Annotated in this window: 85 protein-coding genes (1 of these 85 only partly in view); 28 read left to right on the top strand and 57 right to left on the bottom strand. The window is 47.7% G+C overall.

Going from position 1 to position 115,343, the window contains the following annotated elements; genetic code table 11:
• The 7 genes from ACSTTG_RS07265 to ACSTTG_RS07295 form a co-directional block, all read right to left on the bottom strand.
• Positions 1–539: the beginning of a protein kinase family protein gene (locus ACSTTG_RS07265; protein WP_438474297.1), read on the bottom strand. It extends 1,444 nt beyond the left edge of the window; only the first 539 of its 1,983 coding nucleotides appear in the window; it begins with the start codon at positions 537–539; its stop codon lies off the left edge, out of view.
• A gap of 145 nt (positions 540–684) precedes the next feature.
• A complete protein-coding gene (locus ACSTTG_RS07270; protein ID WP_438474298.1) occupies positions 685–1,713 on the bottom strand; it encodes a hypothetical protein in 1,029 nt (342 codons plus the stop codon).
• Complete coding sequence (locus ACSTTG_RS07275; RefSeq protein WP_438474299.1) at positions 1,710–2,714, bottom strand: DUF2169 family type VI secretion system accessory protein; 1,005 nt, start codon at positions 2,712–2,714, stop codon at positions 1,710–1,712. The genes ACSTTG_RS07270 and ACSTTG_RS07275 overlap by 4 nt, the downstream gene beginning before the upstream one ends.
• On the bottom strand, positions 2,695–4,038 hold the full coding sequence (locus ACSTTG_RS07280) for a hypothetical protein (protein WP_438474300.1): 1,344 nt from the start codon (positions 4,036–4,038) through the stop codon (positions 2,695–2,697). Before ACSTTG_RS07280 ends, ACSTTG_RS07275 begins: the two co-directional genes overlap by 20 nt.
• A 9-nt stretch (positions 4,039–4,047) precedes the next feature.
• Positions 4,048–4,587: a hypothetical protein gene (locus tag ACSTTG_RS07285; RefSeq protein WP_438457902.1), complete on the bottom strand. Its 540-nt coding sequence runs from the start codon at positions 4,585–4,587 to the stop codon at positions 4,048–4,050.
• Between the two features lies 1 nt (position 4,588).
• Positions 4,589–6,670, bottom strand: coding sequence for a type VI secretion system Vgr family protein (locus ACSTTG_RS07290; protein ID WP_438474301.1), 2,082 nt, complete (start codon positions 6,668–6,670; stop codon positions 4,589–4,591).
• 74 nt (positions 6,671–6,744) lie between these two features.
• Positions 6,745–7,263 carry an Hcp family type VI secretion system effector gene (locus tag ACSTTG_RS07295; RefSeq protein ID WP_438457900.1) on the bottom strand — a complete coding sequence of 173 codons (519 nt, stop codon included), beginning with the start codon at positions 7,261–7,263 and terminating at the stop codon, positions 6,745–6,747.
• A 536-nt stretch (positions 7,264–7,799) separates the two neighbouring features.
• On the opposite strand from ACSTTG_RS07295, the gene tssH reads away from it, so the two are divergent.
• The 3 genes from tssH to ACSTTG_RS07310 all read left to right on the top strand — a co-directional run bounded on the left by tssH (position 7,800) and on the right by ACSTTG_RS07310 (position 13,086).
• A complete protein-coding gene (tssH, locus tag ACSTTG_RS07300; RefSeq protein ID WP_438474302.1) occupies positions 7,800–10,523 on the top strand; it encodes a type VI secretion system ATPase TssH in 2,724 nt (907 codons plus the stop codon).
• A complete protein-coding gene (locus ACSTTG_RS07305; protein ID WP_438457898.1) occupies positions 10,510–12,144 on the top strand; it encodes a sigma-54 interaction domain-containing protein in 1,635 nt (544 codons plus the stop codon). The genes tssH and ACSTTG_RS07305 overlap by 14 nt, the downstream gene beginning before the upstream one ends.
• 504 nt (positions 12,145–12,648) lie before the next feature.
• Positions 12,649–13,086 (top strand): hypothetical protein, encoded by a 438-nt coding sequence (locus ACSTTG_RS07310; RefSeq protein WP_438457897.1) that lies wholly within the window; start codon positions 12,649–12,651, stop codon positions 13,084–13,086.
• Between the two features lie 275 nt (positions 13,087–13,361).
• Here the strand turns inward: ACSTTG_RS07310 and ACSTTG_RS07315 are convergent, their stop codons facing one another.
• The 16 genes from ACSTTG_RS07315 to ACSTTG_RS07390 form a co-directional block, all read right to left on the bottom strand.
• Positions 13,362–14,018: a hypothetical protein gene (locus ACSTTG_RS07315; RefSeq protein ID WP_438474303.1), complete on the bottom strand. Its 657-nt coding sequence runs from the start codon at positions 14,016–14,018 to the stop codon at positions 13,362–13,364.
• Positions 14,019–14,107: 89 nt separating this feature from the next.
• Positions 14,108–14,596 carry a hypothetical protein gene (locus tag ACSTTG_RS07320; protein ID WP_438474304.1) on the bottom strand — a complete coding sequence of 163 codons (489 nt, stop codon included), beginning with the start codon at positions 14,594–14,596 and terminating at the stop codon, positions 14,108–14,110.
• A 612-nt stretch (positions 14,597–15,208) separates the two neighbouring features.
• Positions 15,209–16,198 (bottom strand): transposase, encoded by a 990-nt coding sequence (locus ACSTTG_RS07325; RefSeq protein ID WP_438457893.1) that lies wholly within the window; start codon positions 16,196–16,198, stop codon positions 15,209–15,211.
• A gap of 147 nt (positions 16,199–16,345) precedes the next feature.
• Complete coding sequence (locus ACSTTG_RS07330; RefSeq protein WP_438474305.1) at positions 16,346–16,723, bottom strand: hypothetical protein; 378 nt, start codon at positions 16,721–16,723, stop codon at positions 16,346–16,348.
• Complete coding sequence (locus tag ACSTTG_RS07335) at positions 16,683–17,030, bottom strand: putative peptidoglycan-binding domain-containing protein (RefSeq protein WP_438474307.1); 348 nt, start codon at positions 17,028–17,030, stop codon at positions 16,683–16,685. Before ACSTTG_RS07335 ends, ACSTTG_RS07330 begins: the two co-directional genes overlap by 41 nt.
• Positions 17,031–17,238: 208 nt before the next feature.
• The gene (locus ACSTTG_RS07340; RefSeq protein ID WP_438474308.1) at positions 17,239–18,228 is read right to left on the bottom strand and encodes a transposase; all 990 of its coding nucleotides are present in this window, start codon (positions 18,226–18,228) and stop codon (positions 17,239–17,241) included.
• Positions 18,229–18,709: 481 nt separating this feature from the next.
• Positions 18,710–19,258, bottom strand: a complete 549-nt coding sequence (locus tag ACSTTG_RS07345) for a hypothetical protein (protein WP_438474309.1) — start codon at positions 19,256–19,258, stop codon at positions 18,710–18,712.
• A gap of 183 nt (positions 19,259–19,441) precedes the next feature.
• Positions 19,442–19,990 (bottom strand): hypothetical protein, encoded by a 549-nt coding sequence (locus ACSTTG_RS07350; RefSeq protein WP_438474310.1) that lies wholly within the window; start codon positions 19,988–19,990, stop codon positions 19,442–19,444.
• 17 nt (positions 19,991–20,007) lie between these two features.
• Positions 20,008–21,864, bottom strand: a complete 1,857-nt coding sequence (locus tag ACSTTG_RS07355) for a M23 family metallopeptidase (protein ID WP_438474311.1) — start codon at positions 21,862–21,864, stop codon at positions 20,008–20,010.
• 92 nt (positions 21,865–21,956) lie between these two features.
• Positions 21,957–22,697: a hypothetical protein gene (locus tag ACSTTG_RS07360; RefSeq protein ID WP_438457892.1), complete on the bottom strand. Its 741-nt coding sequence runs from the start codon at positions 22,695–22,697 to the stop codon at positions 21,957–21,959.
• Positions 22,698–24,560 carry a hypothetical protein gene (locus tag ACSTTG_RS07365; protein ID WP_438474312.1) on the bottom strand — a complete coding sequence of 621 codons (1,863 nt, stop codon included), beginning with the start codon at positions 24,558–24,560 and terminating at the stop codon, positions 22,698–22,700.
• Between the two features lie 8 nt (positions 24,561–24,568).
• A complete protein-coding gene (locus ACSTTG_RS07370) occupies positions 24,569–26,038 on the bottom strand; it encodes a PAAR-like domain-containing protein (RefSeq protein WP_438474313.1) in 1,470 nt (489 codons plus the stop codon).
• A 489-nt stretch (positions 26,039–26,527) separates the two neighbouring features.
• The gene (locus ACSTTG_RS07375; protein WP_438474314.1) at positions 26,528–38,266 is read right to left on the bottom strand and encodes a hypothetical protein; all 11,739 of its coding nucleotides are present in this window, start codon (positions 38,264–38,266) and stop codon (positions 26,528–26,530) included.
• A gap of 436 nt (positions 38,267–38,702) precedes the next feature.
• Positions 38,703–39,299: a LysE/ArgO family amino acid transporter gene (locus tag ACSTTG_RS07380; protein WP_438474315.1), complete on the bottom strand. Its 597-nt coding sequence runs from the start codon at positions 39,297–39,299 to the stop codon at positions 38,703–38,705.
• 72 nt (positions 39,300–39,371) lie between these two features.
• On the bottom strand, positions 39,372–40,100 hold the full coding sequence (locus ACSTTG_RS07385) for a DUF429 domain-containing protein (protein WP_438457884.1): 729 nt from the start codon (positions 40,098–40,100) through the stop codon (positions 39,372–39,374).
• Between the two features lie 41 nt (positions 40,101–40,141).
• Positions 40,142–40,780: a hypothetical protein gene (locus ACSTTG_RS07390; protein WP_438457883.1), complete on the bottom strand. Its 639-nt coding sequence runs from the start codon at positions 40,778–40,780 to the stop codon at positions 40,142–40,144.
• A gap of 111 nt (positions 40,781–40,891) precedes the next feature.
• Here ACSTTG_RS07390 and ACSTTG_RS07395 point away from each other — a divergent pair, with 111 nt between their 5' ends.
• Positions 40,892–41,344 (top strand): DUF302 domain-containing protein, encoded by a 453-nt coding sequence (locus tag ACSTTG_RS07395; protein WP_438457882.1) that lies wholly within the window; start codon positions 40,892–40,894, stop codon positions 41,342–41,344.
• 156 nt (positions 41,345–41,500) lie between these two features.
• Here the strand turns inward: ACSTTG_RS07395 and torA are convergent, their stop codons facing one another.
• The 3 genes from torA to torE are packed head-to-tail and all read right to left on the bottom strand — an operon-like array spanning position 41,501 to position 45,401.
• Complete coding sequence (torA, locus tag ACSTTG_RS07400) at positions 41,501–43,963, bottom strand: trimethylamine-N-oxide reductase TorA (RefSeq protein ID WP_438457881.1); 2,463 nt, start codon at positions 43,961–43,963, stop codon at positions 41,501–41,503.
• 24 nt (positions 43,964–43,987) lie between these two features.
• Positions 43,988–45,166 carry a pentaheme c-type cytochrome TorC gene (gene torC, locus ACSTTG_RS07405; protein ID WP_438457880.1) on the bottom strand — a complete coding sequence of 393 codons (1,179 nt, stop codon included), beginning with the start codon at positions 45,164–45,166 and terminating at the stop codon, positions 43,988–43,990.
• A gap of 58 nt (positions 45,167–45,224) precedes the next feature.
• Entirely contained in the window at positions 45,225–45,401 is a 177-nt protein-coding gene (torE, locus tag ACSTTG_RS07410; protein ID WP_438457879.1) for a trimethylamine N-oxide reductase system protein TorE, read from the bottom strand.
• A 366-nt stretch (positions 45,402–45,767) separates the two neighbouring features.
• On the opposite strand from torE, the gene ACSTTG_RS07415 reads away from it, so the two are divergent.
• Complete coding sequence (locus ACSTTG_RS07415) at positions 45,768–46,616, top strand: NAD-dependent epimerase/dehydratase family protein (RefSeq protein ID WP_438474316.1); 849 nt, start codon at positions 45,768–45,770, stop codon at positions 46,614–46,616.
• A gap of 96 nt (positions 46,617–46,712) precedes the next feature.
• Here ACSTTG_RS07415 and clpA read toward each other — a convergent pair whose 3' ends face one another.
• Positions 46,713–48,983, bottom strand: coding sequence for an ATP-dependent Clp protease ATP-binding subunit ClpA (gene clpA, locus ACSTTG_RS07420; protein ID WP_438457877.1), 2,271 nt, complete (start codon positions 48,981–48,983; stop codon positions 46,713–46,715).
• Positions 48,984–49,071: 88 nt separating this feature from the next.
• The gene (clpS, locus tag ACSTTG_RS07425; RefSeq protein ID WP_438457876.1) at positions 49,072–49,392 is read right to left on the bottom strand and encodes an ATP-dependent Clp protease adapter ClpS; all 321 of its coding nucleotides are present in this window, start codon (positions 49,390–49,392) and stop codon (positions 49,072–49,074) included.
• Between the two features lie 468 nt (positions 49,393–49,860).
• On the opposite strand from clpS, the gene cspD reads away from it, so the two are divergent.
• Positions 49,861–50,085 carry a cold shock domain-containing protein CspD gene (gene cspD / locus ACSTTG_RS07430; RefSeq protein ID WP_438457875.1) on the top strand — a complete coding sequence of 75 codons (225 nt, stop codon included), beginning with the start codon at positions 49,861–49,863 and terminating at the stop codon, positions 50,083–50,085.
• A 258-nt stretch (positions 50,086–50,343) separates the two neighbouring features.
• Here cspD and ACSTTG_RS07435 read toward each other — a convergent pair whose 3' ends face one another.
• The gene (locus ACSTTG_RS07435; protein WP_438474317.1) at positions 50,344–52,566 is read right to left on the bottom strand and encodes an NADP-dependent isocitrate dehydrogenase; all 2,223 of its coding nucleotides are present in this window, start codon (positions 52,564–52,566) and stop codon (positions 50,344–50,346) included.
• A 327-nt stretch (positions 52,567–52,893) separates the two neighbouring features.
• On the opposite strand from ACSTTG_RS07435, the gene ACSTTG_RS07440 reads away from it, so the two are divergent.
• A complete protein-coding gene (locus tag ACSTTG_RS07440; RefSeq protein WP_438474318.1) occupies positions 52,894–53,547 on the top strand; it encodes a pseudouridine synthase in 654 nt (217 codons plus the stop codon).
• Positions 53,548–53,716: 169 nt separating this feature from the next.
• On the opposite strand, the gene fabV is transcribed toward ACSTTG_RS07440, so the two are convergent.
• The 4 genes from fabV to ACSTTG_RS07460 all read right to left on the bottom strand — a co-directional run bounded on the left by fabV (position 53,717) and on the right by ACSTTG_RS07460 (position 60,781).
• A complete protein-coding gene (fabV, locus tag ACSTTG_RS07445; RefSeq protein ID WP_438474319.1) occupies positions 53,717–54,919 on the bottom strand; it encodes an enoyl-ACP reductase FabV in 1,203 nt (400 codons plus the stop codon).
• A gap of 268 nt (positions 54,920–55,187) precedes the next feature.
• A complete protein-coding gene (locus ACSTTG_RS07450) occupies positions 55,188–57,494 on the bottom strand; it encodes an acyl-CoA dehydrogenase (protein WP_438474320.1) in 2,307 nt (768 codons plus the stop codon).
• A gap of 23 nt (positions 57,495–57,517) precedes the next feature.
• Positions 57,518–58,183 carry a TetR family transcriptional repressor PsrA gene (gene psrA / locus ACSTTG_RS07455; protein ID WP_438457870.1) on the bottom strand — a complete coding sequence of 222 codons (666 nt, stop codon included), beginning with the start codon at positions 58,181–58,183 and terminating at the stop codon, positions 57,518–57,520.
• 468 nt (positions 58,184–58,651) lie between these two features.
• A complete protein-coding gene (locus tag ACSTTG_RS07460) occupies positions 58,652–60,781 on the bottom strand; it encodes a methyl-accepting chemotaxis protein (RefSeq protein WP_438474321.1) in 2,130 nt (709 codons plus the stop codon).
• Between the two features lie 299 nt (positions 60,782–61,080).
• On the opposite strand from ACSTTG_RS07460, the gene xthA reads away from it, so the two are divergent.
• Positions 61,081–61,887 (top strand): exodeoxyribonuclease III, encoded by an 807-nt coding sequence (xthA, locus tag ACSTTG_RS07465; RefSeq protein ID WP_438474322.1) that lies wholly within the window; start codon positions 61,081–61,083, stop codon positions 61,885–61,887.
• A gap of 136 nt (positions 61,888–62,023) precedes the next feature.
• On the opposite strand, the gene ACSTTG_RS07470 is transcribed toward xthA, so the two are convergent.
• The 5 genes from ACSTTG_RS07470 to ACSTTG_RS07490 form a co-directional block, all read right to left on the bottom strand.
• Positions 62,024–62,701 carry an ABC transporter permease gene (locus ACSTTG_RS07470; protein WP_438457867.1) on the bottom strand — a complete coding sequence of 226 codons (678 nt, stop codon included), beginning with the start codon at positions 62,699–62,701 and terminating at the stop codon, positions 62,024–62,026.
• A gap of 3 nt (positions 62,702–62,704) precedes the next feature.
• Positions 62,705–63,445 carry an ABC transporter permease gene (locus tag ACSTTG_RS07475; RefSeq protein WP_438457866.1) on the bottom strand — a complete coding sequence of 247 codons (741 nt, stop codon included), beginning with the start codon at positions 63,443–63,445 and terminating at the stop codon, positions 62,705–62,707.
• Positions 63,446–63,530: 85 nt separating this feature from the next.
• Positions 63,531–64,298, bottom strand: coding sequence for an ABC transporter substrate-binding protein (locus ACSTTG_RS07480; RefSeq protein ID WP_438457865.1), 768 nt, complete (start codon positions 64,296–64,298; stop codon positions 63,531–63,533).
• 89 nt (positions 64,299–64,387) lie between these two features.
• Positions 64,388–65,158: an ABC transporter ATP-binding protein gene (locus ACSTTG_RS07485; RefSeq protein WP_438457864.1), complete on the bottom strand. Its 771-nt coding sequence runs from the start codon at positions 65,156–65,158 to the stop codon at positions 64,388–64,390.
• A gap of 352 nt (positions 65,159–65,510) precedes the next feature.
• A complete protein-coding gene (locus ACSTTG_RS07490; RefSeq protein WP_438474323.1) occupies positions 65,511–66,995 on the bottom strand; it encodes a hypothetical protein in 1,485 nt (494 codons plus the stop codon).
• Positions 66,996–67,479: 484 nt separating this feature from the next.
• On the opposite strand from ACSTTG_RS07490, the gene ACSTTG_RS07495 reads away from it, so the two are divergent.
• The 5 genes from ACSTTG_RS07495 (at position 67,480) to ACSTTG_RS07515 (ending at position 74,365) form a co-directional block, all read left to right on the top strand.
• Positions 67,480–69,027 (top strand): DUF3360 family protein, encoded by a 1,548-nt coding sequence (locus ACSTTG_RS07495; protein ID WP_438457862.1) that lies wholly within the window; start codon positions 67,480–67,482, stop codon positions 69,025–69,027.
• 281 nt (positions 69,028–69,308) lie between these two features.
• Positions 69,309–71,585, top strand: a complete 2,277-nt coding sequence (gene pflB, locus ACSTTG_RS07500) for a formate C-acetyltransferase (RefSeq protein WP_438457861.1) — start codon at positions 69,309–69,311, stop codon at positions 71,583–71,585.
• 339 nt (positions 71,586–71,924) lie between these two features.
• Positions 71,925–72,911 carry a lipid A deacylase LpxR family protein gene (locus tag ACSTTG_RS07505; protein ID WP_438457860.1) on the top strand — a complete coding sequence of 329 codons (987 nt, stop codon included), beginning with the start codon at positions 71,925–71,927 and terminating at the stop codon, positions 72,909–72,911.
• A 137-nt stretch (positions 72,912–73,048) separates the two neighbouring features.
• Positions 73,049–73,789, top strand: coding sequence for a pyruvate formate lyase 1-activating protein (gene pflA / locus ACSTTG_RS07510; protein ID WP_438457859.1), 741 nt, complete (start codon positions 73,049–73,051; stop codon positions 73,787–73,789).
• A 75-nt stretch (positions 73,790–73,864) separates the two neighbouring features.
• Positions 73,865–74,365: a YfbU family protein gene (locus ACSTTG_RS07515; protein WP_438457858.1), complete on the top strand. Its 501-nt coding sequence runs from the start codon at positions 73,865–73,867 to the stop codon at positions 74,363–74,365.
• A 61-nt stretch (positions 74,366–74,426) separates the two neighbouring features.
• On the opposite strand, the gene ACSTTG_RS07520 is transcribed toward ACSTTG_RS07515, so the two are convergent.
• Entirely contained in the window at positions 74,427–75,206 is a 780-nt protein-coding gene (locus tag ACSTTG_RS07520) for a MipA/OmpV family protein (RefSeq protein ID WP_438474324.1), read from the bottom strand.
• Between the two features lie 531 nt (positions 75,207–75,737).
• On the opposite strand from ACSTTG_RS07520, the gene ACSTTG_RS07525 reads away from it, so the two are divergent.
• From ACSTTG_RS07525 to ACSTTG_RS07535, 3 genes are read left to right on the top strand one after another with little or no spacing between them, the layout of a single operon-like run.
• Complete coding sequence (locus ACSTTG_RS07525) at positions 75,738–77,672, top strand: PrkA family serine protein kinase (protein ID WP_438457856.1); 1,935 nt, start codon at positions 75,738–75,740, stop codon at positions 77,670–77,672.
• 52 nt (positions 77,673–77,724) lie between these two features.
• Positions 77,725–78,996, top strand: coding sequence for a YeaH/YhbH family protein (locus tag ACSTTG_RS07530; protein ID WP_438457855.1), 1,272 nt, complete (start codon positions 77,725–77,727; stop codon positions 78,994–78,996).
• A 9-nt stretch (positions 78,997–79,005) separates the two neighbouring features.
• Positions 79,006–80,544, top strand: a complete 1,539-nt coding sequence (locus ACSTTG_RS07535) for a SpoVR family protein (protein ID WP_438474325.1) — start codon at positions 79,006–79,008, stop codon at positions 80,542–80,544.
• Between the two features lie 140 nt (positions 80,545–80,684).
• Here the strand turns inward: ACSTTG_RS07535 and kdsB are convergent, their stop codons facing one another.
• Genes kdsB through ACSTTG_RS07560 form a run of 5 tightly spaced genes read right to left on the bottom strand, consistent with a single transcriptional unit; the run spans position 80,685 to position 86,668 of the window.
• Positions 80,685–81,434, bottom strand: a complete 750-nt coding sequence (kdsB, locus tag ACSTTG_RS07540) for a 3-deoxy-manno-octulosonate cytidylyltransferase (protein WP_438474326.1) — start codon at positions 81,432–81,434, stop codon at positions 80,685–80,687.
• A gap of 1 nt (position 81,435) precedes the next feature.
• Complete coding sequence (locus ACSTTG_RS07545) at positions 81,436–81,615, bottom strand: Trm112 family protein (protein WP_438457852.1); 180 nt, start codon at positions 81,613–81,615, stop codon at positions 81,436–81,438.
• Positions 81,596–82,603: a tetraacyldisaccharide 4'-kinase gene (lpxK, locus tag ACSTTG_RS07550; protein WP_438474327.1), complete on the bottom strand. Its 1,008-nt coding sequence runs from the start codon at positions 82,601–82,603 to the stop codon at positions 81,596–81,598. Before lpxK ends, ACSTTG_RS07545 begins: the two co-directional genes overlap by 20 nt.
• A 3-nt stretch (positions 82,604–82,606) precedes the next feature.
• On the bottom strand, positions 82,607–84,379 hold the full coding sequence (msbA, locus tag ACSTTG_RS07555; RefSeq protein WP_438474328.1) for a lipid A ABC transporter ATP-binding protein/permease MsbA: 1,773 nt from the start codon (positions 84,377–84,379) through the stop codon (positions 82,607–82,609).
• 36 nt (positions 84,380–84,415) lie between these two features.
• Entirely contained in the window at positions 84,416–86,668 is a 2,253-nt protein-coding gene (locus ACSTTG_RS07560) for a DNA internalization-related competence protein ComEC/Rec2 (RefSeq protein ID WP_438474329.1), read from the bottom strand.
• 8 nt (positions 86,669–86,676) lie between these two features.
• Between ACSTTG_RS07560 and ACSTTG_RS07565 the strand changes: the two genes are divergently transcribed.
• A complete protein-coding gene (locus ACSTTG_RS07565) occupies positions 86,677–87,207 on the top strand; it encodes a DUF2062 domain-containing protein (protein WP_438457848.1) in 531 nt (176 codons plus the stop codon).
• 145 nt (positions 87,208–87,352) lie between these two features.
• On the opposite strand, the gene lolE is transcribed toward ACSTTG_RS07565, so the two are convergent.
• Genes lolE through lolC form a run of 3 tightly spaced genes read right to left on the bottom strand, consistent with a single transcriptional unit; the run spans position 87,353 to position 90,464 of the window.
• Complete coding sequence (gene lolE, locus ACSTTG_RS07570; protein ID WP_438474330.1) at positions 87,353–88,588, bottom strand: lipoprotein-releasing ABC transporter permease subunit LolE; 1,236 nt, start codon at positions 88,586–88,588, stop codon at positions 87,353–87,355.
• 3 nt (positions 88,589–88,591) lie between these two features.
• On the bottom strand, positions 88,592–89,269 hold the full coding sequence (lolD, locus tag ACSTTG_RS07575; protein ID WP_438474331.1) for a lipoprotein-releasing ABC transporter ATP-binding protein LolD: 678 nt from the start codon (positions 89,267–89,269) through the stop codon (positions 88,592–88,594).
• Positions 89,262–90,464: a lipoprotein-releasing ABC transporter permease subunit LolC gene (gene lolC / locus ACSTTG_RS07580; protein WP_438474332.1), complete on the bottom strand. Its 1,203-nt coding sequence runs from the start codon at positions 90,462–90,464 to the stop codon at positions 89,262–89,264. Before lolC ends, lolD begins: the two co-directional genes overlap by 8 nt.
• A 311-nt stretch (positions 90,465–90,775) precedes the next feature.
• On the opposite strand from lolC, the gene ACSTTG_RS07585 reads away from it, so the two are divergent.
• The 5 genes from ACSTTG_RS07585 to ACSTTG_RS07605 all read left to right on the top strand — a co-directional run bounded on the left by ACSTTG_RS07585 (position 90,776) and on the right by ACSTTG_RS07605 (position 96,965).
• On the top strand, positions 90,776–91,345 hold the full coding sequence (locus tag ACSTTG_RS07585; RefSeq protein WP_438474333.1) for a PilZ domain-containing protein: 570 nt from the start codon (positions 90,776–90,778) through the stop codon (positions 91,343–91,345).
• A 4-nt stretch (positions 91,346–91,349) separates the two neighbouring features.
• Positions 91,350–94,808 (top strand): transcription-repair coupling factor, encoded by a 3,459-nt coding sequence (gene mfd, locus ACSTTG_RS07590; protein ID WP_438474334.1) that lies wholly within the window; start codon positions 91,350–91,352, stop codon positions 94,806–94,808.
• 129 nt (positions 94,809–94,937) lie between these two features.
• A complete protein-coding gene (locus tag ACSTTG_RS07595) occupies positions 94,938–95,717 on the top strand; it encodes a peptidoglycan binding protein CsiV (RefSeq protein ID WP_438474335.1) in 780 nt (259 codons plus the stop codon).
• Positions 95,707–96,243, top strand: coding sequence for a GNAT family N-acetyltransferase (locus tag ACSTTG_RS07600; protein ID WP_438474336.1), 537 nt, complete (start codon positions 95,707–95,709; stop codon positions 96,241–96,243). The genes ACSTTG_RS07595 and ACSTTG_RS07600 overlap by 11 nt, the downstream gene beginning before the upstream one ends.
• Before the next feature lie 38 nt (positions 96,244–96,281).
• Complete coding sequence (locus tag ACSTTG_RS07605; RefSeq protein ID WP_438474337.1) at positions 96,282–96,965, top strand: SDR family oxidoreductase; 684 nt, start codon at positions 96,282–96,284, stop codon at positions 96,963–96,965.
• A gap of 307 nt (positions 96,966–97,272) precedes the next feature.
• Here the strand turns inward: ACSTTG_RS07605 and ACSTTG_RS07610 are convergent, their stop codons facing one another.
• On the bottom strand, positions 97,273–98,268 hold the full coding sequence (locus ACSTTG_RS07610; RefSeq protein WP_438474338.1) for a transposase: 996 nt from the start codon (positions 98,266–98,268) through the stop codon (positions 97,273–97,275).
• A 151-nt stretch (positions 98,269–98,419) separates the two neighbouring features.
• Here ACSTTG_RS07610 and ACSTTG_RS07615 point away from each other — a divergent pair, with 151 nt between their 5' ends.
• Complete coding sequence (locus ACSTTG_RS07615; RefSeq protein WP_438457838.1) at positions 98,420–98,842, top strand: DUF3010 family protein; 423 nt, start codon at positions 98,420–98,422, stop codon at positions 98,840–98,842.
• Between the two features lie 317 nt (positions 98,843–99,159).
• Here ACSTTG_RS07615 and ACSTTG_RS07620 read toward each other — a convergent pair whose 3' ends face one another.
• Positions 99,160–102,801: a glycosyl hydrolase 115 family protein gene (locus ACSTTG_RS07620; RefSeq protein ID WP_438474340.1), complete on the bottom strand. Its 3,642-nt coding sequence runs from the start codon at positions 102,799–102,801 to the stop codon at positions 99,160–99,162.
• A gap of 562 nt (positions 102,802–103,363) precedes the next feature.
• On the opposite strand from ACSTTG_RS07620, the gene ACSTTG_RS07625 reads away from it, so the two are divergent.
• Positions 103,364–103,570 carry a hypothetical protein gene (locus tag ACSTTG_RS07625; protein ID WP_438474341.1) on the top strand — a complete coding sequence of 69 codons (207 nt, stop codon included), beginning with the start codon at positions 103,364–103,366 and terminating at the stop codon, positions 103,568–103,570.
• Between the two features lie 46 nt (positions 103,571–103,616).
• Here the strand turns inward: ACSTTG_RS07625 and ACSTTG_RS07630 are convergent, their stop codons facing one another.
• The gene (locus ACSTTG_RS07630) at positions 103,617–105,560 is read right to left on the bottom strand and encodes a DNA topoisomerase III (protein ID WP_438474342.1); all 1,944 of its coding nucleotides are present in this window, start codon (positions 105,558–105,560) and stop codon (positions 103,617–103,619) included.
• Positions 105,561–105,658: 98 nt separating this feature from the next.
• Positions 105,659–105,994, bottom strand: coding sequence for a Grx4 family monothiol glutaredoxin (locus tag ACSTTG_RS07635; RefSeq protein WP_438457834.1), 336 nt, complete (start codon positions 105,992–105,994; stop codon positions 105,659–105,661).
• A 238-nt stretch (positions 105,995–106,232) separates the two neighbouring features.
• On the opposite strand from ACSTTG_RS07635, the gene sodB reads away from it, so the two are divergent.
• Entirely contained in the window at positions 106,233–106,817 is a 585-nt protein-coding gene (gene sodB / locus ACSTTG_RS07640) for a superoxide dismutase [Fe] (RefSeq protein ID WP_438457833.1), read from the top strand.
• Between the two features lie 142 nt (positions 106,818–106,959).
• On the opposite strand, the gene ACSTTG_RS07645 is transcribed toward sodB, so the two are convergent.
• The 4 genes from ACSTTG_RS07645 to ACSTTG_RS07660 form a co-directional block, all read right to left on the bottom strand.
• Positions 106,960–108,453, bottom strand: a complete 1,494-nt coding sequence (locus ACSTTG_RS07645) for a tripartite tricarboxylate transporter permease (protein ID WP_438474343.1) — start codon at positions 108,451–108,453, stop codon at positions 106,960–106,962.
• 9 nt (positions 108,454–108,462) lie between these two features.
• The gene (locus ACSTTG_RS07650) at positions 108,463–108,906 is read right to left on the bottom strand and encodes a tripartite tricarboxylate transporter TctB family protein (protein ID WP_438474344.1); all 444 of its coding nucleotides are present in this window, start codon (positions 108,904–108,906) and stop codon (positions 108,463–108,465) included.
• A gap of 72 nt (positions 108,907–108,978) precedes the next feature.
• Positions 108,979–109,905, bottom strand: coding sequence for a tripartite tricarboxylate transporter substrate binding protein (locus ACSTTG_RS07655; protein ID WP_438457830.1), 927 nt, complete (start codon positions 109,903–109,905; stop codon positions 108,979–108,981).
• A gap of 23 nt (positions 109,906–109,928) precedes the next feature.
• Positions 109,929–110,399: a hypothetical protein gene (locus ACSTTG_RS07660; RefSeq protein WP_438457829.1), complete on the bottom strand. Its 471-nt coding sequence runs from the start codon at positions 110,397–110,399 to the stop codon at positions 109,929–109,931.
• 715 nt (positions 110,400–111,114) lie between these two features.
• On the opposite strand from ACSTTG_RS07660, the gene ACSTTG_RS07665 reads away from it, so the two are divergent.
• Both ACSTTG_RS07665 and ACSTTG_RS07670 read left to right on the top strand, forming a co-directional pair.
• Positions 111,115–111,618: a VC2046/SO_2500 family protein gene (locus ACSTTG_RS07665; protein ID WP_438457828.1), complete on the top strand. Its 504-nt coding sequence runs from the start codon at positions 111,115–111,117 to the stop codon at positions 111,616–111,618.
• A gap of 140 nt (positions 111,619–111,758) precedes the next feature.
• Positions 111,759–112,430, top strand: coding sequence for an SDR family oxidoreductase (locus ACSTTG_RS07670; protein ID WP_438457827.1), 672 nt, complete (start codon positions 111,759–111,761; stop codon positions 112,428–112,430).
• 45 nt (positions 112,431–112,475) lie between these two features.
• On the opposite strand, the gene ACSTTG_RS07675 is transcribed toward ACSTTG_RS07670, so the two are convergent.
• Entirely contained in the window at positions 112,476–112,940 is a 465-nt protein-coding gene (locus ACSTTG_RS07675; protein ID WP_438457826.1) for a low molecular weight protein-tyrosine-phosphatase, read from the bottom strand.
• A gap of 216 nt (positions 112,941–113,156) precedes the next feature.
• Between ACSTTG_RS07675 and cobO the strand changes: the two genes are divergently transcribed.
• Complete coding sequence (cobO, locus tag ACSTTG_RS07680) at positions 113,157–113,771, top strand: cob(I)yrinic acid a,c-diamide adenosyltransferase (RefSeq protein ID WP_438474345.1); 615 nt, start codon at positions 113,157–113,159, stop codon at positions 113,769–113,771.
• A 319-nt stretch (positions 113,772–114,090) separates the two neighbouring features.
• Here cobO and yghU read toward each other — a convergent pair whose 3' ends face one another.
• A complete protein-coding gene (yghU, locus tag ACSTTG_RS07685) occupies positions 114,091–114,948 on the bottom strand; it encodes a glutathione-dependent disulfide-bond oxidoreductase (protein WP_438474346.1) in 858 nt (285 codons plus the stop codon).
• Positions 114,949–115,343: the final 395 nt, after the last annotated feature.

Below are 115,343 nucleotides of genomic sequence, written 5' to 3' on the forward strand. Positions count from 1 at the left end.
TTGGCGGGTTTTACATCAAGGTGACAGATGCCTTTCGAGTGCACGTACTCAAGCGCCCCTGCAACCTGATAGACTAACCACGCCACATGATCTTGACGAAAACCAACGCCGCCCTGGTCATTACTGCCTTGCGACTTTGCAAAGCGCTGGATTTTGTCAGCCAGACTTTCGCCACTGACCCATTCCATTAAGAGATAGGGCGTACGCGTCTCCTGACCAAGCTTAAGCAACTTAACCACATTGGGGTGCTGACAGATTTCGAGCTTGGTCGCTTCTTCGATCAATGCATCACTATGCTGGACATATTGATAATCTACCACTGTCTTACAACAGGCCTGTTGAGCAGGATCGACGCGCTTCGCCAACTGAAGCAATTTCGTGTGACGGTTTGGCTTAGAGATAACTTTTAATATATCGAACTGAGAAGCAAATAATTGCTCTACCGATGGTTTCGACGCTAGTTGACTCTCTCGAGCCTGTTGCTGTTTTTTCTCGACTAAACGATTTACTAACGAGTCAACAAATAAGCCCTGTTGCATGACAATACATAGTTTTAAAATAGATGCTGAGATTAAAAAATAATTACCTTTGTAATTCAATAGCGATATTTAAAACGAACTATTAGCCTATAAAAAATGTCATTTTGTCTAGTATAAATATCAAAACGACAGTCAGGCTAAAGTGTTATTTCCGCTCAAGTGCTCTCAAAAGCGTCAGAGTTCTATGCTTGTCGGAATCGAGCTGATAGATGAGTGCGTTCACGCCACCCTGCTCGTTTCTTTCTTGGCGCAAAATCGGGTGCAGCAGCGCAATGAGTCCAGAACACAATCCGGTATCGGCAAAAAGACGATAGGAGTTCTCGATATGGCTTACTTGCGGGTAGTTGGCACGCTCGATGGCAATATTGGTCGTGAGCTCGTCATTGACTGAGCGGTTGGCACATGCATGGGTACTGATCACGTTTAGGCGGGTATCCCGCTGATGCAAATGAGTCAGATAACGCCTTATCGAACGACGATCTTCGCTCTGAAACTGGTCACTGCTCTCCAGGTGTGCCATCGGTTCAAGGCATAAGTTTGCCGTCACAACCGGCTTGACAAAGACGGCCGCCACCGCGGCTTCCGAGTCGATTTTTCCCCACGGATTAGAATCGCTAAACCAGCGTTTTGGGGCCCCGGTTGTGTTTCTGGACAAACTACTGACCGCAATACTGAGCAAAGCATTATGTTGCTCTACATGAGTCGCAGTCTCAAACATCAGTGCGTCACTCATGTTATCGACCTCATACTCTATAGAGGATTGATTTTGTGATTCAGAGTCTTGAGAGGCATCGTTTGGCGAATGAATAGAAGCCAAACTGACCTGGTCTGAAAACTCGTAGCTGCCCAGCCAATCCAGGAGCTGCGCCCGTGTTAAGGGTTGATCGAGCCAAACCTGCATGCTGATTGGCTTGAGTGAACTCGGCACCTTGGGCAGGACATTGGACAAGATCATCGCCAGCTTCTCCAGACTGCGAGCAGGCTCAGTTTGACTATTAATAAAGTCGATTGGAGCGTGGGTGATATTCTCGCCCAACTCTGAATCGTATTCGACGACATAGTCTTGTAGATTGCTGCCAAACAGGGAGTATGCAAACTCATGGTCTGGCCCGAGCCAACTGACAATATCCCCGGTGAGGATATCTAAGTGCCGGGCAACGCTGCGCCCACTCATACGCTCGCCTCCTCAATCAGCGTTGCACTAGAAGCGGCAAAAATCTGTGCGCCAACCAGCTCGGTTTCCTTTTGGTGACATTCAAAGGCCGCATGCCAAATCAAGCTGACCAGGTTTTGGTCTGTGTTGATGCTAAGTGTGTAGGGTTGCATCACAAGATCATTATGCTCATGCTGAAGTTTTACACGTGCGATAAATTGCTGGCGCGGAAGAACAAACTCAACTGGGCCTTGCTCGAAGAAACCGGCAAGTACGATGCGCTCACCGCCCTCTAGCCGACCCTTCCATTGCTGATCGGGCGGCGCTTGTTGGTTGAAGCGCGTGTCAAAATCCGCTGGCATAAGAGGGTAAACCTCATCCAGCCACGTTTGATCAAACGTCCCACCGAACTCAGAGCGCCAAGGCATGTAAGGGGCTATCGGCTCAAAAGAGGCAGGGATTAAACCTCGGGTCTTAGGTAACCAATCTTGGTCAGGTAAGAACTGACTCGGCACGGACATCTGAACCAGTTGATTGTCGCTATCCGCCACACCGGTACCCACCTTATTACTCTCACCGCCAATCGCTGATTGATAGCTTATCTGAGACTGATTGATCTTTTCTGCCGTACTCACCGAGATTTGTCCTGCGTGAGTCACCCAACGACGAGGCCCAAAGAATTTAATCGTTTTATTGATATGGGGTTCAACCATTAGCTGAGCGATTAAAGAACTTGCGTAGACCTTCGAAGGCGAGCGTACAGAGCCTGTTATCACGATATCCGTATTGGGCTTAAACGTCACAAAATCAGACTCTTGCTCGATACTCGATTCGCCCGGCTCACCAGTGTAAACGGTTGTCGCAGCGGGCTCTCCCTGTTCACTACTCAGAGTTAAGGCATCCCCATCAAGCAACCAGTCTTGACGCATATTAAGAATCCAGTGGTTTTTTCCCGTAGCATCTTTCCTAAACTGACCATGGGTAATGTGCGCAAGCTCACTATCAATTTGCCACAACTGCATTGCCCCTCCTTAATTCAAAACGGGTTTTAGCCTCGTCGCTTTTTGCTATCTTCCTCAGAACGGAACGCTGGATATCCGGAGACTCAAAACAGGAGTACTGAATATAAGTCCGACTGGCAATACACAAATCATACCAAGCAAGGCGACGTAACTGAGCGCAGACCTGATGATTGCTCAATACCGCAAGCGTCGACTCATAGGTGAGCCGCTCGCCATTGCGCACACGTTTGGGCCACTTCTCGCTCTGCCACCATCCAGTTAATAAGGTGACGATGGCGACTCTATCGAGCGTAAGCCCGTAGTTAGCGATTGAGAATGGCAGTTTGTCGCCAAAGACAAATGCTAAAGACGACAACCAAAGCTCATACTCTGTATCGTCGATATCTTGATACAATTGATCGATAACCTGAGGTAGGGCCTGAGGATTTCCTGATAAGGCAAACTGAATCGGCGCGCTCTCCTCCTCCCAGTCTATCTGGTCACGCTCACTGAAAATCAGGTCGATGGTTTTATGTAACCAACTGGGTATTTGTGTGGCAAGCTGCTGGCGCATTGAACCCCACCAGCTGACGGGATTAGAATTTCGAAACAGCTGTAAGTACCAATCTACTCCGCTTAACGTCGAAGCCTCTAACCAGCTGTGCGATTTTTTATCAAGATGGATTGCACGGTGACTGTGAATACGAGCGCACAACTCACTCGATAACTCTGGATGCCGGGCCAGTGCGTGACTGGTAAGGGGGTCGAGACTGCGACGCTCAATGAGCGCCTTAAGCGCATGCTGAGCGAGCTGTGAGTTAACACTGAAGCAGCACAAGATGAGTTGTTCATCCACATGCGGCGAGTGAGATAACGTCACTTCTTGTCGCCACAGCTGCTGACCAACTTGTGCATACAAAACCTCAATCAGGGGAGCCAGTTCCGCCACCTGATGGGATTTAGAGTTAAGTAGTAACCAAAGGCTAACCAGAGGGTATTGATCTTGATAAAGAAACAGGTAGCCTTTGCTGCGCTTGGCGAGTGATTCAAACAGACCCAACAACGCATCCAAACGTTGATGACACAAATGCCAATCCGCGTTGTGAGAATCGATAAAACCAGAGTCGAGCAAACGTCGTCTTTGGCGTAAAAAGTAGTCAGCTGACTCAACCGCAGACTCCGCTTTTTGACGATAGAATTGAGTCAAGCGCGTATCGCACCCTTCAATAGCGTCGATTTGCGTCTCTAAGTCAGCACTGAGGGCGTCTTGATGCTTTTTGCGCTCAGCACGGTCAAAATCAACAACCGCCTGGCCTAAAAACGTTGCTACGTTATGTTCTAGCATACTTCCACTTTAATTGATCGCCACATGTCCCCCGCGGATAAAGTGTCCCTTCTCCGCTTGAGTCGTGATGTACTTAGATTCAGTGGTTATTCGTCCGTCTCGACCACTCATTCGTGTTTTGGCTTGGGCAGCACTTAGCGTCAGCTCTTTGTCGGCTACAATATTGACTCGCTCCGCTTTGAGCACCAAGGTCTTACTACTGATAATAGAAAAAAAGATATCGCTGATGATGGGCAGGTTTACATCGCCGCCAATGAACTCAACTCGACAATCCAACTGATTGTCGATAGCCATATGCAGCTCCTCAAGGCTGAACGCGCGTCCCAGTTTTGCTGCGTGAGGAAATTCTTCACAAAGTCCCTCTATTTGGACTTTGACCTGATTATTGGTCAAATCAAGCCCAATGATTTTACCGAATCGGGCACTAGGTGCCGAGATCGCATCCGCCGGTGAGACACCGGCGGCATGGTTTTCGACGAGTTGTTGCGCTTGACTTCGCTCTGTCGTCGTATCAAGCGCATTTTCTAATAGGGTCTTATTAGCCTGCATTTTAGTTGACGCTTACTGCGCCTCCCGTTACCAAACATTTTGCCGAGCCATTGATGGTAATTGATGTCCCGGTGAGTTTAATGACTCCACTACTCGAGAGTGACAATTGAGCGCCACCCGCCTGAAGCACAATGCTATCGGCACTGACCACCTTGGTCGCGCCATTGGCATTAATGGTTGCGGTCCCAGAGACGTTCACCTTGTATGCCCCACCCACCTGTAACGACTCACTTCCTTTGGTATCAATGGTGCGGTTGCCATCCACGGTGAGGGTTTCATTACCACCAACTTGCAGAGTACTGTTGTTACCAATTTCCTCTTGCTTGTCGTCACTGATGCTCAGCGATAGGCTCTCACCAACCGTGTGAGTTTGATTGGCCATGTAGTGACTGTTGACATCCTCATGGACCGTTTCGTCGAATGTCTGGTGGACATCGGTTTGCTTCGTGCCAGCAATCACTTCGATGAAATCTTTTTTCACCTCGTTAGATTGATTACCGTCTACGGTTAAAAATTTGTCGTTATGAATATGCGCTGTTTGGTTGTTCAATACGTCACTGTTTAGATCACGTTGTGCGCGCAGATAAACCTCTTCGGCATTAGTCGCGTCGTCAAAGCTCAGTTCATTGTAACCCTCACCCTGATGGGTTTGAGTACGCAATGTGGTGCGCGTCTTGTGCTCTGGCAAGGCATAGGGTGTATTGTTGACGCCATTAAATACTGCGCCGGTAACAATTGGGCTATCTGGGTTGCCCTCCAAGAAGTTCACCATCACTTCCTGGCCAATTCTTGGCAAATAGACGCTACCCCAGTTACCCCCAGCCATCGATTGGCTAACGCGGATCCAACAGGTTGCGTTTTCGTCTTCCGTCTCAGCGCGGTCCCAGTGAAAGCGTACCTTCACGCGACCTAACTCATCGGTGTAAATCTCCTCACCCTCAGGACCAACAACAACCCCGGTTTGTGGGCCGTCAATTCGAACCGGTTGATGGTAAGCAGGTTTAAATTCGATATCCGCATCAAGCAGTGTGATGGTATTGCCATAGGTGGTTGGCTCGCCCGTTGCACCCTCTTCTTGAACTTGTGGATTATCACCGACATGGGTCACGGACAGAAGCAGAAAATCACGATTAATGGCTGAGCGCGGGTGGCCCTGAACATCAATGTGATATCCGGGTGTCAGTCGCATAACACAGCTTCGACCACCAATATTGCGTTGCTCGACCAAATGACGTTGCTGGCGATGCTCTGCTTGAAGTGCACCTTGCTCAGGATCGCCGTAACGACCGGTATAATCATAGAGGCGTGCTTGTTCCTGGCCAGTGAGCGAAGATTCAACATCAAGCGGTAGCTTTGGTGTCAAATAGTTGTAATCGGCCAGTGCAACCTGCGCAAACTGGGCACGGATTGCAGCGCCAATCTCAAAGATATGTTCACGATCAGGCACCCCACCACCTACTGGGTGGTAAAGGATTTCTGATGAATTATCTGAGCTATTTTCCATGTCCGATTGCAGCGTTTCCACCGTGGTGTTGCTGTCGGTGATCACCATGTGGTGACCGGACTCACTATGCTCGAAGTAATACCACAAGCCATGCTGGGCAAGCATTCGATGGACAAACTCAAGGTCTGTCTCACGATACTGCAGCGTATACTCTAGCTGTGGGTAATTGTGGATAGTCTTCCATTCGACATCACTGATACCCGCGTCATCAAACACCTGCTGAATGATCTCTTCAGCCGAAAGTGTTTGAAATATGCGGCAGTTCGAGCGATGGGCCAAAAACGCGATCTGAGGTGACAACACACATTCATAACGACTAAATCGCTTCGCCGTTCCTATAAAGCGGGCTTGCTGCACCACCCCATGGAAACAACGTGAAACCCCGCTGCCCTGACCTAGCAGGCTCAGACAGCCGGATTGAGTTAGCAGAGACTCTAAATCAAGGTCAGCATCTTCACATAACAAGGTGACAATAACTTGAAAAGGCTGAGACAGCTGCTCTTGCACCTGAAAACTCTCTACACGGAATTCAAGCTCACTTTCACTCAATGAAAAACCAAAATTGATTTCATTACTCATATTCTAAATACCGAACCTAATTAAAATCTCTACTAACACTGTACGCATGAGCGTACTTACTTACGCGGCGACAATTATGCCTCGCGTGGAGCACGCCAGTCGTCGTTACCTGCAGTGCCACATACTTCGTGAGTCACTTCGATTGCGCGGTAAGTTAGCTTAACGATCTCTTCGTTTTGACGAGTTGCGAACTCAGGATCTTGGCAGTGAGCCATTTGAGTTTCGATGTCAACGATTAGCGCGTCGATCAGTTTGATTGAGTAGTAGTGCTCTTGCTTACCTTGTACAGAAGTGCGGTAGAAACGCAGTACACACTCTGGAAGTTTTTCACCGCTTACTAGTGCGTTGAATAGTAGTGGAGAACAACGGTCTTGCTGCTTAGTTACGATCATTGGCTTGTGTACACGCTGACCAGTAGGCTGACCACTTTGTGGGTCACGTGGTACAGTTAGAGAGTGCTCAAGCTGTTGAACTAGAAACTCATCAATGTGAGCTTCTTGCCAGTTGTTACCCACTGAATCAGCAGAGTTAGTACCTGCAGTGATGTGACCTTGAGTTTCACCTTGGATAGACATATAAGCTGGGCTAGGCATATTACATTCCTTTAAACATTCATTAATAAATCAAATTAGACAATCGCTTAATCACTGCGACTGAACCTAACAATGCATTCTGCGTGCCAACTTTTATTTTCCAATAAATACAGTAACTTAAGGCGGGTGGCACATATTTTTATCTAACTAAATACAATTTACTAGATTCTTGCATTTAATTTTTTGTATTAAATCGTTCAATTTTTAGTGACAGTAAAAACTGGTTTAGACTATCGTATAAAGAAAACGACATATTGTTAGTCAAACTTAAATGGTAATTCACTTTCACTATTTCCAAGCTTTAGCCACTCAAAAGTGGCGTTTTTTTAACCTCAGTCGATATTACATAACGAAAACTCTTATTGCCTAATAATTCAGTGCTTTTAACTAAATACAAGCCTTTGATAATAGTTAACCTATAGCTGATGCCTTATATAACCACTGATTTGAGGGGCTATTAGTGGCCTCCTAATAAAACTCAATATTTCAAATAACTTATAATATCGCGACGAATTTGAAATGAGTGATACACCACGATGATAAATGTTAATCTCGCTGCACTTATTGAGCGGCTCCACCCACTAAGTAAGACGGCACTCGAAGATGCCGCGGCACTGGCTGTCTCTATGCGCAGTGCAGAAATCCAAATCGAACACTACCTTTTGAGCTTACTCGAACGACCAGATTCAGACCTCGATCTGATCTTGACTAAGTTCGAGTGCTCACCAAATCTTTTGCGTCAGGCGCTGAACAGTTCAGTAGAGCAAACCTCTGGCTCAAGCAGCAAACCCGTTTTCTCTGCACTCCTAATTGAGTGGCTGCAAGAAACCTGGTTGATGAGCTCAATTGACCTAGGTCTTCACGAAATCCGCTCAGGTGGGCTGCTTTTAGCCTTGGTGTCTAACCCTCTGCGATACGGACAACACAGTTACGCGAGTCAGTTTGAAGCGATAAATATTGATACGCTAAAACGCGAGTTTCATGACATCACTGCCCAATCTCGAGAGGCACAGCAGATCAACAGCGCTGCATCTGAGCCGCGTGATGAAGGCACTGCGCTCAGTAAATACACCACCGACTTTACCGGTAAGGCACGCAAAGGTGAGATTGACCCTGTGTTCTGTCGTGACCGCGAGATCCGTCAGATCATCGATATTCTAGCGCGCCGTCGTAAAAACAACCCAATTGCCGTTGGTGAGCCGGGCGTCGGTAAAACCGCAGTCGTTGAAGGTCTCGCGTTGAAGATTGTCGAGGGTGAAGTCCCTGATATTTTGAAAGGTGTAGAGCTGTACGGTCTCGACATGGGCCTGTTGCAAGCTGGAGCCAGCGTCAAAGGTGAGTTTGAAAAACGCCTCAACGCCGTACTTGAAGAAGTCAAAAACTCTCCTACGCCAATCATCCTGTTTATCGATGAAGCACACACGCTAGTCGGTGGCGGTAACCAAGCCGGCGGCAGTGATGCTGCTAACCTGCTTAAACCTGCGCTGGCACGCGGAGAGATCAAAACCATTGCCGCGACCACTTGGTCAGAATATAAGAAGTACTTTGAGAAAGACCCTGCCCTCGCGCGTCGTTTCCAATTAGTTAAACTTGACGAGCCATCACCGGAGCAAGCCGCTCTGATTATTCGCGGCCTGCGCGGCGCGTACGAAAAATCTCACAATGTGTATGTTCGTGATGACGCTATCACAGTGGCAGCAGAGCTTTCCTCTCGTTATATCTCCGGCCGCCAACTACCCGATAAAGCCATTGACGTGCTTGATACTGCGTGTGCGCGTGTCAATATCAGCCTTAACGCCATTCCAGCTCCGATTGAATCACTTGAGCAAGAGATTGCGGCTTGCCGCCGCGAGCTAGACGGCGTGACCCGTGATAAAACTCAGCACACCGGGGATTCACTCGCAGCAGATGGATTACCAGATCTTGAAGAGAAAATCGCGCGCTTAGAGCAAGACAAGCATCAGCTATCTGAGCAGTGGCAAGCGGAAAAGGCACTCATCTCGGAAATGCTAAAGTTGCGTAATCGCCTGCACCAAGCAACCCAAGAGGACAGTGATGAACCTCTAGCAGGTCAAACCTCAACTGAGGATGGCGACACGCTTAATACCGCAGAAGATCAGCCAGTTGAGCTTAGCGCTGAAGAGTTAGCCGCACTGCATCAAGAGATCAATGACTGTCAGGCACGACTGGATGAGCTGCGCGACAAGCAACCGTTAGTCCATTTTGAGGTGGGTCCGACAGAGGTGGCACAAGTGATCGCCGATTGGACGGGTGTGCCAGTTGGGAAAATACAACAAGACGAGGCAGCAACGATTCTCTCGTTAGAAGATAGCCTTAAACAAACCATCAAGGGACAAGACTTTGCACTGGCGACATTGGCGCAAGGTATCAAATCAGCGAAGGCTGGCCTTGCCAACCCAGATGCGCCTACCGGTGTGTTCTTGCTGGTTGGTCCTAGTGGTGTGGGTAAAACAGAAACTGCGATCACCATTGCCAACCAGTTGTTTGGCGGTGAGCGCTTTATGACCACCATCAACATGTCTGAATTCCAAGAGAAACACACCGTGTCTCGTCTGATTGGCTCTCCTCCTGGCTACGTTGGTTACGGTGAGGGTGGCATGCTCACCGAAGCAGTGAGACAGCGTCCTTACTCTGTCGTCCTGCTCGATGAAGTTGAGAAAGCGGACCCAGAAGTGATGAACCTTTTCTATCAAGTGTTTGATAAAGGTACGCTAAATGACGGTGAGGGACGGAGCATCGATTTCAAGAATACCCTGATCATTATGACCAGTAATTTGGCGACTGCCGAGATAGAAGCCCTGCATCAGCAGCAAAGCGAGCAGCCGCAAGAGTCACTAGACAATCTAACTCAATCAGAAGAGATTGCAGAAAGTATTCGCCCAACGCTGAATCATTACTTCAAGCCTGCCCTACTCGCGCGCATGAACGTGGTGCCTTATCTCCCGCTTGGCGATGAGGCGATGGCGGATATCATCAAACACAAGCTGGGTAAACTGGCACAACGTCTTGATGACAATCATCAAATCGAGCTGTGTTTCGATGAGCCTTTGGTTGAGTTTGTCCTAGGACACTGCCGCATTGCAGAAACAGGTGCGCGTAACATCGATGCGGTGATCAACCGTCATCTGTTACCAAACTTGTCTAATCAGCTATTGGCCCTACAAGGTGAAGAGCAGCGTTATACCCAACTGACCATCTCTGTATCAGAACAAGGAAGTATTGAGTATGCATTCAGCTAAGGCTGACGAACTCAATAATGCCCTACTCGCGATCAGCCACTCTATGGCTGATCGCAGCCAATTGGCGTCCACCATGCACGCCATTTTGGCGGCGGCACGCCAGTTAACCATGGCAAGCCACGGCATTATTTATGTTCTGGATCAAACCGGTGATAAGCTGGTGCCCTTAGCAGTACATGTCAACGAGCAACCACTGGAAGCTCACCCATGGATTGCACTGGACTACCAAGGGCTAGCTGAAAACGACCCGTTTAGCTTTGCTCTCCAAACTGGTGAAGTAGTCCTTATCAACGAGCTTTATCGATACAATGGTTATGACTGCGAGTCGATTTATAATAATGAGCGCCTACTAAACATCAACAGCCAAAACCTGATAGCTTGGCCGCTCAAAGATCTTCAGCAGCAGACCGTTGGCTTGTTGGTTCTGTCCAACCTAAATGTGATTGATGACGAGCAATCGCTAACAACATTCACACAGTTGGCGGCAACCAGTATTCGCCAAGCGGTGTTGTTGGAAACTTATCATCAGCATATTCAGCAATTAAATAACGACAACCAAGCACTGTCAGATGAAAACCGCCAACTGAAACAACGCAAAAAACCAGGCTATGATGGGCCGATCGCCGAGAGTGAGGCCATGCAAGCCATACTGTCGCGACTGCAAAGGATTTTGCGCCTGCCGGTGGATGTGTTGCTGCGTGGTGAGACTGGCTCAGGTAAGGAAGTGATTGCCCGTCATATCCATCAAAGCTCCGATCGTGCAAAGCAGCCTTTTATCGCGCAAAACTGCGCAGCAATACCAGAGCAACTGCTTGAATCAGAGTTATTTGGCCACAAGAAAGGTTCTTTTACGGGTGCAGATAGCGACAAAATTGGCCTGTTTGAAGCAGCCAATGGCGGTACATTATTCCTTGATGAAATTGGCGATATGCCAATGTTGTTGCAAGCAAAACTGCTGCGAGTATTGCAGGAGCGAACGATTCGTCGCATTGGTGAAAGTAAGGAGCGGCATATCGATGTTCGCGTTGTCGCGGCGACGCACTGCAATATCCTGCAGCAAATCAAGCAAGGCGATTTTCGTGCCGATTTGTACCATCGCTTAAATGTGTTCCCAGTTAATCTTCCCCCACTACGAGAACGCCAAGATGATATTTTGCCACTGGCTGAGCACTTTATCTCAGACGTCTCTAAGCGTATGGCTCTCGAGGCCACGCCAGTACTAAGTCAAAGAGCCAGGATCCAATTACTTGACTACGCGTTTCCAGGTAATGTACGTGAACTGCGTAATATAATCGAACGCTCAGTACTGCTATCAGATTTTAGTACGATTGAAACCGTTGAGTTTGGTGAGGAGTTTGAACTGCTAGAAAGTGAACCACAACCGACTCAGCCTGAGCGAAAAGCTGAGAGCATTAAGGTGACTCTACCGGAACTTGGCGCCAGTGATGATGGTGAAAACCTATCTTTAAAGCAGGCCGTCAACGACTATGAGCGCAAGTTGATTCAAAACCAACTCGACTCCTTTGGTTGGCAAATTAAGAAAACTTCGGAGTTTCTTGATATGCCTCTGAGTACCCTAAATCATAAGATCAAAAAATATGGTTTAAGTCAGAGTGTGTGATAGTAAAACATAGCTGGGTAATTCATTCGAGATACCCAACGGTGTTTTACGATCACTATATAAATTGTCACTCCCGAATACTGAGCACGATGAAACAGCAAATATTTCACATTTACAAAAATAGGCGTCAACTTGTCGCAATTAACTCAAACTCAAGCAGTCTACAAATGGACATAGAGTGTTTATTACAACAAGGTTATGTACTGTACGCAGATAATGTCCAGTCATTAGATGAAGACTCTGCAGTCAAGGAGTTATCTGGTGCCTTGACTAACTACAGGGTCTTTGCATTACTCGGATTGTCCACTTCACTGATTGCGTTACTCTCTCTTATAAATGGCAACAGCACCCCGGCAACCTCAATAATATCACTCATTACATTGATACTGTTTATAAAGGCGCAAAATTCCTTAAAAGGATACTGTAGTGAAGAGTTATTGAAAAATAAATAGTAGAGACAATTTAATAGGCTATAAAGGGCTAAATCAATGTTAAGGATACATAATGAGTTATAGAAAACGACCTTCCGCTATGGCGATTTGGCGAGACTTTTTATTAGGTAGTGCCATGATGGGGAGTGGATTTTACTTACTTCTGGATAAAATATCTGTCGGAAGCACTTTCAGGTTTAACACGCCAATTTATCGATATGCTGGCTATGGCGCACAAAACATTGGTAGTTTTGGCTTAACGAGTGGGATGGTGTTTGTGCCTATGATCATTGGAATCATCTGGATATTCATGAATCATCGCTCAATGTTTGCCTGGATGCTGACCTTGTGCACCTGTGGAGCCATGATTTTTGGCGTAATTACCAACCTTAAGATTAGAATGCTACCAATGTCTTCATTTGATTTTATCTTGATTCTGGTTCTAGCGTTCGGAGGCGTAGGGATTTTTCTTCGATTCATGGTTACCTCGTCCCGCTACAGAAATGCCTAACCTATAAAAACCTTTGACTGTTTAGTCAAAGGTTTTCACTTACTGCATCACATTCAATCTTTGTAGTATGACGAAACCAATGTAGAGCAAAAAATCTTGAGTAACTGACGAATTGTCCTCTCGAACTGACACCTCGATGCCACGATCATTGACCAACCAACTTCCAATAACCCCGAATTTTAGCCAAGGTCAAACTCCTGATATATAGCCACTTTTGTTTCATCATAAGGCGATTTTGTAGTTATAGCTCAAAGGTTTAATCAGATTGATTTGGTTCAAAGAACTAACCTAATGAGTTCTTTTAGCTTACCCATTGGCATGGTATTTGGGTTACACATCGCTGTGTATTTAACGTCGATTTCAAATGTCCTTTCGACTGCAATGTTAGCGCCAATGGAAAGGTTAAGAACTGAGTTATAGGTTTCGTCAATTAACTCCATTAGATTGACTAAATCTGCATCAGCACTCGCTTGACCTAACATCAACTCATATTCATGGGGGGAAACCATTGTTTGTTCATTGAACAGTTGAACACTAAAGTAATGTAGCACTCTGTCATCGCCCGGGTCTCCGGCGGTCATTTCGTTATCATAAACTTGGTTATACCTAAGGAAGTCGTCAACGTCATCAGAGGATAAATCAATACTAATCAATACCTCGTCAAAATTTATGTATTTTAGTGTAGAGTCCTCTACTACTAGCTTTAATCTATAAGATTCCTCAAAGAACGAATATTTGTTGTAAAGTTCAAGGAATGTCTCGTAATCGCCTTTGGATTGGTCTAATTCCGCAATATAATATTCGTTACTTTCAATTGAGCAAGTTAGTACCTCAACGGCTTTTACGCCATTAGAAAAAATTGACAAACATAGAGCAATAAAAAAAGACGCCCTCTTTGAGAGAGTCTGTTGAGTTGAGCCGGAAATCATCATCACCTTCCATTATATTTATAAATCACGTCGACAACCTAAGGGAGAACAACCAAAAACCAACGAAATTGTGGTTTTTTAGTGGCTCTACTTCAATATACATTCTCTGTATCAGTACATTCCTTCAATTTCTTCTCAAACTTTTCAAAGCTGTTTTCTATTTTTTCACCATCTAACTGTTCAGCTTTATAGTCAAAATAATACTGGTTAACTGTGCTATCCTTATACCTGAACTTAACTATCACTTTTCCTTGATCAGATTTTATCGTACATACAAAATCTGAGCTCTTAAAAATGGAGTCAACATCGAAAGCAACCTGATCATCAAAGCGACCATTATCTGAATTAAATAAATGGGCAAATTGCGTATCAGGAGTGCTAGCCCTCTCATTTATAATAAGATCTAACTGCCCATTAAAATTCAAATCATGAAAGCTATACGAGTAGTCAATAAAATCTGGCTCAACATGGGATTTAATCGACTGTCTAGTCCCATTTGTGAACTCTACAACGTCCTGTGACACTGCGTTAAAGCTTAAAAATGCAATCAGTATAGCTTTGTAACTAAAATTATTTTTCATTACTATTTACTTAAAAGTACATTAGATATGTTGGTGACAATCAAGTTACTTGTGCGGGTTTTACACAAAGAACTTTGTTATTATTGAACGTATTCTAACTAAAAACTATTAATCTGCTGCTCTCTCACACTATTCATCTCTATTTTACAGATTTTCATTAACGTAGAATGGGTTGGCGTCTCTGGCTCTATCTCAAAAGATTTAATGGCGCAGTTGAGTTCTCTATACTCTAACCATGACCTGTGTGATTTTTCTATACAGTATTAATTGACACCCTTATTAAACAGTGCTCGAAGTGCCACAAAAACACATTACTAATATTAAAAAGACACCCATTTTAAATAGCGCTTGGTATTAAAAAGACACCCATTTTAAATAGCGCTCGAAATGCCACAAAAAACACATTACTGGGAATAGAAGAAACGACGATCTATCTTAACACCGCGCCACATGTCAGAAACACATAATGATTTGACTGTTTAGTACCGTTCCCTAACTACTCTAAATCACACAGAACATAAGTCAGCTCCATAACGAACTACCTTTGTTCAAAGCTAATCAATTTGCTCTGCCGGTTGCACTATCCCAAACAATCGTCTGCAATGTACCTCTCTAAGCTGCTTTAAAACACCGCTTAGCACTCCCAATCCCTTGCATTCGTGACAAACCGTGATGTTCCTGAAACTGACGAAGTGAGCCTTCAGCGCCGACAGCGCCTTTGAACTGTTTTCCAAAAGCTGAAATCAAACCAGGCCAAGCTGTCTCATCAATACTCAATCTCTTCAATATTGGAGGGTATTCAGGTGGTATCGCTCCGGGTTTATCATCGCGAATCACACGACCAGTAACATCCAGCAATAGCAAATAGTCGTCTAAATTAAACAACAGCCCTTGTGACTTACCTTTACAATCATCCCCAACGAATTGAGCGAGTTCGACTGGTTGCTTTTCAGCACTACCCTGTTTTAGTGACCGAACTCTTTTCTTAACGCTCGTAAAATCTGAGTCCTCCGGTGTTTCTGCTAACTTCGCCCTAACTGGGTTTAGGTCAACATAGGCCATGCAAGCTAGCAGTGCAGCATCATCCAAGAGAGCTTGGGATTTAAACCTTCCCTCCCAAAATCGGCCCGTACAACCATCTTCTTTATTGGCCTTACGGGCAATCGCCTCATTCAGATTGCGCATAAACCAGCTGATATCGAACAAACGCTTTCGGTACACCTCTGCGGTTTCTCGTACAGCTTTTTGTGAGGTGGCATCTAGCTCTTCGCCCAGGATAAAACGCGATGTCAGCAAAGTGCCTTTGTGCAATCTATGCCAACGCTCTATCACCTCTGTCGTGTTCCAACTCATTGCCTGCTCTCGATTCACACGCAGAACTATATGGGTATGATTGCTCATTACCGCATAAGCGCAGATATCAATTGCAAATACAGATGCTAACTTCAGCAATCGCTCTTCAACCCAATTTCGACGGTGCTCGTAGCTCTTTCCCGTTGCATCGTCGATACCGCAAAGAAATGCTCTGCGTACGCACCGTGAAATACAGTGATAGTAGGCAGTATCTTCAAGACTCACCTGCTCAGATCTGGCTCTAGGCATCATCGCTCTCCTAATGTTCAAACTCTTTTTAGTGTAGGAGAGCCTGTGATGATGCGCCAAAGTTATGGGTGTCTTATTAATTGATTCCAAAGTTATGGGTGTCTTATTAATTATTATTAATTGATTAATCAATTAATTGCGTTATTTTCAGTCTCTATATAATGTTATAGCCTTTGGTATATAAATTTCTTCTTCTTTCGTTACCCAATGAATATTATCACCCTCTAAACACACATTAAGCTCAAATAACTGACCGTTCCAAGAGTTTATCACCTTAGCAGAATTATAACGATTTTCACTTTCATTAAACTTCAAAACGTTGTATAAACTGTCATCACAGTTTATCTTTTGGCCTTGGTTATAGATAAAACAGTAATTAAGTATCAACTGTTCTTCTGAAACATTAGCCTCTATTGAAAAGGAGTGCCTTTCTGTATCGTAATGCCACTCTGTAGCTGACAAATGCCCTGTACAGAATAGGACACTAGTAATAGCTAAACGAGTTAGCGCGTTTAATCCAGCCATTTAAAAACCTCTTATTTTTAGGCCTAGCTTCAGAGATATGCTTGTAACACGCAATTCTATATTCTCTAAACTTTATATATAATTTCCGGGAATCAACAGAATTTACGGCATCCAACGTATTTGTGCCCCAAAAACCATCAATCACTAGTTTTTTATCAAATACTTCGTTCAAGCAACGCTGCAGAGATTTTATTGCATTCCCGCCAGCATTCATTCTGAAATCGAAAATTTGGAAAGCCAATTCGACATTGAATATTAATATGACACCCATATCAAACAACGCTCGAAGTACCACAAAAAAACACATTACTAAGGGCTAGAAGAAAAGACAATCTATCTTGATACCGCGCCACTTGTCAGAAACACAAAATGATTTGACTGTTTAGTACCGTGCCCTAACTACTCTAAATTACACAGAACGTAAGTCAGTTCCATAACGAACTACCTTTGTTCAAAGCTAATCAATTTGCTCTGCCGGTTGCACTATCCCAAACAATCGTCTGCAATGTACCTCTCTAAGCTGCTTTAAAACACCGCTTAGCACTCCCAATCCCTTGCATTCGTGACAAACCGTGATGTTCCTGAAACTGACGAAGTGAGCCTTCAGCGCCGACAGCGCCTTTAAACTGTTTTCCAAAAGCTGAAATCAAGCCAGGCCAAGCTGTCTCATCAATACTCAATCTCTTCAATATTGGAGGGTATTCAGGTGGTATCGCTCCGGGTTTATCATCGCGAATCACACGACCAGTAACATCCAGCAATAGCAAATAGTCGTCTAAGTTAAACAGCAGCCCTTGTGACTTACCTTTACAATCATCCCCAACGAATTGAGCAAGTTCGGCTGGTTGCTTTGCAGCACCATCCTGTTTTAATGACCGAACTCTTCTCTTGACGCTCGTAAAGTCTGAGTCTTCTGGCGTCTCTGATAACTGCGCCCTAACTGGGTTTAGGTCAACATAAGCCATGCAAGCTAGCAGGGCAGCATCATCTAAGAGAGCTTGGGATTTAAACCTTCCTTCCCAAAATCGGCCGGTACAACCATCTTCTTTGTTGGCCTTACGGGCAATAGCCTCATTCAGATTACGCATAAACCAGCTGATATCATACAAACGCTGGCGGTACACCTCCGCGGTTTCTTGTACCGCTTTTTGTGAGGCGGCATCTAGCTTTTCGCCCATGATATAACGCGATGTCAGCAAAGTGCCTTTGTGCAATTTGTGCCAACGCTCTATCACCTCCGTCGTGTTCCAGCTCATTGCTTGCTCTCGATTCACACGGAGAACTATATGGGTATGATTGCTCATTACAGCATAGGCGCAGATATCGATTGCAAATACAGATGCTAACTTCAGCAATCGCTCTTCAACCCAATTTCGACGGTGCTCGTAGCTCCTTCCCGTGGCATCGTCGATACCGCAAAGAAAAGCTCTGCGTACGCACCGCGAAATACAGTGGTAGTAGGGAGTATCTTCAAGACTTACCTGCTCAGTTCTAGCTCTAGGCATCATCGCTCTCCTGATGGTCGTGATCGTCTTAGTGTAGGAGAGCTTGTGATGATGCGCCAAAGTTATGGGTGTCTTATCAAACTTTACGGTTGGGCTATCCGAAAGAGTCGCCTGCTGTGTACATTGCTAAGCTGCTCTAAAACACCGCTTAGCACTCCCAATCCCTTGCATTCGTAACAAGCCATGATGCTCCTGGAATTGACGAAGTGAGCCTTCTGAACCGACAGCACCTTTAAACTGCGCTTAAACAAGACACCCATATCAAACTATGGGTGTCTTGTTAACTCTGATTGTTAACTCTGCGTACGCACCGTGAAATACAGTGGTAGTAGGCAGTATCTTCAAGACTCGCCTGCTCAGATCTGGCTCTAGGCATCATCGCTCTCCTAATGGTCGTGCTCAAATTTAGTGTAGGAGAGCCTGTGATGATGCACTTAAGTTATAGGTGTCTAATTAATTTCGGTGTTTTAATAATTCACCTTTAATTTTTATTTCGCTGCTCCCTTACTGACCAGAACTGAACTATAAATTCATATCCATTTTCTTTATCCAATTTAAGCTTATTAATCATGAAGTCGAAAAAGGCACTTGCGTTATCGTAAATTTTACCTTGACCCCGCTCCTCACAATACCACTTAATCCGCTGGTCTGTTAATTCTTCGACAAACTCATAAACGATAGCATAGTTCCAATCTTCCAAATCATATGCAAACATATCAATATCAAACTTAAGTTGGTTATCATCAAATAACTCTAATCTACCACCTTGAGATAGCTTAACGTTATTGCTGTTAATTAATGCTTCATATTTACTTTCACCGTTAATTAGAACCATAATCTTGTCATCAGATACCACTAAATCGAGTATACCATGGCTGTCAGGAAAAAAACCAGGTTTCCCTCCGTCCCAGCCATAATGATCTCTTTTGTTTTCAGATTTGGTATCTGTACAACTAAACTTAAACAACACCTCGCTTGCTAAGCTCGAACTTGGGAATATTATCAAAAGAAGTGACATCAGTAGTTTCATTTTTCTTACCCTAAATCATTAGTTATATGTTGCTATTTTATACTACAAAGTTACGTGGGTATTTTTAACGTTGACTCCGCGAAAGATTAAATTTGCTCTATTAAAGGAAGTCTGCACTGACATGGTAGAGTCATGCGCGTCACGTTAAATATAAATATATTCCACTTGCCTTATTCAAATTAATTATCGCTCACTTTGCTTCTCTCTGTTTAACCAGTAGTCGATTATAAATTCGTACCTACCTTTATTTTCCGGTTGAAGTTTATTTTTCATAAAGTCAAAAAAAGCACTTGTGTTATCGTATATTTTACCTTGAGACCTTTCTTCACAATACCAATCAATACGAGAATCTCCTAACTCACCAATGTATTGAAAGATGATACCGAAATCCAAATCTTCCAATTCATACGAAAACATATAGATGTGAAACTTAAGTAAATTGTCACCTAATAATACCAACGTTCCGTCGCCAAGCAACCTCACTTTACTCCTATCTATTAATTCTTCATACTCAAGCTTATTATTTACCAATACTGAAACACTTTTGTCAGACACTATTAACTCTAGTAAGCCATGGCTGTCTGGAAAATGTTCAGGATCTATTCCTTTCCATCCATAGCGAGCTACTTTGTTCTCAGAAGTAGTATCTGTACAGCTAAATTTAAACAGCTCTTCGCTTGCAAAAATCGAGTGAGAAAATATAATTAACAAAAGAACCATCAAACGCTTCATAATTAATATTACCCCGCTTAAACTTCTGTACGTTTATTATCATCTTTGAATGTATTATTGGCAGTTATATTAAACTCCTGGCTAGCTTGGCCTGCTATCCTGCGCTGCGCTTCTTTTTCAGCTGAGCTTTGTTCATCATAATATTTAAAATCTACAAAATATCCCGGGTTTACTCGAGTTTTTACATTGCCATAACCTAATTGAGAGAGGACTTCAAAATGCAAATGGGGGGCTTTTGTCGGAGAGGCATTACCACTGACTCCCACGTTAGCAAAGTGGCAGCCCTGCTCGATGATGTCTTTAACTTTATACACTTCATTTGTTTTTGGATTGATTTCTAGTGAATCTAGATGGCAGTATAGAAATCTCAGCCCATGTTTAAGGTCAAACCTTTCATCGACCGTGTGTTCAACTCGAGTACCCAATTTTCTTGGCTCAAGGGGCAATCTTTCAGCCCACAATTCTCTTGCAGTTTGTTCATCTACTTTCAAGACTATTGTGTTCCCCAAGGATTCACTATACCTCGTCATCATCACTTCGGCTCTCACACTCGCGTAGACTGGCGTGCCAACAACTGCGAAAATATCCAGGCCACGATGTGGGTGCGGGTCACCGTATTTGTTTTGGCGCGTCATACCAAAAAGCCCCCCCATTGGAGCTAGGTAACCCTGGTAGGTATGGTTAGTGCTGATCGGATTATCAATCGGCTCTCGCCAATTCCTTTTTTTAACCTTTCCTAGTGGCCACCAATTCCAAACCTGTTTATCAAGCCCTATCGCCTTGGCCTTCTTGTGCCATACCAGACTATCAATACGTTGTTTTTCGTGCTCTACCTGTCTCACCAAGCGTGGGTGGGCGTGTTCACTAATGAGCTTGTCTAGATACTCGCATTCGCGTGATTCTTTGTACCATTCACTGTTATTGCGCACAACCACCGGTTTACAGCTGTCCCACGGTCTAAAACGGTCAAACATTTCACGGCCGGTAGGCTCGCCTTTAGTCACGTGATTAATGATGTTATACAGCGCTGAATAAAAAAAAGAAGGAAGTTTTAGATCTAAGTATTCGTCACTATCAGAGTCGTTTTTAAGAATAGCCAACTCTTTTGAGTGCTCTTCTCCAAAAAAGTCGACCAAAAACTCGTTGGTTGGTTGCTTGTCATGATGAGAAAGCAACTCAAAATGCAGTTGATAACGTGTTTCAATTAACCCGCCCAATTTAGCCGCATCGTAACGCCCAAGATAGCCTATCGGATCGCCTGCGCGCACTGGGATTGGCTTTTCTAAAACTACGACGGCTTCTGGGTCCTCAATCGTAATAGGATGTTCTTTGACCACGTCAATTAAGTTATTTTCTACACAAAACCAACCTTGTTTAGTTTCGCCGACTTTACACTTCGCCATTTGATGACTTCTGCCATTAACCAGCTGCCTTTCATAATTTTCTAAAAGGCTAAAGACGATGTCAGTCCCTTGTGGCAGTGTTTCTACCGCATCACCGGCAATCCTTGTGTTGTTCTCTCCATTAGAGGGTTCACCTCGCAGGTTTACTTTTGTTTTTGTTTTCGCTGTTATCTGCTCATGCATCCAGCTCGGTATCGTCGCCGCTTCCGCCTCTTCAATCACCGAAACCGGTGCCAAGTGCATATACAAAGAGAAGAATTCAAAACTCTCACTCTCATCACTGCCAGTAAACTGATGCTTAACCAAACAAAAGCTATTACTGTAATGCAGAGTGTTTCCCTCATAAGTTGAGGTCAAATACTCGTTGGCAATACGATAGGCAACAATTTCGCCATCGGCGATCGCTTGGACTGGCTGAGTGTTTTCACCATCGACTTTTACCCACGGTGCACTTTTATCCGTAATATGCATGCCGCCATGCCAGCTGCGGTTAGAGGGATTGTGCCAAAGTTATGGGTGTCAAAGTAATTCAATGGGTGTCTTGTAATTTTTATATTAATTCTTTAATCTTTAAATCTTGCAAAAGTGTCTAAAACTACGAAGTCTGAAGCATCATCATATTTTCCTAGTATAAAAAGTCTTGAATTACTATAACTTCCTTCGAGCAATGAGTCGTGTACATAGATAAATATATCTTCAATACCATTTCCACTGTAGTCACCCTTACCCAATAAACTTACAATCTGTGATGAATTTTCACCAATATATCTCACTCCCCAACCACTAATTTTTTCTATAGAGTCAATCTTACTAAAAGAGTTCCAATTCGTTGCTTTGGCTCTCAAGACGTTATGTTCTTTAGATACTGACACTCCAAGCTCACTTGATACTTTAGAAGGAAAATCAATGTCAAATGCGAAATCAATCACATATGATATAGATGAATTAGTTGAATTATTTATCAAATCTAAGCTCATACATAACAAGTGGCGATCAAGAGTAACACCCCATTCACTATTATATTTTGGCTCAAACCCTGATTCAAATGCAGTTATCATCTGATTACATGACTCAACATATATTTCACTTTCATCTTCACGATTTATTAAGTCGAACTCATACTCCCACTTTAAATCCTTGATTTTCTCAAAGTCATCACCTTCAATACTTGTATATCTATTCTCACCCCACGATAGCGCAGGATGTGTTTTACTCAGTACAACAGCATAATCTTGTGAAGCTATCGTATTACTTGTCACTAAAAACAATAATGTCATCAAGACAAATTTTGTATAACCTTTCATTTAGTTCTTCTCTAGTAGTTTTCTTACATATAAGTTTCTTGATGGATTTACATCTGGTCGATTACTTTCTTCAGCTGCTTTATGAAAATCTCGATTATTTATATGTTTATTGAAATTAACAAACACATTTGTAAGCGTGGTTTGCCCTAAATTAAATATCATATCAAAAAGAGCTAGCTTTACATCAGTTGGGAAAGAATCGAACTCTTTTTTCCCATATACCACTTTTAGCTCTTTTTCAAAAACTTGAATATGTTTTTCAGTCAAATTGTCAATAACATCGTCTGTTATAATTAGTTTAGTGTGTCGCCTGTATGCTCTTGCTCTGTGATCAAGAGAAAGGTCAGAGTTACTTATAAGAGTGAACTCTTCTTTTATCTCTTTCGAAGTTGCTAAACGACCTGTATCTCTAAATATAAACGGTACATCCTGTGCTGCGGAATAGTTCGGCATCATATGACCGACACCAATCGTAACTTTGCCCTTACTGCAGCGATACATATGATTTACTTTGTTCTCATATTCTTCGAGCTTCTTCCTAAGCTTGGCATACATGTTTTCAACTTCATTTATTTTTTTATCTGCTTCACTCAATGGCCACCAGTTCCAAACTTGCTCTCTAAGCCCAAGAGACTCCGCCTTTTTATGCCAAACCAAACTATCAATCCGCCCCTTCTCATGCTCAAGCTGTCTCACTTGGCTTGGAAACCGAACTTTTTCTATCAAACTATTTAGAAAATCACGCTCATGAGATTCTCGGTGCCACTCGCTATTGTTTCGGACGACCACTTGCTTACAGCTATCCCATGGTTTGAAGCGGTCAAACATCTCAAGGCCCGTTGGCTCACCTTGTCTGATGTGATTGAGCGTATTATAAAGTGCTGAATAGAAAGGGGAAGGTAATTTTAGGTCTAGATATTCTTCACTGTCTGAATCATTTTCCAGTGGTTTTAGCTCAACTGAGGCTTCCTCACCAAAAAACGCTGCAAGAAACTCACTGGTTGGTTTATTTTCACAGTGTGATAGCAGTTCAAAGTGGATCTGATAGCGGGTTTCAACGCCGCCACCAAACTTAGCGATGTCGTAACACCCCAAATACCCAATAGGGTCGCCTGCGCGTACGGGTATTGGCTTACTTAACACCACGACTTGCTCTGGATCACTAATGCTTAATGGGCACTCTCTAAGCACATCAACATAGCTCTCTTCAACGCAAAGCCAACCTTGTTTGCCGCCTTCAGTTTTGCATTTGGCCATTTGATGGTCAGTGCCGCCAATTTTTTGGACTTCATAATTCTCTAAGGTGCTAAATTCAAATTTAGTTCCTTTAGCTAGCGTTTCTAAAACGCTGCCAGCGGTCGGGGTACCAGAGGAAGTTCGGGATGGGTCCCTACGCAAGTTTACCCCAGTGGTCGTTTTCGCTTGCACTTTTTCACACATCCAACTCGGTATCGTCGCCGCTTCCGCCTCTTCAATCACCGAAACCGGTGCCAAGTGCATATACAAAGAGAAGAACTCAAAACTCTCACTCTCATCACTGCCAGTAAACTGATGCTTAACCAAACAAAAGCTATTACTGTAATGCAGAGTGTTTCCCTCATAAGTTGAAGTCAAATACTCATTGGCAATACGATAGGCGACAATTTCACCATCGGCGATCGCTTGGACTGGCTGAGCGCTTTCTGCATCGGCTTTTACCCACGGTGCACTTTTATCCGTAATATGCATGCCGCCATGCCAGCTGCGGTTCGAGGGGTTGAAGCCAAACTGGCCGCGGGTCTCTTTGCTCAGTTGCGTTTCAATCTCTTGTTGATCAGCAAAAGCGCTTCCGTCTTGTTTAGTGATTGGATAGACAAATCTCATAAGGCTAATTACCCAGAAAAAGTGAAAGTGGCGGCGTCGTATCGGTGCTCAGGCAGATAAACGGGCGGCTTGAGTGTATTAACGATGACATAAGCGCTCGCACCCGAGGCTGAGGCGGTCTGAATACCAAAGTTGTCTGGCTTGGTTACCTCGACTTCGTCGCCGCTACCCATCAGCTCAGACAGATGATCGACGGCCATGTTGAGTGCATTTTGCATCGCCTCTGGCACTTCACTGCGACGCAGACTAAGCAACTCAATATGATGCTGGATGTCAGCCTCGATTAAGCTCAACTCAGCGTCTTGCGCTTGGGAGCGGCAATACTCGAATTGGTCCAGTAAGCTATCAAACAGCGCAATCATCGATTGTGCGTAGAGGTCAGCATGCTCCGATGCGCGCGAACCACAAAAGTCGGCCAAATAGTCTTGCGGGTTACCCTCGCCCAGATAGCGCATATGTGCACACAGGTCGCTGTAGGTCTTCTCTGGCTCAATGGTGAGCAGCAAACGGCTCACCGCGCCCTCTTGATGGACTAGTGGTGCGATCAGGACGACCAAATCGCACGCATGCTCTGGGAGAATCTCGTCTTGGGCTAGCACCTCGAGAATGGTGTCAAATAGCGCTGCGTCGCTGCGATTCGATTCTTTGAATGGGAAGTGAATCGTAAGATTGTTGCGCAGCATGGTGTGAAAGTCATCCGACTCATACAAAGAGGTGTTAAATGCGCCCCAAGGTGTGCCTTTGCCGTTGGCAGCAAACTGCCAAAATGGCAGTTTCGAGCCCTTGGCATCGTCAATTAAGGCTTGGGTATCTGGCACACTATCAAACCCATCGTTTGGTTTGAGGCTTTGGGTCACGACAAAATCATCACTACTCTCTTCGCAGTTGATAAAGCAGGTCGTATTAGGTAACCCGGAGAGCTCGGCACCGCCGTTATTGTCGAGCTGGCCAGAAGCAAGTGTGCCGCCTTTATCGTCGACTAGGGTGAACGCTGCATTAGCAAGCGGGGCACCGGATGGGTAAGTGACCTTAACATCTAAGCTGTAAGTCCCCTCTTCTTCCGGCTTCACGCTGACGCCACTTTGCATCACGCCCGGAGAGCATACGGTATTGCCGTCATTCATCGTCATCATATCGGTTTGACGACCCACGCCTTGGCCTTCAATCGTCACGCTGCTTGAGGCGGTCGTGAACGCGGCCTCACCCTTGATGGTGCCCGATTTGACACCTTTCTTGTTGCCAGCCTCATCGCCTTTACTCTTGGAGAACACCGATTTTTCAAGTGCGATGCTAGTACCATTCATTGAGACAGACTTTGAGCCTTTATCCAGATCGCTCGATTCAGCCTGATTGACGTAAGCCATCTGCACGTCTTTTTTACTAACGGTGGTGATACAAACATCCGGCACATCACTGACAACCTTTCCACCAGATTTTTTGTGCACAACGCTTAGTCCATTAATGCTCGATTTGCTCATAGTCGTCTCTTAACCATCTGAAATTGTATAAATATTATCATGTAGTCATGATTGCGTTTCGCCTGAATCACTAGGCAAATTAACTTTTATGCCCTTACTTTCGCAGGAGAATAGCATCCCATTGACCATGGGATCTTTTACTGGTGATTCTTATATCGTACCGTCGTCTCAACCGCTTGATTGTCAAGCTAGTCAGGGTGCACTTCAGAATTGGCAAAGTGATGATGAAGGCTTCTGAATCATGACCATTGCGATGCTCATCTTTTGCATAAACAACTAAGGTTAACTCACCCTCACCAGACAGGTTCTTCGTGTCATCATCTCTCAGCTCAATCTCTGTTCTCCCAGAAAGGTCACCCTCAACTGAAATCTCTTTGATCACGCGATAGCTATTGCCGAAAACTTCAATCACTCGCAGAATGACTAGATCAGACTTGTCATTGATTTCTTGATATCAATATCAAAGGCTGCTCCTACTGAGTTAGCGGGCTAATCATCCCCTTGTCGTGTCGCGACAACCACTTCATCTGATGGGACGCTCACCGGCGGCTCCGCAAGCACGATGAACGGTACCTTTCGGTCGAGATCCACTTCAATATAAAAGCCTCGCGTCGTCACACCGGTTGAATCATCCCAATCAGGTGTGTTGATCGACTTACTGACTCGCACATCAAAGCGAAAGGTATGATTCACACTTGGGTTATCGATATCACCCTGCATAATGTGAGAAATATTCGCAGTCCAAATATCATGATTGTCGGGATCTTGCTCTAGCGAGACATCCATGTCACAACCATTTATGCGCCAATTCGAGTGCTCGACTATGCAATCAGACATACGATAAGAAACCTGTTCAATACGGTCAATATCGTCTTGTGATTCGACTATTACTTGCAGCAGCAGATTGTCTTCGCCAGGATAGTTATCCCAATTCAATTGGTACTCATCATCCATGCCAATATCATCACTCTCATTGATTTTGATCATGACCTGCGGATCACTGTTGTCCACCTTAATAGGGAACTGAAGCTCAGTCTCACGTACACCATTGCTGGCCTTCAGCCATAGCGTGTAGTCCTCGTCTTTTTCGACCGTCACTTCACTTTCTTGAACTAAACCATAACTGCCAGACTCACCACGCTTGAAATAAACCTCTGGTAAAGTCTCTCCGTCGACGCCATTAGTAGCTCGAACCTCAAACACGAATTCCGAGCTGTAGTAAGCGTTTTGGTCATAACCAACCAACTCAATCTGTGGCTTGGCATTATCAAAATAGATCTCAATCGCCTCAGAGTAGCCGCCATTACCGTGCACATCGATGGCATAGACCACCAAAGTTAAATCGCCTTGACCAGACAGTCTATCAGTCTCGGTTTTTCTAAGCTCAATCGTTTCACGACCGGAAAGATTGCCTTCGTCTGAAATCTCTTTGATTAAGATATGGTCTTCACCAATAACTTCAAAAACTCTCAGTGTCTCCACCTCAGACTTATCGTCGATTTCTACGATTTTAATATCAAAAGCTTGTCCAACCCCGTTAGCGGGCTGGTCACCTGTAGCAACAGCTGGGTCAATCACCTCATCAGCCCTATCACGCACCGCTGGGTCGTCAAACGTAATCACAGGGGCAGAACGATCTAGGTCGACAGTGAGCTCGAAGTTGTCTCTGCCAATATGTTCACCATCTGCCTCTTGCGCAATAGTGTCCTTCTCGACGCGGATATTAAACTCAAACTTCCCCTCACCATCTGGATTATCTTGGTCACCTAGGGTCAGCGCGGTAATGTCCGCTAGCCAGAACTCCGAGCCATCGGTACCCGCAGGCGTAAACTCAAGATCAAGACAGCGCTTATCGATACAGGTGCCTGTGACGCTTACGACACGATGTTCATCCTCTTGGTCGATATCAACCTTAAGCCATGTTGTGGTATCGTCGTAATCATCATAATCACTCCAATCGAGGGTGGTTGATTCATCGACATTGACATCATTGATAAACAACACAAACTCCGGTGCTTCATTATCTATGTTAATGGTAAAGCTCTCAGTGGTGTGGCCGCCTACTTTATTGGTAGCGCGGATCTCAACCTCGTACTGACCACTCTCCTCATCGACCTGGAACTGGTTCGACTTGAGCTGAGTCCACTCAGAATCACCGGTATAACGCCACTCAAGCTCTAAATCTTCTGCTCCATGCTCATCACCATTATTAGCCAAAATGGTAAACTCAAAGCCACGGACATAGTGATTGTCAGGCTGGTAACCCTCAATGGTGATCACTGGCTTTTTGTAGATAAACTCTATCTCAAACTCAGCCGGCTCAGAGCGGTTGCCATGCTCATCCGTTGCAACCACCGCCAGCGTAGCTAGATTGTTTTCATCGACTTGAATGTACTGGGTCTCACTTTCTTGCAGTGGGATGAGCTTGAGATCTCTAAAGTCACCACCTTCAAGGCCCTTGATGATATTTGGGTTGCCAGGTTGAATCACCTCAACGAACTCAATCTCAGAGCGATCATCAAGCGTAACTAGCTTGATGTTAAACTCGCGGCCAACAACGTTATCACCCTGCAGGCTTGCTAACTTCTCCTGCGGTACATTTTCGACTGGTGGGTTGTCAAGCTCAACCACAGGTGCAGTTCGGTCTAGATCAACGTGAACCGTAAACGACGATTCAGTGACCCCGAGCTCCTCATCACCGTCTGGCGTTTGAATAGGCTTACTGATGCGCAGCTCAAATTCGAAATCAGCCTCTACATCAGGATCGTCAGTGCCACCCTGGGTAATCGCTGAGATGTCCGCCTTCCACAATTCAGGATTTTGTTGATCCTGAATCATTTCGTCGCGCTGCTGGTCACATCCTTTGATACAGTAAGACACCTGATCAACACGCTGATCATCACCCGTCGAGGTTACCTCGACCTGAAGGATGGTCGCCAACTCATCATTATGGTTATCCCATGTGATATTGAAGACGCTACCATCACCAATCACTTCGCTGTCATTGATCGTAATCTCAATCACTGGTGCATCGTTGTCGACTTGGATAGCAAAGGTTTGCTTAACCTCTGTAACGCCATTACTGGCTCTAATCGACAAATCGTAGCTCTGCTCATGCAGCACCTTAATCTTCTTATCCTCGCCAAGTAGTTGGTAGTCATCATCATGCCCCTTGCGCTTAAACTCAACGTTATCGAGATCTCCGCCGTCGACGCCGTTAGTCGCTTCGACAATCAACTCATAATCTGAACTGTAGTAATCACTTGCGTTGTAGTTCGGCAAGCTGATCACAGGCTCTGCTGAATCAAAGTAGATCGATAACGGCTCGGAGTTCTGGCCATTTTTGTGAATATCTTCGGCATAAACCACGAGCTCAAGCGTACCTGGGCCCGACAGATTATCGGTATGCTCAGCGCTCAACTTAATCACGCGCTGACCACGCAAATCATCACCGCTGGCTGCCTCAATAACCTTGATTGGTTCGTCTCGGCCCAACTCAAACACCTTAAGCTTAACCACCTCAGAGGCGTCAGCGATATCATCGATCTTAATATCAAACGCGCTACTTACTGGGTAACCATTATTATCACCACGCTGTCTATTATCACTATCCGGCTGGTTTTCAATCGGATCTTGGTTAAACGTGATCTCAGGTGCGCTGCGGTCAAGATCAACCTTAACGGTAAAGCCACTGTTAGCGACATGATCGCCATCTTCATTTGGTGACAAGGTGTCTTTTTCCACCGTGATTTCAAACTCAAACGAGCCCTGGCCATCAGGGTTTTCATCATCACCTTGAGTAATTGCAGTGATATCCGCTAGCCAGTATTCCGTGCGACCTGCGCCCGCTGGAACAAATTCAAACGGATCTGGGCAGCGGTCAATATCACAGGTACCTGTTACCTTGTTGACGCGAATTGCATCATTATTTTCACTCGCCGAGTCCCGGTCGCCAATATACACCTTAAGATAGGTGTCGGTATTATCGTATTCGTCGTACTTATCCCAATCAATGACGTAGTGTTCATTGTCTTCGACAGAGTCGCTATTGACCTTAAACCAGTATTCTGCTGGCTCATTGTCCACTCGGATCAAGAAGGTCTCTGTGGTATGAGCGCCAACAATATTGGTCGCACGGACTGATACCTGGTGGTCTCCCGTCTGCTCGTTAAGCACGAACGTATTACCCTGCATGGTGTTCCAGTTACCGGTCTCACCCACACGCCACTCTAGCTCTTCAACATCAGGGCCATCGATGCCATTGGTTGCGCGCACGGTAAATGGATAATCACCGGTGTAGTACAGGTTCGATGCATGCTCTACAATCTCAACCACTGGCTTGCTATGAATAAACTCAACTTCGATCTGTTCAGAAGTGCCCAAGTTATCGTGCTCATCGATGGCATGGATCACCAGCTTAACGGCATTATCGGCACTGACCATAAGGTTGTCGGTATCAGCCTCCAGCAGTGAGATTGCAGGAAGATCGTTGTACGGGCCCTGCTCAATCGCTAGATGCTTAACCAATGATAGCGTCTCATCATTTCCATCGTTGCCCAGTTGCTGGTAAACGATAACCTCAGTGATATTAGAGCGATCCCAGAAGGTGTTGAACTGGATATCGAACTCGCGTCCTACTTTGGTACCATCCTGATCAGTCACGGATTTTTCTTCAGGCGCATTCACCACAGGCACATCGGCGAACATAATCATTGGGCCTGTGCGGTCAATATCGACCTGAACGTTAAAGCCTCGCTCCGTCACACCAATATGACTATCTTCTTCTGCGTTGTTAATTGGTTTGCTTACCATCACATCAAATGTGTGCATACCCATGCCGTCAGGGTTTTGTTCATCGCCAAGCGTGATCTCGGTGATATCAGCCAACCAGAGCGCTGAGTCGATATGATCTTGTTGCATCTCAACCGGCTCAAAACACTGACCAGTACAGTAAGAAACCTGATCAACCCTCTCAGCATCGCCGGTTGACGTCACCCTCACGCGAAGCATGGTGTCTTGCTCGTCGTTATGATTGTCCCAGTTGATCGCGTAGGTTTGCTCCTCTTCGATTACCGAACCATTATTGATGTTGATCGATACCTCTGGAGAGCTGTTATCAACCTGAATATCGAATTGACTTTCTGTCTCTGTTACGCCGTTCTTGGCCATTACCCAAAGGGTGTAGTCTTCATCAAGCTCTACCTCAATGAGTTTATCCACCACCTCTTGATACTCTTCTTCTTCACTGCGCTTGAAATACAAGTCTTCTAGCGGATCACTGTTATCCCCGTCACCATTGGTCGCAACAACGATTAGCTCAAAGCCTGAGCTGTAGTACTCATCAGGGTTAAAGTTCTCAAGATACACATAAGGTTCAAGGTTATCGTAATAGATGCGGATGCTATCAGAGTCTTCGCCATTTTCATGTTCGTCCTGCGCGTAGACGACAAGATCAAGATGGGCGCCTCGCTGTGACAGCTTGCTGGTGTCGTTACTTCCAAGATTGATTTCTGTTGTCTCTCTTAGATCATCACCCGAAAGTGTTTTGATTGACACACGCATGCCATCGGTGACTTCAAACACCTCCAATAGCTCAACCTTTGAGGAATCTGTGATGCTCTTGATATTGATATCAAACACTTCACCTACCGCGTTGTGTAAATCTCTATGCTGGCGTGTGTTGTTTTTATCATCGCTATCGCCGGGATTAGATACCTGAGTATCTGCAAACTCAACCTCAGGGGCCGTTCGGTCTAGGTCGATATCAAGCGTGAACGGATACTTGCCAATATGGATCTCTTCACCTTCGCCAACTAAGGTGTCCTTCTCGATCTCTAGCTTAAAGCTAAACGTACCGTAGCCATCTTGGCTTTGGTCGTCGCCCTTCGTTACTCGAGTAATATCAGCCAGCCATACATCGTCGTTCTCATCACCTTGGATAAACTCCAGCTCTGTTGGGCATCGAGCACCTGTACAGGTGCCTCGCACCGCGACTACGCGCTCACGGTCACCCTCTTCGATATGAACGGTTAGCGCCGTGTCGGTGTTGTCATATGAGTCAAAGTCGTCCCAGTTAAGCGAATGATGATTTTCAGGCTCACCAACAATCGCTTCATTGTTGATCTGAACCGCATAAACTGGTGGTTGGTTATCAATCTTAATCGTAAATTGATCAGATTCACCGCGGCCACCAACCCGGTTGGTTGCTCGGAAGTTAAGCGCCACGTCGGTGTCTCTCTCACCAACAATAAAGCGATTGTTAATGACTTGCTCCCAGCCATCCTCATCACCATCACGAGTAAACTCGATGATATCAATCTCTTCAGCATCGGGGGCGGTGCCGCCAAAGGCATGAACCTCAAATTCGTAGTTAGACGTGTAGAAACGCTCAAAATCAGGCATGAACTTAACTACCGGCTGCTGCCAGACATACTCGATGGTGAGCGTACTGGAATCACCACCAAAGCCGTGCTCATCTTCAAGGTAGAGGTAAAGCTGGATCTCATCCCCATGGGCCACGTCAATATTTTGGGTTTGATCGCGTGTCAGAGTAATTTTATCAACTTGACCCGCTAGATCGTCGTCCTCATCATCACGCGAGATCACTTTCAGCCTTGGCCCCTCTTGACCATTAACTAGCTGTTTGACTTCGATCAACGCAACCCGAGAGTCATCATCGATGTCGGCAATATGCATCTCAAACACATGGCCGACGGCCGTGTTGTTACCGCGTAGTTGGCTGATTGCGCCAGAAGGGAATTCAAACTCAGGCAAGTTGACAATATCACCAAAGGTCACCACTGGAGCCGTGCGGTCAAGGTCAACCTCAACCTCAAACTCACGATTATCAATGTGCGTCGTCTCTTCACCGTCATTATAAGTATCTTTGGTCACAGTGATGCTGAAGTCATAATGACCGTAGGCGTTACCGGGGCCCTTGGTGATCGCGGTAATATCCGCCTGCCAGAACTCCTGTTGCTCATCGTGGTCATAGAAGCGCTCGAACTCAAGCTCCTCGTACACTTCCTCCCCGGTGTAATGGCCGGCGACGGATTCAATTCGACCAATATCCGCTTGGTTGACTTGGTATTGCAGCAAGGTTTCTAGATTTGGGTCTTTGTCTTCTGAGCGCCAATCGATGGTATGTTCGTCGCCTTCGACGCGCAGCTCACTAATAAAGAACTCTTGATTAACAAACGGAGGCTCGTTGTCGACTTGGATCTCAAAGGTCGCCAGACCTCGGTTACCCACACTGTCAGTTGCTTTAACCGATAAGACATAATCCGCTTGTTCAGATACGGGGATCTGCCCACCCACCAGCTCATTCCAATCACTGTCTTGATCGAGATCTGGATTGCTGAGGTAGCTGAACAAAATTCGCTCAGGGTCGACATTTTCGCGGTCATTGGTTGCTTGAACGTCAAAATGGTAACGACTGGTATAGAAGCCCGGATTGTCAGCATCAAACTCACTGATTTCAATCACAGGTAACGAATTAACAAATCGCACATCAAGTAGATCAGTGTCACGGCTGTTTTGCCAATAATCCACCGCACGCAGGAACAAATGGATATCATCAGCACCCGGCTCATCGGCGCCATCAATCCTGTCCGTATGCACCTCTGTTAGGATGATACGCTGCTCATCGGTGTGTTCAGGTTCAAACTCTAGCAGCTCGATTTCTTCACCATCGAGTTTCTGAAGTACCGAGACCCCAATAACCTCTGAGGCGTCCTCGATCCCATCCAGCATCACTGAGAAACGTCGACCCACCACCACATGCTCAGGTTGATCAAAAGTGCCTATTTGCCCAGGTGAACTTGCCTCTGGGTCATTGTCGATAGGCTGCTCAGCAAAGTGAACGATTGGTCCCACATTATCAATCGTGATGTCGAACTCAGCAACGCCTTCATTTGGCTCAGGGATCGCGGTATCAAACGCGTGCACCTTGAGCTGATAAACACCCTCATTCTCTAGACGATCTGACACGATCACCACTTGGGTGTCATTACTCTCACCCACCAAATAAGCATCGTACTGCTCGTCACAAGCCAGAGCTCGAACTTGATTATCACAGCGCTCGAGCTTAATGCTAGAGCTATCTGGGTAATACAAGAACACATCAAATAGGCCAGGGTCACTGCTGTACTCAGGACCATAGTCCACAGTAGGGCCAACGTCCCATTCATAAACGCTGCCGACGATGCCTTGCACGCCAATCTCATCTTCTGGCACGACTGGTGCTATGGAGTCCACCATTAGCGCGTACTGGAATAAAGACTCTTGTTCAAGGGTGTGGTTGCCAAGCAAATCCTCACCATCGATCTTAAGTGACCACTTACCACTGTCGATAGGGTGCAACTGCTCGTTCGCCTCACAGCCCTCGTTGGTGGCAGCGCACAGCATTAGGTTGCCATTTAACAGCTGGTCGTATGAATAATTTGCCACAACTTGATTATCGTGATCGAGCAGGGTGATCTCACGACTGGTATTCTCTTCACCAATCAGGTCCGTTACCGAGAACTCAAACAGTAGCGGCTGGTTAAGATTGTAATAGACCTTATCCAACTCATCCGGTGTTAGGTCATGGGGTGGATGATAGCTATAGATAGGCGCATCATTGTCAATGATTAGCCGCTTTTGATAACCCTCATCACCCCAGTCATTGCCCACGGTATCAGAGACAAAAATATCCATATCCAGGTACTGATAGACGTTGTCTGCACTACCTAAATGGGCAGAGTGAAAATCAAATGAATACGCTTTTCTGTGCGGCAGATTACCCGGTGATGGAACAATGTCTTGACCATCTGGTTTATATTCCTCACAGCTGGCGAAGAGCATCAACAGCGGTGGGCGCGGCGTAATACAGCGTTTGAATCGTGCATCCCCTTCAATACCTGACGGGTCATAAGCCTCGGTGGTGATTTGCACTGAGCCGCGCATATAGGTACTGCCTTGATGTTCAAGTACTCGTGAGTTGATATCCAGCTCTTTAGGAGTAACCTCAACCTGCGGTGGAAGAATATCTGGCGATTCACCTTGTTCATCAAAAAGCGGCTCACCCTTAAATTCAGGTAACGCATAGGCAATATTGTGGTTGGCAAACCAATAAGCATCCGCCCAGGTAAAGTCTGCATCATCATTATCGGATGCGTATTGCTCGACTGCCTTGATATACGCCTTAGCTAAACTATCGCGATAGTGCCTTGGGTGTAGGGCAATACTACCCGCATAGATGGGTTGACCATCGCTATCTTTACCATCCAGCGTGCCACTGCGAAAGTCTTCGTAAAACGCCTTGGCCAACTCGACACTGTTTACCTCACCGTGAAAGTCATCACTGGCCATTATCAACATCGACTCGGCCAAGAATCTATGTTGATAATGAGACTCTGGGGTGGCACCGGTTGCTAACTCTAGGTTGGTCGCGTAGCGAGTTTGTGCAGGGATAAAATGAAAAAAGCCCTTCGGCTCATCAAATAACTTATCGACATCGATAATATGTTGTTTGATGCTATTGATGTCCGGCTCCGGATCATTCTCCAATAGGTGATCAAAAAAACCAGACTTGTAGACCGCCATCTCCGTGAGATGAATATCATGCTCGACGGTCTCATCGTCTAACAAAAAAACCTCTGAAAACGCCATGCTGGTCTCCAGTCGGGTATCCATTGGCTCTGGCTCGCCCCACTGATACTTCGACAGCTCTGCAGCATCATCGACAACCACTCTCAACGGCTGATCAGTCGCGGTACTGAGTACCGTACAAGTCGACAGATCTTTCTGATCTTCCCACGCAAGATCTGGGTCGGCCACTTTATCGGTCACACAGGTGCCGATGGGATAGTGTCGACCGTCTTGAGTAAAACGATACAGAGTGACCAATGCATCATCAAACGGCGTGTAGACGTTTATATGCGGATCATTTTTGGTCGAGCGGAAGCGCGTAACGAACTGCTCGCTATTGCCCGCTTCATCCGTGACCGTCACCGTAAGGGTTTGAATAAAGTCCTTATCAACATGTTGCATTTGAAGGCCAAAGATATCGGCACTCAAAGGCACGACGTAGGTCATTTCATGTAGATAGTCACCAATCTTGCGATAAGACTCAAATGGGATTAATGGCAGCGTCGATGGGTCTTCGTAATCGGCAGCAACACTGCTTATCGTCGATTCATAAAATGTCCCACTGACCGTTGACCTCGCGTGCCAATTCACCTCAAACAGCAACTCATCCGCACTGGTTGGCATTTCGCCAGATTCAGCGAAGTCAGCAATGGTAAATCGAATTGACGGTATATGCAGCTCATCCAGACTCGATTGGTTAGCGTCTCTAAAGTCATACTCGGGGAGATAGGCACGAATACCAGCAGTGGAAATGATGCGATCTAACTTGATATACAGCTCTTGTCCGGGCTGATCGATATTATCAAACGTATCGATGGTATAGCTCTCGAGGTGCTCACGCGGTGCATCATGCTTGATAAACCACATCGGACCGCCAGGGAAAAAACCCTCTACCGCTGGGGCTCTGGTATCTTTGTAGATATGGTGAATATGTCTGACTTCATCATCATTAGCAGTCACCATGAAGACGATTGGTGAGTGATCTTCGGATAGCAACTCCGGCTCTAGTGATTCTTTGAAGTCACAGACCCTATCCTCAGGTTCAGGGAAAATACAACTGAATGATGTCGTCGGCAAGCCTGGCTCAAGTCCGATCTGAAAGCCGGTATAGGTCAAAGGAGAGAGACCACGGGTTATGGTGCCCTTGAGGACATAATCTTCACCTTCGAGCGGGTTAAAGCGATGTGGCGACATCTCAGGGTCGAGCTCAACAATGATCGCATCATTATCCCACAGGAATTCGATCTCGTGATGCTCAGTTTGTGCGGTAGAGTAGCCAAGTAAATCGGTTGCTTCTAGAACCAGTTTAACTTTCTCTACATCCTCGAGCGCGAGGGTATTGATCTCAAATACCAAATCGACATCTCTGATGCCCTTGTACAAGTCGGTATTGGTTTGATGACACCCATCGTCACCATTAGCACTGTATCGGCTTGAGTCGACATCAAGGCCTAGTCCTGTACACTCCCACTTTTCCACCCAGGTCTCACTGCCAGTTGCCAGAGTCCAAACCTGTGCGGCTAATGTCTCGATACCATAAAAATCACTCACATTGACGACGAGCTCGTCTACATCCACCAGAATGTTATCACCAATGCGTTTTGCTTCAGGTGGGTATTCGTTGATCGGCTTAATCGGTCGGCCAGCAAAAATTCCTCCCGACCGACCGGCTAATCTTTCAGCAAGGTCATGGTATTCCCTTGGGTTTGTACCGGTACGGTTGATCTCTTCATCGTAAACCACACGCAGAATATGTCTGGCTAATTCGTAAGTATAAAGATCGACATCCACCAGGGTGAGACCAAACGACAGGCGCTGTGTGATCTGCGAGTCACCGATACGCTCAACACCATTCATAAACCCAGAAGAAGCAAGATCACGGTATTGAATATCCGCCAGGTTATACGAGGTATAGATAGACTCTCCCCCAGTAAAACCTGCTATCCCGCGACGGCGGCTCTCTTGCTCGATGTGCCCCCATGAAAACGAAGAGTATGCCATTAACAGAGCGCCAAATAGGTGCTCTTCGGTTGTTACGGCGCTGGTGCCCTCATTTTTCAGATCAAGCGGTCGGGTCTGAAACACATCTAACCCATAGTCATCGTTAAAGGCAAAGTGGGTATCGTCGATTGTTTTGGCTACATTGGTCGCTCCCCATTGACCAATGTCGTGCTCAATCAAACCCGCGGCTGCATTGGAGAGAGGCGTGATCATTAGTTTGTGATCGGTACCTTCTTCCAAGTTTAAATATGAGGCTAATTTGATCGGACCGCGCGGGTTCTCTGTTACCTGAAACTCGGTATACGGGTCGACGTACATACCACCACGTGCTTCGATATAGATCGGCATCGAGCCAGATACTATCTCGATATGGTATTCACCACTTTGGCTTGAGTTGGTTTCACCCAAGAGCTTGCCAATACGCCCACCATCGAATTCATAAACTCGAATGATCGAGTTTGATACTGCTGCGTCAAAGACATAGCCGCTAATCGTTGAGACAGTTCGCTCAGGCGGACGGTGCTCTTGCTCTTTATCCGCCAAACAGCCGCTTAAAAGCAAAAGTACAAATAGGGTTACAACACGTTTTAACATCATATCAAAGGGAGAATTTGCCAATTTGAAGTGATTATATTTTTTGAGCAATAAAGTTCAACGTGTTGTTTTGATTGGTTTTTAACCCATAAAAACAGGCAAATTCACATATTAGATAAGCAAAATGAAGGCAGGAGCAGTGAATATGAATATTTGATATGTTTAAACGTCACCTATTGACAACGACATCAAAGAAATATTTTCAATTATTTTAATAATGACTTTTTATTCCGGTGTCATTCAATAGTTAAATGCCATATATTAAATTTACTTCGTGAACAAACATCACATTTATTACAGAACACCGGCCTATTAAGTTGGCAGCCAATTAAGTTTTCAATCACGAATAGTGAGTCGTGGACAACTTCGCTAACAAGCATTTGCCTTGCGATATATGCCGTTCCCGCCTTCCTCCGATAGAGGACAACTTTCAGCTTATTTAACTAACCAGAGAAAGCGCGATGGTCAGCATGATCACTCCAACCAACAATTCTAGAACCTGCCAAGCGCGAGGCTTCTCAAATATGGGGGCTAGTAAACGAGCACCGTAACCCAGAGCAAAAAAGAACACCAAAGAGGCAGTGACCGCCCCTGCCCCAAACCAGATGTGATTGGGTTGATACTGAGTGGAGATGGAGCCAAGTAAGACTACGGTATCGAGATATACATGTGGGTTAAGCCAGGTGAACGCCAAACATATGCCGATGGACCGCCACACTGATGCCGAACTCTCACCCGATGGATTAATGGCGTGACGAGCCCGCAATGCTGAGCGAAAGCTGATGATGGCATAGGTAGTCAAAAACAACGCACCTGCGTAGCGAGCAATAACTTCTATTTGTGGAAAGTTTTCCACCATGACCCCAAAGCCGGCCACACCGGCACTGATCAAAAGCGCGTCCGATATCGCACACACCGCGCAGACGGCAAAGACATGCTGCTTTTTTAAGCCTTGCTTCAACACGAACGCGTTTTGTGACCCAATCGCTAGGATGAGCGACAGCCCCAAAGAAAAGCCTGCTAGGAAAATACTCAATCTCGTCTCTCGCTACTTATTTAATTGGGCATCAATTTGGTTTGAATACTCACCCTGCTAAAGGGATGAACCTCAAGTAATACATAGTGTTTTCGGTACCCATATGTACCCCTGCTCAACATCACCATACAAGGTGCCAGCGCAACCCATCTGATATAAGCCTGCAATGTATAGACAGACTATCGCATCCAGCACATCCTCATTGGTTTTTACCGCCCGTCCTTTGAGACTATTGATATGATCCGGCGTCAGATAAATACCTAGATTGGAGTCAATCAATAGCGGCAATACAGGAGAGTCGCGTAGCTGGGTTATTAACTGAGCAAGACGGATCTGCCCAGCTTTCTTCTCTGCAACCCGCCCCTTTTTGTACAGCAGGCGCTCAGACAGCGCAAAGCACTCAATCATCGCTGGGTGAGGATAGCACTCAATTTGCCATTGTTGGCCATTTGCGTGCTGATAGCCCAGCCTCTCAAGCTGTTGAGCAAGCGCAACACTAGGGGCGTCTGGATATAGGGTTTGGTTGGTCGGATGACAAGCTGCCTTGCGTGAGGCATAGTCGTGTCCCAATTGCCTCTCACCATCGCGCTGCCCAGTGGCATTATTAATGATTAGCGGGGCATCAATCGCAACACCCCTGACCTCCTCGCACGTCCGTATTCGATTTACAATACTCCCGACCCCAAAAAGTGCCGAATCAATCGACTCTAGGGTCAACTTACCTTCGACTAGGCGTCCAATCGCCAACGCACTAGGGTTGGTTTCGGTCTGCCATGCGAGATCTATCCCGATCAATCTCATCCTTTTGATTAACCTCTTCTATGAGTGATACCCAAGTAACCTCAACGGTAGCCACGGCTAAGCACATATACGCGAAAATAGATCACCGATACAAACAATAAAACACCCGACCAGATGATATTGATCAACGCACCACCAGCAATGCGCAATACCCAGTCTGAGTCACTCAAATCCGTGATTGGCGAGCTAAATAGCAATGCAGCAAGCGCTGCAATGCCAGCGATAAACATCAGTTTCAGGGCGTACTCCTGGGTTTGCTGCCAACTGGCATTCAATGCTTCAAACGGCTTTTTGTCATCCAGTACGGTCTCAAACTCGGCAAACCCCAGCCGCGCGGATAGGTAAAGGCCTGGAATAATTAAGGCAACCATGCCGACCATAACCGACACACCATACAGTATATGCACGATCAATAACCTAGCCCATTCAGCCACCGAGACCGACGGGTCAAAAGCGCTGCCCGTTGCGACAGATGCCATATATTTGATCAATCGGCACATGTAATACGACTGGCCAGAGATCGACAGCACGACATAAACCCATGACATCATCGGGTGCTCGGTGACCTCAACAAAAGCTCCCAATAACGCGATCGCGCACAAAAATGGCCCGATAATAGCGGCCATCGACCAGAAGTTGGCTCGGACGAAGTAAACACTCTCGGCGACGATTTTTTTCATGTGGCTCCACATTCAGCAACAATGACTTACGTCAGTATATCAACTAACTAAGCACTATACTCAAGTAACCTTAACCTGCAGTTTCAACATCAATAAAACAGGGAGTAAGACATGACAATACGTGCTAGCCTGATAGCGATCGCTCTACTGACCAGCCTTTCTGCCACAGCGTCAAGCGGATTGATAACGCTAAAAAGTGCATCAGACGTGGCAACCACCGCCGATAAACTGGAGCAAGCACTGCTTGCAAAAGGAATGACTGTCTTTGCCCGCATCGACCATGGACAGGCAGCGCAGCAAGTTGATGTCGATTTAAGGCCGACCCAGCTGGTAATCTTCGGTAACCCAAAGGTTGGCTCACCACTAATGGCCTGCAGTCAAACGGCTGGCATCGATCTACCGCAAAAAGCCCTCATCTACCAAGACCAACAAGGACAAGTCTGGCTCTCCTACAACGACCCAACCTACCTCACCACGCGCCATGATATTAACGGCTGTGATGCGGTACTGGCCAAGGTGGAGGCTGCGCTGGCGGGGTTTGCTAAGGTGGCCACCTCCGAATAGGGGGCGGGGTTCGAGGTGCGAGGACGGGCTTTGCCCTTCGGGTAAAAGCTCATTTACCTGAAACTACTGGGGTGCATAGAGCTCTTCCAATATCCACTGAACTCCTCGCTCCCCGAAGCGAAGCGTACCCGTAGCGAAGCGTCCTCGAACCTTTGTTTATATGACTTCCAAAGGCCCACCAAACGACGTAACCGGTGGCAGTTCACCGGTGAACTTCTCAAAGTCTACCAAGCAAGTGTTAGCACTGGTGGCTTGGGCGAGCTCTGAGGATGGGATGTCCTGGGTTAAGGTGTTTGGGTCACCGTAGGTATCGAGAGCGCCGACTTGCTCGTTGAGCGGGCCATACCATGCACCTTCCTCGATGCGCACTACCCCAGATGGGTAGGAGTCCATCAATACCGCACCGGCTAGTAGTTGGCCGCGGTCATTGAATACTCGCACCACATCCCCATCCTTGATGCCTTTTTTCTTCGCATCATCGGGGTTCATATACACAGGCTCTCGCCCTTGTACAGCATAGGTAGCTCGCAGCTCTTCTGATTCACACATCTGTGAGTGTAAGCGATGGTCTGGGTGACAGGACTGAAGCCAGAACGGGTGTTTTTCTGATCCTGGCCCGCCGTGTGAACGCTCCGATTTCTCAAACCACATCGGATGCTCCTGGCAGTGCTCATAACCCATGTTGCCAATCGTACGGCTCGAGATTTCGATAAAGCCTGACGGTGTTCCGAGTGCGTTGATCTCAGGATCATCACGAAACGACGCGTGTCTGGTCCATGTTCCGCCGACACCGAAGTCCAATACACCTTGCTGCCAGAACTCATCAAACTCCGGCATATCGAAATTACTTTCGTTGGCGGCTTTACAGCTATCATAAAGTGATTTAACCCACTCCATCTCGCTCATACCACGCGTATAGTCTTTATCCCGACCCCAACGCGCCGTTAATTCGGTCATGATTTCAAAGTCAGTCTTAGACTGGAAAAGCGGATCCACCAGCTTGTGCATCGCAATCAAACCACGACCCGAATAGGCACCATAGCCATCGATGTCATTGCGCTCAAACTGAGTACAAGCGGGTAGAACGATATCGGAGAAGCGACAGGTCGCTGTCCAAGCAAAATCAATCGTAACCACGGTTTGCAGTGCCTTGAAGGCCTTTTTCATATTGTTGCGGTCTTGGTGGTGATGCCAAGGATTATTACCACTGATCACCATCATTTTAACGTCAGGCAGCGTCACCACAGCACCATTGGCGTTGATTTTTTTGCCTGGTTCCAGCAAGCAATCGACCCAGCGTGCCACGGGTATAACCCGGCTGTAGCCATTGAAATCTTGGTTGGTGTATTTTGGCGTTTGTCCTTGGTCAATGTTGAGGGGGAATGAACCCGGCGCGGCAAATCCGGTTGATGATAACCCGATACCCGAATAGTGATGCCCGTAAGAGATACCACCGCCCGGTAGGCCAATTTGACCGATCATAGAGGCAAGCACTGCCGCCATCCAGTAAGGCTGTTCACCGTGTTGTTGACGCTGGATACTCCAGCCAACCAAGATTTGTGTACGCCCAGTGACCAGCATTTTAGCAAAGTCACGGATTTCCTGGGGAGATACACCACAGATCTCTGATGCCCATTCTGGGGTTTTCTCTATCTTGTCCTTGGTCTCACCCTGCACATACTTAATAAAGTCCTCAAAACCTAGACAGTAGGTTTCAATAAACTCTTTATCATACATATCTTTATTGTACAGCTCGTGCGCTATACCCAGCATAAACGCCACATCGGTTTGAGGGTTGATATAGCGCCATTCATTCTCGAGGAATCGCGTGGTTTTGCTGCGCACAGGGTCAACAGAAACCACATTGATCTCTTTGTTTGCGACTTTCTGTTTGAGCTGTTCAATGAACTCAAACGAATCATGGGTTTCACAGGTCCAACCCACCTGAAGGTTTTTAACAAGGTCGTTACCCCAAATAATGATGTTGTCGCTGTTTTCTAGGATCAGCTCCCAAGATGTGCCCTGCGCATACACTTCAGTCGAGCCAAGCACATAAGGCATAATGGTCTGCCCCGCCCCGGTTGAATAGTCACCGACTTTTTTCACCGAATAGCCGTGTAGTCCCATGGCCCGCTGCATATGATTGTTACAACTGTGCATTTGCCCGGTTTGACGCCAGCCGGTTTGACCGGTGTGCAGTGCCCAAGGGCCATAATCGGTTTGAACCCGCTCAAGCTCACGATAGAACAAGTCCAAAGCCTCATCCCAAGTTACGCGAACAAAGCGATTGTTTCCGCGCGTGTCAGCTGCATACTTGTGCTTTTTCAACCAGTCTAGGCGCACCATAGGATAGCGCACTCGAGAAGGGCTGTAGATAATACCCTTGATACCATTCAACATATTGGTTGGATGCTTATCCAGCTCAAGTGGCACAATCTCTTGCACTTTACCGCCCCAGATCCGAGCGCGAAACGCGCCCCAGTGAGAGCCGGAGACCTTCCAAGTGCCCTCGGTTTCTGCTGCGCTTGCCGATACTGACGTCAACAAGCTTGGCCCTATCACCGAGGCCGCACTCGTACCGGCGACCCCTTTTAGAAAGCTTCTTCGTGTAATTGCCATGTTATCGCTCCAGTAGACGCCGTATTAGTGATGACCTTCAGCAAAGTCTGAAGAGTGTTTTTGCAAGTACTTAAGAACCAAGGCTTCGGTATCTTTATCAAAGTTCACAAACGCGATCATCCCGTCAAGCATACCGACCCAACCATTGGCACTGAAGTGCGCCTCTTCGGGCTGTGTGTGGCAGGTTGAACAATTAGTCACGTAAGACTCACCAGCTGCGTTCCAAATCGGATCAAACTCCGGCACCATCGAGCCTTTTTTCATCCACAATTTAACCGAAACCTCTTCCCAAGGCAGACCCGTTAGCTCGTCTTCTTTAGAGCCCCCAACCGTGATCAAGTCACTCTGTGACACCTCACGGGTTAAGATTGCTGTCGAGATATTCATACCGAAGTCTTCTTGCAACACGCGACCAAACCCTTTCGATTTACGCCAAGCGTCAATTTGTACCTCGATCATGTCACCTTGCTCGTTAACAATCGCAACTTCACTTGCTGGGCTTAATAAGCCAGCCTCGGTGGCACCGGTTGCATCGGTGTAGAGAGGAAGATGGCGAATTGAGATGACCTCATTGCCTTTCGAGTAACGAGTGCTGTTGGCCACTTGCTCGAGATCACCGACGATACCGCTTGCCTGATCCATATCTTTAGGCAGTGCGTGAGCGATCCCTTTGTGACAATCGACACAACTTTGATCGCGCTCCGCGGCTGACTGCATCTGAATTCGCGCGGTTGGAGACATTTGCTCAAAGTCCATCGATTGGTAATTGTGACAGTTTTTACATTCAAGCGAGCCGTTGGCCGAGAAGCGGTCCCACTCGTGACGCGCAAGCTCAAAGCGACGCTCTTCAAATTTGGCTGGGGTATCTAAACCACCGAAAATCTGCGCATACACCTCTTTGGAGGCTTGGATCTTACGCGCGATCTTATCTGTCCAATTGTGGGGAACATGACAATCTGGACAAGTGGCTCGCACACCTGAGTGATTTTTCCAGTGAACCGTATCCTGCAGCTCTACGTATACGTTATCACGCATGGTGTGGCAGCTGATGCAAAATTCTTCCGTGTTGGTTGCTTCGAGGGCCGTATTGAAGCCGCCCCAAAAAATAACGCCGGCGAGAAATCCGCCTAGAGTGAGGACCCCTAGGCTGATGTGAACAGCTGGGCGTGTCATAACACGCCAAAGTTTGCGAAGTAAAGACATAAACTTTTTCTCTGAAATACTTTACCTGTGAAAGACACAGGGAATAAGAAAAGGATGGTTAGCCGTGTGTACCTGGAGGACCAAACACAAACACTTGCAGCATCCACACAATAAAGCCGTAGCCACCCACTAGTACGACGCTAAGAACCGGGAATAACAGTACTGAGATGACTAGAAAGGCTTTCCACTCCAACGAGCGCTGCTCATCAGCTTCTGCTTTGTTAACTTCATTCATACAAAACGCCTATCGATTATGGTTAAGACACAAACTCATCTTCGCTGAGCGCGAACAATTTTGAGTTAGTTGTTAAAAGCGTAGACCATACCCCCAAAGATACCCAAGCTCGCGCAGCAACATCTAGCACAAGAAATACCCTCAATGTTCGCGCATTTCACATCATCAGTTACGCTGTCTTTTACGCCTCTAAAATCCACCTGTCCGATCTATCAAAACAAGTTTGAAAAAGCGGTTGACTCGTCGCTACCCCCTATCAACTGGGCCTCTATCAGTTTTATCCACAGAAAATGTGGATAACATGTGCCTACCTCCCCCTATTCAGGTTATGATTTAACCACTCGAAAATAAGCTAGGGATAGAGAGATGAAAATCGTCGTGATCGGTGGTGGTTGGCTGGGCGTGCCACTCGCTGGTGAACTGGAGAAATCTGGCCACACAGTCGTGATCAGTAAGACTACGCCGGAAGGAGTAAAGACGTTAAATAACCTTGGTCTTCGTGCCGAATTGGTCAGTCTAGGTAGTGATTCAACCCCTGCTATCATCGAGCGCCTAAAGCCGTATTCTCCCGAAATAGTCATTGGCTGTTTCCCCCCAGGCTTTCGCGCTGCACAAGCTGATATCCAGTCAGCGAGTTATCAACAAAAATGGCAGCAACTGACCGAAATCGCTGAGCATCTTGGGGTTAATAAGCTGGTGATGATCAGTACCACGGGAGTGTACCCGTCAGCGGATAAAGCGATGACCGAAGAGAGTGTTGCGCTAGGCGATAGCGATCTGAGTGACAAGTCTCGTAAGCTACTCGAGGCGGAGCAGTGCGTGTTGGAATGTGCCGTGCCTGCTACGGTCCTGCGCTGCTCAGGTCTATTTGGACCCGAGCGCCACCCAGCACGTTTTGTGCGTCATATGAAAAGCGTGAGTGATAGTGCACCCGCGAACATGGTGCACTTAATCGATGTCATTGGAGCTATCCAATTCCTTCTAACTCCGGGCGAGCAACAGATATTCAACGTCACAACACCCAATACCGTCAGTAAAGCGATGTTTTATCAGCATGCGATAGGAACGCTTAGTCAAACGTCGCAGCCATCGTTGACGTTACCCAGCATCAACCATCACCCAGATAAATTGATCGTCTCTGACAAACTGGTCCAGTATGGCTACCGCTTTCATTTTCAACACGTCTACGAGGCGTTGGACAGCTTAAAACAGTAGCTAGAACGGGTATTCCTGAAGCACTGATAGCCATAAAAAAGACCCGAAGCACAAACTTCGGGTCTTTTTTATTAATTACTTACTGCTGGAGAGTACTTAGTGTAACGCCTCTTCCTTTGAGCCAATATAGGCAAATTCAAGCTCGTCGTCTTTAAAGGACACTTTCACCGTACCACCGTCAACCAGGCATCCAAACAACAACTCATTCGCCAATGGCTTCTTCAGTTGCTCTTGGATAACACGGCCCATCGGTCGTGCACCCATCGCCTTGTCGTAGCCTTTGTTCGCCAACCAGTGACGCGCCTCTTCATCGACTTCTAAGGATACGCCGCGTGCATCCAGCTGCACTTGAAGCTCGACAATAAACTTGTCGACGACTTGGTGGATAACCTGCTCGTCCAGACTGTTGAACCAGATGATACTATCCAGACGGTTACGGAACTCTGGCGTGAACACCTTCTTGATTTCCGACATCGCATCAGGCGCGTGATCCTGCTGGATCAGGCCGATCGATTTCTTCTCAGTTTCCTGAACGCCCGCGTTGGTGGTCATCACCAAGATAACATTACGGAAATCGGCTTTACGACCGTTGTTATCGGTCAAGGTACCATTGTCCATCACCTGCAGCAGTAGGTTAAAGATGTCTGGGTGGGCTTTTTCTATCTCATCCAGCAACACCACCGAATGCGGATGCTTGATAACCGCGTCGGTTAACAGGCCGCCCTGATCATAGCCAACATAACCTGGAGGCGCACCGATCAAGCGGCTGACCGAGTGACGTTCGCCGTACTCAGACATATCAAAGCGAAGCAGTTCAATACCTAGCATCTTAGCAAGCTGAACCGTAACCTCGGTTTTACCCACACCGGTGGGACCGGCGAACAAGAAAGAACCAACCGGTTTATGGTCGACACTGAGGCCTGCTCGAGAAAGCTTAATCGCCTCACTCAATGCATCAATGGCAGGGTCTTGGCCAAACACCAGCATCTTCATCTTTCTATCCAGCGATTGAAGGATATCTTTATCTGATGACGACACAGATTTCTCAGGGATCCGCGCCATTTTTGCTACCATCGACTCGATATCTGCCACACTGACCGTTTTCTTACGGCGACTTGCAGGTGCCAAGCGGCTGCGTGCACCGGCTTCATCAATGACGTCAATGGCTTTATCCGGCAAGTGACGCTCATTTATGTACTTAGCAGAGAGCTCAACGGCGGCGCGCAATGCCTTGTTGGTATAGCGCACTTCATGGTGGGCCTCGTACTTGGTCTTGAGCCCCATGAGGATCTTCGTGGTGTCATCCAATGACGGCTCAACCACATCGATTTTTTGGAAACGACGCGACAACGCACGCTCTTTCTCAAAGATGTTGCTGTACTCTTGATAGGTCGTTGAGCCTATGCAGCGCAGCTTACCGCTGCTAAGAAGAGGCTTGATCAAGTTCGCTGCATCGACTTGACCACCCGAAGCGGCACCCGCACCAATAATGGTGTGGATCTCATCGATGAACAAAATTGCATCTTCTTCTTTCTCAAGCTGTTTAAGGATCGCCTTAAAGCGTTTCTCAAAGTCACCGCGATATTTGGTCCCGGCCAAAAGCGAGCCGATATCGAGTGAATAGATCACGCTGTTCTGAATGACCTCAGGCACTTGCCCCTCGACAATGCGCCATGCAAGCCCTTCTGCGATCGCGGTTTTACCCACCCCAGCTTCACCAACCAATAACGGGTTGTTCTTACGGCGGCGGCATAAGACCTGAATCGTACGCTCCAGCTCCTTATCACGACCAATCAGCGGGTCGATGTTACCGTTGCGCGCCACTTGGTTAAGGTTGGTGGCAAAGTTCTCGAGACGGTCCTCTGAGTTTGCTTCTTCGACCGGCTCACCGCCAACATGGCCAGAGCTTTGATCATTGCTCGCACCGCCGGTGTCTTTAGAGATGCCATGTGAGATGTAGTTGACGATATCAAGACGACTGACATCATTCTTTTTCAATAGGTAAGCAGCTTGTGACTCTTGTTCACTGAAAATGGCCACTAGCACGTTAGCGCCTGAAACCTCATTACGACCGGAGGATTGGACATGGAAAACGGCACGCTGTAAAACGCGCTGAAAGCTCAAAGTAGGTTGAGTCTCACGAGAATCGTCATTTTCAGGGATTAAAGGTGTGGTTTGGTCAATGAAGATATCAAGCTCTTGGCGCAGGGCCTCAATGTCGGCTTGACATGCCGTCAGTGCCTCTCGCGCCGCATTGTTGTCTAACAACGCCAGCAGGAGGTGCTCTACGGTCATGAATTCATGTCGCTTGTCTCGCGCACGACCAAATGCGCCATTTAGACTCGACTCTAGTTCTTTATTAAGCATAAGTACCCCCATTACGGAACGTATCCGAACAAAAACTCAGCCAAAGGATTGCTGTGAAACTTGCCTAAAGAAGTACTTGTTGTATACGTTAGGCTCGCTCCATAGTGCACAGCAGAGGATGCTCATTCTCTCTGGCATACATCGTCACTTGAGCAACTTTGGTTTCAGCAACTTCAGATGTGAACGTGCCACATATGGCTTTGCCTTGGTAGTGGACTTGCAGCATTGTTTGGGTCGCTTTATCCTCGTCCATTGAGAAAAAACGCGTCAAGATTTCGATGACGAAGTCCATCGGAGTGTAGTCGTCATTGTTCAAAATCACATTGTACATTGCCGGTGGTTTAACCTTCGTCTCTTCTCGCTCTAGAAGGTCAAAATCCGGTGAAACCCAATCAAATTTTCCGCTCATGTTCCTAGTTACATTGTTATTGGCCACTAGCTTTGAGTCTAACACCTTAGCGCCTAAAACTCATCGACAATTTTGTTAGCTCAGTCATTCCCAGCGGCATCAATTTAAGACTAATCCAGCCTAAGTGACGCTGCAAATAAAAACGCGACTGTTTTTTGCTTTGGCGAAGCGAGTGGTGAAAAACACGCCATTGTGAACAGAGTTCCTGCAGTGAGTTACTGAGTAACTCATTCATAATGAGAGAACTTTTCTAAAGTTGATACTAGCGATTTATGCGGATTTTTGCCCCTTTTTGACCATGGAAATCTCAAAAATGATGACATTCGGAAATTAGTAATCATTTATAGCGACTAGATATTGACTTGGCTATTTCTTGGTCTAGATTGGACAAATGTAAGCAACATTTTAGCAGCAGCTAAATAAATTTAATGTAACAACATCAGTCAAAATGCATGAGGGACGTAAAGCATGGCAACAGGTACAGTAAAGTGGTTCAATAACGCCAAAGGATTTGGCTTCATTTGTCCAGAATCTGGTGAAGGCGATATTTTTGCTCACTACTCAACTATTCAGATGGATGGATATCGCACGCTCAAAGCTGGGCAAACGGTGTCTTACGAAGTCGAGAAAGGGCCAAAAGGGTCGCACGCGAGTTCGGTCACACCCGTGGAATTGTCGCAAGCAGCGAAATAACGTGCACGTATGTTCACCAAAAAGCGCTCACCGAGAAAGCCTACACCTAGAAAAGCGAGACTGTATACCTGAGGATGCGTGTCACTTTAAACAGTACTCAGATCAAAAAGACCCTGCCAACAAGCAGGGTCTTTTAATTCAGAGCCGCGGAACGCATTACACGTCGCAGTGAGGAACAAATAGCAGACGTATCGGCTAAAACGCCCCTCTTGCAAATCTCTTCACCTTTTTCAGCCAACTGAAGGCCAAATATCAGTGTTAGCCAATGATGGCATTCAGCGTGGTGCTTGGGCGCATCAGATTTGACGCTAAAGCGTCACTCGGCGCGTAGTAACCACCAATCTCTCCAGCGACACCTTGCGCATCATTAAGCTCAGCCACGATGGCTTGTTCGCTGTCGGCAAGTGCCTTGGCTATCGGGGCAAACTCGCTCGCTAGAGCAGCATCAACTTGTTGGTTGGCAAGCGCCTCAGCCCAGTAACGAGCCAAGAAGTAGTGACTGCCTCGGTTGTCAAGCTCACCCACTTTACGAGAAGGTGATTTATTGTTGTCCAAGAACTCCCCTGTTGCCGCATCAAGCGCATCCGCCAACACTTGAGCCTTGGCATTGCCTGTCACGGTCGAAAGATGTTCCAAAGAAGCTGCCAGCGCAAGGAACTCACCCAACGAGTCCCAACGAAGGTGGTTCTCTTTGAGCACCTGCTGCACGTGTTTTGGCGCAGAGCCACCTGCACCCGTCTCAAACAGACCGCCACCGTTCATCAGTGGAACGATTGAGAGCATTTTTGCCGACGTGCCAAGCTCCAAGATTGGGAACAAGTCGGTTAAGTAGTCACGTAGCACGTTGCCCGTCACTGAGATGGTGTCCAGCCCCTCTTTGATTCGCTCGAGCGAGAACTGGCACGCCTCAACAGGCGCTAGGATACGAATATCCAATCCATCCGTGTCGTGATTTGGCAAGTAAGCCTCGACTTTCTTGATCAATTGCGCATCGTGGGCACGTGTTTGATCGAGCCAGAATACCGCTGGTACACCGGTTGCTCGCGCACGTGTTACCGCTAGTTTGACCCAATCTTGGATCGGCGCATCTTTAACCTGACACATACGGAAGATATCACCCGCTTCAACCGCCTGTGAAAGAAGAACCTCGCCATTCGCCGCGGTCACTTGAACTTCACCGTCCGCTTCGATGACAAACGTCTTGTCGTGCGAACCATATTCTTCAGCTTTTTGCGCCATTAGGCCCACGTTTGGCACGCTACCCATGGTGGTTGGATCAAACGCACCGTACTGCTTACAAAAATCAATCACAGCCTGATAGATGCCCGCGTAGCTGCGATCTGGGATCATCGCCTTGGTGTCTTTTTGCTTGCCATCTGGGCCCCACATCTGGCCAGAAGCGCGAAGCATGGCTGGCATCGATGCATCGACGATGATATCGCTCGGTACATGGAGGTTGGTGATGCCACGATCTGAGTCTACCATTGCCAGTGGTGGTTGTGTCTCGTACACGGCCTCAATCGCTTGAGTGATTGCTTGCTGCTGCTCTTGTGGCAACGCGGTTATTTTGGCGTACACATCTCCAATACCATTGTTGACGTCAACACCAAGCTGCTCAAACACATCACCAAACTGCTCAAACACTGACTTGTAATAGGCTTTCACTGCATGACCGAAGATCACCGGATCAGACACCTTCATCATGGTCGCTTTCATGTGCAGCGATAGTAATACGTCTTGCTGCTTAGCCTCTTCGATCTGCTGTTCAAAAAAGCTCACCAATGCATTTTTATTCATTACCGAGCAATCAATAACTTCTTTGTCCTGCAAGGCAAAGGCAGGCTTAAGCGTCTTTTTCTCACCCGATTTCGCCAAGAACTCAATTGAAACGTCAGTGGCACTTGGCACAGTCAGTGATTTCTCACTGCCAAAAAAGTCATTATCGCTCATGCTGGCCACGTGCGATTTAGAATCGGCAGACCATGCCCCCATCGAGTGCGGATTCTTTTTCGCGTAATTTTTAACCGACAGTGGCGCGCGGCGATCCGAGTTACCCTCGCGCAGTACTGGGTTTACTGCACTGCCCTTGATTTTATCGTAACTCGCCTTGATGGCTTCCTCTTCATACGTCGCAGGCTCTGCTGGATAATCCGGCAAGGCGTAGCCTTTTTGTTGCAACTCTTTGATTGCGGCTTGTAGCTGGGGAATAGAAGCGGAGATATTAGGCAGCTTGATGATGTTAGCCTCAGGTGTCTTTGCCAACTCACCCAGCTCTGCCAATGCGTCACCAATACGTTGCTCTTCAGTCAAATGCTGTGGAAAATTGGCCAAGATACGACCAGCCAAAGAGATGTCACGTGTTTCTACATTAATACCCGATGAAGCGGTGAACGATTGGATGATTGGCAGCAGTGAGTAAGTCGCCAATGCTGGAGCTTCATCTGTGATGGTGTATATAATTGTAGGCTTTTCTGAAGACATGAAATTTCCCTATAATTTTTGCCACTGTCAGTGGATCTTGACAGCGAGATGGTTGAAGCAACAAGACTCATATTATCCACACACTTGCTGCTCAATTTTTCGTTGTCGCTGATGCAAATGACCTTCTTGTCTGATACTTAAACCCTTGATTAAGTACTCTGCATCGCTGTTGTTGTAAATTCGAGACTACATAATTAAACAAATTTGATGAAATAGTCTATCATCTTGAGCTCGAATGCTGATTTTGGGCGTGCAAATCATACCGCACTTTTGCCCAAGGTAGAAATTCCGCATACAATTCCGTTACATTTTTGCAAGGTAGTTAACATGCCCACCAGAGAGAGCCGTCCTTCTCGTCGCCCTTCAAACAATCGCAACAACCCGCGTTTTAAACGTCATCAACGTAAAACCAGCCAAACGGTAAGGGCAATCAGTGCGGCAGAACGTAAGGTGGTTATCTTTAATAAGCCGTTTGACACTCTCAGCCAGTTTACCGATGGCGAGGGACGTAAAACCCTGGCCGACTATATCCCAGTCAAAGATGTCTACGCCGCCGGGCGCCTTGATCGCGATAGTGAGGGCTTGCTGGTGCTCACCAATGATGGCATTTTGCAGGCAAGACTCACTCAACCGAAATCAAAATCGAAGAAAACCTATTGGGTGCAAGTCGATGGCGCGCCAAGTGAAGAAGATCTAGATAAGCTGCGCAAAGGCGTCGAGCTTAAGGATGGCATGACCCTGCCAGCAGAAGTGCGTGTGATGTCAGAGCCAAATGTTTGGCCAAGAAATCCGCCAGTACGTTTTCGCGCTAATATTCCCACCACATGGCTAGAGATCAGCATAATCGAAGGACGCAACCGCCAAGTACGCCGCATGACCGCCAACATCGGCTTCCCCACCCTGCGCCTGATCCGCGCCTCGATGGGAGACATTAAGCTCGGCGACTTGCAGCCGGGGGAATGGCGAGAAATCACTCTTTGAATCAGAGGCGAGAGGCGAGAGGCGAGAGGCGAGAGGCGAGAGGCGAGAGGCGAGAGGCGAGAAAATTTTCCAACCTTAGTCTCTGCTGTAAAGTCTCACTCCACCTCGAGCGGAGCGTACTCGCAGGGCAAAGCCCGATCTCGCCTCTCGCCTCTTCTCGAAGAGAAAATTAAATAGCGATAAAGTCCGTCTCAACCAACGGGTTGACATCCGCCTCGTAATCAACACCTTCGACACCAAAGCCGAACAGTTTTAAGAACTCTTCCTTGTATTGGACGTAGTCGGTGAGTTCAGCGAGGTTTTCTGTGGTGACTTGTGGCCATAGATCACGACAGTGCTGTTGGATGTCTTCGCGCAGCTCCCAGTCATCTAGGCGAAGGCGATTCTTGTCATCGACCTCTGGCGCTGAACCATCGTCTTTGTATAGACGCTGGCTAAACATGCGGTAGATCTGCTCCATACAGCCTTCGTGCACGCCTTCTTCACGCATCTTCTTGAACACCATCGCGATGTACAATGGCATAACAGGGATTGCTGAACTCGCCTGAGTCACCACTGATTTAAGTACCGCAACATTGGCGCTGCCGCCGGTTGCAGAAAGCTTGTTTGTCAACTCAGTCGCCGCGCGGTCAAGGTCCATTTTCGCCTGACCCAGTGCGCCATCCCAGTAGATAGGCCAAGTTAGCTCAGTGCCGATGTAGCTGTAAGCGACGGTCTTACAACCTTCAGCCAGCACACCTGCATCTGCCAGTGCATTGATCCACAACTCCCAGTCTTGACCGCCCATTACCGTCACAGTATCGGCAATCTCTTGCTCTGTTGCAGGCTCAACGCTCGCTTCGATAATGGTATCTTTGTTGGTATCGACCGCAGTTGCCGTGTACGTTTCACCAATCGGCTTAAGCGCAGAGCGGATAAGTTCACCCGTCTCTGGTAGCTTGCGCACAGGAGAGGCTAGCGAGTACACCACCATATCAATCTGACCCAGATCTTGTTTGATCAGATCAATGGTTTTCTGCTTGGCTTCATTCGAGAACGCATCACCGTTTAGGCTTTTAGCGTACAGACCGGCCTCGTTGGCTAGCTTGTCAAACGCTGCCGCATTGTAAAAACCTGCGGTGCCTGGCTTGCGCTCGGTGCCTTCTTTTTCGAAGAACACACCAATGGTTGATGCATCGCCACCAAAAGCCGCAGCGATACGAGAAGATAGGCCATAACCACTTGAAGAGCCGATAACCAAAACACGCTTAGGCGCGTTAGCAATCTTACCCTGAGCCTGAGTGTAAGCAATTTGTTCTTTGACGTTCGCTTCACAGCCGACTGGGTGCGTTGTTGTACAGATAAATCCACGAATTCTAGGTTTGATGATCATATTCAACTTCCTTTATCATTTGGCAGTAGAATAAAAGGTTCGCCGTAAAATCTCATCTAGTTTATCGCTTTTTCGCTGTTTTTTGTCAGTGGTTGGATGACTTTAACTACCAAGTTTGTATCGACCGACCACTCAAGTTGGCTCAATATCACGCTTTTTGAGTCTAATAGGAATAAAAAATGGTCAATCAAGGTTAACTTGATATGACCATTTTAAAAACATAGAGTTAGCTGTCAGTTAGCTGCACTTACCCTCATGTTCCCCGAAGTTAAGCAGCACTATTGAGATCAGAGCTGGCTTTTCCACCTGAGACATCCCCACTGCTAGATTGGGTGCGTACCTCGCTCATATCGTGGCTGAAATGATCGACCTGGATAGCTCTCTGACGAAGCGTGTCGGCCGCAAGGACTTGCTCAACCTCCTGCTCGGTTAACACCCCTTGCTCGAGTGCCTGTTGCAATCGGTCGTTCAAAGGCCCTTTCTTGGCGACTTTGCCCTCTTTGACCGCGCTAAACAACTTACGCTCCAGCCCTTTGACCTCGTACATAGCAATGAAGGCACGCTCCATAATACCCACACTGTCTTCGTCACTCGCACCGATATAACACAATTGCGTTAATCGCTCACGCTGTGCTCCAGGGGTCATTAAGCTTTTGGCAAGATCCAGGGTCAAGTCATCACTTGGTTTGTTGAAGCGGTTGCCTAAAGGGAAAATAACAACCTTAAGTACTTGGCCAACTCCGGTAACTGGATAGTTATCAAATGCCTCTTTGAGCGCTTTGGCGGCATGATACAAGCAATGTTGCAGCGCATAGTGAACAAAGTTTAGGTCTTGCTGCTGGCGCCCTTCATCTTCAAATTTTTTCAGGGCTGCTGAGCCTAAATACAGATAGCTCAACACATCACCCAAGCGCGCTGAGATCATCTCTTTACGTTTTAGATCGCCACCAAGGGTGAGCATGGCAAAATCGGCGCTCACCGCGAGCGCTCGGCTGAGCCTAGTCATCTCTTGATAGTAACGTTTCGTTGGTCCAGTGCGCTCCGCTTTGATAAAGCGCGACCCGGTTAATGCGCCGCCAAACGCGCCAAAGGTATTTCGACAAGCATGGCGAATATGTTTGAACAACAGCGAGTCAAACTGCTTAGCGCCCTCGGCGGTATCGCTCAGCGCGGCCGCTTCCATCTCTTTGAGGACATAAGGGTGGCACCGCGTGGCGCCTTGACCGAATATCATTAAATTACGCGTCAGTATGTTGGCGCCCTCAACCGTAATCGCAACCGGGATACCGAGATAGTGAGAGGCAAGGTAGTTCATCGGACCATCCTGAATCGCCCTACCTGAATGAATATCCATCGAGTCATTGAGTATTGTGCGTGCCATCTCTGTCATATGATATTTGGCAATCGCGGTGATAATGCCTGGCTTCTCACCGCTATCGAGCGCGGTGGTGGTCAGGGTTCTTGAGGCCTCGAGCAGATAAGTCAGACCACCTATTCGTCCCAGCGCTTCGCCTACACCCTCAAACTTACCAATCGACATACCAAACTGCTTACGCACATAAGCATAAGCCCCGGTAGTTCGAGCGGTGAGGTGACCAATAGCGGCGCCCAATGCAGGAAGGGAAATTCCTCGTCCTGCCGAGAGGCACTCCACCAGCATACGCCAGCCTTTACCGGCATACTCCTGTCCCCCGATGAGCCAATCCATTGGAATAAAGACATCTTTCCCTCGAGTCGGGCCATTCATAAAGGCCAGACCTAATGGATCGTGACGCTCACCAATCTCTACACCCTGATGATTCGCAGGGATCAACGCGCAGGTGATCCCAAGCTCTTTTTGGTCGCCTAAAAGGCCATCCGGGTCGTACATTTTGAATGCCAAACCCAACACAGTCGCAACGGGCGCAAGCGTGATGTAGCGTTTATTCCAGTTGAGGCGCAGGCCCAATACTTCCTTACCGTCGTATTCGCCCATACACACCACGCCGGAATCGGGAATACCACCAGCATCTGAACCAGCTTCAGGCCCCGTTAAGGCAAAACATGGAATCTCTGTTCCATCAGCAAGCCTTGGCAGCCAGTAGTCTTTTTGTGCTTGCGTGCCATAGTGGGATAAAAGTTCGCCTGGCCCAAGTGAGTTAGGCACCATCACAGTCACCGCAGCACTAATGCTACGGGTTGCCAAACGACTGACTATGGTCGAGTTGGCGAGCGCTGAGAAGTCACGTCCGCCGTACTCTTTGGCAATAATCAACGAGAAGAACCGCTCATCTCGCAAGTATTGCCATACCTCTGGGGGAAGGTCGCGGTCATGTTTGACAATTTGGAAGTCATCGAGCATCCCCAGCAAGGTCTCAAGTTGATTGTCAATAAACGCTTGCTCTTCAGCCGTCAGGGCGGGAGCTGGATATTGATGTAACTGGGCAAAATTCGGCGCACCTGAGAACAGTTCACCATCCCACCATACACTACCCGCTTCCATGGCTTCCTTTTCCGTATCAGACAGAGGCGGCAACACTTGCTTAAACAGTTTGAAGGCTGGATCACTGACCCATTTTTTTCTTAGAGAGCTCATGATGTATTCCTTTTGTTCAATGACTAATCGACTTTATTATTATGTTGAGGGTAAAGGTCCGCTGACATGCCAGCAGCAAGGAACGGAATCAGTTGGTCAACGACAGACTTGGCATCGGCCTGTTGCCCATAATCGTTATACGCAATTTCACTTAAAGCCTGACTGGATGCCATGGTAAAAACACAGGTACCTAAGGTGAAATGCAAGCGCCAAAACAGGACATCCGGGGTCAAGTTTGGATTGGCGCGTGTCACCGAGTGGGTAAATAGCGACAATGTTTTTTGATAGCGCGTGGTGATAAACCAGCGCAGATGCCCTTGAACGTCGCTATACCCGCGCCCAATCAGAGACATAAAACGGATACTCCCATTGGGGCGCACTTCATCGAGCGCATGTAGCGGCCCCCGTAAGGTCTCAAACACATCTGCCATCTGGTAATCAGAGCTGAGGTTGAGGGTGATCAGCGCGTCCTCCACTGCTGGCATAAACATCTCAAGGTAACGATCCAGTACCGCGCGGATCAGGGTTTTCTTGTCGCCAAAATGGTAGTTAACGGACGCCAGGTTGACGCCCGCCTCGCTGGTAATGGTGCGCAGAGAGGTGCCATTGAAGCCACGTTCGGCAAACAGTGCCTCTGCGACATCAAGAATCTTTCCTTTGGTAGTGACCTTTTCGACCATTTCAATCACTCGTATTAAACACCTGTTTGAAATATACGCCGACAACACAAAATTAACAAGCACGCAACACCACACCAACTCCACATTCAAACAAATATCAGCGCTAAGTTACGGAATGGACAGGAAAAAAATATTGAATGATGAAAAAAGTGGGAAAAAACGGTACTAGAAGGGAACTCTTTCGGATAAGACCAGTCATAAAGATATACCGAGCAAGAGGTATCCAGTCTCACTGGTCGTCATGGTGACGGGTCACAAACGACATAGCCTCTGTCTCCTGGTAGAAGCTGCTTTTTCTTATTAACTCCTGTTTAATTGTATCTACCCAGGTCGGATTGATCTGGGTGTTTTTTTTTGCCTTTGGCAAAAAGATGGCGAGGGGCGAGGACGCTTCGCTACGGGGAGCGAGGCGTTCAGCTGTTAGCGGGACTAACAAGCCAAACGCTACTATGGTTGCTCCGCATATTCTCGTTGTTATTAAACCCTAAACTGTCTTGTGATGGATTGTTGTTGTTGGGATAGGGTGTCGATGTTTTGTCCTATGGCCTCTGAGTCTTTTGCTTGGTTGAGTAGTCCTTCACTGAGCTCACGGATGGCCGCAACGCTGAGGTTAACGCTGCCGGATACCTGTTGTTGTTCTTGGGCTGCCTTGACGATTTGAGTGTTCATCTCGTTGATCGCCACGACAGAGTCACTGATTTGGACTAGCTCTTCTACCGCTTGCTGCACTTCACTTGCGGTTTGCTTGGCAAGTGTGTTGCCGCGCTCAATCGCTTGCACCACGTCTTGCGTGCCAGATTGGACTTTAGTGATCACTTGGCGAATTTCATCGATGGAGTCTTGAGTGCGCGTTGCTAGGCTGCGCACCTCGTCAGCGACCACGGCAAAGCCACGCCCCTGCTCACCCGCTCGTGCTGCCTCAATGGCTGCGTTTAACGCCAGCAAGTTGGTTTGTTCCGAAATGCCCTCAATCACGGCTAAGACATCAATAATGTGGCTATTGTTGTCTGCCAGTGCTGTGACAACGGGGACAGTCGCACTCATGTTCTCCACCAAATCGCTCATTTGTAGCTCAGTCGACTGGACCACTTCGCGCCCGGCCAACGCAGACACGCTGGCTTGCTCAGCAGCAACCACCGCCGACTCAGCATTTTGCACCACCATCGCCGAGGTCATGGTCATCTCCTCACACGCTGTCGCGACCATGTCGACTTCTTTAAACTGGGCGGTGCTGTTTTGACGGATTTCAATCGCACTCGTTTTTGCTTGCTCTGAGGTCGTCGCAATACCATTTGTCGTGTTGATTAGCTCAGAGACAGTGCCTTGTAGGCGCGAAAGGAAGGTATTAAAACCTGTTGCCAAAGCGCCCAACTCATCATTTGATTGCACTGAGATACGCTGAGTCAGGTCTCCCTCTCCAGAAGAGATCTGCTTGAGGCGATTGGCCACTGACTCGATTGGGCTGGCAATACTATGCGCCATTATAAAGATCACGATAAGAGCAACCACGACGACGACCACTGCAACCCCAATTTGAGTCGAAATGGATGAGTTAACCTGCTGATCGATGATCATATCCAGCGATTGTGCATCAGCAAAAACCGCATCACGCGAGATCTCTAGAATCGTTGTCCAGCTTTGTGCGCCAATACGCTCAGGCAGATACAGCGTCAACAAGTCGCCGCTAGCACTCCAGTGGATAAGACTGGAGTTTTGGCTGATCGCGTGGCGCAAATCATCGCTACGATAACCCTCACTTTCGTATCCCAGCAACAGCGCGGCATTGCGATCATCACTGGCAAGGACGCGCCCAATATGATCGACTATCGTAACCGTCCCCGCCCCTTGATAAATCTGCTTGTCGGCGGCGGCGACAATGCTACTTAGGGTACTCAGGTCAACCACGATACCGAACATACCAAGGACCTGTGTGCCATTGGTCACTGGTACTGCCATGGTTAATGAAAGGCGCTGAGATCCTTTAATCTGTTGCAGTTCTGGCTCGGAAAAACAGACGGAGTTTGCCGTATCTGCGCAACTCATAAGCCGAGAAAAACTGCCTAGTTTGAGCTCAGATTCACTGATTACCTGATGGTTGAGCTCATCGCCTTGTGCACCAAAACGCCAAAATGAAGCAAAGCGACCGCTGTCATTTGAGCCAACATAATCCGCGTCAACGTAGTTTGCGTCTTCCGAATCGAGCTGATTCGGTGCAAAAACCAAGAATGCGCCGTGAATATTGGCATAACCTGCCGCTGTTTCGCGTACGATGCCATCGACGGTCGTACGTAAATCGTAACTCGAGCCAAAACTCTCTTCGCTGTTGGCTTTGCTGAGAACGACAGAATTGGCGATCATTTCCGCTCGAAGCTGCTCTGTGGCTAGATACTGGTTAAGCTCCTGCGCAGCAAGCTGGGCTTGAGAAAGCAATAACTGTTGGGACTTTTCTTGTACCGACTGGGTTGAGTGGTGCTGAACCACTGATTGATTTTGCAGTGCATAGTAGAGCGACAGCCCCACAAGCAACAAAGAAGTCGTAACCAGGCAACACCCCACTAGCAGGGTGATTTTCCACTGTATGGAAAGCTTTTTTCCCATCGTTCGCATAACACATCCTTAATTTAAGCAAACATCCCTATATCAATGGGCTAACGCAACATACGAGTTAACACATTTTTTCAATTTCTTATGCGACTTTCGTCGAGGTATTCAAAATACCTCACATTCGTTCAATATTCCAACAACAATTTGGCTTATTTATCAGTAATTAAGGCTAAAAATGTTGTCTATCGTGCTAAAATCTTGCTTAACAAGCCTATGTTCTACCTAAGCACCCCACCGCAAGTGGTACCCGGCGTACTTAGCCGAAACACGGTCTTGAATCAAAACAATAGATGGATAAATAAATGAAAATAGTCAGCTTCAACATCAATGGCCTGCGTGCACGCCTGCATCAACTTCAAGCTCTGATTGAAAAGCACCAACCTGACGTGATCGGTCTGCAAGAGATCAAGGTTCACGATGAGGCCTTCCCTGTCGAAGACGTCGAGGCAATGGGTTATAAGGTCTATTTCCATGGACAAAAAGCCCACTATGGCGTCGCGATGCTGTGCAAAAACACCCCAGTTAACGTGCAAAAAGGCTTTCCAACCGATACTGACGATCATCAAAAACGCATGATCATGTGTACTGTCGAGGATGAAAACGGCGATCAGGTCACGGTACTGAACGGCTACTTCCCACAAGGGGATAATATTGCTCACGAGACCAAGTTCCCGTACAAACGCGCGTTCTATCAAGATCTGATGACTTACCTCAACCAGCACCACTCAGCCGATGAAAAACTGGTGGTGATGGGTGATATTAACATCAGCCCCCTCGATGCTGACATCGGCATTGGCGAACCAAACCGCAAGCGCTGGCTGAAAACCGGTAAGTGCTCGTTCCAACCAGAAGAGCGTCAATGGCTACAGACTCTGCTAGATTGGGGACTGGTGGATACATTCCGTACTCAGCATCCGGATGTGACTGACCGCTTCTCATGGTTTGATTACCGCTCCAAAGGCTTTGTTGATAATCGCGGCCTGCGCATCGACGTGATTCTAGCCACGCCATCACTGGCAGGCAACTGCGTTGAGTCCGATATTGATTATGAACTGCGCGGAATCGAAAAACCGTCAGACCACGCTCCAATCTGGTCCACGTTTAAATAGCGCCTACTATAAAGGCTAGGCGTCAAGAGCCACTCAGCCTTCATTACCTACCCGATTAAAGCGCACCTTGCAGTCGCAGTGACTAGGCCTGATAAAAAACAAAGCGCGCCGTTGGCGCGCTTTGTTTTATAAGTCCTCAACTCAGTGGTCTTAGGTATGCTAAGAAACGCTTCTCTGCCTGCTTGAAACACCACAAGATGATAAACGTCAGTCCCATATAGAACAGACCAGCGGTTAGGAAAGACTCAAAGGGCGCGTAATAGCGCGAGTTGACCAAGCGTGCAGCCCCGGTCAGATCCATAATCGTGATGATCCCAGCCACCGCAGAGCCATGCAGCATAAAGATCACCTCATTACTGTAGGCGGGTAAGGCGCGGCGCAGTGCACTTGGCAAGATAATGCGACGATAGGTCATCAGAGTGCTCATCCCATAAGCTTTTGCCGCTTCAACTTCGCCCTTAGGTAAGCCATTAATCGCACCGCGAATGATCTCGGCCGTGTAAGCCGAGGTGTTGAGCACAAACGCCACTAAGGCACAAAACCAAGCGTGCTGCCACAGCGTATCCTGAACAGGGAAAAACTGATCCATGCCGTAATAAATCAGATAAAGCTGGACCAGCAGCGGCGTGCCGCGAAAGAAATAGATGTATGCCCAGCTTGGCAGCCACAACAAAGGCATACGGCTATTACGCGCAATCGCGAGCGGGATAGCGACACCCAAACCGATAACAAGCGACACCCCGACTAACCAGAACGTCGTCCATAGACCGTCAAGGTAAATTGGAAAGCTCTCAATAACTAACGAAAAATCCATGATTTACCTCGCGTGAATACTAAACTTGCGCTCAACCAACTTGAGCAAACCTGTCGATATGGAGGTAAAGAGCAGGAAGATCAGCGCCACCGCCATGTAGAAGGTAAACGGCATGCGCGTAGAGCCAGCAGCCAAGGCGCTGATGCGCACCATATCATCAAGACCAATGATCGAGACCAGTGCGGTGGTCTTAAGCAATACTAGCCAATTGTTGCCAAACCCAGGCAGCGCATGGCGGACCATCTGTGGCAGCAGTATACGTTGAAAGGCTTTTATCGAGCTCATGCCATAAGCCTTGGCGGCTTCCATTTGCCCCTTATCTACCGCCATGATGGCGCCACGAAAGGTCTCTGCCATATAGGCACCAAAGATAAATCCAATCGTGAGTATGCCAGCAATAAATGGACTGACATCAATATAATCGGGCACGTAAGAGACCCAGCTGTGGTCTGGATTACGCGCACTAAAAAATTCATTCAACCACTCATTGGTGCCATAAAGGGTATTGTTCAATAAGATTTGACCACCAAAGAAGATCAGCATCATCAAAACCAGATCGGGGATGCCGCGAATAATGGTTGTGTAAAGTGTGGCGATAGCGCGCGGTAAGCGATAAGACGACAGTTTCGCCAACGCGCCCAGCATGCCAAGAATAACGGCAAGCAAAAGTGATAGAAGTGCCACTTCTATCGTGAGTATGGCCCCTTTGAAAATTGAGGCTTCATATCCTTGTAAGTCGATCATAAAGGATTCCTATCCTGACCATTCAAACTACCTTGGCAGGGAGAAAGGAAGGTTGGCTCGCTTGGCAAGCCAACCTTTTTGGAGATTATTCGCCGTAAACGTCGTAGTTAAAGTATTTCGCAGCGATTTCTTGATATACGCCTTGCTCACGCAAAGACTTGATAGCACCTGATAGAGCTTCTGTAAGCTGCTTGTCTTGCTTACGAACCGCGATACCAAAGCCTTCACCGAACCATTGTGGATCAGTCAATGATGGACCAACGAACTCATACGCATCGCCGCCGTCCGTATTGAGCATGCCCTCTTCTAGTGCTGATGCATCGCCAAGTACTGCGGCAATACGACCATTTTCTAGGTCTAGGTACGCTTCATCAAATGAGCCGTAACGAACGATGTTAACGTTTTTGTAGTTATCCGTTAGGTACTTATCGTGCGTGGTTGCACGCTGAACACCAATACGTACGCCCGATAGGTTATCAAAATCTAGGTCAGCGCCTTTCTTAGCGATAAATTTGTTCGGGATCAGTGCGTATTTTTCAGTGAAATCAACACGCTTCTTACGCTCTTCAGTGATAGACATCGCCGCAATGATCGCGTCGTATTTACGTGCTAGCAGTGAAGGAATGATGCCATCCCAATCTTGTGGTACAAGCACACATTCCGCTTTTAGCTCTTCACACAAAGCGTTAGCCATATCCACATCAAAGCCTTTTAGCGAGCCATCGTTTTCCGTCCAGCTAAATGGAGGATACGCACCCTCGATACCAAAACGGATCGTCTTCCACTCCTTAGCTTGAGCGACGCCAGATACTGCTGTTGCTGCGATAGTCGCGGCCAATAACCACTTCTTCATTTCCTTACTCCTGTGATTGTCTATGTTGTGGGTTGCTCTTTTTTGGTTTAATTCGCTCAGACAAAGCCTGAACGGCTACCCACGTGTCGTTAATAAATAGATGAAATAAACTGCTTTAGTCGTTCTGATTCTGGATCAGTAAATAGCTTGGCTGGATTGCCCTGCTCTTCTACCTTACCTTGGTGTAAAAACATGACATGGTTGGATACATCACGCGCGAACGCCATTTCGTGGGTCACAACCAGCATGGTGCGCCCTTCTTCAGCGAGATCACGCATTACGCCAAGCACCTCGCCCACTAGTTCCGGGTCAAGGGCCGAGGTCGGCTCATCGAACAACATCACCTCAGGGTCAACCGCCAAGGCACGTGCAATCGCTGCGCGCTGTTGCTGACCGCCTGACAAGTGGCCTGGGTAGTAGTCTTTGCGCTCCCATAAGCCAACTTTTTTGAGCAATAGCTCTGCATTCTCAATCGCTTGTGCTTTTGGAACACCCAAGACATGCACAGGTGCTTCGATCACATTCTGCAGCACCGTCATGTGCGACCAAAGATTGAAGCTTTGAAATACCATCGCTAGACGCGAGCGGATACGTTGAACTTGTTTTTCGTTGGCAGGTAGCGACTCACCGGCGCGGTTGTTTTTCATCTCGATCAATTCACCATTGACCCAGATCTCACCAGCGGTAGGTGTTTCTAATAAGTTGATACAACGAAGGAAGGTACTTTTACCAGAACCAGAGGAGCCGATGATAGAGATCACATCACCTTTGTGTGCCTCGAGGGAAATCCCTTTTAATACTTCATTTTGGCCAAAGGTTTTATGTAGATCCTTGATATCTAGCGCGGCGACATCATTCATGCGCTTAAACTCCCTGTTTTAACAATTATTCTCGTCAAGAGAAATCCTGCGTATCAAACTAGCATCGCGCCAATTCGAATGCAACATAGCCTTAACTGCAAACGATTACTTTTTCAGCTAAAAGCGTCGTAAAAAGCAGCGGTTGCGAATAATTAGTCTGTAATAAATTGTGAATACGGGGAAGTATGCCGATTTTTGAATATTTACTCAAGGGTCAATACAAAGCTCAAAATTCACATTGTCGTAACAAGCAATGATAAAAATAAATACCCAAGAATTTGGCTAAAGAACAAAAAACCCTACTTTGATTAGTAGGGTTTTCGGTGAACCTATAACGTTTTATTACTTCGGATTAATTTTTTCGCTGTAATAACAAGCTTTCAGTTTGAGCGAGGTTGTTCTCCAAATTTCGACGCTCAGTCAGTGGGCGCACTATACCAAGTCTGTCCGAATCAATTGTGACCACTGGTTCAAACTGTTGGTAACTGAAGTGAGCCATAAATTCCTCTAACGTAACATCATCGCTAGATGAAACTGCAAGATAAGACTGGTGGAAGTGCGAGTTATTTGACACTACAAGCTCACCATGGATACCTTGTGGCACATTACTAAAGTCAAGTTCTGGTACTTTAATTGTTGGAGTTATCTGGTCGTATATAGTGTGGTTGACCGCATAGTTGATACCTGCACCTGTACTCGCTCCCTGCTCATAGGTAACCCGCATGTAACCTGTCGTTTTAGATAAATCAATGCTGTCTGATAGGTCGATTTCACCATCAACCACAGAAGGTTTGTTGTCATAGACACCGGTTGTATCAAAAACATTTGTCTCATCTACATTCACGAGCCAATTATTTGTATTGATAAAATTGCGGTAAATCGCGTTCCAATTGTTATGGAGGTTTACAGTGTTACTGGCCACACTGAAAGTCCAGGTTTCACCATTACTCTCTGAAGGGTGAAAATATTCAGCTTGCTGGGTAGAAATTGAAGCTAGGTCGTAAGAAAAGCCCTTATAAATTGCGGCTAGGCTAATGTTTTCAAATTCAAGGAATGACTGATCATAAGTGATATCTGAGCGCTCACCAGCATAAACAAGCTGACTATCACGCCAGTCACCAAAGCCGTATTGGAATAACTGTGTTCTTTCTGCATCACGATACTGAGTTACGACGGTCTGTTCTCCAGTAACCTGCAACAAAGGGTTTGTAGAGCTGATGCTAGGGTTGGTCGCTGTAACTTCATCAAGTTGTGATTGGAAGTAATAATTTGGCATTGCTGGCTCATTACCCAAATCGTCAGCATTTTTGTATTGCTTGTTGCGTTCTTCTCGCTCGGTATCGTTATTACCTGTAAGGCAACTAGTACCCGTTGTCGGGATCGTAGTTGATATATAGGTATTTCTTAAACCTACCTCACCTTCCAGCGCTACTCTTGAATAAGATATGGCATTGATATCGCGATTATTATTTTCCTGAATAGTCACAAAACCATTAGCCGGAATATCATCAAAGTTGATAGTCAGCGAACCAGACTTAGCCACAACGTGATCACCGATTTGCTTGCCATATTTATCACTATAAAAAGCATAAACCAAGCCATCTAAATTTGACCCAACCGATGAGTAAGTTAGGGCAAGCATCTCGTCACCAATACTGTAGATACCGTAACGCGTACAGCTAGTATTAGTTGTGTGATCGATCTCTGCTGGCTTAGCAAGCACAAAAGTAAACTGGTTCTTCGGTGTACTATTATTGCCGCTACTACTGCTCCCACCACAACCAACAAGTGTCCCCGCGATTGCCGCTACCAACGGCAATACCACTGCCTTTTTCATTATCATTTCCTCAAAATTTGTTAGAGACGGCAAGCGAGTGCCGGAATTCTGACTGTGTTGCTACTATAACCTTAAACAAGCACACTTCATGCCACTTATGTAAGCAAACATTTCCAACTGACTACTTTAGCGACAGTCGCGCCCTGTAAGTGCAACAGCTTATTGGGCTTTTTGTTCATACAGTCCATTTTTTCAATAATTAACAGTTATTTAGTCAAAAATGTGTAATTTATGAATAAAACTCACATTAATTTTATAAAGTGATCTAAATCAACTTACTGATCGGTTAAGCACGATAAACTCCCCGCCGCCCAAGGCACACTCCAAATTGTTGGCACGATTTGGTTTGGTTGGTGACGGTCTGGCAACGGTCCCAACTATAGGCACTAAAAATGTGTGCTAGGCTTTTTAAAAATCATTCACCGCAAGGATTGCGGATTGTTCTAAGAACAATAATTAACATTTCTAACATCATGAGGAATCTATGTCAGACGCAATGAATAAGGCTCATTCAGCTGAAGATATTGAGACTAAAAGCTACAGTGAGCTGCATCGTCCCGCATCAGAGTTCGCTTCCCGCTCAGACTATCTAGACCACGAACTGCAGATCATGAAGCCACGTCGCTTCGGTCTTAACCTTCCAGGTCGCGATTTCCGTTTCGAACTTGAAGATCTTGTACCTGCACTCGCTGGTACTATCGGCATTATTGCAATGTATTCTGCGGTAATGATGTCTTGGGCTGAGGGCTTAACTGCCGCTTGGGATCACGTAGAATTAGGTAAAGACTTCGCTATTGAAGTGGCGCGCGTTGAGATGCTTATCCCAGCGTTGCTTTTCTGTATTATGGCTTCTGGCTTTTTCAACCCAAGAGCAAACCTAGCCGGTAACCACGGCCCGATGATCCCACTTATCGGTGCGATTGCGCTAGCGGGTGCACACCCACTGGCTCTGGCAATCCTGCTTGGTATTTTTGGTCTGCTGCTGAGTTACTTTAAAGGTGGCTCCAAGCTGGTCAACCTCACCTCCCAAGGTACGGCAGGTGGCTTGCTGATATTCCTAGGTCTGACAGGTACCATCAGCCAGATCGGCTCTATCCAAGACTGGGCGGTTGGCCTGCAATCTTCAACAGTTGAAGCGGGTAGCATGGGCTATGTTGGCCTGATCGTATTGGGCATCACGATTGGCGTATACGCTTACCTGGCGAAAGTGAACAAGCGTTGGTTGGCTATCCCAGTGTGTGCTTTCCTAGGTCTGGCAATTGCACTTGCTCTGGGCGCTGGCTTTGACATCAAATTCGAAACGGAAATGGGCATTCCTAACCTTAACCCTGTTTACTGGTGGGGCAGCACCGAGCAAGGTTGGATGCTGGGTCTACCAAACGTTGAGCACTTCATTGCCTCACTACCGTTTGCAATCCTAGCGGTAGCGATGTGGTCACCTGACTTCCTTGGCCACCGTATCTTCCAAGAGCTGAACTACCCGCGCAGAACTGAGAAAGTTCTCATGGACGTTGATGACACTATGACCATGTGTTCATTCCGTCAGATGGTTGGTACTGCCGTTGGTGGTGGTAACATTACCTCTTCTTGGGGTACTTACATGATCCCAGCAGCAATCGCCAAGCGCCCTATCCCGGCGGGCGCGATCTTGCTTGGCTCACTATGTATCATCGTTGCTATCCTTGGTTTCCCAATGGATGTCGCGGTATGGCCACCAGTGATGCGTGTGGCGCTGCTTGTAGGCGTATCATTGCCGCTTCTTGAAGCGGGTATGCAGATGGTGAAAGAGACCAAAGACTCGCAAGCCGCGGGTATCTGTATCTTTGCCGCTATCGTGACCAACCCTGTTTTGGCATGGGCTCTGACCATGTTCCTAGATAATAACGGTCTAATTGGTGACAAAGAGCGCGCAGCGAAACTATCAAAGATGGACAAGATCTTCATCCCTGTTGGCGTATTCGTTATCTGCTTGGTAGCGATGTTGGCAGTGGGCATGCTAGAAGGCCAATACGGCCTGAAAGCTTGGCTATAATTTAGTCAACAACACTAAGGGGTGGTCTTGGTCACCCCTTTGTAAAGAAATTTTAACAATCTCAATTAAATTTACGATTTATTGATTTAGTTTAAGGTTTCAAATTTTTTTTTGTTTTCCCCTTGAATTAAATCTCGTAAATCTCCACACTATGGTCAGTGGCAATATTCATGGATGCAATTTTGTTGGTGTGTCTATCAATATTGTTACTTAGAGTGTACTGAGGCACCAAAGTTGGTGTCATCTGTACGTGTTTTTTCTACTAAAAAGGTAGGTATGTCATGGCTGAGCAATTTGCTAAAGCTTGGGAAGGTTTTGCTGAAGGTGATTGGCAAAACGAAGTAAACGTACGTGACTTCATTCAGAAGAACTACACTCCGTACGAAGGCGATGAGTCTTTCCTAGTATCTGAAGGTACTGAAGCGACTAACACGCTTTGGGCTAAAGTAATGGAAGGTATCAAGCAGGAAAACAGCACTCACGCTCCTGTTGATTTCGATACTTCTGTAATCTCTACCATCACATCTCACGATGCTGGTTACATCAACAAAGATCTTGAAACTATCGTAGGTCTACAAACTGAAGCTCCGCTTAAGCGTGCAATCATGCCTAACGGCGGCGTACGTATGATCGAAGGTTCTTGTAAAGCTTACGGTCGTACTCTTGACCCACAAGTTTCTAAGATTTACTCAGAGTACCGCAAAACACACAACCAAGGTGTTTTCGATGTTTACTCTCCAGACATCCTTAAATGTCGTAAATCAGGTGTTCTAACTGGTCTTCCAGATGCTTACGGCCGTGGTCGTATCATCGGTGACTACCGCCGTGTAGCTCTATACGGTATCGACTTCCTAATGAAGGACAAAGTTGCTCAGTTCCACTCTACTCAAGAGAAACTAGAAGCTGGCGACGATCTACAGATGACTATGCAGCTGCGTGAAGAGCTTCAAGAGCAACACCGCGCACTAGGTCAAATGAAAGAGATGGCTGCTTCTTACGGCTTTGATATCTCTGGTCCTGCAACAACTGCACAAGAAGCTATCCAGTGGACTTACTTCGGCTACCTAGCGGCTGTTAAGTCTCAGAACGGCGCGGCAATGTCTCTAGGTCGTACTTCTACGTTCCTTGACGTTTACGTTGAGCGTGATATCGCAGCTGGCATCATCACTGAAGAACAAGCTCAGGAAATGATCGACCACTTCGTAATGAAGCTACGTATGGTTCGCTTCCTGCGTACTCCTGAGTACGATGAGCTATTCTCTGGCGACCCAATCTGGGCAACAGAATCTATGGGTGGTATGGGTGTTGACGGTCGTACGCTAGTTACACGTACTAACTTCCGTTTCCTAAACACGCTATACACTATGGGTCCTTCTCCAGAGCCGAACATCACTGTTCTATGGTCTGAGCAGCTACCTGAAGGCTTCAAGCGTTTCTGTGCTAAAGTATCTATCGATACTTCTTCTATCCAGTACGAAAACGACGACCTAATGCGTCCAGACTTCGACAACGATGACTACGCTATCGCTTGTTGTGTATCGCCAATGGTTATCGGTAAGCACATGCAGTTCTTCGGCGCTCGTGCAAACCTAGCTAAGACTCTACTTTACGTTATCAACGGCGGTGTAGATGAGAAGCTAAAACTGCAAGTTGGTCCTAAGACTGAGCCAATGCTTGACGAAGTTCTAGACTTCGACAAAGTTTGGGCTGGCCTAGACAGCTTCATGGACTGGCTAGCTAAGCAGTACGTGACTGCACTAAACGCTATCCACTACTCACACGACAAGTACAGCTACGAAGCAGCGCTTATGGCTCTTCACGATCGTGACGTACGTCGTACTATGGCATGTGGTATCGCAGGTCTATCTGTTGCAGCTGACTCTCTATCTGCAATCAAATACGGCACAGTTAAGCCAATCCGTGACGAAGACGGCATCGCAATCGACTTCGACATCTCTGGCGACTACCCTAAATTTGGTAACAACGACGCACGTGTTGATGACATGGCGTGTGAAATGGTTACTATCTTTATGGAGAAAATCCGTAAGCTTAAGACTTACCGCAACGCAGTACCAACTCAGTCTATCCTAACTATCACTTCAAACGTGGTATACGGTAAGAAGACGGGTACTACGCCAGACGGTCGTAAAGCAGGTGCTCCATTCGCTCCAGGTGCTAACCCAATGCACGGTCGCGATGAGAAAGGTGCTGTAGCTTCTCTTACTTCTGTAGGTAAACTACCGTTTGCTGACGCTAAAGATGGTATCTCGTACACCTTCTCTATCGTTCCAAACGCACTAGGTAAAGATCACGACGCACAACGTTCTAACCTTGCAGGCCTAATGGATGGTTACTTCCACCACGAAGCTGGCATCGAAGGTGGTCAACACCTAAACGTGAACGTTCTTAACCGCGACACGCTACTAGACGCAGTTAAGCACCCTGAGAACTACCCTCAGCTAACAATCCGTGTATCTGGTTACGCTGTACGCTTCAACTCTCTGACTCCAGAGCAGCAAGCTGACGTAATCGCACGTACTTTCACTGAGTCTCTATAATTAGACCTCACTGATTGAATGATTAAAACCCCGCTTCTGCGGGGTTTTTTTATTCCCTATCGGCAAGAGGCGAGAGTCGAGATCGCTTCGCTGTGAGAAGCGAGAGGTGATCGTGACACCCTCCGGCCCCCCATTTAGTAGCCCTCTCCTTTATATGAAGGTGTCGACTAACGTACCGCGCACATAGAACTCCTCGCACCTCGAAGGGCTTTGCCCGTCCCCGCTCCCCGCACCCTGCTCTTTTTGTATTGTTGTTCGCTAAAAGCAGACTAATTTCTTCCTAACCGCGGTTTTTTAGGTACTATTACTAGCAATAGTAAAAGGAAGTTATAGATAATAATGAAACCGCTAGCAGTACTCGCACTTGGGCTATCCGCCGTCACCTATCAGAGCTTTGCTTCTGATCGCAATACCTTTGTGTTTAATATCGACAACGATGGGATTGTTCGGACCGACCATGACTATTCCAATGGCCTGTTCCTCTCTTACACAACCGGTGCGATTAACACCCCAAGTTTTTTACGCCCCTTGAGCTTATCTGCATGGGGAGTGCCCTCCTTAGATAAGTTCGAGTTCGTCCTTGGCCACAAGATGTGGACACCAGAAGATATTGAGGACGAGAACCCGATTGCCGGGGACCGCCCTTACGCTGGTTACTTTCATGGCGAGTTGAACTTTATCAGTTTGCACCCGCAGCAAGCCCACCGTTTCAATCTGACTATTGGCGTAACGGGTGACAACTCAATGGCTTCTCAAGCACAGAGCATTGTTCATGACATTGTCGGCTCTGATATTCCAATGGGGTGGGATTACCAAGTGGATGAGGGCTGGGTGGGTAGTATTGGCTACCTAAGCCACTATAGCTTGATGCGAACTCAGTCCTTTGGTGACTCGCAGTTCGAAATCAGTAGTGTCAGTGAATTCAACGCGGGTAATTTTCGCAGTGATGCGTCCACTGGTTTAATGTTTCGCTGGGGAACCGATCTCCACAGCAATATGGGGGCTGCCAACATCGATCATGAGAACCCATTCCGTCCCGGTATGATTGGCGCCTCTCATCGAGGGCTGTTTGGTTTCTTTGGCTTTGAGGGACGACTGCGCTTTAATGATGTCACTATTGAGGGTGACCGCCCAAATATCGATGACGACACCGGGCAATTCGACATGGAGATACAGCCGTTTCAGGCGACCGCTGTTGCCGGTATTGCTTGGTACAATCGCAGTATAGGCGCCGCTTTGGCTCTCTCAGGACACACGCCAGAGTATCAACACTCTAATGACTCGCTCTATGGCACTGGTAGCTTAACCCTATATGGATTCTTCTAGTTTTGTTATTTACTCGAAGGTTTACAACGCTCTGCTTGGTTGTTACCTCCTGTAACTAGCTTATGCTCAACAAAACTATTTAATCCTCAACTTTTGTTATAAAATATCCAAACTATTTGAAGAACAGAGATTAACTCATGTCTACTACTGGTCGTATTCACTCTTTTGAGTCATGTGGTACTGTTGATGGCCCAGGTATCCGCTTTATCGTTTTCTTACAAGGCTGTCTTATGCGTTGTAAGTACTGTCATAACCGTGACACGTGGGATCCGAAAGACGGTAAAGAGGTGACTGTGGATGAAATCATCCAAGAAGCAAAAACTTACCGTCACTTTATGAACGCCTCTGGCGGCGGCGTCACCTGTTCAGGCGGCGAAGCTATGATGCAGCCTGAGTTTGTGCGTGACTTCTTTAAGGCAGCACAGGCAGAAGGCATCCATACCTGCCTTGATACCAATGGCTACATCCGTAAGCATACTGATGTCATCGATGAAGTTCTTGAAGCTGCTGATCTGGTTATGCTCGACCTCAAGCAGATGAAAGATGAAATCCACAAAGACTTTATCGGTGTATCGAATACCCGCGTGCTTGATTTCGCTCGCTACCTCCACAAAATTGGTCAGAAAACTTGGATCCGCTACGTGGTCGTACCAGGTTACACCGACGACCTTGAGTCTGCGCAACTGCTTGGTGAGTTCATTAAAGATATGGACAACATCGAGAAGATTGAGCTGTTGCCATACCACAAGCTTGGTGCTCATAAATGGGAAGCACTGGGTGTTGAGTATGAACTAGAAGGTATCGATCCACCTTCAAAAGAGACAATGGATAGCATTGTCGACGTACTAAGCCAATACCACAATAACATTCAATACTAATTAAAACGTCCACCGCTCGACTGGTAGACAACTCGACTGTTAGACAAAAATGGAAAGTAAAGAGGCTTTAAAACAATGGAAATGACGAACGCTCAACGTTTAATCCTATCTAATCAGTATCGACTGATGATGAAGTTAGATCCTGAGAACTCCGGCCGCTACCAGCGCCTACAGACAATTGTAGAACGTGGTTACGGCTTGCAAATGCGCGAGTTGGACAAAGATTTTGGTCGCTTACAAGAAGACGCTTGTCGCGAAATCATCGACATTATGGAGATGTATCACGCGATGCAAGAGTCGAACAAAATGCTTGACGAAAGTGAGCGTGCTGAAGTCGACCAACGCCGTCTGCTGTTCTTGGGCTTTGATGCGGCTACCGAAGCGCAATACGTACACTACGTACGCTTCCTAGTTGACTCTGAGGGGCTTTATCCGCAGTTCGACAAGGCAGATCACCACTTCAACTCGCAAATGCCGATGCTAGACAAATATCGCCGTATGCTGGCGACTTGGCGCCACTGCCCACGTCAGTACCACTTATCGGCGGCTGAATTTAGACAGATCTTTACTGCCTAAGGTATAAACCGAATACCAAAAAGCCTCCGTACTGCGGAGGCTTTTTTTGCCCTGACTTTCACTACAGTGAGTAAGTGATCCCTAACATCACGCTGGTACCGACCGTTGCATCGAGGATTGGACTCTCTTCAAGGTCACCTTCCAAGTTCGTATAGCGCACACTACCCATAATGCTAATGCGACGAGTGATGCCAAAGAATCCACTCATACCGATAAAAAAGTTACCATCCCAATCGGGTTCAAATGGGTCGAAATCGGTGCGAGCGGCTTCTGAGTCGCTAACCCCATACAAGTGTCGATTGAGCTTTTCGTTGTTATACGCGTAGCCGATGTTCGGTACCAAGCCCCACCCGCGCCCGATAAACGGATAGGAGTAGGACGCTTGTGCGTATAGTCCATTATGGGTTGAACCGATATCCGTGCCCGCTGCGAGTTCAAACACACCAATTGGGCTGCGATACTCATAGCTTGCCCCGCCCAGAACTGTCGAGCGACGCTTGTCGAGCTTGCGTATATTGGGATCGCTGGACTCATCAGGGTCGAGCGTTCGAGGATCGTACTGTAAGCGCGCTACCACATTGTGGGTGCTGCCACGCGGAAAAAGTCGATAGCCGGCAGAAAAACCACGGAAGAATACATGCTCACCCTCATAACCTATGATAGGGATCACGGTTCGGCTTGAGGACGTGTCTTTATAGACCTCCGGGGAGTAAGCTGCACCAACACCTAATGACCATTTCCCAGGCTGTGCATAGACACCAGTACTAGTGACTAATAGAGCAAACAGCAGCCCCGTTTTTGTCGAGTTATTCACCCATCTCTCTCCTTGATCGACGTCCATTCTGAGCGACAAAATTATTATCTATGATACGCTGACGTGTTGCTCAATTCTGACCAATCACCCCATCAGCGACCCTTATGTTGACCTTTTTAATGCAAGAAAAGCAACATTTTTTCATCATTTCATAAACATAAATGATCTGCGTTTATTTCGAGACCCACGTGGTCACAAAAGCGAGAGCGCAGATGCGTTTTTTTCAATAAATCTATAATTGTTAAGCAAAATTGACAAAACTTACTAGGCTATAGATATACGTACAAATCATTACAAACGAGTAACATGATGTCTTGTTCGCCTGTCGAACTTACATCCATCGAGGAATTTTTGGCCCTAAATTGCGGTCAAACAAAGAGAGAAAGTGATGTAGCCACCACCATTGTCACGTTTACACAAAGTGTCACGTAGTAAACAGTTGTCACGTACAAAACAGTTGTCACGTACAAAGTAGTTGTCATGTACAAACAAAAGAACGCGAGTGAATCGCCTAAGTGAACGCATATCACAGAGGCAAGGGAACAAAGGGGAATTGCGATGAGTATTTTCGACCATTATCAATCTAGATATGAAGCGGCGAAGGATGAAGAGCTGTCGATTCAGGAGTTTTTGTCCCTGTGTAAGGATGACAAGAGCGCGTATGCTAACGCAGCAGAACGTTTGCTGCTGGCCATTGGAGAGCCGGAAATCATCGATACCGCTCAAGACCCAAGACTGAGCCGTATATTTTCCAACCGCGTCATTTCACGTTACAAAGAGTTCGAGGATTTCTATGGAATGGAAGACTCGATCGAACAGATAGTCTCTTACCTAAAACACGCGGCACAGGGCCTCGAGGAACGCAAGCAGATCCTATACTTGCTCGGTCCTGTTGGTGGTGGTAAGTCTTCTCTGGCAGAGAAACTCAAAGCCTTAATGCAGAAAATGCCTATTTACGTGTTGTCTGCAAATGGGGAGCGTAGCCCTGTCAACGACCATCCATTCTGCCTGTTTGACGTTAACGAAGACGGAGAGCTGCTCAAGAAAGAGTACGGCATTGAGAAGCGTTATATTCGCTCGATCATGTCACCATGGGCTGCCAAGCGCTTGCATGAGTTTGGCGGTGATATCACCAAGTTTAAGGTAGTTAAAGTACGCCCATCGATCCTCGACCAAATCGCAATTGCCAAAACTGAGCCAGGTGATGAAAACAACCAAGACATCTCGTCGCTGGTCGGTAAAGTCGACATTCGTCAACTTGAACACTTTGCCCAAGACGACCCAGACGCTTACAGCTACTCCGGCGCCCTTTGTAAAGCCAACCAGGGTATGATGGAATTCGTTGAGATGTTTAAAGCACCAATCAAAGTGCTTCACCCACTGCTGACTGCAACCCAAGAGGGTAACTTTAACGGCACAGAGGGGCTCTCTGCCCTACCCTTTGACGGCATGATACTCGCTCACTCAAACGAGTCAGAATGGCAAACCTTCCGCAACAACAAGAACAATGAGGCCTTCCTTGACCGCGTTTACATTGTCAAAGTGCCTTACTGCCTACGCGTTTCGGAAGAGGTCAAAATTTACCAGAAACTGCTCGATCATTCAGAGCTGTCCAAAGCACCATGCTCACCAAGCACCTTAGACCTGCTGGCGCAATTTAGCATCCTGTCGCGCCTAAAAGACCCTGACAATTCATCACTCTTCTCCAAGATGCGCGTGTATGATGGTGAAACCCTTAAAGACACCGATCCAAAAGCCAAGAGCTATCAAGAATATCGTGACTATGCGGGCGTCGATGAGGGGATGAATGGTCTTTCTACGCGCTTTGCGTTTAAGATTCTGTCACGCGTGTTTAACTTCGACCAAACCGAGGTCGCGGCCAACCCAGTGCATCTGTTCTACGTCATCGAGCAGCAGATTGAACGCGAACAGTTCCCGCAAGAGACCGCTGAAAAGTATCTTGAGTTCTTGAAAGGGTATTTGGTACCTCGTTACGTCGAGTTTATTGGTAAAGAGATCCAAACCGCGTATCTCGAGTCCTACTCTGAATACGGACAAAACATCTTTGATCGCTACGTCACCTATGCCGACTTCTGGATCCAAGATCAAGAGTACCGCGATCCTGAGACCGGCCAGTTGTTTGACCGCGCCTCTCTCAACAATGAGCTAGAGAAAATCGAGAAGACGGCCGGCATTAGTAATCCAAAAGACTTCCGTAATGAAATCGTTAACTTTGTGCTGCGCGCACGAGCAGGCAACAGTGGTAAGAACCCTGTTTGGACCAGTTACGAAAAACTACGCACCGTTATCGAGAAGAAAATGTTCTCTAACACCGAAGAGCTTCTGCCGGTTATTTCGTTCAACGCTAAAACCTCTTCTGAAGATCAGAAGAAACATGACGACTTTGTCGCCCGTATGATGGAAAAAGGCTACACCGAGAAACAGGTACGCCTATTGTCTGAGTGGTACTTGCGTGTTCGTAAGTCATCATAATCGTAGATAGGGCTCCTCTTTCTACAAGGGGAGCCGATTGAGGGAGATGATTATGGCGCAATTTATTGATCGACGGTTAAACGGCAAGAACAAGAGTGCCGTCAACCGTCAGCGCTTTCTTAAACGGCACAAGGCGCAGATCAAAGAATCTGTCACCGATGCCGTGAGTCGCCGTTCGATCACCGATACGGAGACAGGCGAAGACGTCGCTATTCCGAGCAAAGACATCCGTGAGCCTTCCTTTCACCAAGGACAAGGGGGCGTCAAAGAGCGTGTTCACCCTGGTAACGATCAATTTACTCGCGGCGACCAAATCGAGCGTCCGAAAGGCGGCCAAGGAGGTGGTGGCTCTGGCGAGGGTGAGGCGAGCCAAGATGGTGAGGGCCAAGATGAGTTCGTATTCCAGATCTCCAAGGATGAATACCTCGATATTCTGTTTGAAGATCTCGAGCTACCTAACCTGCAAAAGAACCAAGTCAACAAAATCACCGAATGGAAGACACATCGTGCGGGTTACCAAACCGCCGGGATCCCATCCAACATCGCTATCGTGCGTTCATTACAGCAATCTCTCGCGCGTCGTACTGCAATGACAGCGGGCAAAAAACGTCTGCTGCATGAACTGGAAGACGAGCTCGAGTCGGTCATCAATCGCGAGCCTGCCCAGTTGATGGAAGAACGCCGTTTAAAAGCTGAAATAGCTGAGCTGCGGGCCAAGATTGATAAAGTGCCGTTTATCGACACCTTTGATTTGCGCTTTAAGAACTACGAGCGCCGCCCTGTCCCATCCAGTCAAGCGGTGATGTTCTGTTTGATGGATGTGTCAGGCTCAATGGACCAAGCTACCAAAGATATCGCTAAACGCTTCTATGTATTGCTTTATCTGTTCCTCAATCGCCGCTATGAAAATGTCGATGTGGTGTTTATTCGCCACCACACTCAAGCGAAAGAAGTCGATGAGCATGAGTTTTTTTACTCTCAGGAAACCGGTGGCACCATCGTATCAAGCGCACTAAAACTGATGAAGGAGATCGTCGAGGATCGCTACCCAGCTGCGGAATGGAATGTGTATGCCGCGCAAGCCTCTGATGGCGATAACTGGGCGGACGACTCGCCACGCTGTAAAGAGTTGCTGGTTAATAAGCTCTTGCCTGCTTGCCAATACTACTCCTATATCGAGATAACGCGCCGTTCACACCAAACTCTCTGGCATGAGTACGAGAAAATCCAAAACGAGTTCAACAACTTCGCCATGAAGAACATTCGCTCCACCGACGATATTTTCCCAGTCTTTAGAGAGCTATTCGCCAAGGAAGACGTGTAGGAGGTTGGCATGATTGACGACAAAGTCGAACAAAAGACACACATGCTCCCCGATGGACCAGACTGGACCTTCGAGCTATTAGACAGATACCACACTGAGATAAAACGGGTGGCTGAGCACTATCGATTGGATACTTATCCGAACCAAATCGAGGTGATCACTTCAGAGCAGATGATGGATGCCTACTCGAGTATCGGTATGCCGATTAACTACAATCACTGGTCATTTGGTAAGAAGTTTATCCAAACCGAGCAAGGCTACAAACATGGACAGATGGGACTGGCTTACGAAATCGTGATCAATTCCAATCCATGTATTGCCTACCTGATGGAAGAGAACACCGTGACCATGCAGGCACTGGTTATGGCGCACGCTTGCTATGGACACAACTCCTTCTTCAAGGGCAATTACCTGTTCCAGACATGGACAGACGCGAGTTCGATCATCGATTACTTATTGTTTGCCAAGAAGTACATTGCCGAGTGTGAAGAGAAACACGGTGTTAATGAGGTAGAGTTACTAATTGACTCTTGCCATGCCCTGATGAATTACGGGGTGGATCGCTATAAGCGCCCAGAAAAAATTTCGATTGCCGAAGAGAAATCTCGCCAAGAAGAGCGTGAGGCCTACCTACAGTCTCAGGTCAACGACCTGTGGCGTACGGTGCCGCAAAACAAGCAGAAAGATGAGGAGGAGACCCAAGTTCGTTTCCCAAGCGAGCCACAGGAAAACCTGCTGTACTTTATCGAAAAAAATGCCCCCTTGCTCGAGCCTTGGCAACGTGAGATCGTGCGTATCGTGCGCAAGGTCAGCCAATATTTCTATCCGCAAAAGCAAACTCAGGTAATGAATGAGGGCTGGGCAACCTTCTGGCACTACACCATACTCAACCATCTCTATGATGAGGGTAAGGTCAGCGATCGCTTTATCCTTGAGTTCTTGCACAGCCACACCAGTGTGGTCGCTCAACCGGCCTACAATAGCCAGTATTACAGTGGCATCAACCCTTATGCACTCGGTTTTGCGATGTTCAGGGACATCAAACGGATCTGTGAAGAGCCAACTGATGAAGACAGAGAGTGGTTCCCTGATCTGGCGGGTTCCGACTGGCTAGAAGCCGTGCATTTTGCCATGCATAACTTCAAGGATGAGAGTTTTATCAGTCAATACCTATCACCACATTTGATCCGCGAGTTCAAACTGTTTTCAGTGCTCGATGATGATCGCCGAAACTTCATCGAGGTAAGTGCCATACATGATGAAATGGGCTACCGCGAAATCCGTGAAAAACTCGCGAGCCAGTATAACCTCAGTAACCTCGAGCCGAACATTCAGGTCTACAATGTCGATGTTCGCGGTGACCGCTCACTGACCTTACAGCATGTCCCGCACAATCGCGTTCCATTGGACAAAAGCTATGACGAAGTGATGAAGCACCTTTATCGTTTATGGGGCTTTGATGTGATTCTAGAGGAAGTGCGTGACTCTGGGCGTCGGGAGATCCTTGCGACTTGTCCTCAGCGACACGACTATGGCGGGAAAATCTAAAATCAGTATCGAGGTGCGGGGACGCTTCGCTTCGAGGAGCGAGGCGTTAAGCATGCATGGTTAGTCTGCACTCCCTTTGGAGTTACTTTGCTAAAAAAATAGACCTGAGGGTCTATTTTTTTTATTGATGTAGTCGAAACCTATTGCGCTAAGATTGCTCTGACCTTTTCTAGGTCTTCTGGTGTGTCTACACCCGCTTCCGGTGCTTGTTCGGCGAGCGCGACGTGGATGCGCTCGCCATACCAAAGTACTCGCAGTTGCTCCAAACTCTCTATCTGCTCTAGCTGCGATGGCTGCCACTGCACATAGGTATTAATAAAACCTGCGCGGTAGGCATAAATACCAATATGACGCATCAAAGGCTGCTTTAGGCCCGGTTGTTGGCTGGCAAAATGGTCGCGATCCCAAGGGATGGTTGCGCGGCTGAAGTACAGTGCGTAACCATCTTTGTCTGTCACTACCTTAACCGCATTTGGGTTAAACGCTTCTTGCTCATCAGTAATGGCCACGCCCAGCGTCGCCATCGGTGCTTGGCTGGTTGAGATATTCTCTGCGACTTGGCGAATGATCTCAGCAGGGATCAGTGGCTCATCACCCTGAACATTCACAACAATTTCTTGTTCATCAATATTGAGCTTCTCGACCACTTCCGCCAAGCGCTCAGTACCCGATTGATGATCAGGCGAGGTCATGCAGACTACCCCACCAAAATCCGCGACAGCCTGTGCTATACGCTCATCATCGGTAGCCACCACTACTCGGCTAGCACCCGAAGCTACGGCTTTTTCATAGACCCACTGGATCATAGGCTTGCCGGCAATATCAGCCAGCGGCTTAGCGGGTAGACGACTCGACTGATAGCGAGCAGGAATAATGACGCTAAAGTTCATCTTAGCGTCCCTCATCCATCGAAATAGTGCGCGCCTCAGCCTCTAGTAGTACTGGGATGCCTTCTTTGATGGCATACGCAAGACGGTCGAATTTACAAATCAATTCCTGCTTATCTTTATCGTAAGTCAGTTTTCCCTTGCATACAGGACATGCAACAATCTCAAGCAAACGGTGATCCATACTCTTGTTTTACCTCTTTAATTCGTCGCAGAATGCGCTCAGCACTCTGTGGTGGAAGCTTGGCAGATACCGGCAGATACCACCAGTTATCTTGCGCAAATTGGCCACATTTGACGGCATCTTTTTCCGTCATAATCACGTTCTGCCCTTGCTGGGCAAACGTCTCTAATTGATTTTTGTCATAGGCTTGATGGTCAGCAAAGCCCTGGCTTGCTATCACCTCGGCACCAAGCTGCTCAAGCGTGTGAAAAAAACGTGGCGGATGACCGATACCAGCGAATGCGACCAACTTACCAAGCTCACGCACATCACGCTGCTCGCCAGTCGACAGATTGACCGCCAAACTTGGCTCAAGCGACATACTAATCTCACTGCCTTGCGTCACCCCACCATTGTTTATGATGAAATCAACCTCTTCAAGGCGTGAGATTGGCTCACGCAGCGGGCCAAGTGGCAACAGGTTTTGGTTGCCAAAGCGACGCTTACCATCCACCACGACCAGTTCAATATCACGCTGCAGTGCATAATGTTGAAGGCCATCATCGGTAATCACCACATCTACCTTGTGTTCCAATAGCGCCTTAACGGCTTGGCTTCTTACCGGAGCCACCGCGACAGGCGCGCCTGTGCGCTGAGCAATCAGCTTCGGCTCATCACCACACTGCTCGGCAGTCACATCATTGGTGACGAGCAAAGGGTAGTGCTTGGCGTTACCACCATAACCGCGTGACACCACCCCAGGTCGAAAGCCAAGTGCTTGCAACTGCTCCACCAGCCAAATGACTACTGGTGTTTTACCATTGCCACCCACGGTAATATTGCCAACCACCACCACTGGAACCGGCGCTCGATAGCTCGACTTTCGCCCCGACTGGTAAGCCTCTCTACGTGATTGACTCACGCGATGGAAGACTCGACTTAGCGGCCACAACAGTGGCGTCAGGTACTTTGCGGCTTTCGTTGGTTGATACCAGAGCTTATCAATCACTGATTACTCACCAAATTGAATGGCATGGAGCTGTGCATAGGCGCCTTTTGCCGCTAGCAGCTCACTGTGATTGCCGCGCTCAATAACATTGCCTTCATCTATCACCAAGATCTCATCGGCATTCTCAATCGTCGACAGTCGGTGAGCAATCACTAATACGGTTTTGTCTTTTTGCAGCTCATCGAGAGCAAGTTGAATTGCGCGCTCAGATTCTGTATCAAGCGCGGATGTCGCCTCATCCAAGATAAGTACTGGTGCGTCACGAAGTAGTGCTCGGGCAATCGCAATACGCTGGCGCTGACCACCCGATAGGCTCGCACCATTTTCACCGATCATGGTGTCTAGGCCATCTTCCATCTGGTCGATAAAGTCCATGGCATAAGCAAGACGCGCCGCATGCTCAATCTGTTCACGGCTATACTGCCCTTCAGCCGCATAAGCAATGTTGTTTGCTACGGTATCATTGAATAGATGGACGTTTTGTGAGACCAGAGCGAACTGTTCACGCAAGTTCTTCAATTCGTAGTCACGGACGTCGTATCCATCGAGCTTAATCGAGCCAGAGTCGACATCATAGAAACGGGTAAATAGATTGGCGATGGTACTTTTACCTGAGCCTGAGCGGCCAACTAGTGCCAATGTTTTACCTTTTGGAATAGTAAATGAAACATTTTTTAGCGCTGGATTTTCTCTACCTTTATACGTAAAGGTCACATCTTCAACGCTCACCTCACCAGCGGCGCGCTCTGTCACGTACTTACCGGTATTCTTCTCAGTCTCAAGGTCCATCAGACCAAACAGAGTCTGACATGCCGCCATACCGCGCTGGAACTGACCTGCAACACTGGTTAAACCTTTAAGTGGACGCATCATGGCAAACATCGCAGAGAAAACCACGGTAAAGGTACCTGGAGTGAGTTCATTACGAATATCATCAAAGCTTGCCAGGAACAGTACGGTTACGATTGCGGTAGAAGCAACCAATTGAATAATTGGGTTCGCCATCCCCTGCACGACCACCAGCTTCATTTTCTGTTGGCGCATTCGGTTACTCACGTTATCAAAACGCTCAGACTCGATATCTTGACCACCGTAGCTGATCACAACGCGATGGCCTTTCAGCATCTGCTCAGCAGAAGAGGTGACTCGGCCCATCGCGGTCTGCATATTCTTCGAGATTTTGCGGAAACGGCGCGAGATGAACCCAATTCCCCATGCCACGACGGGCGCAACCAACAATAGCACCAGAGAGAGCTTCCAGCTGCTCCAAAACATCAGCACCATCAAACCTATTATGCTGGCACCCTCGCGCACAATATTGACCAAGGCACTACTCGTCGCGCTCGCAACCTGCTCTGAATCATAGGTAATTCGAGACAACAGTCCGCCGGTGGATTCCTTATCAAAGAAGGTGACTGGCATATGCATAAAGTGACGAAAAATGCCTCGGCGCATCATCATCACCACATTGCCCGATACCCAGCTCAAACAGTAGGTCGAAACGAAACCACTGATACCGCGCAGGAAAATCATACCAAAGATGATAAAAGGCATAGTGCGCAAAAATTGCGAGTCTGCTTCACCAAAGCCCTCATCCAACAGTGGCTTGAGCAAGGAGATCATATAAGTATCTGCAGCCGCATTCAGCACAAGAGCAATCGCAGCAACAATCAAGCCGTTCTTGTAGAGGCGAATATAGGTCCACAACCGTTTGAAGGTGTGCCAAGTATTTTCATCTTTATCGATTAATTTCTCTGTCGATTTAACTGCAGACATAGGGGTTTTCTTACTTTTTTACGATAGTTAGGGGCGCTATTCTACTCCGTTACGCAGCATCTGCCTATACCAAGAATGATTAACGCCTTGTCGAGTCTCACGTACGTCCCAATGTTCGCGATAGACATCAATAATAAGCATGCCGTCTTGTCCGGTGTCGTACCAAACGGCTCCTTGTTCAAGATAGCGTTCCACCACTCGCTTATTCGGTAGCTTCCACCGGTCTTTATAGGCATTTGAGGAGATGGCAACCTGTGGCTTAACCCGACTAATCAATGCCTTAGTCGAAGAAGAACGACTGCCATGATGGGGAACAAGCATGATATCACTTTGCAGGCCCTCCCCCATCCGAGCGAGCAAGTATTCACTAACACTCTCAATATCACCCGTAAGAAGAATACTTAAACCAGAGACTCTATCAGTCACTTGAATGACACAAGAGTGGGGATTAAACGCCCTTCTGACCGCTTTAATTGGCCAAAGCACGCGAAAAGTCAGGTTATCAAACACCTCAGTTTGCCCCTCAATGCAGGGAAGGGCATTTGGCTGTGCTGCGCTTGCATACAAGCGATTAATCGAGTATTTGTTCTGAATATCATCAAGCCCTCCCCGATGGTCGTTATCATCGTGGCTAACGAAAACCGCTTCAATGGATTTTATGCCATGCCAATCCAGCCAGGGCTCAATGGTCGATTTCGCCACACTGCCCTGCTCCCAACTCGCGCCCAAATCATACAATATGACCCGATCTTTGACGTGGAACGCCACAGCTAAGCCATGACCCACATCAAAAATCCGCATCTGCCAACGTGGCGCTACCTGATCAAGGCCAGCCCAGAAGGTCAAAGTCATAGTGGCTAAAAACAGACACGCTTTAAGGGTGATGATGGGTAACAAGATCACTATGAGCGCCACTAGCAGGCTGGTCTTCCAGCCAACTTGTGTTGCGCTGTGCCAAAAGTTAACTTCAAACAGTAACACCTGCTCTAGCGGCCAAAACACCCATGTAAGCCAGCCCCAACCACTCACCCACTCGAAACCACCAATCATGATCAACAGCTCATAGGCCAACACGAAAAGCACGCTCGGCATGACAATCACACTAAACCACGGCACAACAATTAAGTTCACCGCCCAGCCAATCGCACTTATCCCTCCGAACAGATACATGCTCAGAGGCGATAGCAATAGGCTAAAATAAGCCTGCAACCACAAAAGCTGAGCCAGCCAGCCGCTGTGCGCATGTCGCGTGAGGGTATAGTAAATAACAGCTACCGCGGAAAACGACATCCAAAAACTACTGGCTAACGCCCACATGGGTGACACCAGTAACATCACCACCATCACCAATAGCCATTGCTGCTTGAACGCGAGGCGCAGGTTCGCCACCGATAGCGCGGTAACTAAGCCACAAGAGATCAGCGCGCGCAAGGTCGGGATGGCGAAATTCGATAGCCATGCATAGCCAAACGCCAATATCAGCCCACCAATATAAGGCAGCCATCGCGCAGCGAAGGCTCTGCTGGCGAGAGGACGGATGACTATAATCGCAATCGCGAACACCAATTGAATGTGTAATCCCGATATCGCGATAAGGTGCATTAAGCCGGTACTTTTCATTCCCTGCCAGTAATCGCTTGAAATCGCCTGACGCTCGCCAAAAATCAACGCCAGCACCAAACCATAATAGGAGGCCTGACTCAGCTGCTTATCGATCGCTTGCTTTATCTGCTGTTGGTAACTGCCTCGGCTCACCACCCGCCAGGGCGTCTTTTGATCAATCGATGCACGCGCGCTCACACCCTCAACCATCGCATACGCCTCGCGATCATAGCCATGCTGATTAAGCCGGCCAATAATAGGCTTCAAGCGAACCTGCGCCACCAGTTGGTCGTTAATTTGTAAAGGGATTGGACTGAGGAGCTGTATCTTAGTGGAGCCTATTCGGGGCAAGTTCTGGCCATTAATCGAGCGAATCACGACCGTTCCCTCATAACCGTGACTCTTTTGTTTAAAAAAGCTGTCAACTTGGCCATTTATGGTAATATTCAGCCCGTTCGCAAACAGTCTTTGTGTTTGTCGCTCTGCTTGGTGGCCATGGCAACTGGCTATTAACACGGCAAACAAACATAACGACAGGTTTCTCATCCATCTATACTTCAGGGAAAACAGGGTTAGAGTCAGAATTACGCTTATCCATGGAAGGTCAGGTAACTGAGGCCAATATGGCAGGGTAAGAAGAACTAAACAAAATACGAGCAACGACCAAGAGTGATTTAAGAGAGTCATATTGCCCTATGCCTAGAAAGTTCATTAGAAATTTAATGCCCGATCCCGATGTGATTCGGCGTCAAAAGGCGTTAAAGATATTTGGAAATGTACTTTACAATCCCAATTTATGGAGCCTAAACCGACGATCCGCCTCTGGCGCCTTTGCGGTTGGTTTATTTATGGCCTTTATGCCACTGCCGAGTCAGATGATCATGGCGGCAGGGGCTGCGATCGCCTGCAGTGTCAATCTGCCTTTATCGGTCGCCTTAGTCTGGATCAGTAATCCCGTGACCATGCCATTGATGTTCTACCTTGCTTATAAGGTCGGCACTTGGCTGTTGAATACACCGCCTCAACCTTTTCATTTCGAACTCTCGTGGCAGTATGTACTCAACCAAATGAACACCATGGGACCACCGTTTCTGGTCGGCTGTTTTGTCTGTGCGATTGTCGCCGCCGCGCTGGGGTACTTCGGTATCCGCGGTCTTTGGCGCTACTCTGTAGTTCGTAGTTGGCAACAAAGCCGCTCTCGCTGGCGTCGCAAGCCCCATAACTAAAATACAAATAAGTTAAATACAAAAAAAGCGAGCCTTGATTAAGAGGCTCGCTTTTTTATTGGCGATGTTCTGCTTTGACTTTCACAGCTTTGGAGTGATTCGCTCCAAATCGATGTAATCAATGTCAACCCTAAAGGGAATTTCTTTACTTCGCACTCAATACCGTTGCAGGGTTAAGCTGATTGGCACGCTTCGCTGGGTACCAAGTCGCCAGCAAACTTAGGACTGTGGCGGTTATAGAGACCAGCAGCACATCCCCCAGCAGCACCTGCGAGGGTAAAAAGTCGACAAAGTAAATATCACCCGACAAGAACTGATAACCTAAGGCACGCTCAAGCAGACCGATAATGGCGGTCAGGTTCATTGCCACTAACACACCCACGATACTGCCTATCAAGCTTCCAACTACACCTGAGAAGACGCCTTGCCAGACGAAGATCTTTTTGATCAAGCCATCGCTCGCGCCCATCGTGCGTAAAATCGCGATCTCACCGGCGCGATCTTTAACCGCCATCATCAAGGTAGAGACAATATTGAAACACGCAACGCCAATCACCAGCACCATCACAAGGTACATAATGGTTCTAACTAGCTGAATGTCACGATAGAGGAAACCGTATTTCTTTTTCCAACTATTGAGGTAAACATACACATCAAGCGTGTTGCCCACCTCTCTAACAATGCGCGTTGCATCAAGAACATCATTGACCTTGAGCGAAATCCCCGTCACGCCCTGGCCGAAACCAGCATAATCTTGCGCATCTTGCAAAGGCACAATGGCGAGATTGTGGTCAATCTGGCCTTGTAACTCAATCAGGCCGATCACCTCCAACCTAATGCGTTTTGGTGCCTGTACCTTGTTAACATCACTCGATGGAAGCATCAAAGTAAGAGATTCACCGACGCTGACTCCAAGCTGGCGCGCGACGCCACTGCCGAGGATGATGTGTTGCTCTCCCGGTACGAACGCTTGCCAAGCCGCAGGGTCAATAAAGCTGGTCAGGCTAGAGACTCTCGACTCTAAATCACTGTCCAAGCCTTTCAGCTCGATGGCTTTGATCTCTTGACCTTTCTCGGCCAACGCAGTCAAAGAGACATAAGGCGCAGCCGCTATCACATCTGAGTGCAGCTCCGCACGCGAGATCGCCGTTTTCCAGCGCTCAATCGGCCCGCGGACCCCTTCTAACTCGGCATGAGCTACGACAGAAAGGACACGGTCACGTAACTCACGCTCGAACCCATTCATCGCCGACAGACCAATAATGATCACCGCTACACCAACGGCAATGCCAATCATCGATGACATCGAAATAAACGACACCATTTTGTTGCGTTTTTTGGCGCGGCTAAAGCGCGCACCAATCAATAATGAAAGCGACACACACTACTCCTTGATCAACATGCCATCTTGCATTCTAAGCTGGCGATCCATTTTGGCCGCGAGCTCATTATCATGCGTAACCACCAAAAAGGCGGTGCCAGACTCTCGATTAAGCGTGCGCATCAAATCGTAAATCGCCAAAGCCGTACTATGATCCAGATTCCCCGTCGGCTCATCGGCTAAAACCAACGCAGGCTTGTTCACCAAAGCGCGTGCGATGGCTACTCGCTGGCGTTCACCACCAGAAAGCTCTGATGGGCGATGCTCAACGCGATGGCTAAGGCCAACTTTGTCCAGCCATTCAAGCGCCTCTTGCTTGGCTTTAGAGGGGCTCATGCCGCCGATCATCAGCGGCATCGCAACGTTTTCGAGCGCGGAAAAGTCAGCAAGGAGATGATGAAATTGATAGACAAAGCCTAGACTTTGATTGCGGATCTTAGCCTGCTGATTGGAGGATAAATCCAATAGAGACTGCTGCTGGAACACCACCTCACCCTCGTTAGCCTCATCTAGCGCGCCCAAGATATGCAGCAGCGTGCTCTTACCGGAGCCCGAGGTGCCGATAATCGCGGCCAACTCACCTTGCTCAAGATCAAAACTTACGCCGCGCAATACTGGCGTCGCCACACTGCCCTCTTGATAGGTTTTACTAATGTTGTTACAGCTCAATAGACTACTCATAACGAAGGGCCTCTGCGGGTTTTTCTGATGATGCACGGTAAGATGGATAAAGTGTCGCAAGCAAGCTGAGAAGAATAGCTAAGCCAATCACGCTAGCGATTTGAACAGGCTGGATCAACACAGGCAAAGAGCCACCCAATGTGACTAATTCGACGCCGATGACTTGCAGCAGGGTATTGAGATGGCTCGAGAGCAGAACCCCCAACCCGCCGCCCACCAGGGCGCCGACAATACCTGAGCTGGCGCCTTGAACCATAAAAATGGCCATGATCCGCGTTGAAGTCATGCCTTGGGTTTTTAAGATGGCTACCTCAGACTGCTTTTCCATCACCACCATGATCAGCGCCGAGATGATATTGAAAGCAGCTACGCCAACGATCAAGCCGAGCATCAAGCCCATCATATTTTTTTCCATCTTGACCGCCTGGAATAACTCTCCACGCTGCTCACGCCAGTCGCTCCAGTGCCAGCCTTCAGGGAGAGATTGTTGACTAAGGTTAGACACCACAAATGGGTCGTCAAAATACAAACGCCAACCACTTACGGTGTGCTTGGGCAAGCGCATCAATCGCGCGGCATCATCGATATGCGTGATCACCAGCTGGGCGTCGATATCTGAGCCGGTATTAAAAATCCCCGCTAGAGTAAAATTACGCTGGCTGGGTATCCGGCCAAGTGGCGTGAACTGGCTGGCACTTGTTACCATCAAGCGCACTTTGTCACCGACAGACACGTTCAGGCTACGTGCCATGGCATGGCCCAAAAATAGTTGATATTCACCGCTTTGCAGCTGCGATAGCTGACCTGACATCAGATGATCAGAGATTGGATTATGACTATCCTGCTCTACGCCAATCATCATCGCCACGCCAAGACCCGCTGCAGTCTGAACCACCGCCTCGCTGCGGACTATCGGTTCAATAGGATGTTGAGAGAACTGCTGAAGGAAACTTGGCACCTCGTCAGCTGGGGTTCTTTGCCCCTCTTGACTGACTACCGCTTGGGGAAGCACGCCTAGCATGCGACCTTTGAGCTGGTTTTCAAACCCGTTCATCACTGACAGCACAGTGACAAGCGACATCACCCCGATGGTGATACCCGCAGTGGACATAAAGGAGACAAATCGGCCAAAACGATCGCCACTGCGTCCACGCAAATAGCGTAAACCAATAAAAAGAGAGACTGGATGAAACATAGGCGTCCATGACTTTTAGTTAAGGACTCTACTCTAAACCCTATTTTAGGGTCGGTGTAGTCCCGTTTCGTTAAAAAGTGTCAATAAGTCACGACAAAAGGCCTCAAAACGTGTTCAAGTGACTAAAATTCATTCTACTGGGTAATTTTTTCACCAAAAAACGCAGGCTTAGCCTCTCAACTGGGAACCGTTTTGTCGGACATGCTCACAACACCATCAATTGTCTCTTTCAGGCCCCGTTTGATGATTGCAACCCTATTCGAGCCCCGCTACCATGGCGCACTAACAAATCGCTATCGAGAGGTATGACTATGTCAGAGCAAGAGTTTTTTACAGTCCAACATGCCATGAAGGCCAATATCGAGCCTCTGGCCAAGGACTACGTCTTGCCATGCCTAGACAACCTTGAGGCAGAAACACCCGCGCCATTTTTGGTCGCCAGCGAATTCTCTCGATTAGACCCACTGCAAGAAAGTGCTCGCGCAGAGCTTAAGAGCTCTGAGTTACGACACGTCATTGAGCTGCTCGATACGCAAAATGCCAAGCTCAACCTGTTGCTGGGCTACATGCTTTCACAACAAGATGACTCTCGTTACGCGGTCACAACCGAGTCCTTCGGTGCCAGTCGGTTTACCTACCGCAGTGATAAGGCGCTGTCTATCGACACCCCGGTACGGGCCAAGTTATTCTTGGAACATCCCGCCGCCGCCATCTATTGCTACGGTCAAATTACCCAGTGCGAGGCGCGCTCAAATGAATTTTTGATCGGGGTTAAGTTCACTCGTATCAAAGACACCGACCAAGATATCTTGATCCGCGCGGCCCTTTATCAACAGCAAAAACTTCTTCGCCAACGCTCACTAGAACGAGGAAATTCGTAACACTATGACAACCCAAACGCTTTTAACTCTAAACGTTCCTACTGGCGCTGGTGACAATAAATACTTCGGTAACCTGTTAGGGGCCAGCCTTGCATTAACCAGTGCCGAGCTAGCAAGCACCAGCGGGCGGCATAACCTTATCGTCGCACCCGACCCGCAGACCGCACTCAAGCTGCAACATGAGATAGAGCAGTTTTATCCTCACGCTGTGACAATTTTTCCTGATTGGGAAACGCTTCCTTACGATAACTTTTCACCCCATCAGGAGATCATCTCAGACCGGATCTCATGCCTATACCAGTTGCCTACCCAGCAATCGGGCATCACGATCGTGCCTGTCAGCACCCTACTGCAGCGCCAATCACCGCGTGAGTTCTTGCTTCAACACACCTTGATGGTCAAACAAGGGGACAATTTCTCCCTCGAAAAGCTGCGTATGCAACTCGAGAAGTCGGGCTATCGTCACAGCGATCAAGTGTTTAGCCCTGGCGAATATGCCAGCCGTGGCTCTATTATTGATCTGTTCCCTATGGGCAGTCAGGCTCCGTATAGAATTGATTTCTTTGATGATGAAATCGACACAATTCGTACCTTTGACCCAGAGAATCAGCGCTCAATAGAGGACGTAAATGAGATCCGCCTCCTACCTGCGCACGAGTTTCCAACCACGGAAGAGGCGATCGAAGACTTCCGTATTCGCTGGCGTCAGCAGTTTGATGCCCGCCGCGAGCCTGAATCCATTTATATGCAGGTTTCAAAAGGTACCTGGCCTGCAGGTATCGAATACTGGCAGCCACTGTTTTTCGAGCAAACCGAAACCCTATTCGATTACCTTCCCGATGATACTCAGGTGATCACCGTTGGTGATATCGAAGCGTCCATCGATCACTTCCTTAACGATGTTGAACACCGCTATGATCAACGCAGTATCGACCCGCTTCGCCCCTTACTCAAGCCCCAAGATCTGTGGCTTAAGAAAGACGAGTTGTTCAGCGAGCTAAAACAGCTGCCTGTTGCCAGGCTCAACATCGAGCCTATCGAGGAAAAACAAGGACGAACTAACCCTAAGTTCACCGCTTTGCCGGACCTAGCCGCCAAACCACAAAACAAAGAGCCTTTGGCTGCCCTGCGCCAGTTTATTGAGGGCTTTGCGGGCAAAGTGATTTTTTCAGTGGAGTCTGAAGGCCGTCGCGAGGCACTGCTTGAGCTGTTGCAGCCGGTCAAGCTTAAACCGTCAGAACAACCAGATTTCCACCACGCTCTTACCAGCTCAGACAAAATCACCCTCGTCATGGGCGCCTCAGAAAGAGGCTTTATCTTCGATGAGTCTCATCTTGCGTTTATCTGTGAGAGCGATCTGCTTGGCGATCGCGTTATCCAAAGACGCAAAAAGGACCGCCGCCACACCAACAGCGACGCGGTGATCCGCAACCTAGCGGAGCTTAAACCTGGTCAGCCAGTGGTGCACATTGACCACGGGATCGGGCGCTACCTAGGTTTGCAAACCCTTGAAGCTGGAGGCATGACCACCGAATACGTTACCTTGGAGTATCAAAACGAGGCCAAGCTGTATGTACCGGTTGCCTCACTTAACCTGATCAGCCGTTACTCCGGCGGAGCAGAAGAGTCGGCACCACTGCACAAACTCGGCGGCGATGCCTGGACCAAAGCGCGGCGCAAAGCCGCGGAAAAGGTTCGCGATGTCGCTGCAGAGCTACTTGACGTATACGCTAAACGCGAGCTTAAACCAGGTCACAAGTTCGAGCTAGATCGCGGTCAGTACGCCACATTTAAGGCCGGTTTTCCGTTTGAGGAGACAGATGACCAAGCCACCGCAATCAATGCCGTGTTGTCGGATATGTGCCAGCCCAAAGCCATGGATCGTCTGGTGTGTGGTGATGTGGGCTTTGGTAAAACAGAGGTGGCGATGCGCGCTGCGTTTGTCTCCACCGATAATGACAAGCAAGTTGCCGTGCTGGTGCCTACCACGCTGCTCGCACAACAGCATTTTGAGAACTTCCGCGACCGCTTTGCCAACTTGCCAATCAGAGTAGAAGTGCTCTCACGCTTTAAATCCGCCAAAGAGCAAAAGCAGATTTTAGCCGATGTGGCTGAGGGTAAGGTCGACATTGTCGTGGGTACCCATAAGCTGATCACCAGCGATATCCAGTTTAAAGATCTTGGCCTTTTGATCGTGGATGAGGAACACCGCTTTGGTGTGCGTCAAAAAGAGAAGGTTAAAGCAATGCGTGCCGATGTCGATATTTTGACGCTTACTGCTACGCCTATACCGCGAACCCTGAATATGGCTATGAGTGGTATGCGCGATCTGTCGATCATTGCCACACCTCCAGCGCGACGGCTGTCGATCAAAACCTTTGTCCGAGAGAAAGACAGCAGCACGATTCGCGAGGCGGTGCTGCGTGAGATCATGCGTGGTGGTCAGGTGTACTTCCTACATAACCAAGTTGACACGATCGATAAGATCGCCCGCGATCTCGCCGAGCTGATCCCCGAGGCGCGCGTCACCACAGCCCATGGCCAGATGCGTGAGCGTGAGTTGGAAAAAGTCATGAATGATTTCTACCACCAGCGCTTTAACCTCTTGGTGTGTACCACGATCATCGAAACGGGTATCGATGTGCCAACGGCGAATACCATTATCATCGACCGCGCTGATCACCTTGGTTTGGCTCAGCTGCACCAGCTACGTGGACGCGTTGGCCGCTCGCATCACCAGGCATATGCGTACTTATTAACGCCGCACCCTAAGGCGCTAACCAAAGATGCCGTCAAACGCCTTGATGCGATTGCCTCATTGGAAGACCTTGGCGCAGGCTTTACCTTGGCAACGCACGACCTTGAGATCCGCGGGGCCGGTGAGCTGCTTGGCGATGAGCAGAGTGGTCAGATCCAGTCGGTTGGCTTCACCTTATACATGGAGATGCTAGAGCAAGCCGTCGAAGCGCTCAAAGAAGGCAAGGAGCCATCACTGGATGAGCTATTGCGCGAGCAAACTGAGGTTGAGATGCGTCTTCCAGCACTGCTTCCTGATGATTATATTCCGGATGTGAATACTCGCCTGTCGATGTATAAGCAAATCGCGAGTGTGCAAGCCAAAGAGGAGCTGGCCGAGCTGAAAGTTGAGCTCATTGACCGCTTCGGTCTTTTACCCGATGCTACTAAGAATCTCCTTACCGTGTCGGAGCTCAAGCTGGATGCAGGTAAGCTCAAGGTGAAAAAAATGGAGGCGCATGAAAAAGGGGGTTACATTGAATTCTATCCTGATGCTGACATTAACCCGACATTCTTGGTTAAACTACTCCAGGCGCAACCGAATAAGTTCGCAATGGAGGGGCCGACCAAGTTTAGGTTCAACGTACCTCTGGTCGACCGCCGTGAGCGCCTCAAGTTTGTCAACAACATGCTTGATGAGTTCGCTCAAAACCGCCTGCCAGCGTAACTCACTTGGCCAAGGCGGCAAACACTGCTTGCAAGTCACTGACATTATTCACAGACTTGGGTATAGTTTAAAGTAATACCAAAGAGGAAGCGCTAGCTTCCTCGATGTTCACCGATTAACGGAGTTATGATGAACAAATTGATCCCGCTTCTAATGCTTCTCGTGTCCATGCCGAGCTTGGCACAAAGAGAATTTGATATCGAAGTGATCATTTTCAAACGCTCAGTGAACCCAGAGCAAACCTCTGAGGCGTGGCCAAACACGCTACCTGAGATCGACCTATCGCGTGCCGGCAGTCTAGGTGACGCCGACTTTCGTGAGCAAAAACAGGTTGAGCTACTGCCAGATTCTGCACTCGAACTGACCAGTCAAGCGGCCGATTTACGTCGTCATGCTGGTTTTTCAGTGCTTCTGCACACCGCTTGGCGACAAGATGATCGCGGCCGCGCCTCTGCGCCTACGTTTCGTTTAAGGGCTGGTGAGGACTATTCGGATAGCTTTTTGCCCGACGGCTCTGTTTACTCTGATGAGCTGGTGAGTGAGCCGGTGGATGACTTTGTCGAATCGAACGCCGCTGATCCGCTGTATGAGTTAGACGGCACGCTGCAAGTATACGTGCAACACTATCTGTTTGCCGATGCCGTGTTTGACCTAAAGCGCCCAAGCGTGCGCGAAGTCGTTATCGAGAACACCCAGTTTGAAGATCCCATTGAAGAAGAAGAGACTGCGGCTGTTGTAGCTGGTCATATGCAGGAAATTGAATACACCACTGAGGTAGAAAAATTCCTCAAATCTTACCGTCTTGATCAAAAACGCCGCATGCGCAGTGGTGAGATCCACTACTTCGATCACCCACTGATGGGCATGATCATTCAAGTCCGCCGCGCGCCGCAAGACGATGAGTCCTAACTTCTCGATTATCACCGATTCCCTCGAACTCAAGCTGCTCAGCGACCACGATGCTGAGCAGCTGCAAATCTTGATTCAATCCTCCCCCACCCTACACCGCTGGATTGATTGGTGCCATGCTGATTTTTCACTCCAAGAAGCGCAGCAGTTTATCGCTCTGACTCGCAGCAACTGGGCCAAAACCATCGGCTTTGGCTTTGGTATTTACTGCCGTGCCAGTGGCACTCTGTATGGCATGGTTGCGATCAATGAGCTCTATCAAACCTTCAATATGGTCTCGATCGGCTATTGGATCGCCGATCGTTATCAGCGCCGGGGACTGGGTCGGATCAGTATCCAGGCATTGGTCAATTTTTGCTTTGAGATGCTCAAAGTCACCCGAGTCGAGATTGTCTGTGACCCAGATAACCACGCCAGTCGCCGAGTCATTGAGTCATGCGGCGCACAATTTGAAACCGTTGCCGCAAACCGTTTTATTTACGCTAAGCAGCCCAAAGATGGCGCGGTCTATGCCATTGTGCCATAAGCTATCCGCCACCAACTATCTACCATAAGGAAGTCACTATGCATGTTTTTATCACCGGGGCGAATCGAGGGATCGGGTTCGAGCTTACCAAACAGTGGCTTGCCAAAGGCGCGCGGGTTACTGCCACGTTTCGTCAATCCTCGACTGCTGAAGGCCTGCTTGCCTTGGCAGACCAAGAGCCAAATCTGACCTGCCTTGAACTCGACGTAACTGACTACCCAGCCGTTGCTGCACTGCCTCAGTCCCTTGCACCAATCGATATTCTGATCAACAACGCCGGATACTACGGCCCTAAAGGCTACGGTTTTGGTCGCACTGATCTTGACCAATGGCGCCAGGTACTCGAAGTCAACACCATCGCTCCGCTTAAGTTAGTCGAGAACCTCTTCCCGCTGCTCGAACAAGGCACCTTGAAAAAGATCATGTGTTTATCCTCCAAAGTAGGCAGCATGACCGAAAACACCTCTGGTGGCGGCTACATCTACCGCTCGTCAAAAGCAGCGCTGAACTCGGTCGTCAAAAGCTTGAGTAATGACCTAAGCCCACAAGGTTTTACTGTCTTAGCCCTTCACCCTGGCTGGGTTCAGACCGAGATGGGCGGGCCGAACGCAATCTTACCAATCCCTGAAAGCGCAAAAGGCCTAATTGAGGTGATCGACAACGCCAAAGTCGAAGATAGCGGCTGCTTTTTGGATTACCAAGGTGTTCAACTTCCTTGGTAGAACCGAAAAAGCAATAACAAGCATGGATTCAAAAGCTTTGAATCCATGTAGAAAAGTTATATTGACACCCATAATAATAACAATTTAAAAGACACCCGTATTGGTCCAATAAACAAAAATTGAGCCAACGATAAATCGTCCGTAAATACCATTCTTTTATGTGTGCAGAGTGAAGGTTAACTAAAGCCGAGTACCAAAATATGATATTGAAATTACGGTTTCGCTCATTTTTAGCTATTTATATCGCTACCGGTAATGTCTCTCCCCGCCACAGCTGTCACCGTAGCGAAAAAAGGTCAAAAGTGGTTTATGCGGCTTTAAAGCAACGCCTTGCGGAAGTCACGCCTTTCATCCTTTGCAAGCCGTGCTGTCTTTGGTATTGACGCAGAGACTTTTCACCGCCGATAGGTCCGGTGAACTCCTTTTCAAGCGAAACAATCAGAGACTCCCACACCGCTTCATCGATCCCTAGTCTGGATAAAATCGGCGGATGGTACTCAGCTATAGCCCCATGCTTGTCTTCGCGTATGGCGCGACCACTGAAATCCACCAGTGACAGGTAATCTTCAAGTCGGAACGGCAGCCCCTCTGGCATCTCCTGCTTAGGGTCACCAACAAAGGGAAATAAGGCTTTAGGTTGGCGCGGGTCACAGCCGTCAGAAACCCGGAGAGTATCCACCCTAGACTTGATACTGGTATAATCAGACTCTTCAGGAGTGGGCGCTATCTGGGCGCGGACCGGGTTTAAGTCGACATAAGCCATACAGGTAACTAAGGCGGCTTCGTCAAGTAGCGCTTGCGATTTAAAACGCCCTTCCCAAAATCGTCCAGTACACCCCTCTTCCTTGTTAGCTTGACGGGCTATAGCCTCATTAAGATTACGCATAAACCAACTGATGTCATACAGACGCAGGCGATACACCTCAACAATATCCATTACTGCTTTCAATGACACGTCATCGAGCTGCTCTCCACTAAGATAGCGAGTTGTTAGTAATGTTCCTTTGTGCAGTTGATGCCAACGCTCCAAGACCTCATGCGCACTCCAACCCAGAGCCGTCACCTGATTAACATGCAGCACCACGTGGGTATGATTACTCATCACCGCATAAGAGCAAACATCAATGGCGAACACACGCGCCAACCTGAGCAGACGCTCTTCAACCCAACCCCGCCGATGTTCATAACTTTTGCCAGTAACCTCATCAACACCACATAAGTAGGCCCTACGCACACAGCGCGAAACACAGTGATAGTAGGCTGTATCATCCAGACTAACTTGTTCAGAGCGAGCTTTGGGCATCGTGACTCTCCCGAGATTTGAGCACTACTTCAGTGTAGGAGAGGGTAAACAACTTCACCAATATATTATGGGTGTCATTATATATTTTTGGGGTGGTACTATTCGGTGACAACTCCTATACTCTGCTGCTGATCTATAACAAGGTAATAAAATGAAAATTTGTGGTGTTGAACTTAGTGGGAATGATGCGATTATCAGTCTTTTGTCCCTGTCTGATGGTGTTTTTAATATCCCTGATTGCCGCGTGGCAAAAATTTCCATTGGCGATGCTAATGACACCGACAAGATGAAGCACTTTCAGTTCTCATTTGCAAAGCTGATGCAAGACTATCAGGTTGAGCGAGTTGTGATCCGTCAGCGCCAAACTAAAGGTAAGTTTGCTGGTGGTGCAGTGGGTTTCAAGTTGGAAGCGGCTATTCAGCTTATTGATGGACTTAAGGTCGATGTTGTCTCTCCGGCAGAAATCAAAGAGGGTCTAAAGCGCAATCCACTCCTAGTGCCTTTTAAAGAGACGGGGCTAAAGCAGTATCAAGAGCCAGCATTTATGGTGGCCTACGCCTGTATCATGAAGTAGCACAGCGCTCCACTATGAACGTGTCTAAAAAACCGATAGAGCGTCTATCGGTTTTTTTATGTGCGCTGTTTGCTGACTTTGAAAGTACTACTAGTTCGGACCCTAAAACACTAGCAGTGTGCCCTTAAAGTTTCATGGGGCGCTCGCATTAATGTGCATTTTCATGTTTCACGCCCCGGTCATTTCATGGCTACTGGCTTTTTATCGCTCAGTCTGCACACTTCTGAACAAAACTGTGTTTCGCCCCATTTAATACAAAATTACTGTCAAAAGAGCAGAGCCAATTGCTCGTTCTCAACAAAGCGAGCATGTTGCGATTACCCATCAATAGGAACCACTTCCAGCGCATTAATAATCCAATTACCTGATAGATTCAACTCCAACAGTTCATCATCAGACACCACAACGTCAACCGTTTTAACCACTTGATTGCCAGCTTGAACCATCTCGTTATCCATCAGTAGCTCACCATTAATCGTAAAGGACATTTGGTAATCATTACCGGTACGATAAACCGAATTGCGGTTGGTTCTGACATCACCCATGTAATAGGTCACTTTATAACGCCCGGGGATTAACTTAGCGAAGAAGCTAGCGTTTTCTTTACCAGTCAAACCATTGCGCTGCCAGAATGGAATCTGCCAAGTGGACTCGTTGTGCTCGATCTTGATGTCGTGCATATTAGCATTGGCCCAGCCAAGTTGGCTCTTACCGTCATTAAAGACATTTCTCTGACTCACTGGAGTAAAGCCTAACGCTGGTGGCATACCGTACATGGCGAAGTTGATCTTGAGATCACTCATAGGCTCAACCGCTGTGCCAGCGTTAACGGTAACAGTCTCTAAGCTAAACTCTGGTGTAGGCGCGATAGCAACAGGGCTCCAAGGGGCAATATTGTTATAGCTCTCAGGGGCACCTACTAGGCTTCGTGTCTGCTCGTACTTGGCCACATCTTGTGTTGCTAGGACGATGCGATCAATACCGATACCTGCATCTACCTGGTATAGGCTGATGGTGTGATAGCCCGGCTCGTCGATAGTGATTTCAAACGGGATTTTTTCCATCTGGGCCAGTACATTGCGATACCAAGTCCATGAGACCTTTTCGCCAGAGCCAAGGGTTTCATTACGTTTTTGGCCTTTTTGACGCACGCCACTGAGTGTTTGCAGCTGCTCTCCGTTTACGCCAATCATGATGTCTGCGGTCATCTCCTTACCCTCATTCAAGGTTGGGATACGGTACAGCTCGCCATAGAAGGTGCCTTTACTTGTAAACAGCACCTTGTAGTCAAGTCTTGCAGAATCGCTGATATGGTTATCGGTGACCTTGGCGTCAGCCTTCACCACCATAGAAGAGCCGGTGTAACCAAAATGCTTGTGTTCTAGCCAACGGGAATCGTCTTTTCCTGCGGCACTATCTGAGTAGCGTTCGGCTTCAATCGCCACTAAACCGTTGCTTTCGACATAGCTGTTCGGCTCTAACTCAATCGCGTATTTTTCCGCTTTAACTGGATATGACTTCTCATGCCCATGAACGCCTATCACCTTGATCGAGCCCAGATTAGTCCCAACGTCCACTGAATCCCAATCAATCGATACCCACAAACGCTGCTCAATGTCGACCTCGCCAGATGACTGCGACACTGAAATCCAGTCTGCATCCGTTTCAATCTGCCAAGCCATTGGCTCCAGACCAAGGTTGAACACATCAATAAAGCGCTTGTTGTCTTCGAATGAAGAGAAGTTTAGAGTTACTTGTTCATCTCCGGTTACCTGACCTTCCGATACCGATCCAATACCCTCAACCGCGTCTTCAATAAACTTCTCCGCGTAGATTAAGGTGTTGGGCATTACCGCGACGTTGAAGATATTACGCTTGGAGTTGTAGTCAGCGTAAGGGTCCATAATCCCGTCCCACTTACCGTCCATAAACTCCTTATTGTAGAAAGTGAGATCACGCTGAATTGCTGCTTCCGCCTGCTCAGACAGCTCTTTGTACGCATTAACACTAGCGTATCGTCCCTGCTCAGCGTATTGGTAATTTTTACGGTAGTAGGTGGTTTTCTCCATCATTAAGCGTGTTGAACGAATCGGGTAGTAAGCAAAGTGCCAGAATGGCGCTTGGCTCGCTTGGTCTAAATCGTCGTAGATCGCCTTCGCTCGCGACTCCAACTCGCGCATATTTTCAATCTGACGCTGCGCCTCATCACCAAACACAAACGTGTCGTAGTGCTGATACATATCATCGTTTTCCCAGTGCCAAACCCAGTGAGGCGTCATGGCTTCCGGCTTTTTAGGCCACGCCAACTGATGGAACTCAGTGATAATATCGGCAAATTCACTTGCCTGCTCACCCTCAATATTTAGGTGTTGCTTGGCTGCGTCCTCCAAGAAGGTTTTCGTCGCATTAACTGGATAAGCATTGATATCGTAGGCCATCTTCATAATGAACTGGATACCTAACTCTGCAGGCTTAATGTCACCCACATTGATCATCCACAATGCGTTGGTGTTGGAAGCATAGGACTTGAGCAGCTCCTTTTGCACCAAAGGCAGTGGCGTTGTATACAGCCAGTTGTACTGAGTTGGGTAGCCTTGGTAAGCAAGGTGGTAGTACAAGCCATTGCCCGCGACTCTTTCTTGCTCATGCGGTCGTGGCGTCTGCCTCACATAACCAAAGTTATCTTCCGTCATAACAATGATAACGTCCTGCGGGATATCGACGCCTTGCGATGTCTCCTCGCCATTGGTGCTCTCACCATTGTACAGCTCACCCACCTCTTCATAAGGAACGAAGATTTGTGGAACAGCATCCTCAGCGCCAAACACCTCTGCAATCATTTCTCTCTGACGATCAATGATTTTTTGCAGTAGTGCACTCTTATCGGCTAAGGTTGGATTGATCAAGTTTTCGTGCTTAAAGGGTGAGTCGTGAACACCACGCATACCTAGGGTGTAGATCATGTTGAAGTCTTTCGCCTCAACCAGACGCTCCATCCAGTAGGCTTCGATAGCCAGTGGGTTAACAGAATAGTCCCAGATAGGCAGGCCTTCAGCGTCGTATTTATCTTTATTTGCAGCAGCCCAGCCCCACCATTCACTGAGGTTATTCCGCCCCATATTTTCACAGTGTGATGCGCCAATATAAATGCCGTACTCCGTCGCTAGGCGTGGATTGATGGCAATACCATGCTCATCTTTGGCCTCAAAGAAGTAGTTACTGATCCCGTGCATCGCCGGCCAAAGGGTATTGGCTTTCATGCGCAGCAATAGCTCAAATACACGCTCGTAGACTTCTGGGCTTGGGTTACCGTGCAGCTTATCGATGGAGGTGTTGCCGCTCCATTGTGTCATTGCCCCTTCATCATTAATAAAGATGCCACGAAAACGCACTGAAGGCGCTTGCGGCGCCACAACCAAATCCTTAAACGCAATCTCCTGCTGCTGCTCTGGAACAACGTCTCCCCACCAGTAGAGCGGCGACACCCCAATACGCTCAGAGATATCATAGATACCAAAGATGGTGCCCATCGCATCACTTCCCGCCACTACTAGCGCATTTTTGTCATCTTGCTGCGTAAGAGTAATGGTTTTAAGTAGGAATGATTCGACCAAATCTTCTGCGCCGTCAATCTCGTCAATGGCACCTTGAGACTTGAGGTTCACGATTTCCGGAGACTCCAACGTGCCGATAATAATCACGTTGTTACTCGCCTTATCAATCGCATTGATAATGTTTGGCTTGCGACCTGTCACTCTCTCAATATCCATGGCTAAGTCGTTAGCCGCTCGGACAATCTTTGCATCCTCATCTTGTGAGACATAAATCTCGGCTAGTGTGTCACCAGTAGCAAGCCAAAACTCATTACTTTCCGGCTCTTGTGAACACCCCGAAACTATCAACATGAACATCGAGACAATAAATGCTCGTATCACACCTCTTTGATACTGAAATCCCATAACCCCTTACCTATTCCGTTAGATGAAAACTAGCACCTCCCTCGTGCTTGGAAGTGCATTACCGTTTGCTGTACGCACACTTTTGCCAGGCTTACATCTACATTCAAGAGCTTTGTGAATCGGTAAGAGTGGCTAAAAATGAGCACTTACTAGATATATAACGGGAGCTATATTATCAGCTAGTAGACCAATTTCTCATGATTGATCTAACAATTATCAACATTGGTTTACATTTAATCTACTGCGTGGGAATTTGATTATTACTTCACGAAAAACTTATAAAACTCAGCAACAACTCATCTAATAAAGGGTGGCTGTCAAACTGTTGATAGTATTTATTCAATTAAGGTTATTGCGAGTGAATTACCATATTTACTCGTTCCTTATACTGACTAAGATAATTTTACTTTTCGCAGTTGTAAGACGCAGTTCACTATTCCAACGTAATCATTTGTTAGAACTCAGTATTATTCGTGATGAACGTCATAACAATAGCTTGAAAAACAGGCTGCCAGTTTCATGATTAAATGCAGCGGATCGCTGACATAAAAGGAGAGGAACGATGGCTGCTGATAAAGACTTAGTGAACTTTAGTGAAGATCATGAACTGAATTACTGCTTACGCAGTGCGGGCAAGCGCCAGACGAAAGCCAACCGTGACGCGTTAGTCACTTTGGGTCGCCAGGTCAAACAAGATTTGGGCAAACGCGTGCTGTCACAAACCGACGTAAGCTCGGCAATCAAAGGCAATGAAGACTTGTTTGAATAGACTTCCTGCCCTTGAAACAGACAACAAGCGATTAGCTCACTAGCAGCTAATCGCTTTTTCTTTTGCTTGACCCTTTTTTACGCGTGTATTTTCTTTTCTTGTAAGCAGGCCTTTCGACCGGTGGCAGTTGGGTCAGCGACGCTGGCACCGGAGAGGTTTTGACTAACTCCATCAATTGCTCAAGTCTTGTGGTCAAGTCAACCATAAACGGCTGATAAGCCTGGCCCTTCTCTGCGATGCTCTGCAATTGGTGCTCCCAAATTGCCGTCATATCGGGATAGGTAGATTCATCAGGCAAAGCATGAACCAACCCTCGACCTGCGGGCGTGCTGAGTACTTGCTTACCCTGACGCTTTAAAAGCTGACGTTTAAACAGGGTATCTAAGATACCCGCTCGCGTCGCTTCGGTGCCAATCCCATCCGTCTCACGCAGGATCTTCTTGAGATCTTTATTTTCGACATAACGCGCGATCCCTGTCATGGCTTGCAATAGGGTTGCTTCGGTAAAGTGGCGCGGTGGCTCGGTCTTACGCTCTTTGATCTCACCCTCTCGACATACCAAGCTGGTCCCCTCTTTAAGTGGCGGGACTTGATCCACTCCGGCATCAGACTCTTCGACTTTGCCCATCAAAGTCTTCCAACCCAGCTCAACCAACTGGCGACCTTTAGCAACAAAGGTGCCCCCAGCGATATCAAACACCAGTTTCGCCTCAGCGTACACCGCAGGTGGGTAGAACTGGATTAGGTACTGACGGGCGATAAGCTTATACACCTTTAGCTCATCACCGGACATACCATTAGAGGCCGCTTTCTTTGGCGTTGGGATGATCGCATGGTGCGCATCCACCTTGCTATCATTCCAAGCTTTAGATTTGATGCTCAGGTCGGCACCCTCAACGCCAGCTTGCATCTCACGACTGTTATTGGCAATCGCATCACACACACTGCGTGCTTGTTTGAAATGATCGCGTGGAAGATAGCGGCTGTCTGAGCGAGGATAGGTGATCAGCTTATGCTTCTCATACAACGACTGACAGGTATCGAGTACCCGCTGGGCACTCATACCAAAACGCTTAGCAGCATCAATTTGCAGCGCAGACAATGAATAAGGCAGTGGCGCGTATTGCTTGGTCTGTTTCTGCTCCGACTCGGTCACTAACGCAGGCTGATTCGCGATCCTTCCGGCAACATTCTCAACCAGTTTTTTATTCAGCACCCGCCCCTCTTCGTCCATCCACGGCTGGCAGGCCTCACTGGGCTTCCAGCGCGCGCGAATGTCAAATAGACCAGACTCACCCTGATAGGGGATCAAAGCATGCAAGGTGTAGTAATCACGCGGGACAAAGTTCTCAATCTCTTCATCGCGACGCACGACCAGCCCAAGCACGGGAGTTTGTACTCGGCCCACTGAAAGCACACCTTGATACCCGGCTTTTTTACCGAGCAAGGTATAAGCGCGCGACATATTCATGCCGTACAGCCAGTCAGCACGCGAGCGGGCCAGGGCAGAAACCGACAAGGGAATAAAATCACGATTGCTACGCATTGAGGACAGCGCACGCTTGACTGCAGGCAGGTTAAGGTCACTGATCAACAGCCGCTGAGCCGCCGCCTTTTTCGTTTTTGACACCTTACAGTAGTCAAGCACCTCATCGACCAGAAGCTGCCCTTCCCTATCTGGGTCACCCGCATGAACAATTTCATCTGCGCTGCGCAGCAACTTCTTAACCACATTTAACTGCTTACTGGCGGTTTTTCTCGGCCTGAGCTGCCACTCCTGCGGCACGATTGGCAAATCGGCGAGATTCCACTTTTTGTAACGCTCGTCGTACGCATCGGGCTCTACCTGCTCGAGCAAGTGACCAATGCACCAAGTGACGATGTCATTACCGCACTGGATATAACCCTCCCCCTTCTTTTGTCCACCCGGCAACGCAGCTGCGATGGCACGGCCTAAACTTGGTTTTTCGGCGATATAAAGACGGGTCATAGTGGGCTTCCAGCACAAATAAATAAGGCCACATTATCCAATGTGGCCTTATAAAATCAACAAATAACTGTATCTATATACAGCTTGACGCGCTATTTTTACGCGTCTTCACTTGGAGCACGCTCCGCAGCTTCTTTGATAAGCGTTTGCAGCTCACCTTTTTGGAACATCTCAACGATGATGTCACAGCCACCAATTAGCTCACCCTCAACCCAAAGCTGTGGGAAGGTTGGCCATTGTGCGTAAGCCGGTAGCTCAGCGCGAATGTCTGGGTTTTGCAGGATATCAACGTAAGCAAACTTCTCACCACAGTTCATCAGAGCTTGTGCAGCCTGAGAAGAGAAACCGCAGCTAGGCAGTTTTGGAGAGCCCTTCATGTAAAGTAGGATGGTGTTTTCAGCGATCTGCTGCTTGATTTTGTCGATAGTTTCCATGGCTTCCTCTTGCTGGAATGACGGCTTTTAATCCGACTATTCTAAACCATTAGTCAAGAATAAAAAGCCCAATAATTTTAGGGTTAATAAAATCATGTGCTTGAGCGCTAAATTTAGGTTTTTTTTAGTAAAAAAGTTGTTAGACTAACGCGAAGTCAGTCATAAGACGTATAAAATAAAACTTGGAAGCTCACGAAAGAGACCCCTCTCTTTCAACAAAACAATGGAGAAACGAGTAATGGCATTTGAACTACCAGCTCTTCCTTACGCAAAAGATGCGCTAGAACCACACATCTCAGCAGAAACACTAGATTTCCACCACGGTAAGCACCACAACACTTACGTTGTTAAGCTAAACGGTCTGATCCCTGGCACTGAGTTTGAAGGTAAAACTCTTGAAGAGATCATCAAGACATCGACCGGTGGCGTATTTAACAATGCAGCACAGATCTGGAACCACACCTTCTACTGGCACTGTCTAGCGCCAAACGCAGGCGGTGAGCCAACAGGCGCGGTAGCAGACGCTATCAACGCAGCATTTGGCTCGTTTGAAGAGTTCAAAGCAAAATTCACCGACTCTGCAATCAACAACTTCGGTTCATCTTGGACTTGGCTTGTTAAGAAGGCAGACGGCTCACTAGACATCGTTAACACGTCTAATGCAGCAACGCCTCTAACAGAAGAAGGCGTAACACCACTTCTAACTGTGGATCTTTGGGAACACGCATACTACATCGACTACCGCAACGTGCGTCCAGACTACATGAACGGTTTCTGGGCACTGGTTAACTGGGACTTCGTAGCAGAGAACCTAGCTAAGTAATCCAGTGACTATAAGTCTATGAGTTCAAACCCGCGCCTTTGGCGCGGGTTTTTTATTTTCTCAGCAAGTATCTAGAATAGCCGGCTCTGTGGCATAAAAAAGCTCGGCTATCGCGCCGAGCTTTTTTATCGCTGAGCATTATCTAGGTCGGTGTTTCGGTTAAGCTCTGTTTTTTCTTCATCTTCAGCGTGGAGTACACAGAGAAGATAGCCAATAGAATAAATGCCAACGCAATCGGTCGCTCATAGAGGAACGCCCAACTTCCATCGTACATCAATAGTGACTTGCGCAAATTCGTCTCCGCCATGGGACCCAGAATAATCGCCAGCAGGATCGGGGAGGAAGGAATGTCCATTTTACCCAACACAAACGCTAGCAAGCCAAACGCAATCGCAATGCCCACGTCAAACATCGAGTTATTGATCGCATACGCACCGACAATCGATAAGAAGACGATCACAGGGATCATGATTAGTTTCGGCACCTCAATGATCCGACAGAAAAAGCGAATCCCAATCAAACCAATCACCAGCATGACTAAGTTAGCAATCAGCATTGAGCTGAACACGCCGTAGACAATCTCAGGATTCTGGGTAAATAGCAGTGGCCCAGGCGTCAAACCCTGCACTATCAGCGCACCCAATAGTACCGCTGCGACCGCATCACCCGGTACGCCAAGGGTCAGAAGTGGCACCAGTGAGCCGCCGGTTACGCCGTTATTACCCGCTTCTGCAGCAGACAGGCCCCGCACAGAACCGTTACCAAACTCTGCAGGGTCTTTAGCTGAGCGCTTAGCTTCGTTATAGCAAACAAAGGCCGAGATATCCGCACCAGCCCCCGGGACCGAACCGATTGCGGTGCCCATCGCGCCACTTTTAATTGCGGTTGGCATCATCTCCTTGAGATCAGACTTACTCAGTAGCTTATGGTCGAACTTTGTCGCTTTAACTTTCTTCTCTTTATGCAGTTTTTCCAGCTGATTGAGTGCCTCAGAGAGGGCAAACAAACCGATCAATACCGGAATCACATTGATGCCACTGTATAGATCCATCACGCCGAAGGTGAATCGGGGTACGCTGCTGATCGGGTCGAGGCCAACCGTCGCCACCAATAAGCCAATAGTGCCCGCTAATAGCCCTTTAAGTATGTTCTTTGACGATACGCTGGCAATAATAGTCAGACCAAACAGCGCCAGCGCGAAATACTCAGGCGCATTAAAACGCAGGGCAAAGGTGGCCAGTTTCGGCGCGATAGCAATCAGTACGATAGTACTGATTAATCCGCCGGTAAAAGAGGCAATCGCAGAGATACTTAAGGCGCGCGCAGCCTGCCCTTTAGCGGCCATGGTATGGCCATCAAGCACGGTGGCAGCTGAGGCTGGTGTGCCTGGTGTTTTAAGCAAGATCGCCGCAATCGAGCCACCATAGATGCCGCCAATATACACACCAATCAGCATCACTAGGGCGGAGGTTGGCTCCATGCCAAAGGTAAAGGGCAGTAAGATAGCCACCCCCATGGTCGCGGTCAAACCCGGCAGCGCGCCAAGGATGATCCCACCGAGTACGCCAAACACTAGCACTGGCAGTACGGCTGCACTCATCGCGGTGGCCAAGCCACCGATTAAATGTTCAAACATCATCACCCCCTACATCCAGCTTGCTTGCGGAAGCGCAATATAGAAAACCTGACCAAACAGGTAATTAACACCAAAGACAAAAACCAAACCAGTCACGTAATACAGTGGTTTTTTAACTTTGAGAAAAGCCAAGTAAGCGGTAAACGCCAATAGGCTGGCATATAAATAGCCTAAAATGCTGATAGTAACGGCATAACCAATAAGGTATGCGATGCCAAATAGCGACTTGCGATCAATTAGTGCACCTTGCACTTTCTCTACGCCTTTAAGCTTTTGTTGAATTAACAAGGTGGCACAAATCACGATTTGTAAAATCACAATCAAGGTTGGAAAGAAACTCGCATCAACACTCGCGTCTTGATACATAGGGCGATCGAACTGGGAGATGAGCCACAATGCCACAGCGCCAAACACGATCATCAAGGAAGGAAACACAACATTTCGATTAATCATGAACTTACCCAAAATATACAAGTGGTACAAAAGAAAAAGTAACACGGCGCCAAATCGGCGCCGTATTGGGTGTTAGTTGATAAGGGTCGCGAGCGCCTTGGTATCTTGTTCAACAAACTCAGTAAAGGCTTGCGCGTCCAAGTTGTGGATAGTCATCGCACCCTTGGCCATGAACTCTTTAAACTCTTCAGATGCCATCGCCTCATCAAACGCATTGCCTAGAATCTCGATGATCTCATCTGGCGTATCTTTTGGTGCGCCGATCCCGCGCCATGTACCAGTCACAACATCAACGCCCTGCTCTTTTAGAGTCGGAACGTCTGGGATGTAAGCAATACGCTCTTCTGACATCACACCGAGCGCTTTAAGTTGACCTGAACGAAGTTGCGCGATGGCCTCTCCTGGGGTAACCATGGTGACATCAGTGTGCTTACCAAGCACAGCTGGAATGGCTTCAGAGGCGCCGTTGTAAGGAATGGCATTCATCTTAATGTCTTGGTCTTTCTCTAATGACATCAAGTAGAAGTTTGGCGCTGCAGTCGAGGCAAACTTCACGCTACCTGGCTTACTTTTCGCCTCGGCAATCAGGTCATTAATGGTATTGAATGGGCTATCTTTTGACACAAGCACGACCGCTGGATCTAAGTTAACCAAGCGAATCAGCTTAAAGTCATCCGCATCGTGGCGCATCAAGCCCATTTGTGGCAGTGACGCGATTTCACGAGTGACCACGGTCAGAGTATAACCATCAGCGCGCTGTTGAGCGCCAAAGCTCATCCCAACCGCGCCAGCGCCACCCGTGCGGTTCATGATGGCAATGTTTTGTCCCAACACGTCTTTGGCACTGTTCGCTAGGGTTCGCCCTACGGCGTCGGTACCACCACCGGCACCAAATGGCACCACTAGACGAATATTTTTGCTTGGGTAGTCTGCAGCGAAAGCGCTTACAGATAACAGCGCACCAATTGAAATTAGTAGGGTTTTAAGTAGTTTACTCATAGTTAGACCTTTTGAATTTATAATTATCGATAGGTTTGTGTAGGGTTTTGGATTTTTTGTGTTTGGTATTCGTGGACACTCAGTTGCTCGATGGCCATGGCTATCCAACTGCTGATCAGCATGTCATACCATTGCTCGACACCACTGCACGCCACGACGATATTGCCGTAGACAAACGAGCCATAGAACAGGACGTCCTCATCGCGCAACGCACTTGGGTGGAGTTGCTGCAGCTCAACATTGCTGGTGGACTCACGCCAGGCTTGCTGTGCTTTCTTTTGTGCTAAGTGATCAAATGGGATAGTCCAAGACTCTGGGTTCCCTAAAGAGGTTTGATACAAAATCGCCTCTTCAAAGGATGACTCCCAAGGTTTTAGATGTGGGTTCATCACCACTATATGCAGCTCCTGGCGGTTAGTGCGTTCAAACAAGCGCTCGATTGCAGGCTTAACCAACTCGACAGCATCAACAGCGATAGAATAAATATCTCTCATGGCAGCTCCTTATTTGCCTTTCACAAATAACATATTGTAGGACAAGGAGTGACTCAAACAGATAAAGGGCAGATTAAGTACAGGATCACGAACCCTGCACTGCAGGTGCGCTTTTTTTTGATGGCGATCGACTAATTAATCAGAGACTCAATATTATTTGTTCAACTGGTCTATTTTTTGCGGCAACTATATTTATAGATCAAGCTCACAGTTAGAATTAATATTCTAACTCACCATATGACCAAACTTTGACAACACCACAAGTGTCTAACAAACAAGCATTTATACCTTTAAGCTACTGAATTATCACAATCATTTACCCCCATACTAAAGCCTAAGTCAAACTTCGCGCATTAGTATTTCAACGAGATAAAGAGGATGAAGCTGGTTATTTAGATCTTAGAATTGGCATATTTTCATATTAGTGAAAAATATGAACTGGACGATTGGCTGAATTAGTTTCATCGGTCTTCGGCCTATACTTTGTTAGCCATACAATATGATATGCATCACACCAATCTGTACAGGAAGACGAGGGGCTACGTTTTAACCCTAGGCAAATGTTCAGGAGAAAGCCCAACAAAACCACCAGCACTGATTCCCAAAATTCTGTCGAGTTGACCACAGCCGAAGTGCCTTTCTTCATATCAATCAAAAAAATTTCTAAAGAAATTAGGACCAGCGACGATAGCATAGAAGTATCACGGAGAACCTCATGCAAGTAACCACGCTCGACAACAGCATAATCATTAACGAACTTCAAACTGGCGGTAACATTAACCGCGCGGTTCATGAGGGTCGTCGTGCTGATTTTGCCTTGTTCTTGTCGATGTTCTCAGATGATATCCGTGAAGTGACGCCGGTTGATAGCGTTGAAGAGACGATAACAAGCGATGATCTGCTGCGCCGTGAACTTCAGCTGGCGACGCCCCAACCTTTGCGCTCAGACAGTGCTAGCTACGACGTGGGCTCAGAGAATGCACGCCAATTCCAACAAGGTGGTATGGCGAGCTCGAAGCTCAATCACTATCTTACGCCAGAAGCACTGGCTTACCTGCCTGAACATACCCATGATCTGCCTGAAGAGGTCTACCACAACCTCTCTCATCACCAGCAGCGTCGCCTCAATACGCCTGACCAAAAGGCAAAACTTCCGCATCATTTCTATCACCAAATGAATGAAGCACACCGTCGCGATCAGCTTAGCCTGCACGCCTAATGTGACACGCGATCGAAAACACACAGTTTTCTTGACAACAAAATATTTTTTTTGAACCGTTTCACAGCGATTTTTCTACCGTTAAACCATTCTGAAAGAAAATAAACGAGTGTCATAAACCATTAACGGTGGTAACGATTATGAATATCACACAAGCTGTGGTCTTGATTACTTCAGCAGGAAAACCGATTGGCAGAGCTTTAGCAGAGCACTTTGCTCGTCAAGGTGCATCGGTCGTGATCACCGATACCAATCCACAGGCGCTTGAGCAAACCCATCGATTGTGTTCGGTAGACAGCGAAGAGATCTACCCGTATGTGATGCCTGGTCACTCACCAGAGGCGAATCTAGCCCTATTCGACTTTATCGAGCAGACCAACCATCAGGCACCTAATATTGTGCTTAACCTCTGTACTGGCTTTCCAAGCACTGAGCACCTGGATAGCACCAGTTCAGATGAGTTTGTCCATCAACTCGCCAAGGCGACGGGACGCTTGCTGAATCTGGGCAAAGAAGCGGCAAAGCGAATGAAAACGCTCGAGCAAAAAGGCGTGATCATCAATATTATCTCAGACGGTCATATGGTGGAGTTGGTTGGCAGTGACTCGGCGTGCTCGATTGTGCGCGGCTTTACCAAGAGCTGGGCTAATGAATTGCTGCCGTTCAATATTCGCGTTGGCGGGATCTTACCTGCGCCAAGCATCCATTTTTGTGGCAACGTCGCCGCCTCACAGGATGAGCTTATCCGCCATACCGAGTACATCGTCGCCAATGACCACTTCAATGGTCGCGTGATGGCGGCGCAAGTCTAGCGCCGGTGTGCGGTTCGATGATCCGAAACCGCACACTTTCTTGCTTCAAACTTGCTCCAATATCGCCTCACTCGCTTGCTCAATCAGGTCAAGCACCAGCTCGAAACCTTGCTCCCCACCGTAATAGGGATCAGGGATCTCTTGATAATCGGAGTCTCCAAAGCTCAAAAACAGCCTCAGCTTGTATTGATACTCAACTGGGCAGCGGCGCATAAGATCGCGCAAGTTGTCTTTATCTGCAGCAAGGATCAGATCAAAGTGCTCAAAATCACTCTCAATAACTGGGCGCGAGCGAATGCCCTTAAAGGAGTAACCGCGCTGCTCTCCCGCGAGTTTGGCTCTGTGATCAGGCCCACTACCCTGGTGGTAATCTATTGTTCCCGCTGAATCGACTTCGATATCAATGCCATGCTGATTGGCTTTGGCTCGCAGTACCGCCTCGCCTGTGGGTGAGCGACAGATGTTACCCATACACACCACCAAAATGTTGCTTACTCTTCTGCTTTTCATCTAATGCCTGTCTTAATGTAACCTAGTCTCCTGCGTGTATAGCCTAGCAGCCAAATCACAGTCTAGTGCGTTTCCCTTTGTCTCATAAGCCTAGGCACTACAAGATAAGGAATCGATAAAGCCAAGATTATATCGATTAAGACCCTAATAAATCGAGGTTTTTGTTCATTCGCTTCTAGGCTATGATGACAACAGGAACACTTCAAGGACAGCATAATGAGCGACAGCACGACCAACTCAACCAAAGACCAACGCCATCAGCAGCGCCAGCAAAAGGTCAAACAACAAGTCGATGAGAAGATTGCCGCGGCGCAAGAAGAGAAGGGCCTGATCTTGGTGATCACTGGCAATGGTAAGGGCAAGTCCACCTCAGGTTTTGGCACCATCGCCAGAGCCGTAGGTCATGGTCAACGCTGCGCGGTGGCTCAGTTTATCAAAGGGACATGGGAAAATGGTGAGCGTAACCTTTTAGAGAAGTTGGGCGTAGAGTTCCAAGTGATGGCGACAGGCTTCACCTGGGAAACCCAAAACCGCAGCGCTGACACACAAGCTGCCCAAATCGTCTGGCAAGAGTGCAAACGCATGCTCGCCGACGATTCACTCGATGTCGTTCTCTTTGATGAGTTAACCTACATGATCACTTACGGCTACATCGACCTGGATGAAGTCATCGAAGCCCTATCCAACCGACCAAAGATGCAATCGGTCGTCATCACCGGTCGCGCCGCCCACCGCAGCCTAATCGAACTCGCAGACACTGTATCGGAAGTAAGAAACGTCAAACACGCCTTCGAATCCGGCATCAAAGCCCTCAAAGGCGTTGACTGGTAAAAACCATACAGGGGCGGGGAGCGAGTTTCACTGCGTTCCGAGGAGCGAGTGGTTCAACGCATGTGGCAAATTCCTCGATTCTCGCCTCCCGATTCTCGCTTCTGAGTAATCAGGGGCGGGGAGCGGGGTTCACTTCGTTCCGAGGTGCGAGGAATGCAGCGTGCGCGTTAGTACCCTCGCTCTTATTAAGCTTGTGATCGACCTTGCTCTTTATTTACTTGGAGCACATTCAGTCCGGGAGTCCGAAGAAACATAACGCGTGCGTCAATCCCCTCGCTCCCCGTAGGGCGAAGCCCGTCCTCGAACCCCGCCCCTGTTTTTAAGGTTTGAGCGCAAGCACAGAATCAATATCCTCAGCACTGTGGCGCTCAGGAACCTGCTCCCACTCTTCTCCCCACGCTCGATTGACGATGCGGCCACGCTGCACTGCTGGGCGCGCCTCAATCTCTTTCGCCCAGCGGCGCAGGTGCTGATAGCTCTCGACATCTAAGAACTCGCCCGCGTTGTATTGATTACCAAGCACCAGGTTGCCATACCACGGCCAGATGGCGATATCGGCAATGGTGTATTCATCACCAGCTATGTATTTGTTGTTTGCCAATTGCTTGTCGAGCACGTCCATCTGGCGTTTGGCTTCCATCGTAAAGCGATTGATTGGGTACTCGAATTTTTCTGGTGCGTAGGCATAGAAATGGCCAAACCCACCACCGAGATAAGGGGCCGAACCTTGTAGCCAGAATAGCCAGTTCATTGTCTCGGTCTTGGCGGCGATATCACTTGGCAAAAACTGATCAAATTTTTGCGCAAGATGAAGCAAGATATTGCCCGACTCAAACACACGAATTGGCGTGTCACCAGAAAGATCGAGCAGCGCCGGGATCTTAGAGTTTGGGTTAATCTCAACGAATCCCGAGGAGAATTGGTCACTGTCACCAATCTTGATGATATACGCGTCGTACTCCGCCTCTTTGACCCCGGCTGCAAGCAACTCTTCAAATAAGATAGTGACCTTCTGGCCATTTGGGGTCGCCAGTGAATGTAGCTGAAATGGATGATCGCCGACTGGCAAATCACGCTCAAAACGCGCGCCAGAATCAGGGCGATTGATCCCGGCCCATTCGCCGCCATTCTCTGCATCATTGGTCCAAACTTTTGGTGGGATGTACTCTGTAGCCATACTTGGTTATTCCTTATTTTGGTATTGTGCCAATTTCCGATCCTGAAACCCGCTGTATTGAGCAGCAGAGGGCTCCACTTACAATTCCTCTCCATCCTACAGAGAATAGTACAGCGGAAAAAGCGAGAAAGTCGGGTTTTGGGACAATTCGGGTCATGTGCCATCCAGCTAAACTACCTGTAGAACCGCACCTATGATATTGGTCACCAGCTTTATATCTCTTTTGCAAAACCAAGCTGTGCCCAACCCCCACATTGCAGCAAAATGGAATTTCATTTGGTATGACTAATCAATTTGCTCTGCTTTGGCACCATGCGTCAACATAAGTTAGTTTATGTGATCTACCTCACCAATATTTGCTTCAGCAAGCCGTTTTGTACAAAATTACCGCAGAT

It is taken from the genome of Vibrio glycogenivorans (genome assembly GCF_051660965.1).
GTDB lineage: Bacteria > Pseudomonadota > Gammaproteobacteria > Enterobacterales > Vibrionaceae > Vibrio.

What these genes read in the sequence shown, in the direction of transcription:
- ACSTTG_RS07530 (WP_438457855.1), top strand. Translation starts at nt 77,725, where the DNA reads ATGGCGCAATTTATTGATCGACGGTTAAACGGCAAGAACAAGAGTGCC.
- ACSTTG_RS07320 (WP_438474304.1), bottom strand. Translation starts at nt 14,596, where the DNA reads ATGAAAAATAATTTTAGTTACAAAGCTATACTGATTGCATTTTTAAGC.
- ACSTTG_RS07415 (WP_438474316.1), top strand. Translation starts at nt 45,768, where the DNA reads ATGAAAATCGTCGTGATCGGTGGTGGTTGGCTGGGCGTGCCACTCGCT.
- ACSTTG_RS07335 (WP_438474307.1), bottom strand. Translation starts at nt 17,030, where the DNA reads ATGTGTTTTTTTGTGGTACTTCGAGCGTTGTTTGATATGGGTGTCATA.
- ACSTTG_RS07290 (WP_438474301.1), bottom strand. Translation starts at nt 6,670, where the DNA reads ATGAGTAATGAAATCAATTTTGGTTTTTCATTGAGTGAAAGTGAGCTT.
- lolC (WP_438474332.1), bottom strand. Translation starts at nt 90,464, where the DNA reads ATGTTTCATCCAGTCTCTCTTTTTATTGGTTTACGCTATTTGCGTGGA.
- ACSTTG_RS07450 (WP_438474320.1), bottom strand. Translation starts at nt 57,494, where the DNA reads ATGAGCTCTCTAAGAAAAAAATGGGTCAGTGATCCAGCCTTCAAACTG.
- ACSTTG_RS07630 (WP_438474342.1), bottom strand. Translation starts at nt 105,560, where the DNA reads ATGACCCGTCTTTATATCGCCGAAAAACCAAGTTTAGGCCGTGCCATC.
- torC (WP_438457880.1), bottom strand. Translation starts at nt 45,166, where the DNA reads ATGTCTTTACTTCGCAAACTTTGGCGTGTTATGACACGCCCAGCTGTT.
- ACSTTG_RS07565 (WP_438457848.1), top strand. Translation starts at nt 86,677, where the DNA reads ATGCCTAGAAAGTTCATTAGAAATTTAATGCCCGATCCCGATGTGATT.
- pflA (WP_438457859.1), top strand. Translation starts at nt 73,049, where the DNA reads ATGTCTACTACTGGTCGTATTCACTCTTTTGAGTCATGTGGTACTGTT.
- tssH (WP_438474302.1), top strand. Translation starts at nt 7,800, where the DNA reads ATGATAAATGTTAATCTCGCTGCACTTATTGAGCGGCTCCACCCACTA.
- ACSTTG_RS07670 (WP_438457827.1), top strand. Translation starts at nt 111,759, where the DNA reads ATGAATATCACACAAGCTGTGGTCTTGATTACTTCAGCAGGAAAACCG.
- ACSTTG_RS07295 (WP_438457900.1), bottom strand. Translation starts at nt 7,263, where the DNA reads ATGCCTAGCCCAGCTTATATGTCTATCCAAGGTGAAACTCAAGGTCAC.
- ACSTTG_RS07610 (WP_438474338.1), bottom strand. Translation starts at nt 98,268, where the DNA reads ATGCCCAAAGCTCGCTCTGAACAAGTTAGTCTGGATGATACAGCCTAC.
- ACSTTG_RS07495 (WP_438457862.1), top strand. Translation starts at nt 67,480, where the DNA reads ATGTCAGACGCAATGAATAAGGCTCATTCAGCTGAAGATATTGAGACT.
- ACSTTG_RS07315 (WP_438474303.1), bottom strand. Translation starts at nt 14,018, where the DNA reads ATGATGATTTCCGGCTCAACTCAACAGACTCTCTCAAAGAGGGCGTCT.
- clpS (WP_438457876.1), bottom strand. Translation starts at nt 49,392, where the DNA reads ATGAGCGGAAAATTTGATTGGGTTTCACCGGATTTTGACCTTCTAGAG.
- ACSTTG_RS07585 (WP_438474333.1), top strand. Translation starts at nt 90,776, where the DNA reads ATGTCAGAGCAAGAGTTTTTTACAGTCCAACATGCCATGAAGGCCAAT.
- ACSTTG_RS07375 (WP_438474314.1), bottom strand. Translation starts at nt 38,266, where the DNA reads ATGATGTTAAAACGTGTTGTAACCCTATTTGTACTTTTGCTTTTAAGC.
- cobO (WP_438474345.1), top strand. Translation starts at nt 113,157, where the DNA reads ATGAGCGACAGCACGACCAACTCAACCAAAGACCAACGCCATCAGCAG.
- ACSTTG_RS07515 (WP_438457858.1), top strand. Translation starts at nt 73,865, where the DNA reads ATGGAAATGACGAACGCTCAACGTTTAATCCTATCTAATCAGTATCGA.
- ACSTTG_RS07285 (WP_438457902.1), bottom strand. Translation starts at nt 4,587, where the DNA reads ATGCAGGCTAATAAGACCCTATTAGAAAATGCGCTTGATACGACGACA.
- ACSTTG_RS07545 (WP_438457852.1), bottom strand. Translation starts at nt 81,615, where the DNA reads ATGGATCACCGTTTGCTTGAGATTGTTGCATGTCCTGTATGCAAGGGA.
- ACSTTG_RS07675 (WP_438457826.1), bottom strand. Translation starts at nt 112,940, where the DNA reads ATGAAAAGCAGAAGAGTAAGCAACATTTTGGTGGTGTGTATGGGTAAC.
- ACSTTG_RS07385 (WP_438457884.1), bottom strand. Translation starts at nt 40,100, where the DNA reads ATGAGATTGATCGGGATAGATCTCGCATGGCAGACCGAAACCAACCCT.
- ACSTTG_RS07440 (WP_438474318.1), top strand. Translation starts at nt 52,894, where the DNA reads ATGCCCACCAGAGAGAGCCGTCCTTCTCGTCGCCCTTCAAACAATCGC.
- ACSTTG_RS07655 (WP_438457830.1), bottom strand. Translation starts at nt 109,905, where the DNA reads ATGAGTAAACTACTTAAAACCCTACTAATTTCAATTGGTGCGCTGTTA.
- cspD (WP_438457875.1), top strand. Translation starts at nt 49,861, where the DNA reads ATGGCAACAGGTACAGTAAAGTGGTTCAATAACGCCAAAGGATTTGGC.
- ACSTTG_RS07360 (WP_438457892.1), bottom strand. Translation starts at nt 22,697, where the DNA reads ATGAAAGGTTATACAAAATTTGTCTTGATGACATTATTGTTTTTAGTG.
- ACSTTG_RS07620 (WP_438474340.1), bottom strand. Translation starts at nt 102,801, where the DNA reads ATGGGATTTCAGTATCAAAGAGGTGTGATACGAGCATTTATTGTCTCG.
- pflB (WP_438457861.1), top strand. Translation starts at nt 69,309, where the DNA reads ATGGCTGAGCAATTTGCTAAAGCTTGGGAAGGTTTTGCTGAAGGTGAT.
- ACSTTG_RS07645 (WP_438474343.1), bottom strand. Translation starts at nt 108,453, where the DNA reads ATGTTTGAACATTTAATCGGTGGCTTGGCCACCGCGATGAGTGCAGCC.
- mfd (WP_438474334.1), top strand. Translation starts at nt 91,350, where the DNA reads ATGACAACCCAAACGCTTTTAACTCTAAACGTTCCTACTGGCGCTGGT.
- ACSTTG_RS07330 (WP_438474305.1), bottom strand. Translation starts at nt 16,723, where the DNA reads ATGGCTGGATTAAACGCGCTAACTCGTTTAGCTATTACTAGTGTCCTA.
- ACSTTG_RS07365 (WP_438474312.1), bottom strand. Translation starts at nt 24,560, where the DNA reads ATGAGATTTGTCTATCCAATCACTAAACAAGACGGAAGCGCTTTTGCT.
- ACSTTG_RS07625 (WP_438474341.1), top strand. Translation starts at nt 103,364, where the DNA reads ATGGCTGCTGATAAAGACTTAGTGAACTTTAGTGAAGATCATGAACTG.
- ACSTTG_RS07520 (WP_438474324.1), bottom strand. Translation starts at nt 75,206, where the DNA reads ATGGACGTCGATCAAGGAGAGAGATGGGTGAATAACTCGACAAAAACG.
- ACSTTG_RS07480 (WP_438457865.1), bottom strand. Translation starts at nt 64,298, where the DNA reads ATGAAGAAGTGGTTATTGGCCGCGACTATCGCAGCAACAGCAGTATCT.
- msbA (WP_438474328.1), bottom strand. Translation starts at nt 84,379, where the DNA reads ATGTCTGCAGTTAAATCGACAGAGAAATTAATCGATAAAGATGAAAAT.
- ACSTTG_RS07505 (WP_438457860.1), top strand. Translation starts at nt 71,925, where the DNA reads ATGAAACCGCTAGCAGTACTCGCACTTGGGCTATCCGCCGTCACCTAT.
- torA (WP_438457881.1), bottom strand. Translation starts at nt 43,963, where the DNA reads ATGGCAATTACACGAAGAAGCTTTCTAAAAGGGGTCGCCGGTACGAGT.
- ACSTTG_RS07345 (WP_438474309.1), bottom strand. Translation starts at nt 19,258, where the DNA reads ATGAAACTACTGATGTCACTTCTTTTGATAATATTCCCAAGTTCGAGC.
- ACSTTG_RS07280 (WP_438474300.1), bottom strand. Translation starts at nt 4,038, where the DNA reads ATGCTAGAACATAACGTAGCAACGTTTTTAGGCCAGGCGGTTGTTGAT.
- ACSTTG_RS07310 (WP_438457897.1), top strand. Translation starts at nt 12,649, where the DNA reads ATGAGTTATAGAAAACGACCTTCCGCTATGGCGATTTGGCGAGACTTT.
- torE (WP_438457879.1), bottom strand. Translation starts at nt 45,401, where the DNA reads ATGAATGAAGTTAACAAAGCAGAAGCTGATGAGCAGCGCTCGTTGGAG.
- kdsB (WP_438474326.1), bottom strand. Translation starts at nt 81,434, where the DNA reads ATGAACTTTAGCGTCATTATTCCTGCTCGCTATCAGTCGAGTCGTCTA.
- ACSTTG_RS07615 (WP_438457838.1), top strand. Translation starts at nt 98,420, where the DNA reads ATGAAAATTTGTGGTGTTGAACTTAGTGGGAATGATGCGATTATCAGT.
- ACSTTG_RS07485 (WP_438457864.1), bottom strand. Translation starts at nt 65,158, where the DNA reads ATGAATGATGTCGCCGCGCTAGATATCAAGGATCTACATAAAACCTTT.
- ACSTTG_RS07270 (WP_438474298.1), bottom strand. Translation starts at nt 1,713, where the DNA reads ATGAGTGGGCGCAGCGTTGCCCGGCACTTAGATATCCTCACCGGGGAT.
- lolD (WP_438474331.1), bottom strand. Translation starts at nt 89,269, where the DNA reads ATGAGTAGTCTATTGAGCTGTAACAACATTAGTAAAACCTATCAAGAG.
- ACSTTG_RS07650 (WP_438474344.1), bottom strand. Translation starts at nt 108,906, where the DNA reads ATGATTAATCGAAATGTTGTGTTTCCTTCCTTGATGATCGTGTTTGGC.
- ACSTTG_RS07475 (WP_438457866.1), bottom strand. Translation starts at nt 63,445, where the DNA reads ATGATCGACTTACAAGGATATGAAGCCTCAATTTTCAAAGGGGCCATA.
- xthA (WP_438474322.1), top strand. Translation starts at nt 61,081, where the DNA reads ATGAAAATAGTCAGCTTCAACATCAATGGCCTGCGTGCACGCCTGCAT.
- ACSTTG_RS07490 (WP_438474323.1), bottom strand. Translation starts at nt 66,995, where the DNA reads ATGAAAAAGGCAGTGGTATTGCCGTTGGTAGCGGCAATCGCGGGGACA.
- ACSTTG_RS07600 (WP_438474336.1), top strand. Translation starts at nt 95,707, where the DNA reads ATGAGTCCTAACTTCTCGATTATCACCGATTCCCTCGAACTCAAGCTG.
- ACSTTG_RS07660 (WP_438457829.1), bottom strand. Translation starts at nt 110,399, where the DNA reads ATGAGAGATATTTATTCTATCGCTGTTGATGCTGTCGAGTTGGTTAAG.
- ACSTTG_RS07325 (WP_438457893.1), bottom strand. Translation starts at nt 16,198, where the DNA reads ATGCCTAGAGCCAGATCTGAGCAGGTGAGTCTTGAAGATACTGCCTAC.
- sodB (WP_438457833.1), top strand. Translation starts at nt 106,233, where the DNA reads ATGGCATTTGAACTACCAGCTCTTCCTTACGCAAAAGATGCGCTAGAA.
- ACSTTG_RS07560 (WP_438474329.1), bottom strand. Translation starts at nt 86,668, where the DNA reads ATGACTCTCTTAAATCACTCTTGGTCGTTGCTCGTATTTTGTTTAGTT.
- ACSTTG_RS07435 (WP_438474317.1), bottom strand. Translation starts at nt 52,566, where the DNA reads ATGTCTTCAGAAAAGCCTACAATTATATACACCATCACAGATGAAGCT.
- ACSTTG_RS07395 (WP_438457882.1), top strand. Translation starts at nt 40,892, where the DNA reads ATGACAATACGTGCTAGCCTGATAGCGATCGCTCTACTGACCAGCCTT.
- ACSTTG_RS07525 (WP_438457856.1), top strand. Translation starts at nt 75,738, where the DNA reads ATGAGTATTTTCGACCATTATCAATCTAGATATGAAGCGGCGAAGGAT.
- ACSTTG_RS07350 (WP_438474310.1), bottom strand. Translation starts at nt 19,990, where the DNA reads ATGAAGCGTTTGATGGTTCTTTTGTTAATTATATTTTCTCACTCGATT.
- ACSTTG_RS07370 (WP_438474313.1), bottom strand. Translation starts at nt 26,038, where the DNA reads ATGAGCAAATCGAGCATTAATGGACTAAGCGTTGTGCACAAAAAATCT.
- ACSTTG_RS07355 (WP_438474311.1), bottom strand. Translation starts at nt 21,864, where the DNA reads ATGCATATTACGGATAAAAGTGCACCGTGGGTAAAAGTCGATGGTGAA.
- ACSTTG_RS07390 (WP_438457883.1), bottom strand. Translation starts at nt 40,780, where the DNA reads ATGAAAAAAATCGTCGCCGAGAGTGTTTACTTCGTCCGAGCCAACTTC.
- ACSTTG_RS07305 (WP_438457898.1), top strand. Translation starts at nt 10,510, where the DNA reads ATGCATTCAGCTAAGGCTGACGAACTCAATAATGCCCTACTCGCGATC.
- ACSTTG_RS07605 (WP_438474337.1), top strand. Translation starts at nt 96,282, where the DNA reads ATGCATGTTTTTATCACCGGGGCGAATCGAGGGATCGGGTTCGAGCTT.
- ACSTTG_RS07340 (WP_438474308.1), bottom strand. Translation starts at nt 18,228, where the DNA reads ATGCCTAGAGCTAGAACTGAGCAGGTAAGTCTTGAAGATACTCCCTAC.
- fabV (WP_438474319.1), bottom strand. Translation starts at nt 54,919, where the DNA reads ATGATCATCAAACCTAGAATTCGTGGATTTATCTGTACAACAACGCAC.
- ACSTTG_RS07470 (WP_438457867.1), bottom strand. Translation starts at nt 62,701, where the DNA reads ATGGATTTTTCGTTAGTTATTGAGAGCTTTCCAATTTACCTTGACGGT.
- ACSTTG_RS07635 (WP_438457834.1), bottom strand. Translation starts at nt 105,994, where the DNA reads ATGGAAACTATCGACAAAATCAAGCAGCAGATCGCTGAAAACACCATC.
- clpA (WP_438457877.1), bottom strand. Translation starts at nt 48,983, where the DNA reads ATGCTTAATAAAGAACTAGAGTCGAGTCTAAATGGCGCATTTGGTCGT.
- yghU (WP_438474346.1), bottom strand. Translation starts at nt 114,948, where the DNA reads ATGGCTACAGAGTACATCCCACCAAAAGTTTGGACCAATGATGCAGAG.
- ACSTTG_RS07665 (WP_438457828.1), top strand. Translation starts at nt 111,115, where the DNA reads ATGCAAGTAACCACGCTCGACAACAGCATAATCATTAACGAACTTCAA.
- ACSTTG_RS07460 (WP_438474321.1), bottom strand. Translation starts at nt 60,781, where the DNA reads ATGCGAACGATGGGAAAAAAGCTTTCCATACAGTGGAAAATCACCCTG.
- ACSTTG_RS07275 (WP_438474299.1), bottom strand. Translation starts at nt 2,714, where the DNA reads ATGCAGTTGTGGCAAATTGATAGTGAGCTTGCGCACATTACCCATGGT.
- ACSTTG_RS07595 (WP_438474335.1), top strand. Translation starts at nt 94,938, where the DNA reads ATGAACAAATTGATCCCGCTTCTAATGCTTCTCGTGTCCATGCCGAGC.
- ACSTTG_RS07535 (WP_438474325.1), top strand. Translation starts at nt 79,006, where the DNA reads ATGATTGACGACAAAGTCGAACAAAAGACACACATGCTCCCCGATGGA.